General features: G+C 61.2%; 92 protein-coding genes and 5 tRNA genes (1 of these 97 running past the window's edge). 19 read left to right on the plus strand and 78 right to left on the minus strand.

The window, feature by feature from the left end:
* Positions 1-293 precede the first annotated feature (293 nt).
* Complete coding sequence (locus tag H7C18_RS01290) at positions 294-890, minus strand: hypothetical protein (RefSeq protein ID WP_185127209.1); 597 nt, start codon at positions 888-890, stop codon at positions 294-296.
* Positions 891-1,065: 175 nt separating this feature from the next.
* Between H7C18_RS01290 and H7C18_RS01295 the strand changes: the two genes are divergently transcribed.
* Positions 1,066-1,710: a YktB family protein gene (locus tag H7C18_RS01295; protein WP_185127210.1), complete on the plus strand. Its 645-nt coding sequence runs from the start codon at positions 1,066-1,068 to the stop codon at positions 1,708-1,710.
* Between the two features lie 328 nt (positions 1,711-2,038).
* On the opposite strand, the gene H7C18_RS01300 is transcribed toward H7C18_RS01295, so the two are convergent.
* From H7C18_RS01300 to H7C18_RS01325, 6 genes are all read right to left on the minus strand, one after another.
* Positions 2,039-5,044, minus strand: coding sequence for an efflux RND transporter permease subunit (locus H7C18_RS01300; protein WP_185127211.1), 3,006 nt, complete (start codon positions 5,042-5,044; stop codon positions 2,039-2,041).
* A gap of 176 nt (positions 5,045-5,220) precedes the next feature.
* The gene (gene galU, locus H7C18_RS01305; RefSeq protein ID WP_185127212.1) at positions 5,221-6,111 is read right to left on the minus strand and encodes a UTP--glucose-1-phosphate uridylyltransferase GalU; all 891 of its coding nucleotides are present in this window, start codon (positions 6,109-6,111) and stop codon (positions 5,221-5,223) included.
* Complete coding sequence (locus H7C18_RS01310) at positions 6,108-6,548, minus strand: GtrA family protein (RefSeq protein ID WP_185127213.1); 441 nt, start codon at positions 6,546-6,548, stop codon at positions 6,108-6,110. The genes galU and H7C18_RS01310 overlap by 4 nt, the downstream gene beginning before the upstream one ends.
* Entirely contained in the window at positions 6,541-7,506 is a 966-nt protein-coding gene (locus H7C18_RS01315) for a glycosyltransferase family 2 protein (protein ID WP_185127214.1), read from the minus strand. The genes H7C18_RS01310 and H7C18_RS01315 overlap by 8 nt, the downstream gene beginning before the upstream one ends.
* Positions 7,507-7,510: 4 nt before the next feature.
* Positions 7,511-9,733 (minus strand): glycosyltransferase family 39 protein, encoded by a 2,223-nt coding sequence (locus H7C18_RS01320; protein WP_185127215.1) that lies wholly within the window; start codon positions 9,731-9,733, stop codon positions 7,511-7,513.
* Between the two features lie 228 nt (positions 9,734-9,961).
* Entirely contained in the window at positions 9,962-11,140 is a 1,179-nt protein-coding gene (locus H7C18_RS01325) for an MFS transporter (RefSeq protein ID WP_185127216.1), read from the minus strand.
* Between the two features lie 273 nt (positions 11,141-11,413).
* On the opposite strand from H7C18_RS01325, the gene H7C18_RS01330 reads away from it, so the two are divergent.
* Entirely contained in the window at positions 11,414-12,883 is a 1,470-nt protein-coding gene (locus H7C18_RS01330) for an aminotransferase class I/II-fold pyridoxal phosphate-dependent enzyme (RefSeq protein ID WP_185127217.1), read from the plus strand.
* A 79-nt stretch (positions 12,884-12,962) separates the two neighbouring features.
* On the opposite strand, the gene H7C18_RS01335 is transcribed toward H7C18_RS01330, so the two are convergent.
* From H7C18_RS01335 to H7C18_RS01395, 13 genes are all read right to left on the minus strand, one after another.
* Positions 12,963-14,207, minus strand: a complete 1,245-nt coding sequence (locus H7C18_RS01335; RefSeq protein ID WP_185127218.1) for a glycoside hydrolase family 99 protein — start codon at positions 14,205-14,207, stop codon at positions 12,963-12,965.
* Between the two features lie 124 nt (positions 14,208-14,331).
* Positions 14,332-16,116 carry a cache domain-containing sensor histidine kinase gene (locus tag H7C18_RS01340; protein ID WP_185127219.1) on the minus strand — a complete coding sequence of 595 codons (1,785 nt, stop codon included), beginning with the start codon at positions 16,114-16,116 and terminating at the stop codon, positions 14,332-14,334.
* On the minus strand, positions 16,109-17,746 hold the full coding sequence (locus H7C18_RS01345; protein ID WP_185127220.1) for a response regulator transcription factor: 1,638 nt from the start codon (positions 17,744-17,746) through the stop codon (positions 16,109-16,111). Before H7C18_RS01345 ends, H7C18_RS01340 begins: the two co-directional genes overlap by 8 nt.
* A gap of 120 nt (positions 17,747-17,866) precedes the next feature.
* Entirely contained in the window at positions 17,867-18,697 is an 831-nt protein-coding gene (locus H7C18_RS01350) for an NAD-dependent epimerase/dehydratase family protein (RefSeq protein WP_185127221.1), read from the minus strand.
* Between the two features lie 34 nt (positions 18,698-18,731).
* Complete coding sequence (locus H7C18_RS01355; RefSeq protein WP_185127222.1) at positions 18,732-19,955, minus strand: enolase C-terminal domain-like protein; 1,224 nt, start codon at positions 19,953-19,955, stop codon at positions 18,732-18,734.
* Positions 19,956-20,023: 68 nt separating this feature from the next.
* Positions 20,024-21,589, minus strand: coding sequence for an extracellular solute-binding protein (locus H7C18_RS01360; protein WP_185127223.1), 1,566 nt, complete (start codon positions 21,587-21,589; stop codon positions 20,024-20,026).
* Between the two features lie 270 nt (positions 21,590-21,859).
* Positions 21,860-25,015 (minus strand): alpha-mannosidase, encoded by a 3,156-nt coding sequence (locus H7C18_RS01365; RefSeq protein ID WP_185127224.1) that lies wholly within the window; start codon positions 25,013-25,015, stop codon positions 21,860-21,862.
* Positions 25,012-26,112: a Gfo/Idh/MocA family protein gene (locus H7C18_RS01370; protein WP_185127225.1), complete on the minus strand. Its 1,101-nt coding sequence runs from the start codon at positions 26,110-26,112 to the stop codon at positions 25,012-25,014. The genes H7C18_RS01365 and H7C18_RS01370 overlap by 4 nt, the downstream gene beginning before the upstream one ends.
* Positions 26,113-26,211: 99 nt before the next feature.
* Positions 26,212-28,545 (minus strand): glycoside hydrolase family 95 protein, encoded by a 2,334-nt coding sequence (locus H7C18_RS01375; protein ID WP_420481828.1) that lies wholly within the window; start codon positions 28,543-28,545, stop codon positions 26,212-26,214.
* Between the two features lie 110 nt (positions 28,546-28,655).
* Positions 28,656-30,056, minus strand: a complete 1,401-nt coding sequence (locus H7C18_RS01380) for an extracellular solute-binding protein (protein WP_185127226.1) — start codon at positions 30,054-30,056, stop codon at positions 28,656-28,658.
* A gap of 124 nt (positions 30,057-30,180) precedes the next feature.
* Positions 30,181-31,167 carry a carbohydrate ABC transporter permease gene (locus H7C18_RS01385; protein WP_185127227.1) on the minus strand — a complete coding sequence of 329 codons (987 nt, stop codon included), beginning with the start codon at positions 31,165-31,167 and terminating at the stop codon, positions 30,181-30,183.
* Complete coding sequence (locus tag H7C18_RS01390) at positions 31,164-32,060, minus strand: carbohydrate ABC transporter permease (RefSeq protein WP_185127228.1); 897 nt, start codon at positions 32,058-32,060, stop codon at positions 31,164-31,166. The genes H7C18_RS01385 and H7C18_RS01390 overlap by 4 nt, the downstream gene beginning before the upstream one ends.
* Positions 32,057-33,895, minus strand: coding sequence for a DUF5696 domain-containing protein (locus H7C18_RS01395; protein ID WP_185127229.1), 1,839 nt, complete (start codon positions 33,893-33,895; stop codon positions 32,057-32,059). Before H7C18_RS01395 ends, H7C18_RS01390 begins: the two co-directional genes overlap by 4 nt.
* Here H7C18_RS01395 and H7C18_RS01400 point away from each other — a divergent pair.
* Entirely contained in the window at positions 33,879-34,070 is a 192-nt protein-coding gene (locus H7C18_RS01400) for a hypothetical protein (RefSeq protein WP_185127230.1), read from the plus strand. The two genes, H7C18_RS01395 and H7C18_RS01400, sit on opposite strands and share 17 nt — an antisense overlap.
* Positions 34,071-34,274: 204 nt before the next feature.
* On the opposite strand, the gene H7C18_RS01405 is transcribed toward H7C18_RS01400, so the two are convergent.
* From H7C18_RS01405 to H7C18_RS01425, 5 genes are read right to left on the minus strand one after another with little or no spacing between them, the layout of a single operon-like run.
* A complete protein-coding gene (locus tag H7C18_RS01405) occupies positions 34,275-36,290 on the minus strand; it encodes a YIP1 family protein (protein ID WP_185127231.1) in 2,016 nt (671 codons plus the stop codon).
* Between the two features lie 26 nt (positions 36,291-36,316).
* On the minus strand, positions 36,317-37,174 hold the full coding sequence (locus tag H7C18_RS01410) for a carbohydrate ABC transporter permease (protein WP_185127232.1): 858 nt from the start codon (positions 37,172-37,174) through the stop codon (positions 36,317-36,319).
* 3 nt (positions 37,175-37,177) lie between these two features.
* On the minus strand, positions 37,178-38,146 hold the full coding sequence (locus H7C18_RS01415; RefSeq protein ID WP_185127233.1) for a carbohydrate ABC transporter permease: 969 nt from the start codon (positions 38,144-38,146) through the stop codon (positions 37,178-37,180).
* Positions 38,143-41,106, minus strand: coding sequence for an extracellular solute-binding protein (locus H7C18_RS01420; protein WP_185127234.1), 2,964 nt, complete (start codon positions 41,104-41,106; stop codon positions 38,143-38,145). Before H7C18_RS01420 ends, H7C18_RS01415 begins: the two co-directional genes overlap by 4 nt.
* Positions 41,103-42,227 carry a sn-glycerol-3-phosphate ABC transporter ATP-binding protein UgpC gene (locus H7C18_RS01425; RefSeq protein WP_185127235.1) on the minus strand — a complete coding sequence of 375 codons (1,125 nt, stop codon included), beginning with the start codon at positions 42,225-42,227 and terminating at the stop codon, positions 41,103-41,105. The genes H7C18_RS01420 and H7C18_RS01425 overlap by 4 nt, the downstream gene beginning before the upstream one ends.
* A gap of 197 nt (positions 42,228-42,424) precedes the next feature.
* Here H7C18_RS01425 and H7C18_RS01430 point away from each other — a divergent pair, with 197 nt between their 5' ends.
* The 3 genes from H7C18_RS01430 to H7C18_RS01440 all read left to right on the plus strand — a co-directional run bounded on the left by H7C18_RS01430 (position 42,425) and on the right by H7C18_RS01440 (position 46,541).
* Positions 42,425-43,264 (plus strand): helix-turn-helix domain-containing protein, encoded by an 840-nt coding sequence (locus H7C18_RS01430; RefSeq protein WP_185127236.1) that lies wholly within the window; start codon positions 42,425-42,427, stop codon positions 43,262-43,264.
* Positions 43,265-43,375: 111 nt separating this feature from the next.
* The gene (locus H7C18_RS01435; protein ID WP_185127237.1) at positions 43,376-46,021 is read left to right on the plus strand and encodes a glycoside hydrolase family 3 N-terminal domain-containing protein; all 2,646 of its coding nucleotides are present in this window, start codon (positions 43,376-43,378) and stop codon (positions 46,019-46,021) included.
* Between the two features lie 100 nt (positions 46,022-46,121).
* A complete protein-coding gene (locus tag H7C18_RS01440) occupies positions 46,122-46,541 on the plus strand; it encodes a DUF1885 family protein (protein WP_185127238.1) in 420 nt (139 codons plus the stop codon).
* 85 nt (positions 46,542-46,626) lie between these two features.
* Here H7C18_RS01440 and H7C18_RS01445 read toward each other — a convergent pair whose 3' ends face one another.
* The 3 genes from H7C18_RS01445 to H7C18_RS01455 all read right to left on the minus strand — a co-directional run bounded on the left by H7C18_RS01445 (position 46,627) and on the right by H7C18_RS01455 (position 47,940).
* A complete protein-coding gene (locus H7C18_RS01445; RefSeq protein ID WP_185127239.1) occupies positions 46,627-46,920 on the minus strand; it encodes a DUF1292 domain-containing protein in 294 nt (97 codons plus the stop codon).
* A gap of 116 nt (positions 46,921-47,036) precedes the next feature.
* Positions 47,037-47,615, minus strand: a complete 579-nt coding sequence (locus H7C18_RS01450; RefSeq protein WP_185127240.1) for a copper amine oxidase — start codon at positions 47,613-47,615, stop codon at positions 47,037-47,039.
* A gap of 103 nt (positions 47,616-47,718) precedes the next feature.
* Positions 47,719-47,940 carry a hypothetical protein gene (locus tag H7C18_RS01455; RefSeq protein WP_185127457.1) on the minus strand — a complete coding sequence of 74 codons (222 nt, stop codon included), beginning with the start codon at positions 47,938-47,940 and terminating at the stop codon, positions 47,719-47,721.
* A gap of 165 nt (positions 47,941-48,105) precedes the next feature.
* On the opposite strand from H7C18_RS01455, the gene H7C18_RS01460 reads away from it, so the two are divergent.
* Positions 48,106-48,852: an MBL fold metallo-hydrolase gene (locus H7C18_RS01460; RefSeq protein WP_185127441.1), complete on the plus strand. Its 747-nt coding sequence runs from the start codon at positions 48,106-48,108 to the stop codon at positions 48,850-48,852.
* Positions 48,853-49,109: 257 nt separating this feature from the next.
* Here H7C18_RS01460 and H7C18_RS01465 read toward each other — a convergent pair whose 3' ends face one another.
* Positions 49,110-49,334, minus strand: a complete 225-nt coding sequence (locus H7C18_RS01465; protein WP_185127241.1) for a hypothetical protein — start codon at positions 49,332-49,334, stop codon at positions 49,110-49,112.
* Positions 49,335-49,397: 63 nt separating this feature from the next.
* Positions 49,398-49,601, minus strand: coding sequence for a hypothetical protein (locus H7C18_RS01470; RefSeq protein ID WP_185127242.1), 204 nt, complete (start codon positions 49,599-49,601; stop codon positions 49,398-49,400).
* Positions 49,602-49,792: 191 nt separating this feature from the next.
* Here H7C18_RS01470 and H7C18_RS01475 point away from each other — a divergent pair.
* The 4 genes from H7C18_RS01475 to H7C18_RS01490 all read left to right on the plus strand — a co-directional run bounded on the left by H7C18_RS01475 (position 49,793) and on the right by H7C18_RS01490 (position 51,962).
* A tRNA-Val gene (locus tag H7C18_RS01475) sits at positions 49,793-49,868 on the plus strand.
* 113 nt (positions 49,869-49,981) lie between these two features.
* A complete protein-coding gene (locus H7C18_RS01480; RefSeq protein WP_185127243.1) occupies positions 49,982-50,656 on the plus strand; it encodes a hypothetical protein in 675 nt (224 codons plus the stop codon).
* A gap of 78 nt (positions 50,657-50,734) precedes the next feature.
* Positions 50,735-50,810, plus strand: a tRNA-Val gene (locus H7C18_RS01485).
* A 153-nt stretch (positions 50,811-50,963) separates the two neighbouring features.
* A complete protein-coding gene (locus tag H7C18_RS01490; RefSeq protein ID WP_185127244.1) occupies positions 50,964-51,962 on the plus strand; it encodes an S-layer homology domain-containing protein in 999 nt (332 codons plus the stop codon).
* 108 nt (positions 51,963-52,070) lie between these two features.
* Here the strand turns inward: H7C18_RS01490 and H7C18_RS01495 are convergent, their stop codons facing one another.
* Complete coding sequence (locus H7C18_RS01495) at positions 52,071-52,793, minus strand: uracil-DNA glycosylase (protein WP_185127245.1); 723 nt, start codon at positions 52,791-52,793, stop codon at positions 52,071-52,073.
* 121 nt (positions 52,794-52,914) lie between these two features.
* Here H7C18_RS01495 and dat point away from each other — a divergent pair, with 121 nt between their 5' ends.
* The gene (gene dat / locus H7C18_RS01500) at positions 52,915-53,754 is read left to right on the plus strand and encodes a D-amino-acid transaminase (RefSeq protein WP_185127246.1); all 840 of its coding nucleotides are present in this window, start codon (positions 52,915-52,917) and stop codon (positions 53,752-53,754) included.
* Between the two features lie 113 nt (positions 53,755-53,867).
* Here dat and H7C18_RS01505 read toward each other — a convergent pair whose 3' ends face one another.
* From H7C18_RS01505 to H7C18_RS01595, 19 genes are all read right to left on the minus strand, one after another.
* Complete coding sequence (locus H7C18_RS01505; protein ID WP_185127247.1) at positions 53,868-54,041, minus strand: hypothetical protein; 174 nt, start codon at positions 54,039-54,041, stop codon at positions 53,868-53,870.
* Between the two features lie 115 nt (positions 54,042-54,156).
* The gene (locus H7C18_RS01510) at positions 54,157-55,398 is read right to left on the minus strand and encodes an alpha-amylase family protein (protein WP_185127248.1); all 1,242 of its coding nucleotides are present in this window, start codon (positions 55,396-55,398) and stop codon (positions 54,157-54,159) included.
* A 31-nt stretch (positions 55,399-55,429) separates the two neighbouring features.
* Positions 55,430-57,067 carry a response regulator gene (locus H7C18_RS01515; protein ID WP_185127249.1) on the minus strand — a complete coding sequence of 546 codons (1,638 nt, stop codon included), beginning with the start codon at positions 57,065-57,067 and terminating at the stop codon, positions 55,430-55,432.
* Positions 57,068-57,071: 4 nt separating this feature from the next.
* Entirely contained in the window at positions 57,072-58,799 is a 1,728-nt protein-coding gene (locus tag H7C18_RS01520; RefSeq protein ID WP_185127250.1) for a sensor histidine kinase, read from the minus strand.
* Positions 58,800-58,837: 38 nt separating this feature from the next.
* Positions 58,838-59,716 carry an ABC transporter permease subunit gene (locus tag H7C18_RS01525; RefSeq protein WP_185127251.1) on the minus strand — a complete coding sequence of 293 codons (879 nt, stop codon included), beginning with the start codon at positions 59,714-59,716 and terminating at the stop codon, positions 58,838-58,840.
* Positions 59,717-59,815: 99 nt separating this feature from the next.
* Complete coding sequence (locus H7C18_RS01530) at positions 59,816-60,742, minus strand: ABC transporter permease (protein WP_185127252.1); 927 nt, start codon at positions 60,740-60,742, stop codon at positions 59,816-59,818.
* A gap of 90 nt (positions 60,743-60,832) precedes the next feature.
* Positions 60,833-62,545, minus strand: coding sequence for an extracellular solute-binding protein (locus H7C18_RS01535; RefSeq protein WP_185127253.1), 1,713 nt, complete (start codon positions 62,543-62,545; stop codon positions 60,833-60,835).
* Between the two features lie 256 nt (positions 62,546-62,801).
* Positions 62,802-63,308, minus strand: a complete 507-nt coding sequence (locus tag H7C18_RS01540) for a DUF402 domain-containing protein (protein WP_185127254.1) — start codon at positions 63,306-63,308, stop codon at positions 62,802-62,804.
* A gap of 130 nt (positions 63,309-63,438) precedes the next feature.
* Positions 63,439-63,527 (minus strand) — tRNA-Leu (locus tag H7C18_RS01545).
* A 32-nt stretch (positions 63,528-63,559) separates the two neighbouring features.
* A tRNA-Ile gene (locus tag H7C18_RS01550) sits at positions 63,560-63,636 on the minus strand.
* A 21-nt stretch (positions 63,637-63,657) separates the two neighbouring features.
* Positions 63,658-63,734: transfer RNA gene (locus tag H7C18_RS01555), tRNA-Met, on the minus strand.
* Between the two features lie 76 nt (positions 63,735-63,810).
* Positions 63,811-64,002: a YycC family protein gene (locus H7C18_RS01560; protein ID WP_185127255.1), complete on the minus strand. Its 192-nt coding sequence runs from the start codon at positions 64,000-64,002 to the stop codon at positions 63,811-63,813.
* Between the two features lie 92 nt (positions 64,003-64,094).
* Complete coding sequence (locus tag H7C18_RS01565) at positions 64,095-64,259, minus strand: hypothetical protein (RefSeq protein ID WP_185127256.1); 165 nt, start codon at positions 64,257-64,259, stop codon at positions 64,095-64,097.
* Positions 64,260-64,334: 75 nt separating this feature from the next.
* Entirely contained in the window at positions 64,335-65,882 is a 1,548-nt protein-coding gene (locus H7C18_RS01570; protein WP_185127257.1) for an ABC transporter substrate-binding protein, read from the minus strand.
* Positions 65,883-65,982: 100 nt separating this feature from the next.
* On the minus strand, positions 65,983-67,542 hold the full coding sequence (locus tag H7C18_RS01575; protein WP_185127258.1) for an ABC transporter substrate-binding protein: 1,560 nt from the start codon (positions 67,540-67,542) through the stop codon (positions 65,983-65,985).
* Complete coding sequence (locus H7C18_RS01580; RefSeq protein ID WP_185127259.1) at positions 67,539-68,426, minus strand: ABC transporter ATP-binding protein; 888 nt, start codon at positions 68,424-68,426, stop codon at positions 67,539-67,541. Before H7C18_RS01580 ends, H7C18_RS01575 begins: the two co-directional genes overlap by 4 nt.
* A gap of 4 nt (positions 68,427-68,430) precedes the next feature.
* Positions 68,431-71,328: an ABC transporter permease gene (locus H7C18_RS01585; protein WP_185127260.1), complete on the minus strand. Its 2,898-nt coding sequence runs from the start codon at positions 71,326-71,328 to the stop codon at positions 68,431-68,433.
* Between the two features lie 3 nt (positions 71,329-71,331).
* Positions 71,332-72,447, minus strand: a complete 1,116-nt coding sequence (locus tag H7C18_RS01590; protein WP_185127261.1) for a permuted SH3 domain-containing protein — start codon at positions 72,445-72,447, stop codon at positions 71,332-71,334.
* Entirely contained in the window at positions 72,413-73,183 is a 771-nt protein-coding gene (locus H7C18_RS01595) for an ABC transporter ATP-binding protein (protein WP_185127262.1), read from the minus strand. Before H7C18_RS01595 ends, H7C18_RS01590 begins: the two co-directional genes overlap by 35 nt.
* A gap of 234 nt (positions 73,184-73,417) precedes the next feature.
* Here H7C18_RS01595 and H7C18_RS01600 point away from each other — a divergent pair, with 234 nt between their 5' ends.
* Entirely contained in the window at positions 73,418-75,094 is a 1,677-nt protein-coding gene (locus H7C18_RS01600) for a glutamine--tRNA ligase/YqeY domain fusion protein (RefSeq protein WP_420481825.1), read from the plus strand.
* Between the two features lie 98 nt (positions 75,095-75,192).
* Positions 75,193-76,533: a beta-N-acetylhexosaminidase gene (gene nagZ, locus H7C18_RS01605; RefSeq protein WP_185127264.1), complete on the plus strand. Its 1,341-nt coding sequence runs from the start codon at positions 75,193-75,195 to the stop codon at positions 76,531-76,533.
* Between the two features lie 41 nt (positions 76,534-76,574).
* Here nagZ and H7C18_RS01610 read toward each other — a convergent pair whose 3' ends face one another.
* The 13 genes from H7C18_RS01610 to lspA all read right to left on the minus strand — a co-directional run bounded on the left by H7C18_RS01610 (position 76,575) and on the right by lspA (position 92,545).
* A complete protein-coding gene (locus H7C18_RS01610) occupies positions 76,575-78,179 on the minus strand; it encodes an S-layer homology domain-containing protein (RefSeq protein WP_185127265.1) in 1,605 nt (534 codons plus the stop codon).
* 111 nt (positions 78,180-78,290) lie between these two features.
* A complete protein-coding gene (locus tag H7C18_RS01615; protein ID WP_185127266.1) occupies positions 78,291-79,100 on the minus strand; it encodes an ABC transporter permease in 810 nt (269 codons plus the stop codon).
* On the minus strand, positions 79,084-79,947 hold the full coding sequence (locus H7C18_RS01620; RefSeq protein WP_238357401.1) for an ABC transporter permease: 864 nt from the start codon (positions 79,945-79,947) through the stop codon (positions 79,084-79,086). Before H7C18_RS01620 ends, H7C18_RS01615 begins: the two co-directional genes overlap by 17 nt.
* Positions 79,948-79,971: 24 nt before the next feature.
* Positions 79,972-80,958, minus strand: a complete 987-nt coding sequence (locus tag H7C18_RS01625) for an ABC transporter ATP-binding protein (protein WP_185127267.1) — start codon at positions 80,956-80,958, stop codon at positions 79,972-79,974.
* A 485-nt stretch (positions 80,959-81,443) separates the two neighbouring features.
* Positions 81,444-82,094, minus strand: coding sequence for an orotate phosphoribosyltransferase (gene pyrE, locus H7C18_RS01630; protein ID WP_185127268.1), 651 nt, complete (start codon positions 82,092-82,094; stop codon positions 81,444-81,446).
* Between the two features lie 2 nt (positions 82,095-82,096).
* Positions 82,097-82,843, minus strand: coding sequence for an orotidine-5'-phosphate decarboxylase (gene pyrF / locus H7C18_RS01635; protein WP_185127269.1), 747 nt, complete (start codon positions 82,841-82,843; stop codon positions 82,097-82,099).
* A 91-nt stretch (positions 82,844-82,934) separates the two neighbouring features.
* The gene (gene carB, locus H7C18_RS01640) at positions 82,935-86,156 is read right to left on the minus strand and encodes a carbamoyl-phosphate synthase large subunit (RefSeq protein WP_185127270.1); all 3,222 of its coding nucleotides are present in this window, start codon (positions 86,154-86,156) and stop codon (positions 82,935-82,937) included.
* Entirely contained in the window at positions 86,143-87,288 is a 1,146-nt protein-coding gene (locus H7C18_RS01645; protein ID WP_185127271.1) for a carbamoyl phosphate synthase small subunit, read from the minus strand. Before H7C18_RS01645 ends, carB begins: the two co-directional genes overlap by 14 nt.
* Positions 87,289-87,336: 48 nt before the next feature.
* Positions 87,337-88,638 (minus strand): dihydroorotase, encoded by a 1,302-nt coding sequence (locus H7C18_RS01650; protein WP_185127272.1) that lies wholly within the window; start codon positions 88,636-88,638, stop codon positions 87,337-87,339.
* A gap of 137 nt (positions 88,639-88,775) precedes the next feature.
* The gene (gene pyrR / locus H7C18_RS01655; protein ID WP_185127443.1) at positions 88,776-89,318 is read right to left on the minus strand and encodes a bifunctional pyr operon transcriptional regulator/uracil phosphoribosyltransferase PyrR; all 543 of its coding nucleotides are present in this window, start codon (positions 89,316-89,318) and stop codon (positions 88,776-88,778) included.
* Between the two features lie 280 nt (positions 89,319-89,598).
* Entirely contained in the window at positions 89,599-90,852 is a 1,254-nt protein-coding gene (locus H7C18_RS01660; RefSeq protein WP_185127273.1) for an LL-diaminopimelate aminotransferase, read from the minus strand.
* Positions 90,853-91,029: 177 nt separating this feature from the next.
* Positions 91,030-92,049, minus strand: coding sequence for an RluA family pseudouridine synthase (locus H7C18_RS01665; protein WP_238357402.1), 1,020 nt, complete (start codon positions 92,047-92,049; stop codon positions 91,030-91,032).
* On the minus strand, positions 92,015-92,545 hold the full coding sequence (gene lspA, locus H7C18_RS01670; protein ID WP_185127274.1) for a signal peptidase II: 531 nt from the start codon (positions 92,543-92,545) through the stop codon (positions 92,015-92,017). Before lspA ends, H7C18_RS01665 begins: the two co-directional genes overlap by 35 nt.
* A 175-nt stretch (positions 92,546-92,720) precedes the next feature.
* Here lspA and H7C18_RS01675 point away from each other — a divergent pair, with 175 nt between their 5' ends.
* A complete protein-coding gene (locus H7C18_RS01675) occupies positions 92,721-93,458 on the plus strand; it encodes a TraR/DksA C4-type zinc finger protein (RefSeq protein WP_185127275.1) in 738 nt (245 codons plus the stop codon).
* A 33-nt stretch (positions 93,459-93,491) separates the two neighbouring features.
* Here H7C18_RS01675 and H7C18_RS01680 read toward each other — a convergent pair whose 3' ends face one another.
* The 14 genes from H7C18_RS01680 to ileS all read right to left on the minus strand — a co-directional run bounded on the left by H7C18_RS01680 (position 93,492) and on the right by ileS (position 109,258).
* Positions 93,492-93,854, minus strand: a complete 363-nt coding sequence (locus H7C18_RS01680) for a DUF5665 domain-containing protein (protein ID WP_420481826.1) — start codon at positions 93,852-93,854, stop codon at positions 93,492-93,494.
* A 111-nt stretch (positions 93,855-93,965) separates the two neighbouring features.
* Positions 93,966-95,483, minus strand: a complete 1,518-nt coding sequence (locus tag H7C18_RS01685) for a xylulokinase (protein ID WP_185127276.1) — start codon at positions 95,481-95,483, stop codon at positions 93,966-93,968.
* Positions 95,484-95,510: 27 nt separating this feature from the next.
* A complete protein-coding gene (locus H7C18_RS01690; protein WP_185127277.1) occupies positions 95,511-96,239 on the minus strand; it encodes a sugar isomerase domain-containing protein in 729 nt (242 codons plus the stop codon).
* Positions 96,240-96,260: 21 nt separating this feature from the next.
* Positions 96,261-97,004: an MBL fold metallo-hydrolase gene (locus tag H7C18_RS01695; protein ID WP_185127278.1), complete on the minus strand. Its 744-nt coding sequence runs from the start codon at positions 97,002-97,004 to the stop codon at positions 96,261-96,263.
* Positions 97,001-97,465: a RidA family protein gene (locus H7C18_RS01700; RefSeq protein ID WP_185127279.1), complete on the minus strand. Its 465-nt coding sequence runs from the start codon at positions 97,463-97,465 to the stop codon at positions 97,001-97,003. The genes H7C18_RS01695 and H7C18_RS01700 overlap by 4 nt, the downstream gene beginning before the upstream one ends.
* Positions 97,462-98,517 carry a Gfo/Idh/MocA family protein gene (locus tag H7C18_RS01705; RefSeq protein ID WP_185127280.1) on the minus strand — a complete coding sequence of 352 codons (1,056 nt, stop codon included), beginning with the start codon at positions 98,515-98,517 and terminating at the stop codon, positions 97,462-97,464. Before H7C18_RS01705 ends, H7C18_RS01700 begins: the two co-directional genes overlap by 4 nt.
* Positions 98,518-98,566: 49 nt before the next feature.
* On the minus strand, positions 98,567-99,370 hold the full coding sequence (locus H7C18_RS01710; protein ID WP_185127281.1) for an ABC transporter permease subunit: 804 nt from the start codon (positions 99,368-99,370) through the stop codon (positions 98,567-98,569).
* Positions 99,371-99,388: 18 nt separating this feature from the next.
* The gene (locus H7C18_RS01715) at positions 99,389-100,279 is read right to left on the minus strand and encodes a carbohydrate ABC transporter permease (RefSeq protein WP_185127282.1); all 891 of its coding nucleotides are present in this window, start codon (positions 100,277-100,279) and stop codon (positions 99,389-99,391) included.
* A 78-nt stretch (positions 100,280-100,357) separates the two neighbouring features.
* On the minus strand, positions 100,358-101,740 hold the full coding sequence (locus H7C18_RS01720) for an ABC transporter substrate-binding protein (protein WP_185127283.1): 1,383 nt from the start codon (positions 101,738-101,740) through the stop codon (positions 100,358-100,360).
* Positions 101,741-101,761: 21 nt separating this feature from the next.
* On the minus strand, positions 101,762-102,949 hold the full coding sequence (locus H7C18_RS01725) for a threonine synthase (protein WP_185127284.1): 1,188 nt from the start codon (positions 102,947-102,949) through the stop codon (positions 101,762-101,764).
* Positions 102,949-104,130 (minus strand): ArgE/DapE family deacylase, encoded by a 1,182-nt coding sequence (locus H7C18_RS01730; RefSeq protein WP_185127285.1) that lies wholly within the window; start codon positions 104,128-104,130, stop codon positions 102,949-102,951. The genes H7C18_RS01725 and H7C18_RS01730 overlap by 1 nt, the downstream gene beginning before the upstream one ends.
* Positions 104,127-105,074, minus strand: coding sequence for a sugar phosphate isomerase/epimerase family protein (locus H7C18_RS01735; RefSeq protein WP_185127286.1), 948 nt, complete (start codon positions 105,072-105,074; stop codon positions 104,127-104,129). The genes H7C18_RS01730 and H7C18_RS01735 overlap by 4 nt, the downstream gene beginning before the upstream one ends.
* 22 nt (positions 105,075-105,096) lie before the next feature.
* A complete protein-coding gene (locus H7C18_RS01740) occupies positions 105,097-105,843 on the minus strand; it encodes a GntR family transcriptional regulator (RefSeq protein ID WP_185127287.1) in 747 nt (248 codons plus the stop codon).
* A gap of 319 nt (positions 105,844-106,162) precedes the next feature.
* Positions 106,163-109,258, minus strand: coding sequence for an isoleucine--tRNA ligase (gene ileS, locus H7C18_RS01745; protein WP_185127288.1), 3,096 nt, complete (start codon positions 109,256-109,258; stop codon positions 106,163-106,165).
* A 599-nt stretch (positions 109,259-109,857) separates the two neighbouring features.
* Between ileS and H7C18_RS01750 the strand changes: the two genes are divergently transcribed.
* From H7C18_RS01750 to H7C18_RS01765, 4 genes are all read left to right on the plus strand, one after another.
* Positions 109,858-110,931: a hypothetical protein gene (locus H7C18_RS01750; RefSeq protein ID WP_185127289.1), complete on the plus strand. Its 1,074-nt coding sequence runs from the start codon at positions 109,858-109,860 to the stop codon at positions 110,929-110,931.
* 316 nt (positions 110,932-111,247) lie between these two features.
* Positions 111,248-112,072, plus strand: a complete 825-nt coding sequence (locus H7C18_RS01755) for a sugar phosphate isomerase/epimerase family protein (protein WP_185127290.1) — start codon at positions 111,248-111,250, stop codon at positions 112,070-112,072.
* A gap of 14 nt (positions 112,073-112,086) precedes the next feature.
* On the plus strand, positions 112,087-113,664 hold the full coding sequence (locus H7C18_RS01760; RefSeq protein WP_185127291.1) for an FAD-dependent oxidoreductase: 1,578 nt from the start codon (positions 112,087-112,089) through the stop codon (positions 113,662-113,664).
* Positions 113,665-113,697: 33 nt separating this feature from the next.
* Complete coding sequence (locus H7C18_RS01765) at positions 113,698-114,759, plus strand: Gfo/Idh/MocA family protein (protein ID WP_185127292.1); 1,062 nt, start codon at positions 113,698-113,700, stop codon at positions 114,757-114,759.
* A gap of 123 nt (positions 114,760-114,882) precedes the next feature.
* On the opposite strand, the gene H7C18_RS01770 is transcribed toward H7C18_RS01765, so the two are convergent.
* Positions 114,883-115,343, minus strand: partial view of a TetR/AcrR family transcriptional regulator gene (locus tag H7C18_RS01770; protein WP_185127293.1) — the 3' portion only. It continues 130 nt past the right edge of the window; 461 of the gene's 591 nt are visible here — the last part of the coding sequence; the start codon falls outside the window, past its right edge — the gene reads right to left on this strand; its stop codon occupies positions 114,883-114,885.

A 115,343-nucleotide genomic window follows, 5' to 3' on the forward strand; every position in this document is an offset into this window, starting at 1 on the left:
CGGGGCTCGGCTTCCTCTTCTCCCTCTTGCGAGGCCTTTTTGACGACGCGGCAGGATTCACTTCATGTTGCGGCCTGGTCTGTTGCTCGCCCTATCTCCGACAGGTACTTTCGTCGATGCGCTTCTACGCACAGATTTCGCCGTACGCAGGCATCCTAGCTACACGGGGGCTTGGCCCCTCCCGTGACCGGACTTCCACCGGCTAGAGAATGCGTGCTTGGCTGGGCACGCAAAACCAAAAAAAGGCGTCCCGCGGGACGCCCGAAAATGTCGAACGACAGTTGCAACTTCCCCTAAAGCTCCAACAGCAGCATTTCCGTCCGCATGCCTTCCAGACGCTTCTTGCTTGCCTCGACGTCTTCCGTTCTTCCTTCTTGCAGCGCCTCATGGAGAACCGCCAGCTCGTAATCGATTTCAAGACGAAGGACGCCGGCCCGGTGTTCGGCCCGTTTCGACTTGAACGCCTGCACCATGTCTTCCACCGTAATTTGGGGGCGCTTCTGAAAAATGATCCGATGTTCCATGCCCGACACCTCCACGAGACGAATGATTTCACCAAACATGATGTTCTCGATGAGCACCTGGCGATCCCGAAACCGCTTGACGACCGCATGGCCGCGGGAATCGTTGATCAGCCGCTCCATCCACATTGCCAGCTTCTCGTCCCTGACGACATAGTCTCCGACCATCCGGTACCGGTTGCGCGACCGCTGGAACCTGAGTTTAAGCAAGCGGCGCCCGGTGCGGACGGAGATGAGGAAGTGCTGCTCGCTCTCGTTCCAGTACAAGGAGTACCCTTCCGAGATGAGCTCCCGAATAAAATTCTGCAGCTGCCTGCGATCGAAACGAAGCTCCAGGTTGCAATACTCCACTTCGCGGCTTCGATTCACGGCCATCCCCTCCTCCTGCTGATTGCGCACGGCTCGAGTTGTTGACCGAATGTTCTGAATATTTGTTCTTACTTCTATCTTATACTCCATCTTATGTTCTGGCAACTTGGTTTCTTGACTATTTTCCATTATCATGAGGGAAAGCTTTGCGAAATTCCGGATTGAGGTGGGCATCATGCAAGCGGTACAAGGCACGGGATTTCCCGGATTCGCCGACGAAGATTTCGAAGCCATGGGCGTTCCGGGCCTGGAAGGCCGGATGGAAGCGATCATCGGCAGCGTGCGACCGAAGCTTCATGCGTTGGGAGAGGCGCTCGTTCCGGTCGTCGCCGGCTTGACCGGGGACGCCGCGTTCCCGCACGTGGCGAGGCACGCTCGGCGCTCCGTCAATCCGCCGGACGACACGTGGGTCGCCTGGTCTCCGAGCGCCAAAGGATATAAAGCTTATCCGCATTATCAGGTAGGGCTGTGGTCCACGCACTTGTTCATTCAGTTCGCGATCATTTACGAATGCCCGAACAAGGCGGCTTTCGCCGAGCGGGCGCTGGGCGAGCTGGCATCCGTCCGCGGCGCGATTCCGCCTCATTACGTCTGGTCGAAAGACCATATGGTGCCGGCCGGCGAGCTGCACGGCGATTTGTCGGACGAGCAGTTGGCGGCGCTGTTCGCGCGGCTGGAGAGCGTCAAGGCGGCCGAACTGACGTGCGGCATTCATATCCGCCGGGGCGACCCGCTCCTCGCCGCCGGAGACGCGCTGCTTCGCACGGCGGAAGCGACGTTCGCAACGCTGCTGCCGTTGTACCGGATGGCGCAGGCTTGACGGGTTGATTTAGTCTCGAAACGCAATAACTCGGGCGGAGTTGCGGCCAATCGGGCGGAATTAGTCTCGGAACGCAATAACTCGTGCGGAGTTGCGGCCAATCGGGCGAAATTAGTCTCGAAAAGCAATAACTCGGACGGAGTTACGGCCAGATGGGCGGAGTTAGTCTCGAAACGCAGTAACTCGTGCGGATTTGCGGCCAGTCGGGCGGAATTAGTCTCGGAACGCAATAACTCAAATGGGATTGCCGCCGGATGGGCTGACTCACGTAACAAAAGCCTCCTGCCCGCCGAAAAATCGGCGGAGCGGGAGGCTTTTTCGCGGCCGCTTAGGCTGCGGCCGACTGGCCGGCCGCCGCGCGTTGGCGGCGGGACTTGCGGAAGAACAGCAGCTCGTAAATGCAAGGCACGATGACGAGCGTGAGCAGCGTGGCGACGACGAGACCGCCGATGACGACGATGGCAAGGCTCTGCGAGACGATGCTTCCGCTCTCGGATGTGCCGAACACGAGCGGCAGCATGGCGCAGACGGTCGCGACGGCGGTCATCAGAATCGGGCGCATCCGCGTGCCGGCCGCTTCGAGCAGCGCTTCGCGAATCGTCATCCGCTCCTCGTTCTGCTTCACGCGGTCGATCAGCACGATGGCGTTCGTGACGACGATGCCGATCAGCATGACCACCCCGAAAATCGCGGTGAAGTCCGGCGTTACCCCGGTGACGATCAAGCCGAGCACCGCGCCGATCGGTACGAATAGAATCGATGCGAGAATGGCGATCGGCGCCCGCAGCGTTTTGAACGTGACGACCATGATCAGGTACACGATACCGATGGAGACCATCATCATGACGAACAGGCTCGCGAAGTCGGCGGATTGATCGGCGGAAGCGCCGCCCACGTAAAGTTTGACGCCTTCCGGCGGCTTGACGTCGGCCATGGCCTTCGAGATTTTATCTCCGACGACGGACAGCTGGCTTGCGTCCACCGTCGCGGTAACGCGAATGTAGCTCTTGCCGTCCTTATGATAGAATTTCGTCGGCTTCTCTTCCTTCACCCACTGCGCGACGCTGGACACCGGCTTCGGACCGTTGTCGGTCATGACCGTGAGGCCGCTCAAGTCGCTCTCCGACTTCGGAGCGAGCACCGGCTGCACGGCGACATTCAGCGTACGCCCTTCCGACTGGATCGTGCCGATCGGCACCGGATTCAGCATGCCTTGCAATTGCGAGGCGATGTCCCCCGCCTTGGCTTCGGCCGGATTCACCTGGAGCGTATACACCGTCTTCTTCTCTTCCTGGTTCGTCTCGACCTTCAAGACGTCCTCGATCGGCTTGATCTTGGCTTCGACTTCTTCGGCCGTCTTCGTCAGCAGAGCGGGATCGTCCCCGGAGACGTCGACGTACACCTCGGTGCCGCCTCCGCCGCCGAACAGCGACCCGGCTCCGGCGTTCAGTTTAGCTCCCGGATAGTTCGACGATTGCGCCTTGACGGCGTCTACGATCTTGTCGGCGTCGGTTCCCTTCGTAAGCTGCATCGTATAAGACACGAGCGTCGGCGACTGCACGCTTCCGTACTGAGCCGCGTCGGCGCTGTTGCCCATGCTCATGCTGACCCAGTCCTGGCCATCCTGCTTAAGCAGGAAAGCCTCCAGCTTTTTGCCGTTCTCGAGCACTTCGTCCGTCGGCGTATCCGGCTTGTATTCGAGCGACACGTTCAAAGTCGTGGCGTCGGAGGAATCGATGGCGCCCTTCGGCAGGTTGAAGTATACGCCGATCGATCCGATCAGCAGGATGAACGCGGTCAGAATCGGAACCCACTTGTGACGCAGGTTCCAGTGGAGGAAGCCGGTAAACCGTTTGGACGGCTTATGCTCCTTGATCGTAGAGGTGCGAAGCACGCCGGAGCTGAGAAGCGGGATGACCGCCAGCGCGACGAGCAGCGAAGACAGCAGCGAGTACGTCACCGTCAGCGCGAACGGAAGCAGGAACGACTGCAGCGATCCGCGCAGAAGGCCCATCGGCAGAAAGACGGCTACCGTCGTCAGCGTCGAAGCGGTAATCGCCCGCGACACTTCCTTCGTGGCGTCGACGACGACCTGAACGGAGAACGATTCTTTCTGCAACCGGCGGAAAATGTTCTCGATGACGACGATGCTGTCGTCCACGAGCCGGCCGACCGCGACCGCGACGCCGCCGAGCGTCAGAATGTTCAAAGAGATGTTCGACAGATCGAGCAGGTACAAGGTCAGCCCAAGCGACAGCGGGATCGATACGATCGTAACCAGTGTCGCCCGGATGTTGCGCATGAACAGCAGAATGACGATCGTGGCGAACAGGGCGCCCATCAGCACTTCGCGCAGCATGCTGTTCACGGAGTGAACGACCTGATCGGACGTGCTCATCATCAGCTTCAGGTTCGCGTCCTTGTTCTCCTCGTTCAGCTTCTCGATCGTTTGCTTCACGTCTTTGCCTACGCTGACCGCGTTGGCGTTCGCCGCCTTGGAGACGACCAGCATGAGCGCGTCCTTGCCGTCGATCCGGCTGATGCTCTCCTTGTCGTCCAGCAGCTTGACGTCCGCCACGTCGCCCAGAGCGACTCCGTTCGCAACCGGAAGTTTTTTGAGCGTATCGAGATCCTGAAGGTTGGCCGTCACGTTCAGATTGACGACCGTGCCGTCCAGCGAGGTCTGCCCGACGGACGAGGAGGCGCTGCGGCCCTGCAGCACGCCGTAGAGAGCCTGCAGCGGGATGCCCTTGGCCGCCAGCTTCGCCGTGTCGGGATAGACGCCGACGCCGGGCAGCGATTTGCCGGACAGTTGAACCTGGCCCGCGCCGTCAATCGAGCGGAACGCGTCGACCGCGCGCTGCTCCAGCTGCTCCTGGCGCGCATCGCTTGTGCCGTCCGCAAACGTGAGCGAGACGAACGAGATCGGGATCATCGAGGTATCGAACTGAACCACGTAAGGAGGCGACATCCGCTCCGGAAGCTGCACCGCGCCGACCGCGCGCTCGACTTCCGCCTTCGCGTCCTTCATGTTCGTCTTCGAATCGAAGTTGAGGTTGATCTGGGAGAAGCCGTCTCCCGACGTCGAGAACGTGTTCGTCTTGCCTTTGACGCCCGCGACCGCCTGTTCCAGCGGATCGGTCGCCAGACTCTCCATCGTGGCGGCGTCGTACCCTTGGCCGATGACGCTGACCGTCACCTGCGGATTGTCCGCCTCGGGCAGAAATTCCATCGGAAGCTTCAAATAGCTGAAGATCCCGAGACCGAGCACCATCACCACCAGTATGCCGATGGCCGCTTTATTGCGGAATGCCCCTTGAATAAACCATTTCACCGTAACCGTTCCCCTTCCGCTCCCTGGTTTTCATCTGTCTTTTCATTCCTAATCATACCGGGGAGTCCGGACACGCAAAAACGGCTGCAGACCGGACTTGAACCTGGACTCAGGTCCAAGTGCGGCTCCGGCTGCAGTCGCTATTTATGGGGAAAATCGGGGCGTTACTGTCCCGTTCAGGCGAACGAGCCTTTTCTTCGATCGGAGAAGAGTCCGGCCAAATAAGCTTCCATTCGCGGCCGCAGCTCCTCCCGTCTCAGGCTCATGTCGACGATCGCTTGAATATAACCGAATTTGTCTCCGATATCGTGGCGCCTGCCCTCCATTTCCAAGGCATAGACGGGTTCGGTCTCGCACAGCCGCTGCAAGGCGTCGGTCAGCTGGAACTCGCCGCCCGCGCCTCGCCCGGTCCCGTGCAGGATCGGGAAAATCGACGGCGGCAGCACGTAGCGCCCGAGAATCGCCACGTTGGAAGGAGCGTCGGCCGGATCGGGCTTCTCGACCAGCGCGGTCGCCTCGCGCAGCCGGGCGCCGACCTTCTTCCCTGCGACGATGCCGTACTTGCCCGTCTCCTCGCGGGGCACCTGCCGGACGCCGACGACCGCCCGGCCGTATGTCTCGTATACTCGCAGCAGCTGCCGCAGCGCCGGAGGCTCGGACACCATGATGTCGTCGCCGAGCAGCACCGCGAACGGCTCGTCCCCGACGAACGGCTCCGCGCAGCGAATCGCGTGCCCGAGCCCGAGCGGCTCGCTCTGGCGGATGTAATGGATGGCGGCGAGACTCTCGACGCCGCGAATTTGCTCGAGCAGCTCCGCCTTGCCCCTCTCTTCCAGCGTCCGCTCCAGCTCGGCGGACTTGTCGAAATGGTCCTCGATCGCTTTTTTGTTCCGGCCAGTGATAATCAGGATGCTCTCGATGCCGGAAGCGACCGCTTCCTCGACGATATATTGGATCGCCGGCTTGTCGACGATCGGAAGCATCTCCTTCGGCAGCGCCTTCGTCGCGGGCAGGAATCGGGTTCCGAGGCCTGCGGCCGGAATGACGGCTTTGCGGATTTTGTTCATGGACTATCGCTCCCTTCCGGGTAATCGTTCGAATGCGCGCGGAACGCCCAACGGCTGCTTCCCGCGTAAGTGACGAGCAGGCCCGCCGCCGTTGCGGCCGCTTTGCCGGCCGGCACCGGCCAACCGAAGGAGCCGGTCAGCAGCGCCAGCAGCCCCGAAGTGAGGGCGAGCGCGAGCAGGTTCACCGCCGCGAACCGAGGCAGCGTACGGGAGGTACTGCCTTCGGAATCGCGAAACGTCCAGCGGCGGTTCATCAGGTAGCTGTTCAGCGTGCCGCAGGCGTAAGAGAGCGCCTGGGCCGCCGCGGAAGGCAGGCCGGCTTCCGTCAGCGCCGCGAAAACGGCGACGTCGACCGCCGTATTGACTCCGCCGACCGCGCAGAAGGTGAGAAATCGGCGGGAGAGGAGGCGCCTGGCTCCAGCCGGCAGGCTAGCCAATCCGGCCCGCCTTGAAATCTTGTTTGCGCATCCCGTAGCACGCTCTGACGATGTAGAGCGGACGCCCCCTCGCTTCGTCGAAGATCCGCGCGACATATTCCCCGACCAGGCCGAGCGCGATCAGCACGACTCCGGCGAGCAGCAGCTGCAGCGCGGCGAAATAGTGGAGCGCCGCGACGTCCGCGCCCGCGAGTCCGACGGCGGCGGCGACGATCCCGTACGCGAGCCCCGCTCCCGCCAGCGCGGATCCGCCGACGGACGCGAGCTTGATCGGCTTGGTCGAGAACGACGTCATGCCGTCGAGGAACAGCTTAAGCATCTTGCGCAGAGGGTATTTGGAGATGCCGCCGGCCCGCTCCTGCCGGGCGTAATCGACCGCCGTCTGGCTGAATCCGACCCAACTGACCAATCCCCGCACGTAGCGGTTCCTCTCGGGCATCCGCTTCAGCTCCTCGATCACCTTCCGGTCCAGCAGCCGGAAATCCCCCGTATCGACCGGAATCTCGATGTCCGTGGACGCCCGAAGCAAACGGTAGTACAGCTTCGCCGATTGCTTCTTGAACCAGGTCTCCCCCTGGCGGGACGTCCGCCGGGCATAAACGACCTCATAGCCTTGTCGCCACTTCGCGATCATGTCGGGGATCAGCTCGGGCGGGTCCTGCAAGTCGGCGTCGATGACGACGACAGCCGCTCCCTCCGCGTAATCCATACCTGCCGTAATCGCGATCTGATGGCCGAAGTTGCGGGAGAAATCGATCAGCTTCACCCGCGAATCCATCTCGGCGCAATATTGGAGTATGGCGCCCGTCCGGTCGCCGCTTCCGTCATTCACGAACAGAAGCTCGTACGGCTCTCCGATCCCTTCCATGACGGCCTTCAGCCTGCGGTAGGTCTGGGCGACGACCGCCTCTTCGTTGTAGACGGGCACGACGACCGAATAGCGGACCCTGTCTGGCATGGCCTCATCCCTCCTTTAAAGGCAAATCGACTTCATACAGCGTTCCGCGTCCGCCCCTCATGCCGCCCCATCGGCCGGCGTCCGCGGAAGACGAATCGGCGGCTCCGTAATCCGAGCCCGGAATTTCCTTGCCGTTGTCGCGAATCCACTGCTGCACGTCCGAGCTGCCGCCGCGGCCGAATCCGGACGAGAGCAAGAAATACTTCACTTCCCCGTTCTCCACGAGCTGCTTCAGCTTGTCGACGGTCAGAATCGGATCGCTGCCCGAAAATCCGCCCATCGCCATCACCGCGTCGCCGGTGTGAATGATATAGGATTCCGCGGTCTCGACGGTGGTCGTGGCGAACAGGAACTTCTCGCCCGTGTTATTCGCCTTCAAATAGTCGTACAGGCCTTCGTCGATCGAGCTGACCGAGTTGCCTCCCGGTCCGCCTCCGCCTCCGCCGAAGCCGCCGCCCCCGCCGAAGCCGGGGCCGTCGTTGGTCGCAGGTCCCGCCTCCGGCAGCATGCTGTTGCCGCCGTAGACGATCGGCGAAGCCGCCCAATACAGCGGGGCCAGCAGCAGGACGCCAAGCGCCCCGGTCGCGACATAGCGGGACATCGGCTTCGTCCAGAGGCGGGTGAGCAGCGCGACGGTCAGGGCCGCACCGACGGCGCCGACGGCAATCGGCCAACCGATGCCGATCGTATCCCGATACGGGTAAAGGACGTAAACCTCGAAAGCCGTCGTCGCGGCCAGGCCGGCCGGAAGCAGCCAACGCCGCCAATTTGTCCGATCCCGATAGAAGCCCCACAGCTCCGCCCAGCCGGCTCCGGTTAACGCGGCGATCGGCGGCCCGAGCATAATCAAGTAATATGGATGGAAAAAGCCGGCGACGCTGAAGAATGCCATGACGGGGAGCAGCCAGGCCAGCCAGAACACCGTCTCCTTCATCTTCGCCGTAAACTTCCTTCGGCGGATGCCGGCGAGCAGCCCGACGCTCGCGAAAGCGACGAACGGCAGCAGCCAGCTGGCCTGCCCGGACAGCTCGGACTGGAACAAGCGCAGCGGGCCTTTCGTTCCGGTGTTGAACATGCCTCCGCCCATCCCGCCGAAGCCGCCGGGTCCGCCAAAACCGCCCTGGAAGCGTCCATCGTCCCCGGAGCCGCTCGGAAAACCGCCAAATCGGCCGCCGTCCTGCGCATTGCCGCCCGGCATGTTGCCCCCGCCTGCGTATCCTTGCGCGTTGCCGCCGGGGGGAACGCCTCCGTCCGCTGAATTTTGCCCGTTGCCGTCCGGCACGGCGCCCCCGTCCGGGGAACCGTCGTCTTGGGCGCCGGAAATTCCCGCTTGCCCGCCGTCCCGCGCGTTCCGACGGCCGTCATCCTGCCCCGGGAAACCCGGGAACGAACCGCCGCCCGGCATGTCGCCGCCGAACAGGCTGCCCCCTCCGCCGCCCATATTCCGGTCCCCGGTCAGCCGCGACAGCCCGTTATAGCCCAGGGCCAGCTCCAGCACGGAGTTCGTCTGGCTGCTGCCGATGTACGGCCGCTCGTCCTGGGGCACGCTGTCCACATAGACGGCCCAGGAGAACGAGACGACGACGAGCACGGCCGTCGCGCCCGTCAGGACGGCCAGCTTCCGGCGCCATTTCGCGCGGAACGCGATCAGATAGAACAGGTAGAACGCCGGCAGCACCATGTACGCTTGCATCATCTTCTCGTTAAAGCCGAGGCCTACGACTCCGAATGCGCCGAGCGCCCAGCCCCACTTGCCCGTTCGGACCGCCTTGAACAGCAGCCACGCGGCGGCCAGCAGCGTGAACACGAGCAGGCTGTCCACGTTGTTCGTCCGGCTCACTGCCGCCGCGACCGGCGTGCAGGCTGCCGCGAGCGCGGACAGCCTCGCCGCCGTTTTCCCGAACGACCGCTTAACCATCGCGTAGACGAGCAGCACCGAGCCGACGCCGGCCAGCGCCTGCGGCAGGATGACGCTCCAGCCGTGCAGGCCGAAGATCTTCGCGCTAAGCGTCTGCACCCAGAACGTGAGCGGCGGCTTGTCGACGGTGACGAATCCTCCCGGATCGAGCGAAGCGTAAAAAAAGTTATGAAAGCTCTGCAGCATGCTGCGGACGGCGGCGGTGTAATAAGCGTTCACGTATTCGTCGTCCCAGATGCCGTACATATTAAGTGCGGCCGCGATGAACGCGGCGGCGACCAGAATCCTATCCAGCTTCAACGGTCTCATCCTGCGGTTGTCTTCCTTCATCGATGTCCCTCATTCCTGTGCTGGTATAGCGTTTGCTTCCTACACAGGATAGGTAACGAATCTTAATGGAAGGTGAAAGAAGAATGAAGGGAGGGTAAAGTTGTAGGATGCAAAGAAAAAGCCCGCCGCCCCCATTGTTGGGGCGGCGGGCCGTTAGATCAAGCTGGGGGACGAACAGAAGGCTGTCGGCCGGAACGATGTTCGGCCTCAGCCGTTCGCGCGCGCCAGCTCGCGATCCGCGCTGCGGAAGCGGGCGAGCAAGCCGAGCGCAGCCAGCGACAAGGCGCCGGAGACGACAAAGGGCAGGTATTCCTGCCAGCCGAGCAGCGCCGTGCCGAGGACGGGGCCGACGATCCGGCCCAAGCTGTCCATCGACGAGCTGAGGCCGGAAGCGACGCCCTGCTCGACCGTCGTCTTCTGCGTAATGAGCGACGTGACGCACGGGCGGATGAGCGAATTCCCGATGCCGAAGACGCACAGGTAGACGGTCGCCATGCCCCAGCTGTTCGCGGTCAGCAGCAGGAAGAAGCCGATCGCAGAGATGACGAGCCCTGCCGCGATATACGGCGTCTCCTGGCCCTTCTTCACCCGGCGGCGCACGACGCCGCCCTGGACGAGCGCGCCGGCCAGACCGCAGAAGAAGAACATGAGGCCGACCTGCTGCGGCGTCACGTCGAAGCGGCGCATGCCGAACAGCTGCATCGTCGATTCGAGAATGGCGAGCGAGAACGTGACGAAGAAGGCGAGCACGTACAAGTTTTTGAGCGGACCCTCGAAAGCGGTCCAGCGCGACGCTCTCGGCCGCGAGGCGTTCTCGGCGCGGCGTTCGGGCGTCAGCGATTCCTTGAGCGTGACAGCGGCCGCGGCGAAGGTGACGAGCGCAAGGCCGGCGGCGGCGTAAAACGGCGCGGCCAGCGAGACCCGGCTCAGCTCGCCGCCGACGAACGGGCCGAAGGTGAAGCCGAGCCCGATGCTCATGCCGACGACCGCCATCCCTCTGGTGCGCTCGTCCTTCGTCGTGATGTCCGCCACGTAGGCGACGATGCACGAGGTGACCGCGCCGGAGAACAGGCCGCCGAGCAGGCGGGAGATATACATGAGCGTCAGGCTGTCCATCGCCAGGGCGAACAGCAGGAAGCTCAGGCAGAAGCCGAGCACGCCGGTCATGATGACCGGCCGCCGGCCGATCCGGCCCGACAGGCCGCCCCACAGCGGGGAGACCAGGAAGGATACGAGCGAATACAGCGTCAACATAAGGCCGGTGTGCAGGTTGGCCCGCTCCGGGTCCAAATCCGTCACCGCCTGCGGCAGTACGGGGATAATGATGCCGAATCCGATAAAAGTCGTCACGAGCATGAGCGCGACGACAGCCAGCTTGCTGCGCACGGGCGATAGTCCCTCCGGTCCGAGTAGGCTTTTCATCCTTTTCCTACCATATGGTAGCACAGCCGTCCCCCCGTTCCAAATGGCGCTTCCGTGACGTTTTGGTGACAACCCCAAACGGGTTGCAATCCCCCCCATTTTTGCTATACTCATGCTTGTTCCGTCCACTTGCAAATAACCCCGCAAAGCGGGGCTAAGCTTCAAAGTTCGCTCAGGTACTTTGCGGGTGCCCGGAGCTTATAGATTCTTTTTTGATATGAAAGGCAGGCGCTATCATTGGATCATTCCCGCACCCCCCTGTTCGACGCCCTCCGGCGCCATGCGGAGCAGAACCCGGTTCAGTTCCATATTCCCGGCCACAAGAAAGGCGCCGGCATGGATCCGGAGTTCCGCGACTATGTCGGGCAAAACGTGCTTGACATCGACCTCATCAATATCGCTCCGCTGGACGACTTGCACCAGCCGGTCGGCGTGATCCTGGAAGCCCAGCGGCTGGCGGCCGACGCGTTCGGCGCCGACGCCACTTTCTTCTCGGTACAGGGAACGAGCAGCGCCATCATGGCGATGATTCTGTCGGTGTGCGGGCAAGGCGATAAGATCATCGTGCCGCGCAACGTTCATAAATCGATTCTGACCGCGATTATTTTCTCCGGGGCCCGCCCGGTGTTCCTGTCGCCGGTGCGCGACCGCAATCTCGGCATCGACCACGGCGTGACGACCCGTTCGGTGCGCCGGGCGCTGGAACGGCATCCCGACGCGGCGGCGGTGCTCGTCATCAACCCGACCTATTTCGGCGTTTGCGCCAACCTGAAGGAGATCGTCGATCTCGCGCACGAATACGACGTGCCGGTGCTCGTCGACGAAGCGCACGGCGCGCTCATCCACTTCTCGGACAAGCTGCCGCTGTCGGCCATGCAGGCCGGCGCCGACATGGCCGCAACCAGCATGCACAAGCTGGGCGGCTCGATGACCCAGAGCTCCGTCCTCAACGTGAAGGCCGGACGGATCAACATTCAGCGGGCGCAGACGATCTTCAGCATGCTCACGACGACGTCGACGTCGTATCCGCTGTTGGCTTCGCTCGATACGGCCCGCCGCCAGCTCGCCCTGCGCGGCCGGGAGCTGGCCGACCGGACGGTGGCGCTGGCGCAGCGGGCGCGGGAAGCGATCAACCGGATCGAGGGCCTATATTGCTTCGGGGAAGATCTGCTGGGCGACGAGGCCACGTTCGACTACGACCCGACGAAGCTGACGATTCACGTGCGGCACCTGGGCATTACCGGCTACGACGCAGAGAACTGGCTGCGCGAGCGCTATCGGCTGGAAGTCGAGCTGAGCGACATGTACAACATTCTGTGCCTGATGACCCCCGGCGACGACGAAAGCTCCGTTACGGTGCTCGTCGAAGCGCTGACCCGGATGGCGGACGAATTCCTTCATACGCGCGAAGTGAAGGAGATGGTCGTCATCGTCCCGGAGATTCCGCATCTGTCGCTGTCTCCGCGCGATGCCTTCTACGGCGAGACGGAGTCGGTGCCGCTGACCGAGTCGGCCGGGCGCATCATCGCCGAGTTCATCTACGTCTACCCGCCCGGCATTCCGATTCTTCTTCCCGGCGAGATCATCTCGCAGGAGAACATCGACTACATCGTCGAGCATCTGGAAGTGGGCCTTCCGGTCAAAGGGCCGGAAGACCGCAGCGTCCGCGAGATCAAAGTGATCGTCGAGGAGACCGCCATCTTCTGATGCGAAAAGGCAAAGCCCCCGGCACCGGAGCGTATCTTCCGGTTGCCGGGGGCTTTTTTTTGCGCTGCCGCCGCTCATCTTACTTATGTGGAGTCGGATGCTCCTTCGTCAGCGGAATCTCTCCCGCCAGGAGCCGCCGAATGTCTCCCGCCAGCCGCAGGTAGAAGTCCGCGGACACTTCGACCCCGTCCGCGTCCAACGTCAGAAAGTAAGGGCTGGCCGGCGTCATCGAACCGTTTTCGGCCGCTTTGGCGATCGCGGTTCCCTCGTCGAACTCGTCGAACATCGCGATGTACCCGGTGTCGATGCCGATGCTTTTCAGATGGTACGCTTGTCTCCACATCAGATCGCCGTGCTTCCGGGGAATCTGGTTGCGCGGTCCGCTCATCAGGTGCGACCAGGCGAAGCCCGGCCAGAGGACCGGCTGGTAGGCGATGCCGAGCTGCCGGGCGAATTCGAAGTCGGGCTGCCACCGCTCCGTCTTGAACCGGTCCGCGCCTTCCTCGTCCCCGAAGCGGCCCACGAACCACGGCGAGATCATGTCGAGCATCTTGTAGACGTTCAGGAAGCCGGGCTTCGAATCCAGCTCGCTCGTTCGCCAATGCGTCGGAACGCCGCCGATGACGTACGCGCCCTGTTCCCGGAACCACCGGATGAGCTCGGCCGCCTGCTCCGCCGTGCCGGGGCGGTCCGTAAAGCCGATGCCCCAGACGCAGACGACGATCTTCCCGTCCTGCCTCGCGTAAGCGCCGGACGAAGGAAGGCTCATCCGCCTCAGGACGTTCTCGGTCCAATCGTGCTGGACGGCGCGAACCCAATTCTCCGAACGCAGGCCCGACGTGTCGTACATAACGTAGAACTTGCGGCCGTAATCTTCCGCCGCTTCTTTGACTTTGACGGCGACGCTGTCCCGGTTCGCCCTCCAGCCATGGGGAGAATCGTCCTCGGAAGCGCCGAATCGCTGCAGCGCCGCCCCGTCGATGCCGTACGTTCGCATCCATTCGAAATGCTTGTCGACCGTCTCCTTATCGTAGGAAGAGAAAAGCAATGCCGGCCTGCCGTCGCCGAGATTCGGGAGGCCGGTCTCGTACAGCTTGGCGTATTCCCGAATGTCGGGATAAAGCTCGAAGGTGATGCTGGAGACGTCGCCCGGAGCGCCGCCGTTTTTGGACCAATGGACCCAGCCGTTGTTCGGCGAGCCGTCGCCGACCGCGTTGAACCACCCTTGGTAGCCCGCGAAAAGCTTGCCCGCGACATCTCCGGCAGAAGGAAGCCGATCCGGCGCGCCGTCGTCGCCGGGTGGAAATGGTGAAATCGGGATCAAGATGCAAACTCCTCTCGCATTCGATTGCGTACGGCGCTAGTGTAAAGGATCAGGCCGGGCCGTTGTAGGGGGCAATCTTAACGTTTGCAGGCGATTCGTGGCCGATTGCCGCCGCCGCTTCCATTTAGGACGCCCCCTCCTCCTTGACGTCCAGAATCGGATGCCGAATCGTGATTTTCGTTCCCCGGCCCTCTCCGGTCTCGATCCGCAGCTGGTAATCCGGGCCGAAGTAGATTTTGAGCCGCTCGTTGACGTTGCGCAGCCCGACGCCGGGCCGGCGCGCCGACTTGCGGTCGACCGACTCCGCATACAGCTGCTGAAGCACCGTCTCCGGGATGCCCCTGCCGTTGTCCGTCACCTCGATGACGAGATCGCGCTCTTCCACGTATCCCGACAGAATGACTTTCCCCTTCTCGAAGTTGCCGCGGATGCTGTGCTGGATCGCGTTCTCCACCAGCGGCTGCAGAAGCAGGCGCATGAACGGCATGGACAGCATATCCTCGTCGAAAAAATAAAGTACCCGAAGATGCATGCCGATTCGCGCCTGCTCGATCTGAACATAGGCTTTGACCTGCTCGATCTCCCGCCCGACCGTCGTGATGTCTTTCCCCTGGTTCAAGCTGAGGCGAAGCAGGTTGCCGAGCGCCGACACCATCTCGCCGATGTCGCTCCGGCCGTGATTCTCGGCTTTCCAGCGGATCGATTCCAGCGTGTTGTACAGAAAGTGGGGGTTGATCTGGTGGCTGAGCACCTGGAATTCCAGTTCCTTCTTGTTGCGCTCCGCGCGCGTCGATTGCTCGATCAGCCCGGCGATCTTCCGTACGATGCTGCCGAAGCCGCGATAGAGCCAGCCGATCTCGTCCTTCCTGCCTTGGTAAGGAACGTCCAGCTCGAACTCGCCTTCCTCCAGCTTCCGCATCAAGCGGACAAGCCGGAACACGGGCTGCGTGAAATTGACGGTCAAGTAGATGACGACGCCGACCGAGCAAACCAAATAAACCGCCAGGAAAAAAAACAGCAGCCGGTTCAATTCCGTCATTGGGCGCGTCAGAGTGCCGAGCGGCGTCAGGCTGACGATCGTCCACGGCTGGCTGTCCATCTTCACGAAGGCGATCAACCGCTTCTCGCCGCGGATAGAGAGCGTCTCCGAACCGCTCGCCCGCCGCTGGCGCAGCTGCAGCAGCTTCTCGGACGGAACCTTCTCCCCCGTCCATTCGTTCTGAAGCGTATCGTACAGAACATCGCCGTTCTGATCGAGGATCAGGAACTTCTGCCCTTCCATTCGTTCGGTCGGGGAAAAGAAACGCCTCAGGCGCTCCTCGCTCAAATCCGTCACGACCATGCCGCGCGGGTTCCGGTCGTGCAGCCCCGTGAACATCTTGACGTAGGACAGCACCGGAGCGGAATCGCGTCCGCCGCCCGCCGACAAATGCCAGGTCGGCACGACGCTCTTCTTGGCTTCCCGGAACCATTCCTCCTCGCCGATCTTCGTCGGTTCCCCCATCGTCCGCATGTAAGTCGGATAAAGTTCCGGGTTCAGCGGGTAGACGCGGAGCTGCTGGGCATCGATTTGGATTTTCCGCTGATAGACGAGGCTGAGCATGTTGACCGCGAAATTTTCTTCCTCCTGCGAAGACTGCGGCGGCTTTTCCAGCAGCTGCTGGAACGACTTGTCCCCGATCAGCTCGTTGATCTGGTCGTTCAGCTGGTTCAGGTACGTCTCCATGTTGATTTTGGCCTGCTCCAGATAGCTCATGGAGAAGGTCGAATTGGCGTATTTGATCCCTTCGACGGACTTCATGTAAGCATAGGACGCGAACAGGAAGAACGGCACGATCGTAATGGCGAAAAAAATCAAAATCATCTTGTTGCGAAAAGACGAGAGCAGCTTGAGCGGCGCCTTAATCATCCGCGATTCCCTTCTGTCTGCGGTACTCCTTCGGCGTGACGCCCATCTGCTTCTTGAACAGCTTGGTGAAGTGAACGGGATCTTTGTAGCCGACCTGATAGGATACTTGGTAAATTTTGTATTTCACATCGCCGAGCATTTCCTTCGCTTTGGCGATTCGCGTCTCCGTCAGATATTCCAGAAACGTCCGGCCTTTCTCCTTCTTGAACAGCTTGCTGAGCCAGACCGGCGTCACATGAACCTCTTCCGCGACCGTCTGAAGGGACAAGTTGTCCGCGTATCTGGACCGGATCATCTTCTCCGCTTCCTGCACGATTTGGCTGGGAGAAGCCGTCAGCTTCCGGAAATCGGCGGCGATCGCCAGCAGGCAATCCTCTACTTGCTCCTTCAGCGATTGCAGGTTGTCGTATTGCTCCAGGCGCTCCCACAGCTCGATCGGGTTGCGCTCCCATTTCCGGTCCGGCCAGCCGGCCGCCGACGCGGCCCGGTAGACGCCCATGAGCCATTGGAAAATATGCTGCTGGACGTCCCGCAGGCTGGCCAGCTCCCAGCTTTTGACCATGTCTTCGAATAGCGCCATCGACGCCGAGATCTCTTCGTCTGATCCGTAGCGGACGAGATCGACCGCCTCGCCCGGCTCCCGAATCGACAGCTCGCCCCGCTCGCCGTCTTCCTCTCCCGGGGCCTCGGTGAACAGCCGGTTGCCTCCGTACAGCGCCTTCTGCTCCAGCAGCTGGCACGACTCGGCGTACAGCCGATGCAGGTGGTTCAAGTCTTTGGGAACGAGGCCGATGCCGATGCTCGCCTTGACTTTCACGTATTCGTTGATTCGCTGCAGGCAGACTTCCGCCAGCGAACGAACCGTTTCGGCCGGCTCGGACTTCGGACAGCCGAGAACGGCCACCCATCGTCCGGCGGAATCGCTGAACAGAACCGACGGATGCGGGTATTCTTCGGCCAGCGTCTGGCTGACCACGTTGCCGATGCCGAACAGGACGAGCTCCTTCTCGCCCTCCAGCCCTTTTCGGCTTGCGATCGCCTTCAGGTCGTCGGCTTCCGCGACCATGAGAAGCAGCGGCATCGCCGTCATCCACTCGAGCATGAGCGCCTGCAGCCGATGCGCGATTCTCGATTCCCGGTACGGATCGTATTCGTGCTCGACCATCTCCCGAAGCAGCTCTTCCCGCAGCTTGGGGGCGGCGAATTGAACCTGGTCGAAGATTTGCGTCTGCTTATGCTTATCCAGATATTCACGGGCGATCAGATCGGTCGCCTTGCGTACGATCCGCTCCAGCTCGCCCGTGTTGATCGGCTTCAAGATGTAATCCATCGCCCCGAGCTGCATCGCCTGCTTGACCAATTCGAAATCGTCGTACCCGCTGATCAGGACGGCTTTCCAGTTGTAATCCTCGCTCGGCTTCAGAAAGCTTAGAAACTCGAGGCCGGACATCCGGTTCATCTTGATATCGGTCACGATCAGGTCGGGCCGTCTCTCCTGCGCGATCCGGAGCGCCGTGTCGCCGTCGTCCGCGACGAGCACCTCGCCGATTCCGTAGTCGTTCCAGGGGATCCGTTTGCGCAGCCCTTCCCGGATTTCGAATTCGTCGTCTACGATCAGAACGCTTAACAACTGCCTCACCTTCCTGCGCCGTTGGTCTTCTCTGATTCTCTCGTGGGAGGAGTCGTCTCTATCTTAGCCGATCGCAGTTTGCGATTGCACGGGGTCAATCGAAAACTTTATAGTGTTTCTTTAAACTCGTTGCCACGAATGCGCCGGCTGCCAGCCCAGAACCGACTTCGCCAGCGCGTTGCCGACGACGGCTTCCCTTCCCGCGAACGTCCTCCGGCGATCCTTCACTGCGGGATAAAACCGGTCCAGCAGCTCCTCGGTCGGCCGGTCGCTCAGCGTGTCGTCGCTCGTGACGTTCAAGGCATGGTAGCCTCCCGCTTCCGACCGCAGCGCCGCCAGGCTGGCCTGCACCGCGTCGCGAATGTCGATATAGCTCCACATCGTATGCTTGTAACGCTCCGGCTCCCGGACGTTCAGCCGTTCGTATTCGGCCGGAGCTACGATGGTCGAATAACGGAGGAACGTCACTTGCATGCCGGTCCGCCTGGCGAACATCTCCCCGGTCCTCTCCCCGACTTCCTTGGACAGGCCGTAGATTTCCCGCGGAAGCACCGGGTGGTTCTCGTCGATCGGGAAATATAAGGGGTCGAACCGTTTCGGAGCCCAGGCGAACCCGAACACCGACTCGCTGGAGCCGGCGACGACGTTGCGGATGCCCAGCATGGCCGCCGCGTCCAGAACGTTATAGGTCGACAATACGTTGTTGGCGAAAATATACGAATCCGGATAGCCCAGCGGTGCGGGAATGGCGGCCAGATGCAGGACGGCGTCCGCTCCGCTCAATCCGCCGACGACCTGTCCGAGATCGGACAGATCGACCTTCAATTGCTTGCAATGAATTTTATCGGAACGTCTCTCGTCCAGCGAGACGACTTGATAGCCTTGACGCAGCAGCTCCTCGACGACCCAAGTGCCGAGCTTGCCGCTGCCGCCCGTGACGGCGATGCGCATCGTTCTCTCCTCCTTGTCTCTTCTTCCGTTCCGGCTAAGGCCGGACTAGCGTGCCGTCCGCTTTCCGGTCCAGCCCGTAGGGGCGGTGATAGCCGGTTCGCGACCAATCCCGGTCCAGCAGCAGCGCGGCTTTCTCCTCGTCCAGGTCGATGCCCAGACCCGGTTTGTCGTTCGCGTACAGATATCCGCCCCGCCGCTCGATCATGCCCGGGAACAGCTCCTTCTCCCGGTCGCGGAAGTGGTTGATCTCCTGAATGCCGAAATTCCATACCGATAGGTCCAGATGGACCGCCGCCGCCTGGTTCACGGGATCGTTCTCGCCGCCCTCCTGCCAGGCGGTGCGAACGCCGAACAGCTCGCAGAATGCGGCGAGCTTGCGGCAGGCGGTAATGCCGCCGGCCTTGGATACGCGGACGCGGATAAAGTCGATCAGCCGCTCCGACACGAGCCCCGTCCATTCTTGCGGATTCACGAACAATTCTCCGACCGCCTGCGGGGTCGCGCATTGCGACCGCAATTGCCGGTACCAGCCGATCTGCTCCGGGGGCAACGCGTCTTCCAGGTAAAACAAGCCGTACGGTTCCAGCCGCTTGGCCAGCTGAATCGCGAGAATCGGCGACAGATGCTCATGGACGTCGTGCGTGAACTGAAGCTCCGGTCCGAACGTCGTCCTCAGCTGCTCGAACATGCGGGGAATGGCGCTCACGTAGACGTGCTCGTCGAACACCGAATCCGTTTTCCAGGCGTTGTCGGGCAGGTTCGCATCCTTCCCCCTGCGGAAGCCGCCGCCGCCATAGCCGCCCAGCTGGCAGCGCACGACCGAATAGCCTTCGTTCGCGAAGCGATGGACGTCCTCGGTCAGTTCGGCGATGTCCCGGCCGCCGGCATGGCCGTAGCAGGGAACCGCGGAACGGCTGGCGCCGCCGAGCAGCTGATAGACGGGAAGCCCCGCCTCTTTGCCTTTGATGTCCCACAGCGCCATGTCGATGCCGCCGATCGCCGTCTGCAGAACGGCGCCGTTGCGCCAATAGCCGCTTAAGCTCATCGTGTTCCACAAGTCTTCGATGTTCGCCGCGTCCCGGCCGATAATGACCGGCGCCAGCAGCTGCTCGATCACCTGCACGACCGCTTCCGGATTGTAGATGTCCGACGCGGAGCCGATCCCGTACAACCCGTCCTGGTCGGTCGTCACCTTGACGATCGTCCAGCTTCCGTCGTGGCGGGTCCGAATGCATTTTACAGAGGCGATCTTCGCCATGTCCGTTCTCCTCCCTCGCCGCGAGCCCGCAAGCGGACGCCGGGCAGAAGCGGTTCGGCCGGGACGCTTCAGCCGCGGGGGCGGGAAGCGAGATACCGGTCGACCTGCGACTGCACGTCGTCGATGATGTTCTGCAGGCCGCTGCTTTTTTGCTTTTGGATATAGGCGTCGAGCGATTGTTCGACGTTGTCGACGTCTCCGTATTCGATCGCCTTGCCCATGTCTTCATAAACTTGATCGCGCGTCTCCAGCTCGCTCGAGACATTGCCGTCGGTGATGAACAGCCCCTCCACCGGAGATTCCACGTTCATCGGGAGCTCGGCGAAACGGGTCTCCTCCTTCCAGAAGCCTTCCGGATACGTCTGCGTCGGACGCATGAAATCCGGATTCCAGAACGCCCACTGCCCTTCCCAATCCATATAATTGCTGGAGGCGAACTCCATATGATCCGGATACGCGGCCGTGTCTCCGTCCAATTGATAGGTCTCCCCTTCGATTCCGTAGATGACGAGATCGTACAGGGTCCGGTCCGTCTCCACCATGTCCAGGAAACGCAGGACGAGATCGGCGTGCTCGGAATTCCGGTTGATCGCCAGGACGTTGGCGATCGGCGAACGGTTGACGAACTTGCGGTCCGGGTAGAGCAGCGACATCTGCTGCCGGTAGGACGGATCCGCGAAGCCGGGATCGGCCGCATACGCCCATTCGTGAGAAGTGAGCGTGAACAGCGTCTTGCCGTTGCGCCATTGAACCGCGGTGCTTTCCTTGTCGATCATCGCGTCCCGGTTCAAAATATTGTCGTCATACCATCTCTTGCTCATTTTCGCCGCTTCCAGGTAGAAAGGCTGCTCTTCGATCGCGCGAACCGTAATTCGCGGATCGTTCAGGTAGAAGCCGAGGCCGTGAAAGCCGAGATCCGCCCATTCGTCTCGCGTCTGATAGATCGGAAGGGAGTTCGTCCGGGTCAGCTTGGCGTCCGGATAGGCCATCTTCAACTCATGCAGCAGCTCGTCGACGTCCTCGATCGTCCGAACCGAATCCGGCGACCGGTAAATGCCCGCTTTCTCCGCCAGATCGGCGCGCCAGCCGGCGTAAAACCGCTGGTTCATCTTGACGGTCCACGGAAGGCCGACGATCTCCCCGTTCACCGTCGCGGCCGTGAGCGTTGTCCCTGCGTTTTTATAGCGCTCGTACAAATGGGGCGCATCCTTCGGAAGCAGGTCGTTCAGAGGCATGTAGGAGCCGCGCGCCGCCATTTGCTGGAACGAGTTTTCCGAATCGAAGTTCAAGTCCCACTTGTCCCCCGAAGCCGCCATGACGAGCAGCTTGCCGGAGTAGTCGGGCCAAGGGATGAAGCGAATGGAAAAATCGACGTTCAACCCTTTGGCCTTGACGTAATCGCTCACTTTCGACCAGACCTTGTCCGTCAGGGCTTTCTTGTCCCCGCCGAAATAAAACGTAAGCGTCGTTTCCGGCTCCCCGGGCCCTTGCGCCGACGACGCGGGAGCCGAACCTTCGCCTAAGCCCGTATTCATTCCGTTCTGAACAAGAATCCGGCTGCAACCCGAAAGCCCCAACTGCAACAGTATGATGAATGCGAATGCCAAAGAGACCCCGAGCCGTCTTCCGGGCATGCTTCCGCTCCCCCTCTTGCCATGATATATTCACAATACCGCTGCCGATCTCGTTGTCAAGCCTCGCGTGGTATGCGCTTTCACGATCGACGAAGAGGGGTCTGCAGCGGCGGCGCGACGCTGCAACCATCATAAGGGCCGGGGCCTCCCGCTTCCAGAGGTCAATCTTAAATTTTATGGGGCAGTTTTGTCTTTCTTTATCGGAATGCCTTCGGGCCGTCGTCCGCCGGCTTCGGGAACGCGGGCGCCGAAGCGCCCGCGTTCCCCTTCTCATCGGTAAACCTTCACCGTCTTGATCTCGAACGCGCGGAAGTCCAGCCTAATCTCCGAGCCTTTCAGATCGACCTCCTCTTTCTCTTCCTCCAGCATGTCGGTCAGAACGACCCGCGAAGGCGCAAAGCCGAACCGCAGCCTCGCTCCCTTGACCGCGGAACGCTCCGCCTCGTACAAGCGGATGACATAAGCGTCGTCCTCCTCGGCCGGCTTGACCGATTCCACGATGACGTTCGCGGCGTCGATCTCCGCAAAGGAACGCGGCTCGCCGGGGGCGCGCCCGCTTGCGGCAAGCACCGGCACGTTCAGCTCGTATGCGGGACGGACGACCGTCTCGGCGGAGAACCCTCCTTCGTGCGGAAGCAGCGAGTAGACGACTTCGTGCAGCCCTTCGTCGCCGCGCGGATCGGGATGCGCGCCTCCTTTATGGAGCGTGAGCCTCATGTCCGACCCCGACACGGAGATGCCGTACTTGCAATCGTTCAGCAGGGCGACGCCGAACCGGTTCTCCGACAGATCGGTCCATTTGTGGTTGCATACCTCGAACATCCCTTGGTCGTAAGGGGTGTTGTCGTGCGTCGGCCGCTCGACGTGGCCGAACTGGATCTCGTGCCGGGCGCACGTCGCGAGAAGGGCGACGTCGAACCCGGCTTTGAGCAGCCGGTGCTTCTCGTTCCAGTCGATCGCCGTTTCGAAGTCGACGCGGGGGGTATCGGAATGAAAGACGATATCCTGCTTGAGCGACGACGCGTTGCCGATGCGGTATTCGCTGCGGATCCGGAACTGCAGCGGGCCGTCGGCCGCGATTTCCCGGCTGACCAGCGCCGTCTGCAGCCGCAGCTTGCCGGCTTGGTCGCGGTCGATGTCCCAGTTGTCCCAAGCTCCCGGCAGATCCTCGCCCAGCAGCAGCGCGTTGAGCGGATGGCCCTCGCCCCGCAGCTCCCGGCCCGACGCCTTATCCGCGAAGGACGCGATATAGCCGTGCTCGTCGAAGCGGACGACGGCGAACGGCGTCTCCAGGCGATCGCCGGCGAACCGGAACGGGGACGGAGCTGTCCGCGCTTCGGTATCCGGCTCCAGCTCGATGGTCAGCGTTCCCAGAGCGGGAACGGCCGCCCCGCCGATCAGCAGCCGCTTGCGCCCGAGGACGTCGTCCGCGAGCTGGACGGCTAGAGCCGGATCGGCCGGCCGCATGCCGCCGAACGCGGCCGCATCCAGCTCGATCGTTCCGGCGCGATCCCAGCTCAGCGCGTTCAGGACGGTAACCGCGCGAGAATCCGGCCGCAGCGAAGCGGACAGCAGCTCCGCCGCCGTTTTCCCGGCTTCGCGGATGACGTCCCCGACCTCGCGAACGGCGCGGTCGTGCACCTCCGGAATCGACGTCCCCGGCAAAATGTCGTGGAACTGGTTGATCAGCAGCAGCTCGTACAGCTCGGTCGTCCTCAGGCTAGGAGACAGCCGGCCGCCGCCTGCGACCCGCTCCATTACCTCGATCAGCTCGAGGCTGCGCAGCGCGATCTCCGCCTTGCGGTTGTTCCGCTTGATCTGGTGCATCTGCGTCAGCGTTCCCCGGTGTCCCTCGAAGTACAGTTCCCCGACGTAAAGCGGAAGCTGAACGGACGTCTCTTCGAGCTCCTGCATGAACCGGCTGACGGTCGTATGCCCGGAACGGGGAACGCCTTCGGTGTCCCGGATCCGGCGGGCCATCTCCAGCATCTCGTACTGGGGACCGCCGCCGCCGTCCCCGAATCCGTAAGAGATGAGCCGGCGGTCGTTCACCCGCGGATGCTGAACGCCGTTGTTGCCCCGCTCGTAGATCCGGCTTGCAACCGTCTCGGCGTCCGGCCAGCAATGGATCGTATTGAAGTGCGTGAGCACCGTCGTGCCGTCCATCCCGCGCCAGCGAAACGTATCGAGCGGGAACAGGTTCGTATCGTTCCAGCTCAGCTTCGTCGTCAGGAAGTAGCGAATGCCGCTTCCGGCCATGATCTGCGGGATCGCGGCGCTGTAGCCGAACGTATCCGGCAGCCAGAACGTATCGGCCGTATAGCCGAAATGCTCTCTCGTGTAGCGCTGGCCCTTCAGAAATTGGCGGACGATCGACTCGCCGCCCGCGAGATTGCAATCCATCTCGATCCAGACGCCGCCGTTCGGCTCCCAGCGGCCTTCGGCCGTCCGCCGTTTGATTCCTTCGAAAATATCCGGATAATGGCGCCGCATCAGCTCCGCGTGAAAAGCCGAGCTTTGCACGAACGTATACTCCGGATACTGCTCCATCAGGCTGAGCGCATTGGCGTACGTGCGGGCGCACTTGCGGATCGTCTCGTCGCGCGTCCACAGCCAGGCGGTGTCCATATGGGAGTGGCCGATCAGGCCCGCCTGCGGAGCGGACGGACTGTTCGGACTCTCCAGCAGCGGCCTCAGGACGGCCGAAGCGGCCGCCACGCCGGACCGCCACGTATCCTCCGTCTCCTCTTCCGGAGATTGAGGAAGAAGACGAAAAGCTTCCAGCAGGGCGTTCTCGATTTTGGCCTTGCGGAAATCGTCGACCGATCGGGCGCGAACCATTTGATTCAGGGTGCGGAGGTCGAAGACGAACGCTTGAACGTCCTCCCGGCACTGGACGATATCGATGGATTGGAAGATTCTCTCGTAGCGGATCGGGCTGCCGTCGCCCGTCTCGTGAGATTGATAGGGCTGCGTGCCGACGCAAGGATGCCCCGCGTAGCCTTCGAAGGCGAGCTCGTACGCCTCGCCCGCCCGGGCTCTTTCGGTCAGCAGGAGCGTGCGGTGGTTGCCCCGGTTCTCGGCGTCCTTCGGATGCGTGAAGATCCCTCGCGGCTTCCCGTTCACCCAGAAAAACGTCTCTACGCCGTCCGTCTGCGCCTGGATGTAGATTCGGCCGCCATCCAGCGCCGCCGGAACTTCGAACGTTCCCTTGAACCAGGCCGAACCCCATGGACGGCCCCATGTCCGGCCTCGTTCCGCCGGGCGCCAGTCGGCCTCGGGACCGGGAACCTCGTACAGGTGCTCCTGCGTCTCGAAGTACCGGACCGGCACCTCGCCCCGTTTCTCGAAGATCAGGCCGGAATAAATGTCTTCCAGCTTTCTCAGCTTGCCCAGCGTTTTCTGAACGTGGTTGCGGTTGATCATGCGTTCGTTCCTCCGGGCAGCGGCGGCATCGGCGCCGGACGCCGGCATCGGCTTTTCATCTCGTAATGGATGCCTGCGGCGGATGCGTCGTGGAAGCCGTGCATCGCCTCCAGCACATGGAAGGCCATATCCCCGTGCGCGCGATGCTCCCGTCCTTCGGCGACGGCGGCCGCCAGATCGGCCACGCCGATGCCGCGGTTATTGTTCGTGTAGCCGTGCGTAAGAGTGACTTCCTCCCACTCGCGGCTGCCGGCCCGGCGCAGCCGGACGACGCCGCCGAACCCGTTCGGGTCGGGGACGAGCAGCGTTCCTTGGCTGCCCTGAATCTCGATGTTCGGCAGCGAGGTGCCGGCCGGCGCGTCGAAGCTCGTGATCAGCGTGCCGACGACGCCGCTCTCGAAGTCGAGCACCCCGGCGATATGGGTCGGCGTCTCGACGCGGATTTTCTGGCCGCGCTTCTTGGCGCTTCCGATCGTCCGTTCCGGATGGGTGATGACCGCGCTCCCCGTCACGCGCCGGATCGGTCCGAGCAGGGTGACGAACGCCGTCAAGTAATAAGGCCCCATATCGAACATCGGACCGCCGCCGACCTCGTAATAAAATTCGGGATCGGGATGCCAGCTCTCGTGGCCGCCGCCGAGCATAAATCCCGATACGGCCACCGGCGTGCCGATCGCGCCGTCGTCGATCAGCTTCCGGCACGTCTGAATGCCGCCGCCCAGGAACGTCTCGGGCGCGCCGGCGACGCGCAGCCCTTTCTCCTTGGCGAGGGCCAGCATCTCGGCCCCTTCCTCGCGCGTCACCGCAAGCGGCTTCTCCACATAGACGTGCTTGCCCGCCCTCAGGGCGTCCAGGCATACCGAAGCGTGCGCCTTCGGAATCGTCAGGTTGACGACGATGTCGATGTCCGGATCGGCGAGCAGCTGTTCCGGCGTATAGGCTTTGGCGAGCCCGAACTGCTCCGCCCGGGCTTCCGCCCGGCCGATGTCGATGTCCGCCGCCGCGACCAGTTCCACTTCCGGGTATTGGGACAAATTTTCGAAATAGATGCCGCTGATATTGCCGCACCCGACGATACCGACTCTGCTTTTTGCCATCGTTTCAATCCCCTCGCTGACTCGTTTCGCTTCCTGCGCCTTCATCTTATCGCTGCCTCCCGCATCGGACAATGAGGCGTTCGTAAACAAAGACAGCCATTATTGGCCGGATTCGCGGCTCGTTCGGCGCCGAAGCGCGTATTCCGTTCCGGCAAGCGCCGCCCAGCGGATCCGGCCTTCTCCGTCGACGGCCGCATCGACCGGAACGCCGCCTGCCGCCAAGTCCCACTCCCCCTCCGCGCGAACGAACCGTTCGCCGTCCGCAGCCGTGCGTATCCGGGCTTCGAGCAGCGCGCCGTCCGACCATCGCAGGTCGACCTCGCAGCCGCCTCTTGCCCGCAGGCCGCGAACTTCTCCTTCCCGCCACGCCGACGGGAGCGCCGGCAGCAGGTGGAGCTCGCCGGCATGGCTCTGCAGCAGCATCTCGGCTATGCCCGCCGCTCCGCCGAAATTGCCGTCGATTTGGAAAGGCGGATGGTTGTCGAACAGATTCGGCAGCGTGGAATGCGCCAGCAGCGCCTTAACGTTCTCGTAAGCTTTCTCGCCGTCCTCCAGCCGAGCCCACAGATTGACGATCCAGGCGCGGCTCCAGCCGGTGTGGCCGCCGCCATGGGCAAGCCGCCGTTCCAGCGTCACCCGGGCGGCATCCGTCCATTCGGGCGTCGTCCGAACCGACCAGCCCGTGCCGGGATGAAGCGCGAACAGATGGGAGATGTGGCGATGGCCGGGCTCCGCTTCCTCGTAATCTTCCAGCCACTCCAGCAGCTGGCCGTGGCGGCCGACGGCCGGCTCCGGCAGCCGGGAGAGCAGCTCCGCCAGCCGCCCGGCGAACGCCTCGTCGATGCCGAGAATGCCCGCCGCTTCGATGCAGGCCCGGAACAGCTCGCGCAAAATTTGACTGTCCATGGCCGGACCCGCGCACAGAATGCCTTTCTCGCCTCCGGGCAGAACATACGTATTCTCCGGAGACACCGACGGCACGGTGACGAGCCGGCCGTCCGGTAGCTCCGTCAAATAATGAACGAAAAATTCCGCAGCCTCCCGCATCGTTCCGTAAGCGTCGGCCAGGAAGGAGCGATTCAGCCCGTATGCGTAATGCTCCCACAGATGAAGGCAGAGCCAGGCCGCGCCCATCGGCCAGAAGGTCGACGGCAGATAAAGGTCCTGGGGCGCCGTGTCGGCCCACAGGTCGGTGTTGTGGTGGGCGACGAAGCCTTCGCAGCCGTACATCGCCCTTGCGGTCTTCCTCCCCGGCTCGCGCATCCGCTCGATCAGCCCGAACAGCGGCCCGTGGCATTCGGCGAGGTTGCCCGATTCGGCGGGCCAGTAATTCATCTGCGTATTGATGTTGATCGTATACTTGCTGTCCCACGGCGGAAGAATCCGGTCGTTCCAGATGCCTTGCAGATTGGCCGGAAGCGAGCCCGGCCGGCTGCTGGCGACAAGCAAATAGCGTCCGAACTGGTAATAGAGAGCCATGAGGCCGGGGTCTTCGGCGCCGGCCCGCACCCGTTCGAGCCTGGCATCCGTCGGAAGCCGGGCCAGCCCGTCTTCTTCCGGTCCGAGCCGAAGCTCGACTCGCTCCATGAGCGGCCTTACATCGCCGATCTGCCGCCGCCGCAGTTCCTCGAAGCCTCGCGCGCTTGCCGCATCCGCCGCACGCAGCGCTTCCGCCTCGGGGTCGGCGAAGCGGAACGAGGTTGCGGCGGCCAGCACCAGCGTAACCCGGTCGGCGTCCCGAACGATCAGGTGCTCGCCGACGATCCGGACGCTGCCGCCTTCGGCTTCCGCCCGCAGCACCAAGCGAAAATCGACGCCGCCCGTGCCGCCGCCGTTGCCTCTCATGATCAGGGTTCGATCGCCAGAGCGCGCGATCTCGTCGTAATACCGGTTGTTCGGCCCGCGCGTCAGCCGCGCCGTAAAGCCGACGGCTCCCGGCCGGTCGGCTTCGAGGCGTACAACGATCGCCCGATCCGGCTCGCTCGCGAACGTCTCCCGGCGGTAGGCGATCCCTCCCGCCCGGTAGCCGACGCTCGCGATGCCGGTCGTCAAATCGAGCTCGCGTCGGTAATCTTCCGCCTGACCCTGCGAGTCGAACGTCAAGGCCAATTCGCCGAGCGGCACGTAATGGCGCTGCGTCTCCGGAACGCCGGACAGCGCCAGCAGCGACAGCCGCTGCGCCTCCTGCACCCGATCATCCAGCAGCGCCTGCCGGATCGTCTCCAGATGAGCGAGCGCGTCCGGGTTGTTGCGGTCCCTCGGACCGCCATACCACAAGCTGTCTTCGTTCAATGCGACGCGTTCCCGCTCCGGCTGGCCGTAAATCATGCCGCCGAGCCTGCCGCTGCCGATCGGCAGCGCCTCTTCCCATGAGGCGGCCGGCCGATCGAACCACAGCTTCAGCGGTTGCCGCCCGTTCTCCGGCGTACTCACTTTTTTCACGCGAACCGTCCTCCTTATTCTTTATGCGACGTCTTCTATGCGACGCAAAGAGACTGCCGGTCCCTGAAGCCCCGGACAGTCTCCGCTCACGGATATCTTACTTATAAACCCAATGAAGACCGAAGTTCAAGCGTCTTCTTGTTCCATGCTTCCGTCTCCGGAATGATGTCGTTGATATCGCGATCGCCGAAGATGATATCGTTCAGAATGTTGTTCCAGTTATACTCGCTCCAATCCGGAACGGTGATGCCCGGCTCGATCTTGGCGTTCTTCTGCGCGATCTTTACGGCTTCGATGTTCTTGCCCTGCCACATCGGCGATTGATCGTAATAGCTGGTCAGCTCCGGATTGAGCAAGGATGCGTTCGCGCCTTGGTCGATCTTCCACTTCTGGGCGTCCACCGTGAATTGGAAGCTGAGCCACAGGAACGCTTCTTCTTTATGCTTCGAACCGGCGAGCATCGCGAGCGGCCCGTAGATCGAATACCCCGGCTGGCTGACTTTGCCCTTCGGGAACGGCAGCACGTCCCAGTTGAACGTCGCCTTGTTTTTGAGGTCCGGCAGCACCCAGTCGCCACCGATCGCGAACGCGGTCTTGCCGTTGAGGAAATTCGTCGTGACGTTGCCGGAAGCCGCTGCGGCGGCGTTGCTCTGCATCGATCCGTCCTTCGTCACGAGCTCCTGGAACCATTTGACCTCGTTCATGACGTCCGGCGTCGCCATTACGCTCTGCGTCAAATCCTCGTTCATGTAATGATGATTGGCCGCGTATCCGTCCGCGATCGCCTTCGCGCTGGTAAGCCGCATCTGGATCTCCGGCTGCGTCGTTACCCCGTACTCGCCGGCATCCGGATCGGTCACCTGCTTGGCGATGTTGCGGAAGTCGTCGTACGTCCAGTCGTTGGACGGCATATCGACGCCGTGCTTGGCGAGCAAGTCCTTGTTTACCAGGATCCACATCGGCACGTCGACCATCGGCACGGCCAGTTTCTTGCCTTTGAGCGTCATCATATCGAAGAACCCTTGGGGCAGCGTCGCTTCCTGGAAGATCGGGCTTTTCTCGATATACGGAGTCAAATCTTCGAGCAGTCCGTTCTGGTCGAAGGAGATCAGGTCGGTGTCGATCTCGGTCACGTCGGCGGGAGTGCCCGCCGCTTCCTGCGCCGCGATCACATCCATGACCGGCTGGCCGTTGACCGGCACTTGCTCGATCGTGATCCACGGATATTTCTCATGAAACATCTTGTACAGCTCGTCATAGGTTCCGTTCTTCCAGGAGACGAACTTCAGGGTGACGGGATCGTGCTTCTCCTCCGATGCCGGCTGACTCGCCTGCGCCGACGCGCTGCTGCTCGGACTGCCGCTTGGGCTGGAGCTCGGTGCGGCGCTTCCGGAAGCCGAGGAGCCGGCGTTGTTGTTGTTGCCGCCGGAGCAGGCCGTCAAAGCCAAGGAACTCATAAGCGCGATACTGACGATTCCCATCATCGAACGTTTCTTTGTCACTTCGGTTTTCCTCCCCAACTGTGTTTAGGTCGATGCGTCTTGCCGAATCCCCTTGCTGCTTGCGATGCGGATCTGGACTCTAGCCAGGGCATCACTCCTCTCAAGTTCGCAAGCCTGCGCTGCGTTACTCCACGATCCCCGTCCGCTCGATGCCGGTGACAAACCACCGCTGCAGGAACATAAAGACGAGGATCGGAGGAAGGATGATCAGGAACGCGGCCGCCATCTTGGTCGCTTCCGTCACCGGATTTGCCGTTCCCGGGCTGTCGGCCGTGTGCCCGAGCAGCGACGGGTTCAGCACGTTGTCCAGGTTGTCGAGCCGGATCGACAGCGGCGTGAATCCCTTCGCGAGGAACATCGAAGGCTCGTAATACATGTTCCAATACCAGATGAACGAGAACAGGAACACGACAAGGCAGGCGGACCGGGCCAGCGGCAGCATGATGCGGAAGAACAAGCGGAACACCGACGCCCCGTCCAGCTTCGCGGCCTCCTCCAGGCTGATCGGCTGCGCGTGGAAAAACTGGCGAAAGATCAGAATGAACAGCGCGCCCTTGAGCCCTTGCCCGAAGACGGCCGGGATCAGAAACACGAACATCGAATTCAATAACCCGAGCCTGCTGAAAATGACATAAAGCGGAATGACGATGACTTCGGGCGGAATGAGGAACGTCAAGATGATGAGTCCCGTAATGACTCCCTTGAACGGCACGGCCAGCCGGGCGAGGGCGTATCCGGTCATCGCGCAGATGAACACTTGAACGATGGAGCAGGAAAGGGCGATCGCCGCCGTGTTGCGGAGCGCCTCCGGATACTGCAAGCCGTCGAACGCCTTGCTCAGGTTCTCCCAGGTGATCTGCCGGGGAATCCATTTGACGGTCGGATCGAGCAGGTCGCTGATGTTTTTGAGCATGGTGCTGATCATGTACAGCAGCGGCTGCAAGTACAGGTAGGCGACGATCGACAGCAGAATGTAGATGACCAGCTTGGCGAGCAGGCCGTCCGACAAGTTGCGGCCCATGACGAGCTGCTTGACCTTCTGGGATTGGCGGCTCCAGATCAGTCCTCTTATGCGCCGCTTCGCTTTCTCGTACCGGATATCGGTATTCATCGTTGTCCTCCCCTCGACTTCATGCTTCGGCTGAACAGCCACATCACGACGGCGATCAGGACGAAGATGAACGCGAAGTAGATCCAGGCCAGCGCGCTGGCGTAGCCGTAGCCGGTATCGACTTTGAACATGTTGTCCTTGATATGCTTGAGCACCGGATTCAGCGGAAAAGTGAACAAGTCGATGATCGTGTACAGCACGTTCAGGCTGATGAACGGCAGGCTGGCCGGCAGCGTAATCTTCCAGAAGCTGTCCCACGGCGACGCCCCGTCGATCCGGACCGCCTCGTAGTTCGACGGCGACACCGTCTGGAAGCCCGCGATGAAGATCAGGATCTGCACGCCCGAGTACCACAGAATGAGCACGACCCGGCTGAGGACGTCCATGACGGTCGTGGCGAATTCCCCTCCGACATATTCCTTGACCATCGGCTCGAGATTGTATTGATCGAGGAACGGGATGTCCCCCGCCCCTTGCGTGAACAGCTCGGACAGCACCTGTCCGGTGGCGAAGATGACCGGGAGGAAGAACAGCGCCCGGTACAGGAACCTTCCCGGAAACCGTTGGTTGAGCAGCAGGGAGATCAGCAGCGCGAATATGACGATGATCGGAATCATCAGAAGCATCTGCTCAAAATAAGTGATCAGCTCGATCGGGAACACGTTGTCTTTCAGGAACGCGTCCCGGTAATTTTGCATGCCGAGCCAGGTGTATTTGAAGCCGCCCGGAACGACGGCCACCTTGTGCAGCGACATGAACATCGACCAGCCGATCGGTATGGCGACGAACACGCAGAAGCCGATCATCCAGGGGAGCATGAACAACATGCCGGTGCCGTATCGCTTCGAGCTATGGAGAAGCGCTTGCTTCTTGTGGGATTGTACCTTGTTCATGCGCCTCCTCCTTTTTCCACCCGGAACGTCTTGGCGTCATAGTCGACGATAACCCGCGTTCCGTCCTCGTAGGTCGTCTCGAACCGGTTGTCGCCCAGCTGCTTGTGGTCCACGATCTTCTCCGAGTAGACGGAGGCGAGCGAATCGAACTGCTTGTATTCGTCCACGATCCGGCTGTCCCACTTGTCGAACCGGCTGCTGTACAGGTCGTTCGCATCCGTATTCTTCAGCTTGCGCGAATCGTCGTGCGTGACGAAGAACGACGGCATGGCGCCGTACTCGATCGCCTTCAGGAATTCCGTCTCCGCGTCGTCCCGCAGGTTCCCTTCCTCGAACGAATACGGAACGTATCCGTGCAGGACGATCGGGTAGAACGGGACGGTCTCGTCGATCATGAAATCGTGGCTCGAATCGTACGGGAACTGATCGATGTAGTCCGTCTGGCCGATCGTGTAGGCGTTGCCCCGGTATACGCTCGCCGATCCGAGCTCCTTCCTCGTGTAATCCAGAAGGCCGTCGTATACTTCCTTCGTATAAGCTCTCGTCTGGATGCCGGACGGCTCGTAATCGTTGAACAGCATCTCGCCGAATCCGTTGTAATGGATGCCGGATACCCCGATCTCCTTCAGCTTATCGATCGTGCCGACGGCGTCCGCGACCGACAGCATCGGCTTCGCCAGGAACCAGCCGTCGTCGACGAATGCGGTGCCGTCGATCGCCCGCACGGCGTAATTTTTCCCGGACGTGCCGGAGTGGCTGTCGATCCAGGTGAAGTCGTCCTGGAAGACGACGTCCGTTCCTTCCTGCTTCATCTTGGAGACGAACGACTTGGCGGCCGACGTTCCGCCGAGCGCCGATTCGATCGGAAAGCGGTTCTCCACGTTGTAGTCGCCCTTGTTCTGCCAGCCGTAATAGATGACCTTCGAGCTCGCGACCCCTTCGCTTCGCAGCCGGTCCACGATGTCGCCCGCCTGCTCGAACGTGGTGGCGGCTACGTATTTGACCCGTCCGTAGGCGATCTCGTAAGCCCCTCCCTCGATCTTCAGATAGAGCGGTACGTGATCGACGGGCTGCATCGGGTCTTTAAGCTGACCGTTCTCCGTCAGATAGTCGCGGTATGCGTTCGCCATGCCGATGTAGCCGGCATCGCTCCCGCTGAGGAACCGGTACTCCACTTCGCGGTCCCGGTCCAGCCGCTGCTCCTGGATCGCTTTGACCGGAGCGGCGAGCCGGCTCATCTGGTACAAATACTCCTCGCGGTAAATTTGGCTCGAATAGACGTTGAAGAACGACGACTTGATGCCGGGCGGCATGGCGGCGACGTTCGCGGAGTCGTCCCCTTCCGTCAGGATGGCGACGAACGCGTGATCGCCTTTTTTCAGACCGAACACGGGGTACGCGATGTCTTCCCTTCGTTCCCCGGAGCGCATCCAGTTGGCCGTGTTCGATACTTCCGTCCCGTAGACTTGATGAATGTAGCCGCGGGATACGGCGGCATGCTCGGCGTCGAACCGGATCAGGCCGCCCGGGCCGTCGGGAACGAACAGATAACCGTCCTCGTCCGCCGAAGCGGCCCCGAAATACGGCAGCACGTCGAGCGTGAAAAAGACGTAGTCTCCGTCCTCCCGGATGCCGTCCGCCGGCACTCTCGCCTTCAATCCCTTGTCGGTCAGCTCGTATTGAATGGCGAAGCCGAGCTTCTGCTGCGGGAACGTGTACGCGATCTGGAGCCCCGCGTCCGTCTTCGTCATGACGGCTTGCATGCCGGGCGTCTGGGCGTTCGCTTCTTCCCGGATCGTCTGGTTCGTTCCTTGCGCTTTGACGTACGTCAGCACGAACGTCGACTTCAGGTTCGACAGCAGCTGGCCTTTGACCGTCTCCTTGGCGAGTCGGCCGTCGTCCGGATTGCTGGTCCACCGGTATCCGGTCGACTTGTCGACGACGGCGATCTGCGTGTTGTCCGGCCGGACGTACAGCTCATACTTCCCGTTGTCCGCAGCCAGCGCGTAACCGTCGCTGCCGGCCGCCGGCTTCCAGGGGCTGCCGTCGTACAGCGGGGCGTGCGCCGGCTCCTGCGCGTCGATGCCGGCATCGGCGAACGCCTCCGCGGCGGACGGCGTATCGTCGCGGGCAAGGAAGACGGCCAGCAGGACGGCAACGACGACGATGGCGGCCGCTATCAGCTTTACTCGAAGGGATAGTCGTCTAAGGAAGTTAATGATAGAAACTCACCTCTTTGTAAAGCTGATAGAAAAAGTCGTACAGGTTGTAGGACAACCCGAAGGTGATGAACCCGAACAGCCAGATCATGCCGATTGTCAGCACGGTAATGGCCGAATTTTTGATCGTTTCGACGAAGTCGAAGTTGTGAATGACCTGCGTCATGACGAAGAACATCGCCGCCATCCACAGCATCATGACCGTATTCAAGGTGTGGATGACGATCTTCTCGTCCAGCGTAACGATGTTGGACAGGACGATCGTCGGGATCGAGAAGAAGAAGTACGGCGCCAGCGCGTACGTGCTTCCCTGGACGACCTCCCGGAATTTTCCTTCTCCGTCCTTCACGCTGCAGACGAGATAATTGGCGATAATCCACGTGATCCACGGGAGAACGAACAAGCCGAGCGTATTGCGCAGATTGATCTCGGACAGCTCGACGGGATGGAACAGGAAGCCGGTTCCGTAGATCGACGCCAGCTTGACGCCGACCGCCGCGGCGAGCAGCAGCAGCACGATCCAGGGTGCGACCCGGGCTTCTTTCAAGCGGTAGAATCCGTCATAGGGATGGAACATGACGTACCAGAAGCTGCGCAGATCGGCCAGCGGCCGGTTCCAGGAAGCCGGCGGCGAGTGCTTGCGCAGCAGCGCGCGAACGCCCCGGATTCCGTAGCGCAGCGCCAGCAAGATTCCGACGATCCAGGCGATCAGGGCGATAAAATGGCTCTGCATCCAATCCAGCCGGATCTGCCAGAACGCCTTGGAATACCCTTCCGTATCGAACGCCGTCTTCATGAACGTCAGCGCGTTATGGTTGTCTCCCTCGTGCAGGTAGACTTTGCCCAGCCCTTCGAACGTGCCGTTGTACATGTCGTTCAGCTCGTAGACCCGCTCCCAGTAAGGCTTGCTCTCCTCGTATTTGCCGTCCGAATACAGCACGAGCGCCTTCAGGACGTTATTGCCGAACTCGGTCCGGACGAACTTATGGATCGTCTCGGTCTTGCTGTCCGAGATCCAGATGCTGTCGCGGGAATCGACGCCGATGCTCGTCGGAAAGCCGAGCACGCCGGACTGCTGCGTCTCCTTGTCGACCAAGCCGAACGCGAACAGCGCTTGGCCGGTCCGATCGTACAGGTTGATCTGTTCGGAGTCGAGATCGATGTTGTAAAGGAAGCCGTCCTTGTCGATCGCCACGTCGACGATGCCGTGCGCGTCCACGAACGTCTTGTTCTTGAACGCGTCCACCCCTCCGGCGTTCAGCTTCCGGACCGCTCCTTCCCCGAAGCTTCCGGCCGTCGCCGTGTAAATGAAGCCGTCCTCATCCAGCGCGATATTCGCGATCGGGCGCGGCAGGTTCGCTTTTTCCTTCGCCAGCTGCTCCTTGTTGAGAACAAGCTTCTTCAGCCAGGTCAGAAGCGATTGCTGTGCTTTGTTCGCGCCGAAATAGCCCATGAATTCGCCTTTGTCGTTCAGGCGCACGAGACCCTGATAGGAAGAGTTCAGCGCGATGTACATGACGCCCCGGCGGTCGACGACCAGCTTGATCGGCACGAACTGCTCGGTGGCCATCAGCGTGGTGTCCGGCTTCTTGTATTCGCGCACGAACTTGCCGTCCGTGCCGAACACCGCGATTCGCTGATTGCCGGAATCGGCTACATACACCAGGCCGCCCGGGGTGACGAATACCCCTTCCGGCGAGCTAAGCCGTCCCTTCCCTTCCTCGTCGCCGATCGCCCGCAGCTGCTTGCCGTCGTTGCCGAGCACGATGATCCGATCCTGCTTCTTGTCGGCCACGTAAACGCTGTCGTCCGGCGCCACGTAAAGATCGACCGGCTCCTCGAAATGGGCGGAGAACGCTTCTTCCGGCGTGTAAATCGGCTGAATGCGAAACCAGGTCGACTGGTTGCCGTCGTAATAAAAAGTCGAGTACGGGAGCCGGGCGAACGTCGTTTGGGGCACGACGAACCACGCCGACGCAGCCAGAAGCAGAAGTGCCATCCATTTCTTCATCGTTCCGACTTCCTTTGCTGATGGAATTACTTGATTCCGGAATGGATCATCGTCTCAAGCACTTTCCGCTGGAAGAGCAGGAAGATGATCAGGTTCGGGATAAACATGAGCAGGCCGGCGGCGGCCGCCAGGTTTTGCCCGGCCACGTTGTTCTGAAGGCCGCTCAGCAGGCTGTTCACGTAGAAAGCGAGCGTCCGCATCGTCTCGGTCTGCATGAACAAGGTGGACGTCTCCACGTCTCCCCACACGCCTTGGAACGTAAAAATCGAGATGGTCGCAATGGCGGGCACGGACAGCGGCAGAACGATTCTCAGGAAAATGCCGAAGTGGCTGGCGCCGTCGATCTTGGCCGCTTCCACCAGATCGTTCGGGATCTGGGAGACGAATCCGACCAGCATGAACACCGCGACCGGAGAAGCCAGAGCCGGCAGCACGTGACCGAAATAGGTGTTGTTTAGCCCGATTCCGTTGATGATGAGATACCGCGGAATCGAGACCGTCTCCGGCGCGAACATGAGCGACAGCGTGATCATGGACATGATCAGCTGCTTGAAGTGGAACTGATACTTGGCCAGCACGTAGGCCGCCATCGTGCTGACGACGATGACGAGCGTAAGCGTCAGCGCCGCCACGACCACGCTGTTGAACAGATAACGGGTGAACGGAACCGTCGCGTTCGAAGCGTGCAGGAAGAGCGATTCGAAATTGCGGAACGTCGGATGCCGGACGAAGAACCGCGGCGGGAACAGAAACAGCTCGTTCTGCGGCTTGAACGCGTGGTTGAGGATAAAGACGATCGGCAGGATCATGAACGCCGCCAGCGCCGTAAAAACGGTGACCAGGCCGACCTGAAACGGCGACGTTCTGCGAAGTTTGCGAATCATCGGTTACAGCTCCTCCTTTGAGCCGAACAGCCGGTAAGCGAACCGCATGGCGAAATAGCTGACGAGCAGCAGCATGACCGAGATCGACGACGCATAGCCGAGCTCGAAGCGAATGAACGCATAGTCGTCGATATGGTTGATGATCAGATGCCCCGCGTACTGCGGCGTAATCGCCGCCCCCGTCAGCTGGGTGGAGATGCTGCCGGCCTTGAGCGTCGAGACGATCGTCATGACGGCGCTGAACAGCATCTGCGGCTTCATGGACGGAATCGTGATGTAGAACACTTCCTGGAGGCGGTTCGAGATGCCGTCGATGCGGCCGGCCTCGTACAGCTCGCGGTTGACCGTCTGAAGTCCGGCGAGCATGGCGAGGAAGCCGACGCTGAAGCTGATCCACAAGGAGACGAGAATCATGATTTTCATCAAATATTTCGGATCCTGCAGCCAGATGATCGGCGAATCGATCCAGCCCATCTGAAGCAGGAAGTGGTTGACGTAACCGACCCGGTCGCCGCTGAACGCGGCGATCCACACGACCGACAGCGCCACCGCGCCGGCCATCGAAGGCGCGTAAAACGCGAGCGTGTAGTAGTCCCGGATCCTGATCGGAAGCTGGTGGATCAGCCACGCGAACAGGAACGCCAGCATGTAGCCGCCGGGACCGACGATGAGCGCGAACAGGAACGTATTCGGCAGCGCCTTGGTCAGGAAGATGATGTCCTGCGTGAACAGTTCGATGTAATTGGAGAAGCCGATGAAGTGCAGCTTGCCGAAGCCGTCGTAGGAGGTGAAGCCGAGCGTCGCGGCCATGACGACGGGAACGACGATGAAGACGGTGAAGCACAGAAGGAACGGCGCGATGAACAGATAACAGAACGCGTCGCGCCGTATTTCCGCCCAGAACCGGCTCCACCTAAGCCCGATCGTCTGCGCCCGGCTCGTTCGAATGCTGGGAGAAAGCTCCGTCTTCATGATCCAGGTTCCTCCCATTTGAATGGTTGTAAAATTTGCGGCACGCGCAGGTCGGCCCCGTTGCCGATGCCGAAGTCCCGCTGCCTGCTGTCCATCTCTCTCTGCAGCGCCGTCTCCGCGTCTTCCAGCGCTTCCTCCGCCGGCACGTTGTTAAACACGGTGTCGTTCCAGGCGAAATCCATTTCCCGGCCGAGGAAGTAGAATCCCGGCACGTTCGGCATGTTCTTCGCCCAGCGCGCCTGCTCGCGGATCGCCTGCAGATCGTCGTCGGGCCAGTTCAGCGTCCGCATCGCGCCCGTGTTCGCCGTGTTCCACCGGTATTCGAGACCGTAGAACGACTCGATGTCCTTCGCGTAGCGGGCCTGCACTTCGTCCGACGTCCACCATTTCAGAAATTCCCACGCTTCGTCCTTGCGGTCGCTTTTCTTCATGATCATGGCGGCGGACAAGCCCTGGGGCGACCACCGGGCCACTTGCCCGTCCGGCTGCTCGATGCCGGGCAGCGGCGCGATCTTCCAATGGCCCGTAATCTCCGGAGCGGCGACCAGCAGCTGGACGTACGTATTGAAGTCGGCGATGCCGATCGGGATGTCCCCGTCGCGGAAGTGCTGGAAGAAAGCCGGAATGTCGATGGGCAGATTGTATTTCGTGAACATCTCCGTCCACATCTTGAACGCCTTCTGCCCCGCCTCGCTCGTCAAGGTCGCCTTCAGCCCGTCCGGAGAGTAGGCCTCCGCGCCGTTCTCGAAGAAGAAAGTCGAGAAGTCGGCCTTCGGAATGCTCATCGTCATGCCGTTCTCCTGCAGCGTCGGCAGGATGTCGAAGACGTCGTTCCACGTGTCAGGCGCTTTCAAGCCCAGGTTCTCGAAGATGTCGGAGCGGTAGAACATGACCTGGAAGTTCTCCACCTCCGGCAGTCCGTACGTGCCTCCGTTGTAGGTGAGCGCCCGCTGCACGCCGGGGATGAACCGCTTGTTCACTTCGTCGAAGCCGGGATACTTGGACAAGTCTTCGACGGCGCTCCGCATCGCGTAGTCGGCCGGCGTCGCTTCGCCGACGCCCAGGGCGACGTCGGGCACGTCCCCGGCGGCGTTGCCGAGAATGAGCATGTTCGGGTTCGGCATCAGGTTGATGTTCACCTGAATCCCCGTCTTCGGCGTGAAATCCTGGTCGACCATCTCCTTCAGCAAGTCGACGTAGTCCCGTCCCCGCTGGACCCAGATCGTCAGCGCCTTGGGATCGTCCTTCTGGACGGAATCGTAATTCATATAGAAGGAGCGGCCGAAGTCCTTGATCGCATAGGGGATTCGCGACAGCGTCGTCGGCGCTTTGAAGCCCGTCTTCGCGTCCGGCGTCCGCACGACCAAATAATCGAACAGCAGCGGCTGCTGGGTAAGCGTGGACATCCAGGTGCCGATATTGCTCTGAATCGTCGAGATGTCGTTGATCTTGTTCGGAATTTCGTTGACGTCCGCGAGCATCTCGCTTAGGATGCTGACGGACGACTTGATCGCCTGCGACAGATCCGAATCCCGGCCGTTCAGTCCGTTCAGGTAGCTGCGGATGTCGGACAGCCGCGTGATGAACGACTGGACCTCCGTCGCGACGTTCGGGTCGTACTTGGCCATGTCCCACGTCCGCTTCGAGTCGATGTTCGCGTCGAACGACGATTTGCTGTAGTTGCCCGTAATGAGACGGACGTGACGGTCGAAATCGGCGATCTGCTGAAGCGTATCCTGCAGCGCCAGGTTGACCGGCTGCAGCTCCGACGAATCGGCGATCATCCGAATCGTGTGCTCGCCCTTCGTCAGGTAGAAGCGGTAGGGCTTGCCGTCCGGATCGGCCATCGTCGTAATCTCGAATTCCTTGTGGAAGTCGAAGCCGTAATGAAGAAGCTCCCGGAACGGCGTTTGGCCGTCGATCTCGACCGTCCGATACGCTTTGAAGCCGTTGCGGTAGTTCTGGTAGTTTTTGAGATCGATCTCGTACCACCCGTCGGCCGGCACCGACACCTGCCATTCGACCCATTCGCCCGGATTTTGCCAGCGCTGCCCGCCGAGCACGTTGTAAACGATCCGTCCTTTCGGATCCGGGGAAATGTACGGCTCCGACCAATGGTCCGTCTGGATCGTCAAGGCCGATTTGCGCTGGAAGTTCTCCGCTTCGGTCTTGCGGAACCAGTCGTCCTCGCCGGTCTCCGCCGGCTTCGCGGCCGCGTATTCCGCATAGGACGGGAGCGGCTTCTGCGGCTGGAACGAGAGGGCTCGCAGCGCCAGCGGCTCCCTCCCGCCGAGGAGCCGGAGCGTGTGCTTGCCCGGCTCCAGCCGGAACAGCAGCGGACGGGAAGAGGCCGAATAGTCGGCCGCCGCCAGATCCGTCCACTCGACGACTTCCGTCTGCTGCGGGCGGATCTCCATGCCGATCTCGTTGCGGGCATACGGATATTGGGCGTCCTTCCAATGGCGCTCCAGCTCGATGTGCTCCGCCTCCAGGAACGGGTAGCGGCCGTCGATCTGTACGCCCCGCACGGCCGAGGTATCGCCCCCCGGCAGCGGCTTGTAATCGAGATGAAGCTCGTACCAGCCGGCGTTCGCCACCTCGAACGTCCACTCCACCCAGCCCTTCTCGTTGTTCCAATTCAGGACGCCGCCGTCGCCGCCGCTCTCCGCGGCGAGCTTCGCTGCCGGATCCGCCGAGCTGTATCCGGTCGGATCGATCGGAATCGGCTTCGCCCCCGGCGACTCCAGTTCGCTCTCCTGCTTGTTCAGCATCAGCTTGGCATACGGAAGCTCATCGCCGGCATCCTGGAAGCTCAGCAATTCGGAAGCGCTTACGTTCGACGCGTAAATAACCGAGTCCTTGCCGGAGAACAAGCGAATCGCGACGGCCAGCACGATGACGACGAGCAGCAGACGGAAGCCGATCCGGATCAGCCGGGAACTCCGGTACAGGTTCCTCATCCCGGCTCCCCTCCGACCGCATCGCCCGTATTCTCGTCGAAGAAGTGAAGCTTCTCCAGCTGGAACGAGGCGCTCACTTTATCCTCGGGCCGATAAACGGTCTCCGGCTCGGTGCGGGCGATGATCCTCGTTTCCCCGACCGCGACGTACACGTACGAGTCGGCGCCCGTCGCCTCCGTCATCTGCACGACGGCGGATACGGAGTTCGGCTGCGGCTCGTCCGTCCGGTCCGGTCCGAGCAGCACGTGCTCCGGGCGCACGCCCAGCACGACGTTCCGTTCCGACCGCGTCAAGCTGTCGAACCGGCTGCCGTACTTCTCGGGAAGCGCGAGCCGGATCCGCTTGTTGACGAAGTAGAAGCGCCCGTCTTCTTTCAGCACGCTGCCGTTCACGAAGTTCATCTGCGGCGACCCGATAAATCCGGCGACGAACAGGTTGGCCGGCTCGTCGTACAGCTGGCGGGGAGGCGCCACCTGCTGAATGACGCCGTCTTTCATGACCACGATGCGCGTTCCCATCGTCATCGCTTCCACTTGATCGTGGGTGACGTACACCATCGTCCGCTTCAGATCGCTCTGCAGCTTGATGATCTCCGCGCGCGTCTGGGCTCTCAGCTTGGCGTCGAGGTTGGACAGCGGTTCGTCCATGAGGAACACCTGCGGTTCCCGCGCGATCGCGCGGCCGAGCGCCACCCGCTGCTTCTGGCCGCCGGACAGCTGGCTCGGCTTGCGCTCGAGCAAATGCGAGATTTCCAATATTTTCGCCACCCGGTTGACCCGCAGCTCGATCTCGTATTTGGCCGTCTTGCGCAGCTTCAGCCCGAGCGCGATATTTTCGTACACCGACAAGTTGGGATAGAGAGCGTAATTCTGAAAAACCATCGCGATGTCCCGATCCTTCGGCGAGACGTAGTTGACGAACTTATCGTCGATATACAGCTCGCCGCTGCTGATCTCCTCCAGGCCGGCCAGCATGCGCAGCGTCGTCGACTTGCCGCAGCCGGACGGCCCGACCAGCACCAGGAACTCGCCTTCTTCGATGGACAGGTGGAAATCGTTCACAGCGGGACGGGATTCCCCTTTGTATCTTTTGAACACGTGATGGAATGTGATGCTTCCCACCGATACTCACCTCTCGCTTCTACTCGTCTGCCGCTTTCCTCGAATTCATGTTACCGTAACCGCGAACGGGGCTTAATGAGCGAAACTTGGCTTTTCCCGGCCAAATTTGGCCTCTTCCCGCCGCGTTTGAGGTTGTGGGCGGCACGCGAATCCGCTAGACTGAATAGACAAACTTCGCGCACGGGAGAGCGATCGACGTGAACCCTTGGCACGAGAAAATCGCCCTGAAAACCGACCAGCCGATGAAAATCATCGTCAGCGACACGGAGTGGGGAACGCCGGCGCATTGGCATCAAGAGATCGAGGTCGTCCATATTCTCGAGGGCGACATGCAGATCAGCATCGGAGACGAGATTTACGACGTCGCGTCCGGCGACATTCTGCTGATCGGCGCCTGCTCGATCCACCGCTTCTATCCGAATCCGCTGGGCTGCCGCAAAATCATCGTGCAGCTCGGCATGCCGGTGTTCGGCGACTACGCCGAACGCGTCTTCGGCCGCAAGTTCCGCCAGCCTCGGCTTCGCGCGGGCGACGGACCGCACCGCCGGCTGGAAGAGGCGCTGCGCGCCGTCCTTCGGGAGCGGGAGGCGCCGGAAGACGGCTCCGAGCTCGCCATCAAGGCCGCAATCTACGATCTCGGCGCTTCCCTCATCCGCCGGGTGCCGATGGACGCATACTCCCCGCAGGAGAGAACCAAACAGCTGAGGCAGCTCGAACGGCTGAGCGGCGTGCTCGCCTATATCGAGAAAGAGTACGCCTCCGACGTCTCGCTGCGGCGCGCGGCCGAGGTCGCCGGATTCAGCGTTCCTTACTTCTCGCGCTTTTTCAAGGAGACGACCGGCATCGGCTTCGTCGATTACGTGAACGATTTCCGCACGAACATCGCCACCTCCCTGCTGCTCGGCGAGCCGGAGAGCTCCGTCACGGACATCGCTTTCCGGTCCGGATTCAACAGCATCGAGACGTTCAACCGGGCATTCAAGAAGGCCAGCGGCTGCACCCCCTCCGAATTCCGCAACCGAAAGAACGTTCGATAAAAGCAAAAAATGACGAACGGTTCGCAACCTCTGACGAGAACGTCGGAGGTTCTTTTTTTATATTGAAAAAGTAGCTACGCCTTCAAATCAGATTCGAAACGGAGGTTTATCATGACGAGCGACTCTCAGGGACAGCCGGCGGTTTACCGCAATCCGGACGCGCCGGCGGAAGAGCGGATCGGCGACTTGCTCGGACGAATGACGCTGAAGGAGAAAGTCCGGCAGCTCGACCAGTATTTCGGGGCCACGTTCATGAGCGCGACGCACCCGCGCATGGATACCGTCATGGCGGACGGCGCGAAAATCTTGTGGGACAAAGTGATGGAAGTGATCGGCGAGGACGGCGTCGGCTGCATTCACGATCTTTACGGCACGGCGAAAGTGAACAATCAGCTGCAGCAGTATGCGGTCGAACAGACGCGCTTGGGCATTCCGATGCTGTTCAGCGAAGAGGCGCTGCACGGGTTGTGCCGCCCAGGCTGCACCGTTTTTCCGCACGCGATCTCGACGGCTTCGACCTGGAATCCGGAAGTCGCGGAGGCGATCGGCCGGGCGATCGCGGCCGAGACGCGAAGCCTCGGCATTCACGAGAGCTTCGGGCCGGTGCTCGACCTGGCCCGCGAGCCGCGATGGGGGCGCGTCGAGGAGACGTACGGGGAGGATACGTATCTGGCGGGGCGAATGGCCGTCGCCATGGTCAGAGGATTGCAGGGCGAGACGCTGGCGTCGGACCGCTCGATCGTCGCCGAGCCCAAGCATTTCGCCGTGCACGGCGTTCCCGAGAGCGGCCTGAACCAGTCCGCGACGTCGCTCGGCGTCCGCGAGATCGAGACGTATTACATGCCCGTCTTCGAAGACGCGTTCGTCGAGGGCGGCGCCGTCAACGCGATGTGCTCGTACAATTCGATCGACGGCGTGCCCTGCGCCTCCGACGAGAGCCTGCTGACCGGCGTGCTGAGGAACCGCTGGAGCATGCCCGGCTTCGTCCGTTCCGATCTCGGCGCCATCTCCCGCCTGCAAAGGTCGCACTTCACCGCGGGCTCCGGGAAGGAAGCGATTCGCCAGGCGCTGGAAGCCGGCTGCGACATGCAATATTACGACTATCCCCATGAAATCTATCAGAATGCCGTCATCGAAATGGTCGGCAGCGGAGATCTGGACGAAGAGGTCGTGGACCGCGCCGTCGCCCGGGTGCTTCGGGTGAAGTTCATGCTCGGCCTGTTCGAGCGGCCGTATACCGATCCGGAGCTGTACCGCTCGGTCGTTCGCCGCCCCGAGCACGGCGAACTGGCGCTTCAGGCGGCCCGGGAATCGATCGTGCTGCTGAGGAACGAGCGGGAGACGCTGCCGCTCGGCAAGGCGCTGTCCCGCATCGCCGTCATCGGCCCGAGCGCGGACACGCCCCGGTTAGGCGATTATACGCCGGCCGTGGAAGGCTTCGAGCCCGTCACGCTGCTGCAGGGGATCCGCGACAAAGTCTCGCCGCGCACGAATGTCTCCTTCGCCAGAGGAACGGGGGTGCTCCCCGACGAGCTGGAAGCGATTCCGGCCGGCAGCTTCGTCGACGCTTACGGCCGCGACGGGCTGCGGGGCGAATATTTCGACAATCCCGATCTCTCGGGAGAACCGGTCATGACCCGCACCGACCGCTCCATCGACTTCAACTGGGTCGTGGCGAAGCCGGATCAGCGGATTCCGTCGTTCCAATTCTCCGTCCGCTGGACCGGCAAGCTCGTGCCGAAGCGCCCGGTGTCGGGCTACCTCGGCACCGTCTGCTCGGACAGCATGCGGCTGTGGCTGAACGGAGAGCTGGCGATCGACGGCTGGGGACAGGGTAAGGACGGGAGCGGGCTCGTGCCGGTGGAGCTGAAAGCCGGGCAAAGCTACGAGATTCGCCTGGAATACCGCAAGGATACGAGCGGCGTGTCCGCCATGCTTGGGTGGAGCCATGAGTCCGAGAGCATCCGGGAAGCCGCGGAGCTGGCGCGGCGCGCCGACGTCGCGATCGTCGCCCTCGGCGATTCGAGAAGAACGTGCGGGGAAGGCGTGGACCGGTCGGAACTGACGCTGCCGGGACGCCAGCTCGAGCTGCTTCGGGCCGTCTACGAGACCGGCACCCCTGTCGTGCTCGTCCTTCAGAACGGTCGTCCGATCGCGATGGAATGGGAAGCCGAGCACATCCCGGCCATCCTTGAAGCCTGGTACCCCGGCGAACGCGGCGGCGAGGCGATCGCCGACGTCCTGTTCGGAGACTGCAATCCCGCCGGGCGCCTGCCGGTCACGTTCCCGCGATCCGTCGGCCAGCTTCCGGTTTATTACAACCGGCGGCGCGGCGGCGCGGTGCATTACGTCGAGGGAGAACATCGTCCGCTGTATGCGTTCGGCCACGGTCTCAGCTATACGACTTTCCGCTACGAACGGCTGGAAGTCGACGTTGCGAGCGGCCTTCCCGATCCGGAAATTCGGATCTCGTTCGAAGTTGCCAATGCCGGAGCCCGCGCCGGGGACGAAGTCGTCCAGCTGTACGTGGGCGATCTTGCGGCCTCGATCGCATTGCCCGAGAAAAATTTGCGGAAGTTCGCGCGGATTCGTCTGGACCCCGGCGAGAGCAAGACCGTCCGCTTCGCGCTGGGCTTCAAAGACTTGAGGCTGCTGGACCGGAATCTGCAGTGGACGGTCGAGCCCGGGCTGTTCCGGGTGTCGGTCGGCCCAAGCTCGGACCGGATCGCCCTCTCCGCCGAGTTCGCCGTTACCTGAGCGCGTCCGTCCTGTCGCCTCCGCCGCGCGGCCGCCGTATGGAAAACGCATTGCGGCGGCCGCGCGGAAGTGCTATATTTGCCTTGGAGGTGGCGAATCGATGAGTCAAAGCGCTTACATAACGCTTGTTCAAGGATCGGCAGCGGCGGAAGTGACGCTGGACGACGTCAAGGATCGTCTGGGGCGATACCGCGACCAGACCGAGCTCACCGGCCGGCAGCTGGACTGGAATTACGCCGAAGCCGCGTTCCCCTACTCGGTCGAGAGCAAGCCCGGCGAAGAAGACCGCTGGTTCTACCTGAAGGGCAAGACCCCGGCTTACCGCTTCATCTTGTTCGGTACCGGCGCAAGGCCGGAGAACGACGGCGGCGCCCCGTTCATTCAGGTCGTCCTCCCGGACGGAGCCACGCACGGGGACAAGTCGAAGGCGAACGAACTTTGCAAGTGGCTCGGCAAGCAGCTGCTGGCCGAAGTGAAGCTGTTCAACGGACGCACCATCTACTATAATCCGCGCAAATAAACGAACTCCATACCATAAAGGGCTGTTCGCCCGTCCGACGCTCGGACGGGGCGAACAGCCCTGTTCTGACTTGCGGGAGAGAGAATCAGTCCGCTTCTTGCGCAACCAATTCCTCGTACACTTTCATGACGCGCTCCCATTCTTCGTCGTCTTCGATGTTGACGAGCACTTCGTCTTCCCCGTCTTCTTCGATGCGGAAGATGACGCCGTCGTCTTCGGGATCGTTGCGGTCGAGCAGCACTGCATATGCCTGGTCGGCGCTCTCGAACGTATATACCAGCACCATCTCGTGTTCGTTGCCGTCTTCGTCGGTTACGACGAATACGGCTTCTTCGTCGTGCTCGTGGTCGCAGTTTTCGTCATGAACATGATCGCTCATGGAGAACCTCCGTTCAGTCGGTTGAATTTGCCTACCCCCGTATCCTAACATTTCGAAGCCTATCCGGTCAAACGAAAGCGCCCTCTCCAAGACCGGATCGGGCGCGGCGAATCGCGTTATTTGGCCAGGATCGTCTTCTCGGATACGACCTGCATCGGGGAATTGTCCGCCGGCTGCATCCAGAAGCGAAGGGTGTACTTCCCGCTCGATTTGAACTCGTAGGACTTCTCGGCGGAGGTGAACCAGAAGTTGTCCTTGTCGGTCGGAAAGTCGCTGTCCGTGCTGGTGCGGCCGTCGAGCCAGGTCTCGTCTCCGTACGGGTCGCTGACCGTCACCTTGAAGCCCGAGATATCCGTCTGCAGGTTGTCGATCTGCGCGAATACCTGGAAGCTGGTGCTCTTTCCTTTCGGCACCGATCCGAACGGCTTGCTTCCGGACATGACGAACATATGGACGTTCGGCTTGTAGATCGTCACGCTCTTCCCGTCGTCGTCCCAAGCGACCATTCCCTGCACGACGTCGCCGAGCGAACGGACGCCGACGTAAGCCTTGCCGTCGATCAGCGCGCCGCCGTCGGCCATCTCCTGCTTGTTGAACATAATCTTGACCTTCTGGGCTATCGAATCCGCATAAATGGCCGAGCCGCCCGCCAAAGTGAGCGCCACGGTCAACAGGATCAGTCTATGGAACTTCATTCGGCATACCTCCGTTGCTCCGACTATTTCCTTAAGGAGTGTATCTGATTGGTTATACCCGCCTTCAAAGGAAAAGTTGCGGACAGGAGGAAAAATAACCGCTTTATCGGCCGGCCCCGGCCGCTTTCGGGAGCGTCAGCACGCAAGGCACCCCGTTCCCGGAAGCTCCGGGCAAGGACATCCGGGCCAAATACGCCAGTCCCCGCGAGCAGGGCGTGCGGCAAACGGCGCAGACGTCCGACGTCACGATTTTCATCTGCGGCCTTTGCGATTCCGCCGACGCTTTCTTTTTGATCACTTTCGCTTTGCCGCTGGGCTTGTTCATTCCGTTCTTCCCCTTATCGCATAATTTGCCGTCCCGATATCGTATGCGATCCCGTTCCTGCAGGTGACTTCCTCGAAGCGCCTCGGGGTAAGAGGCGCTCGCTGTCGCCGCGATACAATTTATGGTACATTATTGAAGTGGTTTCTCATGAAAAAAGCCGGGGGGTTGCGAATGGAGATCCAGATGCTGGGGACGGGAAGCGCGTTCGCCAAAGCCTTCTACAATACGAACGCCCTCGTCTACGCGGGAGGCCGCACCCTGCTGGTCGATTGCGGCACGACGGGACCGTCGGCGCTTCACCGGCTGGGGAAGCCGTTGTCCGACATCGACGCCGTCCTCGTCACGCACATTCACGCCGATCATATCGGCGGGCTGGAAGAGCTGGCGTTCCAATACCGCTTCAAATACAATTCCAGGCCGGTGCTTTACCTCGCCGAAGCGCTGGCGGCCCCGCTCTGGGAGCATTCGCTCCGGGGAGGCCTCGAACAGGACGGCTTCGGCTCGCTCGAGGCCTATTTCGACGTTCGCCCGCTCCGCCCGGAAGAGCCGCGGGAACTGCTGCCCGGTCTGACCGCCGAGCTGCTGGCCACCCGCCACATCCCGAATAAGCTCAGCTACTCGGTGCTGTTCAACGGAACGTTCTTCTATTCGGCGGACATGGTGTTCGATCCCGAATTGCTGCGGCAGCTCGTCGAGGAGCGCGGCGTCGAGACGATCTTCCACGACTGCCAGCTGTTCGCGCCGGGCGCCGTCCACGCTTGTCTTCCGGAATTGCTGACGCTGCCGGACTCGCTTCAGGAGCGCATTTATTTGATGCATTACGGGGACGACCAACCCGGCTATATCGGCCGCACCGGCAAAATGAAATTCGTCGACCAGCACCGGATCTACTCGTTCCCGCCAGGAAGATAGCCAAGCCGCCGCGAATTCGTTATGATAGAAGAAGCGACCGCGAAAGAAAGAGGGATTGCAGTGGTAACGACCTACATCATCGCCGGCATTATCTTGATCGTTCTGGGCGCGCTGGTCTTCTGGGTCACCAACAAAGCCTATTCCCGCAAGTGGGAGGACGATTAGAACCGTTTTCCCGGTCAGAGCCCGGCAACGAAGAAAGCCTCCGCCCGATTCGGGAACGGAGGCTTTCTTCATGAAGCCGCATTCGCGGCCGGCTACCAGTTGCGGGAAAACGACGGGCTTTCGGCGTAATAGACGTTGCCGATCACGCCGGCCTCGTCGCTGCCGTAGACGACCGACGACACGCTGCCCGAGGCCGGTTCCGACTTGGCGAAGCTGCACGCGCCGAGCAGCGCCGGCAGCGCAAGCGCGATCAACAGGGCGAGAATCGGCTTGCGGCGCTGGAGCATGGAAGCGAAGACGCGGGTTCTCAGGAGCACCATCTCCTTTAAGCGACCGGATTTCTTTTCCAGTGTGCCCCGGTCTCCCGCGCCCTATTCCGCCTACACGCGCTTCCCTTCGCTCCCCTGCTTGATCTCCTTCTTCCCGCCTTTGTCTCCCTCGCGGCTGTTCCACCGCCACAGGAATTCCCGATCGTACTCGAGCGTATCGTGACGGACGAGGCGGACGACCGCCGCCATCACGAATCCGATCAAGCCGAACAGGCCGATCAGCCACAGAACCAATATTGCCGGGCTGTTCTCCATAGTCATCCTCCCGATTCGATGCCCTCGTTCATATGTACGCGGGCCCGCGGGGAATCATCCCTCTTCCGGGGGCGGCAGCCATAAAAAACGAATTTGGCGTCTCCCGTGCAAAAACTTCCGGCAAAAACAGTTGACTTCCCTGCCCGCTATTTGGTAATATACTAAATGTCCTTGCGAGACAAGGCGAATATGATCTGGTAGCTCAGCTGGGAGAGCACTACCTTGACAGGGTAGGGGTCACAGGTTCGATCCCTGTCCAGATCACCATAACGAAGCCGACACCTTCCCCTAACGGAAGGTTTTTTCGTTTTTTGTCCGACGACCGGGTTTAGTTCCCGCCCCGCTGACCTACAATGGAGGTTGGAAGGAGTGAGAACAACATGAAGCAACTATCGATCAAACGGATCGGCCTGTTCGTCGCCGCTCTCGGCATTGCCTTGGCGGTACCGGGCTTCGCCGTTCCCGCTTCGGTCTCCGCCGCCGTTGCCGACGACGACGACCGGCACCCGCATTTTCTCTCGCACAAGAAGGCGGATGAGGCGTGGCCTGTCATGGCGGACGGCAATTCCCCCTTGCTGACGCTGCTGAAGACGGACGAGGACACGCTCCGCAATGAATTGAAGAACGGCAAGACGCTTGCGCAGATCGCCCAGGAACGCGGCGTGGACAAGCAGAAAGTGATCGACCTGCTCGTCACGCAGCAGAACGCAAGGCTTGACGAAGCGGTCAAGGCAGGCAAGCTGACCGAGGACCAGGCGAAGCGCTGGCGGGAAGGCTTGCAGGAGCGGACCCGTCAAATTGTGGACGGGCAAGTCAAATGGCACAAGCATCATCGCGGAAGCCGATATCTGGAGGACGCCGCGCAAGTGCTGGGGATGACGCCCAAGGCGCTGGTGGAGGAGCTGAAGAAAGGCAAGTCGGTCGTCCAGGTCGGCAAAGAGAAAGGAATCGCGGAAGCGAAAATCGTCGACCAGCTGCTCGCCAAAGAGAAGACCCGCATCGAAAAACGGATTAACCGCGTATGGGGTCAGCAGTCGGAGAAAAAAGACGACTAGCGAATCGAAAAAAGAGCTTTACTTCTTCCGGACAAGCCGCTATAATAGGTCAAGTCGGTGTTGTTCGTTTCGCGACTTGATCTGGTAGCTCAGCTGGGAGAGCACTACCTTGACAGGGTAGGGGTCACAGGTTCGATCCCTGTCCAGATCACCATAACCGATCCACTTCGGCCCTGCCTTCGCGGCGGGGCTTTTTTTGTTTTATCGGCTTGGCGGCGGTACTCCTTCTCCGTTCGTGCAACCTTTTCCAGCGGCAGTGCGTCTCTAGGGATGTAACGGACATTCTATCCAACGGGAGGAACGAATGATGAACAAGAAGAAGCCTCTTGCTGTCTTGCCGCTCGCCGCCCTCGCCTGCGTAATTGCCGGCGGTTCCGCTTTCGCCTTCAGCGACGTCAAGAACGATGCCGGACAGGCGCAGATTATGGATCTCAAGAACCGCGGCATCGTTCAGGGAATCGGCAACGATCTGTTCAAGCCGCGCGCGCAGGTGAACGGGGCGACCGCCGTCACGCTGATCGTCAAAGGGCTCGGCCTGAACATCGACACCATTCGCTTTGTCAAGAAACCGGAAGCAAGCGATTACTTCACCAAGGTCAAGGACAACGCTCCTTACGCCGGCGAATTCATTATCGCCCAGTTCAACGGGCTCGACATTCCGAAGGATCTGGATCCGTCCAAGCCGGTCACCCGCGAACAGTTCGCTTACTGGCTCATGAACGGCATCGCCTCCAAAGGCGATTATGCGTTCACCGATCAATTCATTATTCTGAAGGACCAGGATCAGGTGACGTCCGCCTACTCTTCCAACATCCAGAAGCTGCTGATCTCCGGGATCGCGTCGCTGGACGCCAAGGGCGACTTCCGCCCGAAGGATGTCATTACGCGCAGCGAAGCGGCGGTCATGGTCGACAAGGCGATCGAATTCGTCGAGAACACGAAGCCGATTCCGCCGGTGGAGACGCCCGCTCCCTCTCATCTGACCGACGTCAAGCTGGCGTCGGAATCGATCGCGGACGGCGTGCTTAAAGTGACCGTCACCGCTACGGCTCCGAACCCCGGCTACGGCGTCGAAATCTCGAATATCGCATTCCGCGACGGCGAAGCCGTCATCGATTATCGCGAGATCGAGCCGGACCCGGATAAGATGTACCCGCAATACGTCGCCCAGGTTCAGGCGGTGACGTATCTCTCGTCCGATTATAAGCCGGTGCTGGGCCAGATCGAATCGACCGGCGCCGCTACCCCCGCCAGTCCGGGCGAACCGTCGGCGAGCGGATCGACCGGTTTTCCGATCGAGGAATAAACCCTGTTGCCGCGCAAGAGTCCGCCCCCTCCGCCTTTATCGGCGACGGGGCGGACTCTTCTCGTTGCGGAAGCGGGCGGCAATGCGGGCACGCCCGCAGCCGCGCTCTCACCGTTCGCTGTCTTCCCGCGCGGCGGCCGCCTCATCGGAGGAATCCAGCTCCGGTACGCACCAGTCGATCTCCGGCAGGCCGATCGACTTCAGGAATTGATTCGCCCGCGAGAACGGACGGCTGCCGAAGAAGCCGTTGTGCGCCGACAGCGGACTCGGGTGCGCCGACCGGATGACCAGGTGCCGGGACTTGTCGATGAAGTCGGCCTTCTCCTGCGCGTTGCGTCCCCACAGGATGAATACGAGCGGCCGCTCCCGCTCGTTCAGCGCCTCGATCACCGCGGTCGTGAACGTCTCCCAGCCGAGCTTCTTGTGCGAATTGGGCACGCCCTCCCGCACCGTCAGCACCGCGTTGAGAAGCAGCACTCCCTGCTTCGCCCAATGCTCCAAATAGCCGTGGCTCGGAATCGGGCAGCCGAGATCGTCGCGCAGCTCCTTATAGATGTTCTGAAGCGACGGCGGGGTCCGAACGCCGGGGCGCACGGAGAAGCTGAGCCCGTGGGCTTGTCCGGGGCCGTGATACGGATCCTGTCCGAGAATGACGACGTTCGCGTCTTCGTAGGAGGTCAAATGAAGCGCTTCGAAAATATGGTACATATCCGGGTACACGGTCCGATGGCGATATTCTTCGGCCAGTTCATCCCGCAATCGCCGGTAGTAGGGCTGTTCCATCTCCGGCTGAAGAATCGGAGCCCAGCTGTTGCGAAACACCGCAGGCACGTAAGCGACCTCCATCCATGGTATAATCGGTAGCTAGAAGGGCAAGTCTCTTCCTATTATAGCAATCCCGCCTCTCTTCACCTAGCCCTATGCCGCAAAAAAGCGAGGAGGTTCATCCATCGTGTCCAACGTTTACTGGTACGGCAACCGATACGTTTCGCAGGAAGAAGTGCTCATCTCCCCAGAAGACAGGGGTTATTATTTCGGCGACGGCGCTTACGAGGTTTTCCGCTTCTACTCGGGAAGGCTTTACGAGACGGATGCGCATCTGAAAAGGCTGTGGCATACCGCCGCCGGCTTGCGGCTCACGCTTCCCTTTACGGAAGCGGAGCTGACCTCCAGGCTCGAAGAGCTCGTTCGCCGCAGCGGCGCCGCGGACGGCAACGTCTATTTGCAAATCACCCGGGGAGCCGCGCCGCGGGCCCATCCGTTTCCCAAGGGAGCGGAACCGGTCGTCATGGCGTACGCCTCTTCCGTCGACCGTCCGCTCGCCGCGATGGAGACGGGTATCCGGGCCGTCGCCGTTGAAGACATCCGCTGGCTGCGCTGCGACTACAAGACGCTGAACCTGCTTCCGAACGTGATGGCCAAGCAGGAGGCGCTCGATCGCGGCGCGGATGAAGCGGTTCTTCACCGCGACGGTACGGTGACCGAATGCAGCGCCTCCAATCTGATGATCGTCAAGGACGGTACGGTACGAACCCATCCGGCCAACCGCTTCATCCTGCACGGAGTGACCCGGGCCGTCGTGCTGCGACTGGCGCGGGCGGCGGAAATTCCCGTCCTCGAGCAGCCTTTTACGCTGGACGAGCTGGCAAGCGCCGACGAGATATTCATCACCGGCACCACGGTCGAAGTGACGCCCGTCGTCGCCCTGAACGGCCAAGCCGTCGGCTCCGGCAAGCCGGGTCCGGTCACGAGGCGGCTGCAGCAGCAATTCGCCGCGACGCTCCCGTCATGAACCGAGCATGAGCGCAGGGCGCAGGACGCCAAAAGCCCGAAGACGAAAGCCGCCGGGGGCGCGCTTCGTCTTCGGGCTTTTTCGCTTCCTTTCACGCGTGTACGTCCGGCCGGCTATTCGTCCGTCTCGATGCTGAACACCACATAACGGTTCAAGCGATCGCGCACGACCTCTTCCTTCTCCGCAATGCGGAACTCGTTCGAGTCCGGATCCTGCACGACGAAATAGGAACGGTTGTTGTCGCGGTACATTTTTTTGGCCAAGTCGATCGCGTATTGTTTGGTCACGCCAGGATCTCTCCCCATGCCTCTGAATGATGTCTGCCGCGTAAACAATTCAACGGGCAGGGGGCGAAACCCTGCCGAATCGGGCGAAGGAACGGAAGTTTTGCCGAAGTCCGCCTTATCGGACCGCCAATTCCCCGTGCGCCGCCCGAACGGCATCCGCGAACTCCGTCCACAGCTCGTCGTTCCGGTCGTAGAGGCCGTAGTTGCCGATGAGTCCCTGGCGGTCCCAGAAATCGTACAGGGCGAACCAGTGCGTACCCAGCATATACGGCAAAGCCGCGGCTTGGCGGACGAATTCGCGGTAGCTCTCGCCGCGGCGCTTCTGGTCGCGGACATGCGTCAGCTGCGCCCCGTTCGTGATCAGATCGAATCCCGCGCTTCGTCCCGCGCCGAAGCTGAATTCGGTGATCATCATCGGCCTGCCCGTAAGCTCGTAAGCCCGGTCGAGCCACGCCGCAGGAAGATCGAAGCTGTAAAAATTGACGGACAGAACGTCGACATAGCGGGCCATCGCCTCGAGGACGATATCGGGCGTGCTCGTTCCGACCATGCGGCATCCGAGAACGAGATGGTTCGGGTCGTACAGGCGCAAAATGTCCTTCGTCGTCCGGAAGTACGTGTCGGCAATGATGCCGAGGAAGACCAGCTTGTCGGCGGCGTATGCCTCCTCGGCCGCCCGGTATTCCTTGATCCACAGCAAATCCTCGAAGCTCTCGTATTCCGCCCGCCAGCGTTCGTTGAGCCGTTCGATCGTCCCGTAGCGTTCCTTGAGAAAGGCGACCCAGGCCTTTTTCCCGCTCGCATCGGCCGGCAATCGGATGTAATCCTCGACCAGATTCGTGCCGTTCGTGCCTTCGCCCGGGTTGTCCATCCCCCACTGCCCGCCCGTCCCCCACCAGTGCAGCTCGTTGTCCGTGTACAAGCCGATCAGCGTCGGGTCCTCGGCCGGATCCGCGCCCTTGTTGTAGAACGTTTCGACCATGGCGGCATGGGCCGACGCCCGGAAGCTGTCGTCGAACACATCCGGGAACCCGTAGCCTCCCCAGCCTCTGTTGACCATCTTGGCTTTCGCGGAGCAGCGCGCCTCGATCGTCTTGGGCAGCGGCAGCCGCGCGAAGTAGTTGTCGTGCCAGGCGGCGAGCGTGTTGAAGCCGAGCTCCCGGACGCCCGCCAGCTTCGCCTCCGCCCAGCGCGCGTACCAGCCCGGGCCGCCGTATTTGGCGGCCAGCATCGGCTCCATCGGAACGCCGATCCCATAGTTGAAGCAGTTGACGCCGAGCGAGTAAAACGGCTTCCCTTTCCCATCCTTCAAGGTCCACCTTCCGTCCGCCTTCTCAATCGAATAATAACCGCTCATGCCGATGTCCTCCGTTTGCTTTGGAATCGAGTCAGCTTTCCCTGTATTCCTGCGGGGTTTTGCCGAAATGCTTTTTGAATACCTTCATGAAATAAGTGCTCTCGTAGCCGACCTGCGCCGCGATTTCGTAAATCTTCTGCTCGGAGTGCTTGAGCAGGTAGGAGGCCCGGTCCATCTTCAGCCGGTGCAAATAATCGGAGAGCGTCTCGCCCGTCTCCGCGGTGAAGACGCGCGACAGGTACACCGGATGCAAATGCACGTGGTCCGCGATAGCCGCAAGGGACACGTCCTGGGCCAGGTGCAGGCGGGCGAACTCCTTCGCTTGATCGAGAATCGTTTTTCTCGCGCTTTTGGTGCGGCCGTTCAAATCCTCCTTCAACAGGCGAAGCACCTGAAGCGACCATTCCGTCAGCTGCCCGACCGAGCGGAAGTCGTCGGTTCTGCGAAAATCCCGGACGTCCTGCGGCAGCAGGCACGCGAGCGGCTGGCCGTTCTGATGGGCCAGGTTGGAGAACGTCGCGCTGACGACATGGAACGCTTCCATCCAATGCTCGCGCGACTCGGCGAACGATTTCGCCAATTCTTCTCCGATGCGCAGCAGCTTCCGCTCCGCCTCGTCCCATCTGCCCGCTTCCAGCAGGTGGAGCAACGTCGGGGTACGATACAGTTCGTCCAGCGAGTCGGCCTTCGCCTGCTTCGGCTCGTCCGTCATCGTGAAGAAAAAACCGCTGTCGCCGCCGATTCTCGTCCGCATGGCCTGAACGGAGGACTCGTACAAGGGACGAAGACCGCGGGGGAAGTCGCTCCACCGGCTGACCATCAAGGAGATCCGGCCTTTCAGGTACGTCTGCACGCTCTTCTGCAGCTGTTCGGCCAGCCGTTCGATCAGCTTCTGCTTGCCGATGTCCTTCGGCGCCTCCGAGGCGATGACGTCGCTCTCGTCCTCGCAGTCGAACTTGATCGCGAACACGAGAAAATCGTGGCTGTCCTTGTAATGCCACAGCCTGAACATCCTGCCGAATATCTCTTCGGTAATGTTGCACACGGCGTATTCCAGCAGATGCAGGCTGGATTGGTCGTACCCCGCGAATTCGTTCTCGAGCCGCACGATCATCATCGCGACCTCGTCGCCGTCGGCGAACGGGATGTCCAGGAACGCCAGCTGATCCCGCAAATAATCGCGTGGCAGGTACCGGCCGTTCAGCAGGTCGCCGAGCAGATGGCTGCGCAGAAGCGGACGGTGCGAGACCAGGTTGGACATCGCCTGGTTGAAGACGGCCCGCTGTTCCCATTCAAGCTTCAGCTTCTCCTGCACGCTCCGCACCGTCTCGATCAGGTCCTCGGTGCGGACCGGCTTCAGCAGGTAATCCATCGTCTGCGCGCGAATCGCCTCCTGCGCGTACTGGAAATCGGCGTAGCCGGACAGAACGATGCACCTGATGCCGGTCCAGGTGTTCAGAATCGTCCGGATCAGCTCCAGTCCGCTCATGCCCGGCATGCGGATATCGGTAATGACGATGTCGATGGAGTGCCGCTTCAGCAGCTCCAGCGCTTCGTAGGCGGATTCCGCCCGGTGCACGAACTCGACGCCAAGCTGCCGCCACGGCACCGTCAGCGCGATTCCTTCGCGCACGGAAGCTTCGTCGTCCACGATCATCAGCTGAAACATTCGATCACTCCCCCGTATGCCAGACGAGACGGACGCGCATGCCTCCGTGAGGCGCCTTTTCGTAACGAACGCCGGATTTGTCCCCGAAGCTCATGATCAGCCTCTGGTTCACGTTCCATATGCCGTAGCCCATATCCTCCTGCATCGGGCGGCCCAGCTGCCGGTTCAGCTCCGCGAGCTCGTCGTCCGCGACGCCGACGCCGTCGTCCTCGACGACGACCTCCACCCGGTCGCCGGTTCGCGAGCCGGCGATTCGAATATGCCCCCCGCCCACCTTCGGTTCGATGCCGTGCACGACCGCGTTTTCCACGACGGGCTGCAGCAGCAGCCGCGGCACCTCCAGATCGAGAATCTCCTCCGGAATGTCGATGGCGTAGCGGATCCGCGTCATTCGCAAATTCTGGATTTCCAGATAGTTCACGATCAGCCCGATCTCTTCGGACAGCGCCGCGTTCTGTTTTTCCAATCGGGTCGTATAGCGAAAATAATCGCCCAGGTTCATCGCCATCCGCTCGATCCCCTCTTCCTTGCCGAGGCGGACCATATTGACGATATAGTAGAGGCAATTGTACAGGAAATGCGGGTTGATCTGCGATTGCAGCTGCTTGAGCTGCGCGTCCCGCGTCGCCAGCTTCTGCCGGTACACGTGGTCGATCAGCTCGCCGATCTGACGGGTCATCTCGTTGAATTGCTGGAAGACGAATCGGAATTCGCGGCCCGGCCGGCTGCTGATTCTCGTGGAGAAGTCGCCTCGCTTGACTTTTTGCAGGCTGCGGACCAGCGTGAGCAGCGGCACCTGCACGTGACGGTAGAGCAGGAACGCGGCGATGACGCCCACGACGAGCAGCGCTCCGATGGAGAAGTAGAAAAGCCGCGTACTTTGGCGCATCGGCAGGAGGACGTGCTGCATCGGCACGAAGTCGACGAGCGTCCACTCCAGCGCCTGGCTCCGGATGCTGTTCACCAAATACGACTCCCCGTTCAGTCGCACGGTGAACGAATCCTGCTCCTGCGCGGGCCGCCGTTCCAGTTCCCGCACCACCTGGTCGACCGCCTTGCGGTCGGCCGTGCCGTTGACGATGACGCCGTCTCCCGCATGATACAGGAAGGGCTCGCCCTGAGCCGATTGCTTGTAGTCGTCCAGCATGCCGATCAGGCTGCCGTCCGAGAAACGGATCTCCACGATATTGTCCGCGCCGGCCGGATGGTAGTACGCGGAGAACGGGCTTACCGCGTAGAAATAGAAGTCGAACCGCCCCGGCCGCTTGTCCGCGGGCTCGCCGGCCATCCAATGATTGGTCACGTGCTTCTTGAGATACTCTTCGTCGTAATCCGGCGTCGCGGCCGGCGACAGCACCTGCCGGGAGGCCGGAAAATAAACGGCGATGGTCATCGGCCATTCCATCGTATTGCTCTGGACCGCGATGCGGGCCATCAGCTGCTGCTTGAATTGGATGACGTCGAAGTAGTTTTTGAAGCTGTCCAGCGTGTCGACCGAGCTTAAAGAAGGATCCTCGCTGAGCAGGAAGCCGCTTCTCGACATATGGTTCACTTGCGTGTTCAGCCGATTCTCCAGGAAGGAGAGCCGGCTGACGAGCGACTCGCGGATGCCGTCCCGCACCACGTTCACGGACACGAAGTTGGAATAGGAATAAAGCAGAACGATCGGGATCAAGAGCAGCACGATGATCAGCAGCATCTTATGGAAGAGGGTCCAGCGGGTCTCTCTCATCGGCATCTCTTCCCCATCGGCTGAAGTAGGCCTTGCGGTTATTCTTTCACGGCGCCCAGAATGACGCCTTTGACGAAATATTTTTGCAGGAACGGGTAGACGAGCAGAATCGGCAGCGCCCCGATGAAGATCTGCGCCGCCTTGACCGTCCGGTTGGAGATGTCCGCCAAGTCTTTTGGATTCATCGTGATCTTGCTGAAATCCTGCTGGACGATGATCGTCTGCAGCAGCGTGGCCAGCGGAAAATTTTTGCCGTTCGTGTTGTAGATCATCCCGTCGAACCACGAATTCCAGTGGCCGACCATCGTGAACAGCGACAGCGTGGCGATCGCGGGCAGCGATAACGGCAAGTACACGCGCAGCAGCGTCACGAAGTGGCTCGCGCCGTCGATCAGCGACGCCTCCTCCAGCTCCTTCGGGATGTTCCGAAAAAAGTTCAGCATCAGAATGAGCGAGAACACGTCGACCGCGCCGGGCAGCACGAGCGCCCAAATCGTATTGTTGAGCCCGAGCTTGACGATCAGAATATAGCTCGGCACGAGCCCGCCGCTGAACAGCATCGTGATGACGAAATACCAAATGTACAGGGTCCGTCCTTTGAACGCATGTGGTTCCTTGGACAACGGGTAGCTGGTGATGAGCAGAAGCCCGAGAAAAATCGCCGTTCCGAGCACCGTGCGGTAGACGGATATGCCGAGCGACCGGACGAAATTGCGGTTGTCGAACGTCTTCCGGAACGCTTCCGTCGTAAAATCGACCGGCCAGAAGTTGACGAGGTTGGCGTTGGCCGCCGCTTTGCCGCTGAAGGCGACCGCCAATATATGAATCATCGGCAGCACGCAGGCGATCGATAAGAGCAGCAGGATCGCGGTATTGAAAGCGGAGAAGACGCGATACCCGGTAGACTTGTAGAACACGACGCCACCTCCTAAGATAACCCTGCAAAGCGGGGTTTCGCTTCGAAGCTCGCTCAGGTACTTTGCGGGGACCCCGGGAACTTTTACATTCTTAACGGTTTAGAAAATGCGGTAGTTGCCCCACACGTAGGCCATGCGGTAGGAAGCCACGATCAGGAACATGCCGATGAACGACTTGAACAGCCCTACCGCCGTCCCGAAGCCCATATTTCCCTGGATCAGCGCGGTCCGATAGACGAACGTGTCCACGATGTCGCCCTTCTCGTATACCATCGAGTTGTAAAGGTTGAAAATCTGGTCGAAGCCCGCGTTCAGGATGCCGCCCAAGGCGAGCGTGGCGAGTACGATCGTGATCGGCATCATCGCCGGGACCGTAATATGGAGCGTCTGCTTCCAGCGGTTCGCCCCGTCGACGACGGCCGCCTCGTACAAGGAAGGATTGATCCCGGCCAGCGTGGCCAGGAACACGATCGTGCCGAAGCCGAATTCCTTCCAGACGTGGCTGACGACGACCGTCGCCCGGAACCAGTTCCCGTCGCCGAGGAAGAAGATCGGCCGGATGCCGAGCGCGCCGGTTAGCAGGCGGTTGACGATTCCTCCGTCAACCGAAAGCATGTCGATCAGAATGCCGCCGAGAATGACCCACGACAGGAAGTGGGGCAGATAGACGAGCGTCTGCACGAAGCGCTTGAACGCCATCTTGCGCACTTCGTTCAGCAGGAGCGCGAACACGAACGGCGCGATCAGTCCGGCCACGATCTTCATGACGGAGATGACGACCGTGTTCCAGAGCACCTGAACGCTGTCCTGCTGGCCGAACAGCTTGTCGAAGTTGTCCCAGCCGACCCAGGGCGAGCCGCCGATGCCGAGCCACGGCTTGAAATCCTGAAAGGCCATGACGATCCCGCCCATCGGCAGGTAGGCGAAGACGAAGATCAGAATGACGGCCGGAATCATCATGACGTGAAGCTGCCAGTTCCGCGTCCAGTTCCAGCGGCTGCGGACGGCTTGCGTTGTACGGTTCATGAAGCGCGCCTCCCTCTGTTGCGTCGAGCGGTCGTAAAACGGCGGGAACAACCCGCCGGCAGGCGGATCGTTCCGTCGCCATCTTTCCGGTTACTGGCCGCCGACTGACGCGTACCAGTCGCGTACTTCCTGCGTAATTTTCTCGCCGCCGGCCGCGTACCAGTTTTTCACGAAGTCGTCGAACGAATCGAGGCCGGCGTTGCCGTACAAAATTTTGGTGAAGGCGGTAATTTCCATCTTCTTGAGGTTCTGCCACTTGTCCTTCATCGTCTCCGTCTGCGCGCCGGTATACAGGTTATCCAGCGTAAATTGATGCTGGCTGACGACGATGCTGGCGGCCGCCATCTGCTGCTTGGTCGAAGCCTGCGCCAGCTTCTTCTCGTACGGCGTGACCGGCTCCTTGCCCTCGTTGATGTCCGCCAGCGTCTTGATGAAGATCGAAGGCGTGCGCGGCGGTATGCCCAGGAAGTACTTGGCCGGATCGATATAGCCGCCCGGAATGTCCGCTCCGAACACCGGCTTGTCGCCTATGATGTCGTAATCGTAGCCTTTGGCGAAGCCGTACTCGAACTCTCCGCCCGCTTCCGGATCGTTGTAGTGGTCGTACAGGTAGTTGATGTACTTGAAATAAATTTCCGGGTGCTTCATGTCTTTGTTGATCAGCATGACGAGGTTGTGGGTGCCCTCGCTCGCCTGCCCGATCTTGCCGTCCGGACCGGCCGGCAGCGGGTACGGCTTCACGACCGAGCCGGGAACGTTCTTGACGACGTCCTGCAGCGGCCAGTCGTACAGCCATGTCGGGCCGAACGCGATGCCGGCCTTGCCGGAGGTGAACAGCTCGGACGCCTTCATCTCGTCCTGGAGCGCGACTTCCTTGTGCAGATAACCTTTGTCGATCCATTCCTTCAGCTTGCCGAGCGCCGTCTTGATCTCCGGCCGGACCGAGCCGTAGACGACGTCCCCGTTATCGTCCTTCTCCCAGATTTGCGGGACGGCGCCGAACGCGCCGAAGATTTCGCCCGTTCCGATCCAGGCGTTGTAGTTCTCCTTCAAAGTCGAGATCATGCCGTACGTGTCTTTCTTGCCGTTGCCGTCCGGATCCCGGTTGACGAACGCGTCCATCACCTGCTCCAGCTCGGCGATCGTTGTTGGCGCTTTCAAATTCAACTTGTCGAGCCAATCCTGCCGAATCCACATGACGTCGTCGTGCTGCATGATGTAGTCGATGCCGGGAATCGCCATCCGCTTGCCGTCGCGAACGTAGGGCATCCATGCGCTCGGAACTTCGTCCATCGCCTTCTTGTAAGAATCCGAAGCGTACTTGTCGAACAGCGCCCCGGCATCCTGGAACTTGCCGGAATCGATCAGCGCGTGGGCGTCCGCTCCCGACACTTCGAGAATGTCCGGCAGCGGCTCGTTCGCGGACATGGACAGCGTCAGCTTCGTTTTGAAGGCGTCGTTGGTCGACGGCGTCGTCCACAAGTATTTGATGTCGATGCCTAGCCGCTCCTTCGCCCAACGGGTGAACACGTTGTCCTCGATCGTCTCGCCGTTCTTGAATTTGACGTCGTCTCCTACCGCCCGAACCGTCGTCAAGGTTGCTTCCGGAGAAAACTTGCCGTCCGTTTGCGGCAGTTCATCCCCCGCGGCCGAAGCTCCGCTCGAAGCCGCCGCCGTTCCGCCGCTCGGCCCGGAAGACTGCCCGTCGTTGCCGTTGTTGCCTCCGCCGCCGGAGCATCCCGAGACCAGCATGGCGAGCGTTAAAGCCGACGCCGCCGACATCCATAACGCTTTTCGTTTCATATGCGGTACGCCACCCCTTCTTGCGAAACGGTTTTTGGTTACAAGAAAAGTATAGAACAGCGCCCTCGGGCCGGTATATTGTAACGCGTTAACCTTTGCTGGTTTTTGTTAAGGTGATCTGCCGACTGATGCGGATTAATATAGGCGTGGAGAGAGTGCTAGCCGATGAAAACAATTGGAACGATTGCCGCCTCGGGCGGGGACAAGAGACTGGAATGGAGGGTAGACGAGGACCGGGCGGGGCCGCAGATCCGCCTCATCCCGGAATGTGGCGGATGAATCGCTCAATGGCTCCGTCAAACGGGAATTGCTTCCGCTCAATGCGCTGCTGCAAGCCTTCCAGCTCCCGCCTCGCGCGTTCGATCAATTCCGGAGGGTAGCCGAACTTGACGGCATTCTCGGCGAATTCGTCCTCGTCCACGACCGACCACCTTCCGTTCCGATAGACCAGATCGAGATCCAGATCGACGAAGGAGACGCAATCGCCATTCAGACGGGGCGGCTGGCTGATGTTGCAGTAATACTGGACGATCTTTCCGTCCGCAACGTCGGCGCTTACCGTAAACCAGCGGTCGAAGGGGAAAAACTCGATCGTCCAATTTTCCACGGTGAACGTTTTTCCTTTCGTATAATGACGAAGCTTCCTTCCGTAATGACCGAGCACGAAAAGATGAGCGTCCGTCGCTTCAAGAAGCGTCGTCTCCCACTCGTAATGCCGTCGATCGCCGAACTTCAGCGCCTGAATCCGAATCGAATCGTTCATTGAAACCCCCGCTCCCAGGAAGAAATTCCACCATCCGTGCAACCGTAAAAAATCCTCTTCCGCATCGCGCGAAAAAGGATTCGTCTTGATCGTTGTATGAACCGCGTGAGCCGAAGCTCTATGTACCAAATGGTGCCGAGGACGGGAATCGAACCCGTACGATGGTCACCCATCCCGGGATTTTAAGTCCCGTGCGTCTGCCAGTTCCGCCACCCCGGCTCGGGTATAGGTTAGAATTGCTTGTCCTCTTCTGGTGGGCCCTGAGGGACTCGAACCCCCGACCAATCGGTTATGAGCCGACAGCTCTAACCAACTGAGCTAAGGGCCCTCGCTAGGTCTACGAGGAGTTTGGTTGCGGGGGCAGGATTTGAACCTGCGGCCTTCGGGTTATGAGCCCGACGAGCTACCGGACTGCTCCACCCCGCGTCGCAAGCGCCACGTTTCCTTCAATGGCGACAAAACTTAATATACAGGAAAACATGGTGCTCCGTCAAGGAAAAAATTATGATTTCTCGGGGTTTGTCGGCTCCGTGCCGTTATCCGGCTGCTTCCCGCCTTCCGATTCCGCTTTGGCCATCTCGGCCAGCTTCTGCAGCAGAATGTGCTGGGGCATATGCATCAAGTGCTCCAGCGGCACGTTCAAATGTTTGGCCAGCTTCACGGCCGTGTCGGTCGATAACGGCATTCTTCTCATCTTGGCATCCGCCCCTTCATGAAGACCTTACCACAAACGGGAGCGGCAGCCAAGGCCCTGCGCCGGACTCGCGCGGGACCTCGGCTTGTCGCTCAAGGAACGTAACGTACGCCGTATTTCCCTTTGCGGGAACGGTACACTTCGATCTCGTGCGGCATCTCGATGCCGAACAGCCAGCCGTCGTGCTCCATTCGGCGCACGAGGCAGCCGGCCTGAAACTTGCTGTCGTACAGCCTGGCCCAATAAACCCACTTCACCGCGATCCCTCCGTCTCGATCGTAACCCCCATATTCGATGCTGACGTTAGGATACGCGCGAGAAGTTCCGATTACTCACCCGCCGGCCGCTTGCATGACCATCGCCCTGGGCGAGCTCATGCCGTCTCCGTAATCCATATAGGCGGAAATATCGAGGTTCCCCGTCGGATCCGCTTTGATCTTCGGAAGCAGCTCGTTCCCGTTCTTCTGCCATTCGGCGAGCGCCTCCCGGACGCTCAGCTTGCCGCTGAGCGCTTTCTGGAACGAAGGCTGCGCCAGGCTCGAGATCAAATTCAGGTTGGGCATTTCCCGGTACAGCTTCTGGTCGCTATCGCTGGAGCTAACGTTCAGCGGCTTCAACTGATAAAAGGCTTCGATATGGAAGGACTGTCCCTCCTTCGGCTGAGCGAACTCCTTAAGCGTGCTGAGCTCGTAGGTGCTTCTGGCTTTGAATTTGGCGGATTCCTTACCGTTGATGAACTTGATGAACTCCCAGGCGTCGTCCGGATTGGCGGCGGCGGCGTTGATCGCCGTGAGCTGATCCAGATACATGCTGCCGCTCATGTCCGGCGCCTGCGACTGCACGGGGTACGTCACCACGTCCCAATCGATCGCCTCTTTCCCCTTCATCTTGCCCACGTTATCGTTGTAGGTCTTCAGATCGTTCGTCATGCCGTAGCTTCCGATCATCATCGCCACCCGGTTGGTGAAGAAAGGGCGGTTATCGAACTGGTTGTAGCGGTAGCTCCCGTCCTGGGGCTGCTCCGGCTGCAGATCTTCCGGGCCCGGAATCGCATGATTCTTATACAGCTCGATCGGGCGTTTCCAGACCGCTTCCCACTGGTCCGTATCGACGGTCATGTTTTCGGCCTTCTCGTCGAACATGCGCAGCTTTAACGGTGCCGCTATGTTCGTCACGTTGTAATAGTCGAGTCCGGAGCTCCAATCGTTCAGCGCCAAGCCGAAAATCGCGTCCTTGCCCGAGCCCGACTTCATCCGCTCCGCCAGGTTGTATACGTCGTCCCACGTCATGCCGTCCGTCGGCGGGTTGACGCCGGCCTTCTGGAACAGCTTCTTGTTATAAAAAAGCGCCGAAGACGAGAAAGTCGGAGACAAGCCGTAAAGCTGCCCGTTGCCCTGCTCGCGGAGGCTGTCCAGCACGTTCGGCAGGTAGGCATCGAGGTCCACCTTGTCCTCCTTGATCAGCGAATCCAGCGGCTTCAGCAGATTTTCCTCGACAAGCTTCCCCATCGTGCCCGTGTCCAGCATGATCACGTCGACCGGATTCGGTCCGGTCATGATCGCTTTCAGCTTCTCTATCGGGTCCTGGGCGTTGAACTTCATCTGCTCTTCTCTCGAAGAGTACTGCATATCGGAGTAGTCGATGGCGTTGACAAACTCGAAATCGAGATTCGGGTGGGCTAGCTCGTACATGTCCGTATACTGCTGGCGAACGTACGACTCATTGTCCGCGCTGCCGTACATCATGCCGATGCGAAGCGTGCGGCGGTTGTTCGTATCGTCGGAATCTCCGCCGCTGCATGCGGCGAGAGCCGGGACGAGCATGGAGACGGATAGGACGAGCGGTACGGTTCTGGCCTGGCGTTTGACGGTTTGCTTCAATGGATGGATCCCCCTTCGAAAAATGGCAACGCCGCTCAAGTCGGCCCCAAGGGACCGACCGGGCGGCGTTGTCTGGTTGTCGCAAGCTTAAGATGTCAGGTCAGTCGATCAGCGGCTTGATGATGCCTCCGCCTCCGACTGCTCCTCCCCCGCCGTATACGTCGTCTAAGATTCCGCTCGTATCGAGCTGTCCTTTCGGATTCAGCTTGATCCTCTGCAGAAGTTCGTTGCCCTTCGTCTCGAACTCCGCGAGCGCTTCTTTGACGCTCTTCTGATTCTGGATGACTTTGTTGTATTCGACCTGCGCCAATTGGTCGATATAGCTCAGGTTCGGCCGATCTTGCTGCAGCTCCTGCTGCTTGAAGCTGTCGGACGACAGGAACGGCTTCACTTGCGTGAAGGCGTCGATGTTGTAGGACATGCCGTCCTTCACTTTGATGAATTCCTTGAGCGTCGGCATGTCGTAGCTGCTGCGGGATCTCAGCTTGCCCCAGTCCTTGCCGTTCATGAACTTGACGAATTCCCAGGCGTCGTCCGGGTTTTGCGCCTTGGCGTTGATCGCGGACAGGGAGCTCAGGTAAATATAGCTGCTCACTCCGGGATTCTCCGCGAACGTCGGAACCGGCATCACGTCCCAATCGAGCGGCTCCATCCCTTTGAACTTCTGATAGTTTTTGTTATACGTCTCGATTTCGTTGATCATGCTGTAGCTGCCGATCACCATCGCCAGCTTTCCGTTGTAGAACGGCTGATTCAAATACGGATTGTAGACGTCTTTGTCCGTCGCCGCCGGTTGATCGACCTGCAAATCTTCGTTGCTGGGAAGCACGTGGTTCTTATACAGGTCCGTAATGGTCGTCCAGACGTTCTGCCACTGCGGCGTATTGACGGTCATCTTCTCCGCTTTGTCGTCGTACATCTTCAGTTGGAGCGGGGCCGCATAGTTCACGACGTCATAATAGCCGTTCCCGTAGCCGTACGGGTTGAACGCGAACCCGAACTGCGTATCCTTGCCCGTACCGGTCTTCAGCCGCTTCGCCATGTTGAACACATCGTCCCATGTCGGACTTCCCGTCGGCACCTCTACCCCCGCTTTGCTGAACGCCTTCTTGTTGTAGAACAACGCGGAAGGAGAATAGGTCGGCGCCAGCGCGTACAGCTGTCCGTTGCCTTGATCCTTGATGCCGTCGATGACGGCGGAGACATAGTCGTTCGTGTCGATCTTGTCTTCCTTCAGCAGCGGATCGAGCTGCTTGAGCAGGTTGTCTTGCACCAGCTCTCCGAGAATGGCGGGATTATCGAGAATCATGACGTCTACCGGATTGTCTCCCGTCATGATCTCCTTCACCTTCTCGACCGGGTCCGGCTGCGGTTTGTCCGGCGTCTGGTCGAATTGCGTCTCGGTGTAGTCGATGGCCGGAACGATCTCGATGTCGATGTTCGGGTGGGAGAACTCGAACAGGTCGGTGTACTGCTGGCGGAAATAGGATTCGTCCTGCGAGCTTCCGTACATCGTGCCGATCCGCAGCGTATGGCGGTTGTTCGGGTCGTTCTCGTTCTTGCTGTTGCAGGCGGCCAGCAGCGGGACGAGCACGGCGGCGGTCATGCCGAGCGCCGCCCATCTGCGGGCTTGCGTTCCTGATAAGCTCTTGGTTGTCATGCGGTTTCCCCCTCCAAAGATTTCGGTGCGCGAATCAAAATTTTCTCTCCGTCGAATTCCATGCTCGCCTTGTCTCCGATCTGAAGGGCCTGCAAGTATTCTTTCGGGATTTGCAGCCGGCCGACCCGGTCGACGACGACGTACGCTTCGTGCACCTCGTTCGATTCCGCTCCGCCGTGCAGCGAAGGCGCGCTGTCCAGGTTCGGATTGCGCTTGATGAATTCGGTGCTCGTCAGGCCGTCGCGGATGGCGACGACCCGATCGACCTTGCCGGCCAGCGACAAATCGTGCGTGACGATGACGATGGTCAGTCCGAGCTCGCGGTTGAACCGGCGGAAAATATCCATGATCATGTCCGACGTCCGGGAGTCGACGGAACCGGTCGGTTCGTCCGCCAGCAGCATCTGCGGCTTGTTGGCCAGCGAGATGGCGATGGCGACGCGCTGCTGCTCGCCCCCGGACAATTGGGTCAGCTTGTTGTGCATCCGTTCCTTCAGGCCGACCCATTCGAGCAGCTGCTTCGCATACGCGCGGTCAAGCTTGCCGGCGAACATCATCGGCATCTCGACGTTCTCCAGCGCCGTCAGGAACGGCAGCAGGTTGCGCGCGTTGTTCTGCCAGATGAAGCCGACCGTGTCCCGCTTGTATTTGACGAGATCGTCGTCGCTCACCTTAAGCAGGTTCCAGGGGCCGACGGTCACCTGGCCGGCGGACGGACGGTCGAGGCCGCCCAGAATGTTGAGCAGCGTCGACTTCCCGCTTCCGCTGTTGCCGATGATCGCCATCATCTCGCCGTTCTGAACGGACAGGTTGAGCCCCTGGAGCGCGACGACTTCCAGATCGTCCGTTTTGTAAATCTTGACCAGACCTTCACATTGGATCATGCGCTTACCGCTCCTCTCCCAGCTTGACGGCTTGATGCACCTTCAGGCGGCGGATATGCGTCACCAGCAGCGCGATGCCGATCAACATCATGACGCCGACGACGATGTACAGGCGGATCGTATCGACGTTGTCGAACACGACGCGGAACGGCGGAACTTGATTGGCCGCGTTGTCGGTCGTCTGCAGGAACGGCAGGAACAGCAGGCTCGTCGCCTTGCCGATGCCGATCCCCAAGGCGATCGACAAGCCGGCGGTGAACACTTGCTCCAGCAGGAGCATGCCCGTGAGCTGCTTGCGCGACAGTCCCATCGCCCGCATGATGCCGATCTGCACGATCCGTCCCGACAGGTTGAAAAACCAGAACAGCACGTAGCCGACGAGCGAGATAATGACCGTCACCAGGAAGCCGAGGCTCAGGATGCCGAACACGCCGCCGCGCGCGGGATGCTTGCTCTCGGTGATCAGCTCGCTGCGGGCGTCCGCGATCGACGCGATCTCGATGCCGGCCTTCTGCAGCTCCGGAATGATCGGCGCCGTCTTCGCGTCCGGCTTCATCTTCAGCCAGACGTCGTACTGCATCATCGGCGCCTGGTCGTAAATGTAGTCGAGGTTCGCGACGATGAACGGAGACTGGTCGGGATATTGCGCCGGCCAATACGGAAGAATGGCGGCGACGACGAATTCGACCGGCTCCTCCTGAAGCATCGCTTTGATCTGGTCTCCCGGCTTCAGATTGTACTTCTTGGCCAGGTTCGACGAGACGAGCGCATATTCCGGCGCCTTGCCCATCAAGGCCAAGTAGCGGTACGGATTTGCCGGATAAAGATCGTCGCGGAACCAGGCGACGCGGGCGAAATCGACGTTGTCGATGCCGACGATCGTTCCTTGCCCGGCCGTCCGGTCGGCGATCGTGATGCTCGCTTTGGCCTGCAGCACGCGAGCCGCGGCATCGACGCCCGGCAGCGTGCGGAACACCTCGAACGGAGGCTCGTTGTAGTTGATCTTGGTCGGCGTCGGCGATTGTCCTTGGCCCCCTCCGGCGCCTCCTTGCCCTTGGCCGCCGCCTTGTCCGCCTTGACCGCCCTGGCCCTGGCCGCCGCCGCCTTGGCCCGATCCGCCGTCCTCCGGAACGGTCAGCTCGGGGCTGCCTTCCCATACCGTCTGGACGACGACGTCGGCGCCGTATTTGTACAAGATCCGTTCCTCGGAATTCAGGCCGATCGTGCGCGCCGCCGAGGAATTGTACACCCCGAGGCCGAGCGTCAGGATCAGCAGGATCATCAGCGGATAATAAGACCGGGACGAGCGCGACAGCTGCGTCAGCGTCAAGTACAGCGGCACCGGCAGGATCGCTTTCCACATCTTATTGAACAGCTTAAGCAGCAGCGGGAACAGCCGCAGGAACAGCAGGCCTCCCGCGAAAATCGATATTGCCGGCACGAAGAACAGGAACGGCTGCACGTTCAGCTGGTCCGTCGTCATTCCCGTCTTGAACGACACCATCTGCCGGTCGTTGAACAAGTACCAGCCGTACGCGGCCACTCCGACGAGCGCCACGTCGAGGAACCAGCGCTGCCAGAACGGCGACCGGTCCGTCCGCGCCATCTTGCGCTTGTAGTCGACGATCGACGTGCGCGTGAACACGAGCGCCGGAATGACGGCGGCTCCGATGGCGACGAGCACGGCCGCGACGCCGGCCAGTATTCCGTCCGTGCCGAAGCCGACCGGGATCGCCTTCCGGTTGACGAACGAGAGGAACCCGCTCGCCGAGCCGATGCTCTTCGCCATGAACCAGCCGATGAACGGTCCGATGAGCAGCGAGACGAGACCGAGCAGCGCCCCTTCCAGCAGGAAGATCAGGAAAATCTGCCGGGTGCCGGCTCCGCGGCTGCGCATGACGGCGATGTCGGAACGCTGCTTCTCCAGCGATTGGCGCGCATTCATCGTAATGAAGTAGAACACCATCGCGATCATCGGGGCGGCCAGCGTGAACAGCATCGTCTGCAGCTGAACGCTCTGGGCCCGGAAGTCGCCGAGCAAGTCGGCGAACGAGATCTCGACCCGCGTATCCTTGAGCAGCTGGTAAGCCTCGATGTCGATTCGGCTCAGCGTATGGGACAGCGGAGTCAGCTGGCTCGTCTTGATCTCGCGGAGATCGTACGCCGCGTACCAGTTCGCCGTCTGGAGCGGAAGCTTCAACCCCTTGACGAGATCCTCCTTCATCGCCGGCTCGGCGATGAACAGCGTGTTCATCAAGCTGTCGAGTCCTTGGTACCAGTAAGGGCTGGCCTCGTTTTTCGGCTTGAACGAACCGACGATCTCGACGCGAACCGTCGCGTTCGAACCGCCGTAGAACGGGTACAGCAGCACGTCGCCGACGTGAAGGTCGTTGCGGTACATCGCCTCCTCCATCATGACGGCCTGAACCGTTCCGTCGGCGGAGGCGCGGTCGGCGTACAGCTTGCCGCCCGACATCTCCACTTGATCCTGCAAGCCGCTGAACGAAGTCAGCGTCATCTTGCGCGTCCGGCTGGCGTCCACCTTGTTCGGATCTTCCGGCGTCACTTCCGAGCTGCGCAGCGTCAGGCTGCGCTGCGCGGCATCGGTCGGGAACCCGATCTTCGCCGGAACGTCCTCGGAAATGTATTGATCCACCTTATTGAAGCCGTCCATGTCTGTCTGCCCGCTGCTGGACTGGTAGCGGATCAGCAGCGAGCCGGCGGGGAGCCCCTCGCTGTTATCCTGGAGAGATTGCGCGACGACGCGCTTCAAAGCGCCGTCGGCGTACATCGGGATGCTGGTCGTGAACGCGACCGCGATCAGCAGGCCGGCCAGCGTGCTGATCGTCAGCCAGCGGGTGTTCCACATCTTGCGGAACAGAAATCGGATCAACGCGCTCATCGGTCACCGTCCCACGACTTTCTGTCCCGGCGTCAATCCTTGCAGCACTTCGACGTCCGTCGGGGTTTGCTGCCCGATCTCGATGTCCACTTCGCGCTTGCTGCCGTCCGCTTCGGCCACCTGCACGTAAGTGCGGGCGCCGACCGTGCGCAGCGCGGACAGCGGAATGACCATGGCGTTCTCCTTGCGGTTGACGATGACGGATACGGTGAGCGGCGTTCCCCGCGTCACGCCGGCGGGAAGCTTCGGCACGTCGACGAGCAAATATTGCTCGGGCCGCTCGATCTGGCTGCCGGTCCCCTGGCCGCCGTTGCCGTTGTTATCGTCCGTGCTCGGCTGCGGCAGCGATTTGACTTTGCCGGTCACTTGGCCGGCGCTGTTGATGTCGACCGTCGCTTCCATGCCGACGGCCACCTTCGCGAGATCGTCCTTGGAGAAGGCGGTTCCCGCGACGACCAGCTTGCTCGGATCGGCGATGATGCACACCGGATCGTAGGCTTTGACCGATGCGCCCTCCTGCACGCTGAGCGACACGACGGTGCCGGCGAACGGAGCGGTCAGCACCGCGTCGCCGATGTCCTTCTGGGCATCCTCGATCGCCTGGCGCTGCTCCTCGAAATCGATCTTCTTCTGTTCGAATTCCAGCGGATCCATCGTATCCTTGTCGCGCAGCGTCTGCTTCATCGTGAGTTCGGCCTGCTGAAAGGCGAGCTGCTGCGAGCGCAGCGCCTTTTTCAAATCCTCGACGTCGAGCTCCGCGATCGGTTGTCCCGCCTTGACGACGTCGCCGACGTTTATGTACAGCTTTTTGATGAACTTGCCGTCCAAGCTTTTGGAAGTGAAGTAGAGCGTCTTCTCCTGGGTCGACATGATCTTCCCCGAGCTTTCCACCTTCGTCTCCAGCGTCTTGGTCGTCACCTCGTATTCGGGTTTCTTGGATATCTGCGGCAATTGAATGCTGGACAGATCCTCCTCCTCCGGCTCGTCGGGAAGCAGGCTGCAGCCCGCCAGCGCAACGGACAGCGAGACGGCCGCGAGGAAGCCCGCGATTCTCCGGCGCCGATTCCGCTCCTTCCCCGATCCTTCAGACGAAAACGCCGTCCGCCATTTCATAGACATGGTCCGCAACCTCCATAATTGTCGTATCGTGTGTGGTCATGCAGATCGACAGCTTCTCTTCCGCCACGATCTCCCGGAACACCGCCATGACCTGCGCCGCCATCTGGGAATCGAGCTCGGCCGTCGGTTCGTCCGCCAGGAGCAGGCTCGGCCGGTGCGCGATCGCCTTGGCGATGGCCACCCGCTGCTGCTCGCCTCCGGACAGCTCGAACGGCCGGTGGTGCATCCGCTTCGCCAGCCCGACCAGCTCCAGGCAGGACGTGATGCGCTTCTTCCACTCCGACCGGGGCGTGCCGGCCATGCGCAGCGACAGCTCTACGTTCTCGTAGGCGGACAGCAGCGGAAGCAAGGCGTACGCTTGGAAAATAAAGCCGATATCCTTCCGCCGCACCGCGGTCCGGCGGTCGTCGTCCCACTCGTGGAACGGCTGGCCGCGAAAACGGATCTGTCCCTTCGTCGGAACGTCCAGGCCGCCCATGAGGTTCATCAGCGTCGTTTTGCCGGAACCGGATCGGCCTTTGAGCATAACAAGCTGCTCGGAATACAGCTTGAGATCGATTCCTTTGAGCACGCGCAGCTTCTGGTGGCCGACGTCGAACGAACGCTCGACGCCGCTCACGACGAGCAGCGGTTCCGCGCTCGCCGGCCGCGCGGGGCCGCCGATGTCTCTCTGTCCGGCCTGCCCCGCACCGTCCGGTTCCGCCGGCGGTTTGCGGCGTTGCTTCCATGCAAGCATTTACCCGTTTCCCTCCCTCTTCCAGAACGCTTTCACAATTATAACGAGGAGAATCGGCAAAAAGTTACGCCTTTAGCATATTTTTATGAGAATCATGAGAAAGCCCTCAGAACCATTTTTTCGACATCTTTCGCCAATCCGCGGTCGCATTTTTTTCGCTTCCTCTTTATAAGCAGGGGAACTTTTGTGTATGATGAAGAAATAACATGCTACTGGCGAGGAAGGTTGATCGGATTGGATAGCAGCGCGACATCATCCAACTTTATCAAAACCATCATGGAAGAAGATTTGGCCGCCGGCAAAGTGACCGAGATCGTCACCCGTTTCCCGCCGGAGCCGAACGGTTACTTGCATATCGGGCACGCCAAATCGATCTGCCTGAATTTCGGGCTGGCCGACGATTTCGGCGGGCGCACCAACCTGCGGTTCGACGATACCAACCCGGTCAAGGAAGACGTCGAATACGTCGAGTCGATCAAGCGGGACGTGCAGTGGCTCGGCTTCGACTGGGACGGCTTGTTCTTCGCTTCCGACTATTTCGGCAGAATGTACGAGAAGGCTCGGCTTCTTATCGACAAAGGGCTGGCCTATGTCGACGACCAGAACGCGGACCGGATCCGCGAGTCTCGCGGCACGCTGACGGAGCCCGGCATCGAGAGCCCGTTCCGCAACCGCTCCGCGGAAGAGAATCTGGCGCTGTTCGAGAGAATGAAGAACGGCGAATTCGGCAACGGAGAGAAGGTGCTCCGCGCCAAGATCGACATGGCTTCGCCGAACATCAACATGCGCGACCCGGTCATCTACCGGATCGTTCACGCCCATCACCACAACACGGGCGACGCCTGGTGCATCTACCCGATGTACGCGTTCGCGCATCCGCTCGAGGACGCGTTCGAAGGCGTGACCCACTCGATCTGCACGCTTGAATTCGAGGATCAGCGGCCGTTCTATGACTGGGTAATCGAGCATTGCGAGACGGAGGCGAAGCCTCATCAATACGAGTTCAGCAGGCTCGTCATCGACAAGATGCCCGTTACAAGCAAGCGCAAGCTGAAGCTGCTCGTAGACAACGGAATCGTAGACGGATGGGACGACCCCCGCCTGCCGACGATTTCCGGGCTGCGCCGCAAAGGCTACACGCCGGAAGCGATCCGCCATTTTTGCCGCGAAGTCGGCGTGAGCAAGAGCTTCGGGATCGTCGACGAGCGCATGCTCGAGCACTTCATCCGCGAGGACCTGAAGCTGAAGGCGCTGCGCACGATGGCCGTGCTGCGGCCGCTCAAAGTCGTCATCACGAACTACCCCGAAGACGGGAGCGAGTGGCTGGAGGCCGAGAACAACGCGGAGAACGAAGAGATGGGAACGCGGCAAATTCCGTTTTCGCGGGAAATCTTCATCGAGCGCGACGACTTCATGGAAGTGCCGCCGCCCAAGTATTTCCGGCTGTTCCCCGGCAATGAGGTAAGGCTCAAGAACGCCTACTTCATCAAATGCGAGGAAGTCGTCAAAAACGGGGCGGGAGAAGTGACGGAGCTTCGCTGCACGTACGATCCCGAGACGAAGAGCGGCACCGGATTTACGGGCCGCAAGGTGAAGGGGACGATCCACTGGGTCGACGCTTCGCAGGCGGTGCCGGCCGAGTTCCGGTTGTTCGAGCCGCTCGTGCAGGACGAAGCGGAAGAGACGGAGGAAACCGAAAACTCCTCCTTCCTGGACCGGATCAATCCGAACTCGCTGGAGACGCTGCAAGGCTACGTGGAGCCGGGCATGAAGGAAGCGGCCGGCGGGGACAAGTTCCAATTTTTCCGCCACGGCTACTTCAACGTCGACCCGAACTTGAGCGGTCCGGACCGGCCGGTGTTCAACCGGATCGTCTCTTTGAAAAGCTCTTTTGAAATTCCGAAAGCCTAAAGACAAAGTCGCTCTGCCGGCTCCATTTCTTCGCCTCCGGCGAAGGAGATGGGGCCGTTGCGTTTCCATTCCCCATCCGTGAAAAGGAGCGTGATGAAATGATGTTTAAACGACCTGCCGCCGCGATGACGCTCGCCGCCGCGATGCTCGTGGCCGGATGCTCCGGGAACGGCAATGCGGGGACGTCTTCTCCGGTTCCGTCGTCGGCCGCCCCGTCCTCCGCCTCCTCGGCACCGACGCCGAGCGCAACGCCCTCCGGATCGGCTCCGTCCGCCGGCGCGCCGTCCAGCCCGTCTTCTTCGGCAACGCCGCCCGCTTCGTCCAGCCCGTCCGCAAGCGAGGATCCGATCCAGCGCAAGGTCGACTCGATGTCGCTGGAAGAGAAGATCGGGCAAATGATCCTGGCGGGAGTCGCAGGCACGACGCTGAGCACGAACGACAAAAAGATGATCGCCGAAGACAAGATCGGAGGCGTCATCCTGTATGCGAACAATATTAAAGATTTGAACGGCGCCGTCTCGCTGATCAACGCCTTGAAAAAAACGAACGTCCCCAATCCCGCGCCGCTGCTCGTCGGCGTCGATCAGGAAGGGGGACGCGTCAACCGGCTGCCCGGCGAATTCGTCAAGATGCCGCCGAACCGCACCGTCGGCGACGCCGGCAAGCCGGAGCTGGCCGGCGAGATGGGCAAGCTGATCGGCCGCGAGCTGAAGGCCATCGGCGTCAACCTTGATTTCGCGCCGGTGCTGGACGTCAACAGCAATCCGAACAATCCCGTCATCGGCGACCGTTCGTTCGGCAGCTCGGCTTCTCTCGTCGCCAGCCTCGGCCTGCCCGAGCTGGAAGGAATCCGCGGAGAAGGCATCATCCCCGTCGTGAAGCATTTTCCCGGACATGGGGACACCTCGGTCGATTCCCATCTGGATCTGCCTGTCGTGAACAAAACGACGCAGCAGCTCGCCAAGCTGGAATGGATCCCGTTCCAGGCCGCGATCAAGGACCATGTCGAGGCGGTCATGGTCGCCCATATTCTGTTCCCGAAGCTCGACGCCGACAAGCCGGCGTCGCTGTCTGCCGAGATCGTCGGCAAGCTGCTGCGCGATCAAATGAACTACGACGGCGTCGTCTTCACCGACGATCTGACGATGGGCGCGATCGTCAAGCATTATACGCTCGCGCAGGCGGCCGTCGACGCCGTGCTGGCCGGCGACGACATTCTGCTCGTGGGGCACGGCTACGACGACGAGCGCACGGTGTTCGATACGCTGCTGGCCAAGGTCAAGGACGGCACGATTCCCGAGTCGCGGATCGACGGGAGCGCGTACCGCATTTTGAAGCTCAAAACGGCTTTCCAGCTCCACGACCGTTCCACTCCGGTACCGGACCTGACGTCGATCAACGCGGACGTCAGCGCCTGGCTGAAGCAGGTCGAGTCCTAAAAGCCCGCAACCGCGAACCCGCTCTGGAGGCCGCGGCTCTTCTAGAACCGGATCGTGCCGTATTTGGCCGCGTTCCGCAGACTCGCCCATACGTCCGGCGTCTCCGAGCCGATCGACCAATACGCAAGCCCGGCCGCTCCCCGCTGAGCGGCCGCTTGCGCTTTCAGCAAGAGGGAGCGGCTGTTCTCGGTCCAGATCCGGAAGGATGACGCGCCTTTGGAGAAGGAAATGACGTATTGTCCGAGCGAATCGTTCCAGGACCGGGCCGCGGAGCTCAAAGAGGACACCAGCCTGTCTTGTTGAGCGAGCGTGAGGTCCGTCGATGACACCTTCGGTGACGTTGTCCATTCTCTCGTATAGAACGGCAGCGCGACGATCGTCCGGGATGCGGGCACGTCGGCGAGCAGCTTGTCGATTCCCTGCTTCAGCCACGGCAGCGAAGAGACGGATCCGGGCATTCCGCTCCCGGCCCAATTCTCGTCGTACCCCATCAGCACTATGTAGTCCGCTTGCTTGCCCAATTGGGCGTAGTCGGTCGCCGCCGTCCAGTCCTGCCCGCGATCCGGCGAGACGTCCACCGACAGCTTCTTCCCGTTCTGGTGCAGCGCCGCCGCCAATTCCGTCACGAACGCCGTATAGCCGGATCGGTCGTCCGCCCCGACGTTCTCGAAGTCCAGGTTGAGGCCGTCCATGCCGTACTTTTGGACGAGAAAGACGATCTTGTCGATCACTGTCTTGCGGTTCGCGGAACTGCTCAGCAATTGGTGCGAGAAGTCCGCGTCCGATCGATTCCCGAACATCCCCCACACCTGCTTGCCGTTCACCGCAGCCCACGTCAGGAGCGCCGGGTCCGTATTGTCCTCGAAATCGGCCGCCCCGTCCAGGAAAAACACGCGCGGAACGAGCACGTTGATGCTCGAACGCTTCACGCTCGCGATAAATTGATCGGTCGTCTGCTGGTACTGCCAGCCAAGCTGCAGGCCGAGGTCGGGCTTCGCCGCCATCAACGTCACATAGGCGCCGTTCTCCTCCACCCGGCTCAGCAGGACGGCGATCTCCGCGCGGCTCAGCGCATCCTTGGGCCTGAATTTGCCGGCGTCCCCGCTCATCAAGCCGGCGGCCTCAACCGCCTGAACCGATCCGACAGCCCAGGACGAGACCATGGCGGCGTCCCGATCGGACAAGCTCGCGGAAGAGGGTACTTGAAGCTTCAAGGCTCGCGCGAGGATGACGGCCGCCTGTTCCCGGGTTACCGAGCCGTTCGGAGCGAACACGCCGCCGGACATTCCCTCAATAAGCCCAAGCTGGGAAGCCGCTTCGACCGAGCCGTAATACCAGGCGGCAACCGGCGTGTCCCGGTAAGTCGGGATGGCGCTGTTTACCGTCTCCAGTCCGAACAAACGCACGAGAAGAGACGCGAATTCGGACCGCGTCACCGGACTGTTCGGCCGGAAGGCGCGGGGCGCGACGCCGTTTAATAGACCTTGCTCATATAGAGACACGATTTCTTGTTTGGCGAAACTGGATGAAATATCGTCAAAAGGCAATCCGGCAGCTGCCGCCGGAGCCGAGGCTGCCGCCCCCCCGAACGCGCTCGTCAGCAAGCCCGCCGCGAGCAGCGGAGACAGCTTCTTGAAACCTATCACGCGAGAATCCCTCTTTCCTCGTAGGACCATTCTATTACTCTATCCTATCAGATCGGAGGGGGCTGGATAAATCCTTAAAATGCGGATCTTCGACAATATTTTTCCTGCTCGTCAGCTGCGGGCCGCGATCAGATTGCCGGAAGCGTACCGCTTCAGTCCGAAGCGGAACAGCGCGATGCCGCTTCCGCCGATCAAGGCCGTCGCCGCAATCGCCGCCGTCACGAACCAGGGATCGAAATGCTTGAGCAAGCCGATCGGCAGATAGCTGATGAAGCCCGCGGGAATGAGCGAGAACAGCATCGCCCGGGCGGCTCCTTTGAATATGGAAGAGGGATAGGTCGACAGCGAGACGAAGCTGCCGAGCGCCTGCTGGGCGATTCCTTCGGAGTTCCCGATAAAAAACGCCAGGCAGCCGACATGCAGCATGACGCCCAGAAACAACAGCCCGGCCAGCAGCAATCCGAGCGCGAACGCCAGCGCCCCCAGTAAGGTCCGCTCCCCTACCCAAGCAAAAATCACGAGACCGAACACGAAGTCCCCGGCGGCGGTAATCGACATCCGGCTGGCCAGCACATGAAGCAGCACCGGCTTCGGCTGCGCCAGGTACAAATCCAGTTCTCCCGTCGACACGATCGTCGCGATCCGCGTAAAATTGCCGAACAGCAGGTTGACCCAGCCGAACCCGCCGGCGCCGATCGCCCACATCAGCATGACGTCTCTCAGCTCCCAACCCTGTACGATCGGGAAGCGGGAAAAGAACAAGTTCCAGAAAAACAACCAGATAAAATTGTTGATGAACATCATACCCGCCAGCAGCGCAAAGCTGAGACGGTACTCCAACGCGGACGCCAGGTTGATTTTCCAGCAGGTGCCCAGAAATGCCGCAATCGCCCGCAATCCGCCGCTATCCCCCGTTGACATGCAGCTTCACCGCCCCTCTTCGAAAAATGACCGCGACGATCGCTCCCAGCACGGCCAGCCAAACCGCCTGTACGCCCAAATCCCGCAGCAGATGATCTCCTCCCGAGTGAACGGCCGCCCTGGCGGGCAAATACATCGCCGCCCGGAACGGCAGCCAGGCGCAAATCCGCTGCAGCCAATCCGGCATCAGATCGATCGGCAGCAGCATGCCGCCCAGCGTGAACTGCAACTTCTGGAGCACGAACTCAAGTCCTCTCGTCTCCTCGATCCAGAATGCGCACAGGCCGATCGCCGCCGCCATCAGGAACGTAACCGTCAAGGCGCCGAGGCTGAGCGACAGCAGCGCGGCCCATCCGTAGCCGAAGTTAGGAGCACCGACGATGGGCCAGACGACGAGGCTTCCGGCAAGCAGATGGATCGCGAATCGCAGCGCCGCTTCCGCCAGGAAGGAGGCGTAATGGTACAGAACGTACGAGATCGGGCGAACAAGGCGCATGGCGACGTCCCCGTTCTTGACCTCCTGTTCGATCCGGGAGCAGATCGGCGGGGCCGCCAGCGTCAACGCTTCCGTAAAGACCAGATACCAAAGCAATTGCTTTAGCGTGAATCCGGCGACCGAGCCGGTCTCGCCGCCCCCGTAGGCCGCAGACCACAGCTGCGAGAAAACGTAGAGAATCATGAGCAGGAATGCGCAGCGGAGCAAAAAATCGGTTTTGTAAAACATCATCTGGCGTAACGTAATGCGGGCGACCGCCGCCGATTTGGCGAACGCCGCAGCGCCCGCGCCCCATATGGCGACCGCTTTTCCGGCCTCGGTTCGGCTTGAATCTCCCATGGTTCGATCCATCGCGCTCTCTCCTCCCGGATCGCTTTACCGCTCGCCGTAAATATGCTTGATGATTTCTTCCATCGGCGGATCTTCGACCGTCAAATCTTCGATGCCGAACCGCCCGATAAACCCGCTCAATACTTCCTCGACGCCGGCTCGCCTGAGATCGACCTCGAGCCGGACTTGGCGGCCGGCGACGGCAACGTTCTCCGTTCCTTGCACGCAGGGCAGTTCCTCCGGCGACACCTCGGCCGCGAGCGTGATCGTGATCGTTTTGCGGCTGAGCACGTCCCGCTTGATTCGTTCCACCGGCTCGTCGAGCAGAAGGCCGCCATGATGAATGACCAGCACGCGCGAGCAGAGCTCCTCTACGTCGCCCGCGTCGTGGGAGGTGAGAAAGACCGTCGTCTCCTCGCTGCGGTTCCTCTCGCGAATCAGCTCGCGAATTCGCTGCTTGACCACGACGTCGAGACCGATCGTCGGTTCGTCCAGGAACAGCAGCTCGGGACGGTGCAGCAGCGAAGCCGCGATCTCGCAGCGCATCCGCTCCCCCAGCGACAGCTTGCGCACCGGCGTGCGCAGATACGGACCCAGCTCGAACCGCTCGATCAGGTCCTCTCGCCGCTTCGCGTAATCGTCCCGCTTCATCTCGTAAATCCTCCCGATCAGCTCGAACGTGTCCAGCGGCGGCAGATGGTACCACAGCTGCGACTTCTGGCCGAACACCGTGCCGATCCGGTAGGCGAGCTTGGCGCGCTCGCGCCATGGCGTGAAGCCGACGACCGTCGCCTCTCCCGAGCTCGGATGAAGGATGCCCGTCAGCATTTTGATCGTCGTCGACTTGCCCGCCCCGTTCGGTCCGAGGAACGCGACCGTCTCCCCTCTCCCGACGTCCAGATCGATATTCGCCACGGCGATCTTCTCTTCCCACTCCGGCCGCAGCCAGGACCGCAAGCTTCCGCCGAGCCCCTGATCCTTCCGTTTGACCCGGAACGCCTTCGTCAAGCCTCTCGCTCGCAACGCCTCCATCGTCCGCTCCCCTCCCCTTTCCCTCGGTAAAGCAAAAAAGACCTTCGGCCGTTCGCCCACATAAGGCGGAACTTGCCGAAGGTCTTTTATCCCTACGGTGTTGCGCGGCTTATAGCCGCAGCCGGTCTCGCTCGGTTCGCCCGCTCCTTCGGTGCCGTTCGTACGGCTCCAAGCGCGTCGGATCCCTAGAAACCCTTCCGTTTGATGTTACATATTACCAGCGAATCGGGCGTCTGGCAATGCTTTTTTCACAATTACCTACTATCCCATCGGGTCAGGCTGGCGAATCGAGCTGATTTTTCCAGCGTAACCCATTATCCCATTGTCTCAGGACCGCCATAATCTTGATATTTCCCTGCATTACCCACTATCCCATCGCCTCAGTTTGGAAATCGACGAGACCGGTCTGAGCCGATGGGATAGTGGGTAATCGGCCATAAAAAACCTCCGCTGCCGAAAAGGCGCAGCGGAGGTTCGGGCCGCGATTAGACGCCGTTGGAGGAAGGATTCTCGCGCCAGGATTGGAGCAGCGCAACGTCTTCCTGGGCAATGGCGCCGGTCTGAACGGCGACTTCGATCAGCGCCCCGTAGTTCGACAGCGTGTCGAGCGGGATCCGTTCGGCGGCGAAAGCATCCGTCGCCTGCGGGAACTGGTACGTGAAGATCGCGACGACGCCTTGTACCGTACAGCCGGCTTCGCGGACGGCGACGGCCGCTTTGAGGGAGCTGCCGCCCGTGGAGATGAGGTCCTCGATCAAAACGACCTTTTGGCCCGCCGAGAAATGGCCTTCGATCTGGTTCGTCTTGCCGTGTCCTTTGGCTTTGTCGCGGACGTAGAGCATCGGCAGGCCGAGCTTCTGGGCGACCCAGGCGGCGTGCGGAATGCCCCCGGTGGCGATGCCGGCCACCGCTTCGCAGTCCGGATACCGGTTCTGGATGACGGTCGCGAAGCCTTCCGCGATCCGGTCGCGGATGTCGGGGTACGACATCGTCAGTCGATTGTCGCAGTAGATCGGCGACTTCATGCCGGACGTCCACGTGAACGGTTCGCGAGGACGCAGGGCGACGGCGTTGATGCTGAGCAGAGCTTGGGCGATTTCCTTCGGAAGCTGATCGAGCGGCAAAGAGGCGTTCATGATTACGAGCACATCTCCTCTATTATCGTATTCAAAGCGGCGGCGGGATCGGGAGCCGCGGTGATCGGACGGCCGATCACCAGGTAATCCGTCCCTCCGGCCACGGCTTCGCGAGGGGTCGTCACGCGCGACTGGTCGCCGATGTCGGCGCCGCGCGGACGAATGCCCGGCGTGACGGTCATGAAGCGGTCTCCGCAGGCCGCCTTGATCGCTCCCGTTTCGAGCGGAGAAGCGACGACGCCGTTCAGTCCGGCGCGCTTGGCCAGTTCCGCGTAGCGGACGACGGCCGCTTCCACCGAGCCGGAGATGCCGATCTCTTCGTTCAGCGTCGCCTGACTCGTGCTGGTCAGTTGGGTAACGGCGATGACGAGCGGCAATTCCGTTAAGGGCGAACCGCCCTCCTCCGCCGCTTCGCGAATGCCCTGAACGGCCGCTTCCATCATGGCGAGCCCTCCGGCGGCATGAACGTTGAACATGTCGACGCCCAACCGGACGATGCTGCGCGCGCCTCCCCGAACCGTGTTCGGGATGTCGTGCATTTTCACGTCGAGGAACACTTTGAGGCCCCGCGCTTTCAGTTCGCGAACCACGGACGGTCCGGCGGCGTAGAACAGCTCCATGCCGACCTTGGCCCAGCAGCCGGAGCCTTCCAGCCGGCCGGCCAGCCGCAGGGCGGCTTCGGCATCCGGCTTGTCCAGCGCGACCATCACCTTCGCCGCGGCTTCGCTTCGGCTCAACTTTCCCGTCATCGGTCGAATCTCCCCTTTTATCGGTCAGGTCATACAGAAGCCCGATCTCCTCTGCCGGAAGCGGCGGGAGGAAACCGGGCGAATCTTTCGCTTAAGGCTGCAGAACCGGCATCGGCGAGCTGGAGAAGCGAAGCGCTTCGAGCATGTTCAGCAGAGCTTTTACCGTATCCAGCGAAGTGAGGCAGACCACGCCGTTCTCGACCGCTTCGCGGCGGATGCGGAAGCCGTCGCGCTCCGGCGTCTTGCCCTTCGTCAGCGTATTGACGACGAACTGCGCCTGACCGGTGCGAATGAGGTCGAGAATGTTCGGCGAGCTCTCGCTCAGCTTGTTGACGCGCTTGACGCGCATGCCCGCTTTCTCCAACGCGTCGGCGGTGCCGCCGGTGGCGAGCAGCTTGTAGCCGAGGTTGTAGAAGCCTCGCAGAATCTCGATCGCTTCTTCCTTATCCTTGTCGGCGATGGTGGCGATGATCGAGCCGGACTGCGGAATCTTCATGCCGGAACCGATCAATCCCTTGAACAGCGCCTTGGCGAACAGCCGGTCGCGGCCCATGACTTCGCCCGTCGACTTCATCTCCGGCGTCAGCGTCGGGTCGACGCGGCGCAGCTTGGCGAAGGAGAACACCGGCACTTTGACGGAGACGAATTCGTCTTCCGGCCAGAGACCGTCCTTGTAGCCGAGATCGGCCAGCTTGACGCCGAGAATCGCCTGGGTCGCCAGGTTCGCCATCGGCACGTTCGTCACCTTGGACAGGAACGGCACGGTGCGCGACGAGCGCGGGTTTACTTCGATCACGTACACTTGGTCGTTCCAGACGACGAACTGGATGTTGACCAGGCCGACGGTCTTGAGCTCCTTGGCGATGCGCATCGTGATGTCGACGGCTTGACGCTTGACGTCGTCGGACAGCGTCTGCGGCGGATATACCGCGATCGAGTCTCCGGAGTGGACGCCGGCCCGCTCGATATGCTCCATGATGCCCGGGATCAGCACCGTCTCGCCGTCGCAGATCGCGTCGACTTCGATCTCCTTGCCGAGCATGTAGCGGTCGATGAGCACCGGATGCTCCGGATTGATCTTGACCGCCACCTTCATGTAGGAGAGCAGCTCTTCGTCCGAGTAGACGATCTCCATCGCGCGGCCGCCGAGGACGTACGACGGGCGAACGAGCACCGGGTAGCCGAGCTCGCGGGCCGTGCCTACCGCCTCGTCCACCGAAGTGACCGTGCTGCCCTTCGGCTGGCGGATCTCCAGGCGGCGAAGCAGCGCTTCGAACCGTTTGCGGTCCTCGGCCTCGTCGATGCTGTCGAGCGACGTGCCCAGGATGCGGACGCCCGCCTTCGCCAGCGGTCCGGCGAGGTTGATCGCCGTCTGGCCGCCGAACTGCACGATGACGCCGATCGGCTGCTCCTGCTCGATGACGTTCATGACATCCTCGAAGAACAGCGGTTCGAAGTAGAGGCGATCCGACGTGTTGAAGTCGGTCGAGACGGTCTCCGGGTTGTTGTTGATGATGACCGCTTCATAGCCCGCATTGCGCAGCGCCCATACGGCGTGAACGGTCGAGTAGTCGAACTCGATGCCCTGGCCGATCCGGATCGGGCCGGAGCCGAGCACGATCACTTTCTCTTTCGCGCTCGGAAGCACTTCGTTCTCGGTCTCGTAAGTCGAGTAGTAGTACGGAGTCGAAGCCTCGAATTCGGCCGCGCAGGTGTCGACCATCTTATACACCGGCTTGATGCCCTGGCTCAGCCGATATTCGCGCACGTCCGCTTCGATCGCATGCTGGGCGCCGGAGCCTTGGCCTTCGCGGCGCAGCTCGGCGATCGCTCTGTCGGTGAAGCCCATGCGCTTCGCCTTCAGCAGAGTCTCCTGGGTCAGGCCGGGCTCGCGGCGGATGACGTCCTCGAACGCGACGATGCGCTCGATCTTGTCGAGGAACCACCAGTCGACGTTCGTCGTGTCCTGGATGTATTGCAGCGTCCAGCCCCGGCGGAACGCCTCGGCGATCAAGAACAGCCGCTCGTCGTCCGCCTTGGCCAGGCGGCTCTTCAGCGTTACATCGTCGATCTCTCCCGCACCCTTGAGCAGGATGCGATGGACGCCGATCTCGAGCGACCGGACCGCCTTGTGGATCGACTCTTCGAACGTGCGGCCGATCGCCATGACTTCGCCGGTCGCTTTCATCTGCGTGCCGAGCTTGCGGTTCGCGTCGGTGAACTTATCGAACGGCCAGCGCGGAATTTTGCTGACGATGTAGTCCAGCGTCGGCTCGAAGCAGGCGTACGTCTGGCCCGTTACCGGGTTGACGATCTCGTCCAGGGTATAGCCGATCGCGATCTTCGCCGCCATCTTGGCGATCGGGTAGCCGGTCGCCTTGGAAGCGAGCGCCGACGAGCGGCTGACGCGCGGGTTGACTTCGATGACATAGTATTGATAGCTCTGCGGATCGAGCGCGAACTGCACGTTGCAGCCGCCTTCGATGTTCAGGGCGCGGATGATCTTGAGCGAAGCCGAGCGGAGCATCTGGTACTCTCGGTCGGACAGCGTCTGGCTCGGCGCGACGACGATGCTGTCGCCCGTATGGACGCCGACCGGGTCGAAATTCTCCATGTTGCACACGACGATGCAGTTGTCGTTCGCGTCGCGCATGACTTCGTACTCGACTTCTTTCATGCCGGCGATCGACTTCTCGATCAAGCATTGCCCGATCGGGCTGTAGCGGATGCCGTTCGCGACGGTCTCGCGAAGCTCTTCCTCGTTGTCGACGATGCCGCCGCCCGTTCCGCCCAGCGTGTACGCGGGGCGAACGATGACCGGGTAGCCGATCTGGTTCGCGAATTCCACGGCCGCTTCGACGGTCGTGACGATCTCGCTCTCAGGCACGGGCTGATCCAGCTCGCGCATCAGTGCGCGGAACAAATCGCGGTCCTCGGCTTGCTCGATCGCGGAGAGCTGAGTACCGAGCAGCTTGACGTTCTCCTGCTCCAAGATGCCTGCACGCGCCAGCTCGACGGCCATGTTGAGGCCCGTCTGGCCGCCCAGCGTCGGCAGCAGGCCGTCCGGCCGCTCCTGACGGATGATCTGGGAGACGAATTCGAGATTGATCGGCTCGATGTATACTTTGTCGGCCATGTTCGTATCGGTCATGATCGTGGCCGGGTTGCTGTTGATCAGGACGACATCCAGTCCTTCTTCCTTGAGCGCCTGGCACGCTTGGGTGCCCGCATAGTCGAATTCCGCCGCTTGTCCGATGACGATCGGGCCGGAGCCGATGACGAGAATTTTGCGAAGGTCTTTATTTTTGGGCATACTGCAGTTCTCCTCTCAGCGCTTCGGCCAACTGCGCCTGGCGCGGCCGCTGCGGGTTGTTGCGCTTATGTTCGCGAATCATGTCCAGGAAGCGATCGAACAGGTAGCTGCTGTCGAAAGGACCCGGGGCGGCTTCCGGATGGTATTGCACCGTGAACGCCGGGAACTTCTTATGCTTCAAGCCTTCGATCGTCTTGTCGTTGTTGTTGATGTGCGTCACTTCGAGATCGGTGCCGGCGATCGATTGTTCCTTCACCGTATAGCCATGGTTCTGCGATGTGATGTAGCAGCGTCCGGATTCCAGCTCCTTGACGGGATGGTTGCCGCCGCGATGGCCGAATTTCAGCTTCTCGGTGTCGGCTCCGCAGGCGAGCGCGAACAGCTGGTGCCCAAGGCAGATCCCGAAGATCGGATATTCGCCGATCAGCCGGCGCAGCGTCTCGACCGCTTGGGGAACGTCCTTCGGGTCGCCCGGGCCGTTGGACAGCTGGATGCCGTCCGGGGACAACCGGCGAATCTCGTCCGCCGTCGTGTCGTGCGGGACGACGACGACGTCGCAGCCGCGCTGGGTCAGCTCGCGCAGAATGCCGCTCTTGGCGCCGTAGTCGATCAGCACGATGCGTTCCCGGTTGCCCGGGCTCGAGAACACCGTCTTCGTCGACGTGCGGGCTACCTGGTCGCGCAGCAGGGAGGAAGCGTTCAGCCGTTCCTTGAGTTCCTCGACGCGCTCGCTGCCCGTCGTCAGAATGCCCTTCATCGTGCCGTGCTGGCGAAGGATGCGGGTCAGCATCCGGGTGTCGACTTCGCTGATCCCGACGATGCCGTATTCTTTGAACAGCCGGTCAAGCGTATATTGGGCGCGCCAGTTGCTCGGCACGTCCTCGTGGCGGCGAACGACGAACCCGTGAATGTAAGGGCGGATCGCTTCGAAATCGTCGCGGTTGATGCCGTAGTTCCCGATCAGCGGAAACGTCATCGTGACGATCTGGCCGCAGTAGGAAGGATCGGACAGCACTTCCTGGTAGCCGGTGATGCCGGTATTGAACACCACTTCCCCGGTAGAGGCGCCTTCCGCGCCGAATCCTTGCCCCGTGAACAGGGTGCCGTCTTCCAACAACAATCTTGCTTGCATCCCAATTCCTCCTAGAAGTTTTTGCCTGGCCTTATCGTTCGTTCCGTTTTATCGAATGCCGTGCTCTTCCGTCCACACGACCCGGCCGTTTACCATCGTCAGCGTCGGCCAGCCGGTCAGCTTCCAGCCCGTGAACGGGGTGTTGCGGCCTTGGGACAGGAACGAGTCCGGATTGACTTCTTTTTCGCTCTCAAGGTCGATCAGAATGAGATCGGCGGGAGCCCCGACTTCCAGCTTCCCGGCATCGAGTCCGAAGACCCGCGCCGGATCGCTCGTCATGCGCCGAAGCAGGAAGCTCAGCGTCCAGCGCCCGGTCTTCACGAACTTCGTATAGAGCAGCGGGAACGCCGTCTCGAAGCCGACGATGCCGAACGGCGCCCGTTCCAGCCCTTTCGCCTTCTCTTCGGCGCCGTGAGGGGCATGGTCGGTGACGATGATGTCGATCGTCCCTTCCTCCAGCGCTTCGATGCAAGCTTCCACGTCACGGGGAGTGCGCAGCGGAGGGTTCATTTTCCAATTGGCGTCCATCGAATCGGGAATGTCTTCGTCCGACAGCACCAGATGGTGCGGGCACACTTCGGCGGTTACGTTCACGCCGACCGACTTGCCGAGCCGGATGAGCCGGACCGACTGCTCGGTGCTGACGTGGCAGACATGGTAGTGAACGCCGGTTGCTTCGGCCAGCAAAATATCGCGTCCGACATGGATCGCCTCGGACTCGTTCGGAATTCCCTTCAGCCCGTGCTTGCGGGCGAACGCTCCCTCCGACACCGCCGCGCCCTCGACCAGCGAATCGTCTTCGCAGTGGGCGATGACCGGCCGGTCCAGCGACTTCGCCAGCGACATGGCGTTCTTCATCATTTGCGCGTTTTGGACGCCGACGCCGTCGTCCGTGAAGCCGACCGCTCCGGCTTCCTTCAGCGCGGCGAAGTCGGTCAGCTCGCGGCCGAGCTCGTTTTTCGTGATCGCCGCGTACGGCAGCACGCGGACGACGCCTTCGGAAGCCGCTTTGTCCAGCACGAACCGAACCGTCTCGGCCGTGTCGGTCACCGGACGCGTGTTCGGCATGCAGGCGATCGTCGTAAAGCCGCCTTTAGCCGCCGACCGCGTTCCGCTGGCGATCGTCTCCTTATATTCGAAGCCGGGTTCGCGAAGATGGACGTGCATGTCGATCAGCCCCGGCGCAAGCAGCTTGCCGGATGCGTCGATCACCTCGCATCCCGCCGTATCGACGGAGGCCGATCCGTCGGCCCATTGGGCCACCTTGCCGTTCTCCACTTTCAGATGCCGGCGAACCGGCGTTTCCCGTTCCCCGTCCATAAACAGCGCGTTCACAATCCATGTTGTCATTCGTCAGCTTCCTCCTCTGCCGCTTAGCATCTGTTTACGCAACGGACAATCATGCATCTTTATACACTATATTGTATATGCATGAAACCAATTTGTCACTACACCGTTGCGGCTCCACCGTTATTCTGAATAAAAATTCAGCCCAATTCCGTTTCTTCCTCCGCGTCCTTCGGGTGGAGGAGGGTGACGCTGTCGCTGGCGTCGATCTCCTGCAGCTTGACTTCGATCTGTTCCTGCTTCGCGGTCGGGATGTTCTTCCCCACATAGTCGGGCCGGATCGGCAGCTCGCGGTGTCCCCGGTCGACGAGCACGGCCAGCTGAATCGACTGCGGGCGGCCGTTGTCCATAAGAGCGTCGAGCGCGGCGCGAATCGTGCGGCCGGTGTACAGCACGTCGTCGAACAGAATGATGCGTTTGTTCTGGATCGGAAAAGGCAGCTCGCAAGCTCCCGCCCCCGGTTGCGCTCCCTGGGGCCGATCGTCTCGGTAGCAGGTGATGTCCAGTTCGCCGACCTCGATCGGGCGGCCTTCGATCTCCTTTATTCTCTCCGCTACCCGCCGAGCCAAGTAAATGCCTCTCGTGCGAATTCCGACCAGCACGCAGCCTTCGATGCCTTTGTTCTTCTCCGCAATCTCGTGCGCGATTCGGGTGAGCGCCCGCCGGATCGCCGCCTCGTCCATCAGGATTCGGGTATCCTGCACGAAAAAAACCTCCCAGCGTCAGACGCAAGGAGGTTTCGCCTACGTATGCAACCGCGGCAGAGCCCAGCCTGCCCTTCGTCAAGAACAGACGCGAGAGGACACGCCGACGGTTGAATAAAAGCTGCGCCACCTTGCCAGTCTCACGGGACTGAATTAAAGGTACGAGTTTGTCATCAAGAATTATCGCACTTTCGACAAGGAGTGTCAAGACGAAAAACCCCGGCGCCTGCGATCGGCAACCGGGGCTTCCTTACCGTATTTAGAACTCGAATTCGACGTCCGACAAGCGGCGCTTGATCTCGTCGATGACCCGGCGCTCTTCTTCCTCGCCTTGGGCGATGAAGGTGACGGAGAACCGGACGAATCGGCCGGCGTCGTCCCACGGCACGGTGGAGATGAGCTTCTCGCGGATCAAATACTGGGAGAACGCTTCGCCGGATTCGAACGAAGGTCCGCCCTTGATTCCTTTGGGCGCTTCGACGTACAGGAAGAACGAGCCTTTCGGCTTCTCGGCGGAAAAGCCGAGTTCGTTCAACGCGCCGACGAGCAGGTTGTGGCGGCGGGAATACTTGGCGGAGATCGCCTCGGTAATCTCCGGATGCGCCAGACCGTAAGCGGCCGCCTTCTGGATGGCGATGAACTGGCCGGAGTCGTTGTTGTCCTTCACGTCACCGAACGCCTTCACGATGAGCGGGTTGCCGGCGATGAAGCCGATCCGCCAGCCGGTCATGTTGTACGACTTCGACAAGGAATGGAGCTCGACGCCGACATCCTTCGCGCCCGGAACGGACAGGAAGCTCAGCGGTCTCACGCCGTCATAGGTCAGCGCTGCGTAAGGAGCGTCGTGAACGACGACGACGTTGAATTTCTTGGCCCAGGCGACAACCTTCGCGAAAAATTCCGCGGTGGCCGCGGCGCCGGTCGGATTGTTCGGGTAGTTCAGGTACAACAGCTTGGCGCGGCGGGCGATATTTTCCGGAATCGCGTCCAGATCCGGCAGGAAGTTGTTCTCCTTCGTCAGTTGGACGTTAAACACTTCGCCGCCGAGATATTTCGTATGGGTGCCCATGACCGGGTAACCAGGCACCGTCATGATCGTCACGTCGCCCGGATTGATGAACACGCTGGGCAGCATGGCGAGCGCCGGCTTCGTGCCGATCGTATGCAGCACTTCGCCCACCGGATCGAGGCCGTCGACCGAAAATACTTCCTTCAGGTACTTGGCCGCGGCAGCCTTAAACTCCGGAATGCCGTTGTCGGCGTAGCCGCGGTTCTCCGGCTTGGCCGCTTCTTCGGCAAGCTTGGCCACGACGCCTGCGTCCGCCATCTCGTCGGGCTCGCCGACGCCCATGTCGATCAGCTCGACGTCCGGATGGGCCAGCTTCGCCGCCGCTTTGGCTCGCTTGATTTTCTCGAACTTGTAGATGTTCGTATCTTTTCCGTAGTTGGAGCCGCCGATCCGGTCGGCGAACTGCTCTTGGATGAAGGTGGATTGGTATTGTTCAACGCTCATTTCTTCGCCAACTCCTTTGGGAGATTTACGTAATTAAATATGACGCAACGGCTTCTTCATCGCCATGGACTATTTCGCCGAACTTTTGCAGGATTTGCGAAGGGTCGGCCACAGGCGCGAAGACCGGCGGATATCGAAAAGGCGGGGACTCCCGTCTCGGGTCTCCCGCCTATCTTCTCATCGCGTGCGAAGCGAATGCAGCGCCTGTTCCATGTCGTCCGGCAGCGGAGCACTGAATTCCAGCGTCTCGCCGGTTCGCGGATGGACGAAGCCGAGCACGCCCGCGTGCAGCGCCTGTCCCTGCATGCCGAGCGTCCGCCCGGCGCGGCCGCCGTACATCGGATCGCCGACGATCGGATGGCCGATGTACTTCATATGGACGCGGATCTGGTGCGTCCGCCCCGTCTCCAGCCGCAGCTCCAGCAGCGTATAGTCGTCGAACCGCTCGAGCACGGCAAAGTGGGTTACCGCCCTTTTCGACCCTTTGTCGGTCACCGCGAACATCTTCCGGTCGTTCTTGTCTCTTCCGATCGGCGCGTCGACCGTTCCCTTGGCATGGGGAACGTTGCCGTACACGAGCGCATAATAGCGCCTCAGCACGCTGTGCTCCTTGAACTGCTCCGCCAGCGAGGCGTGCGCCAGGTCGTTCTTCGCCGCCATGAGCAGGCCGGACGTGTCCTTGTCGATCCGATGGACGATGCCCGGCCGCATCGTGCCGTTGATGCCGGACAAGTCCCGGCAATGGTATAGCAGAGCGTTGACGACCGTCCCGCTCGCATGGCCGACGGCCGGGTGCACGACCATGCCGCGCGGCTTGTCGATCACGATGACGTCCGCGTCCTCGTACACGACGTTGAGCGGAATGTCCTCCGGCAGCGACTCGAGCGGCTCCGCTTCGGGAACGTCCACCGCAAGCTCGTCGCCGGCGGCGACTTTGCCGTTCGGCTTGCAACTCTGTCCGTTGATCGTCACCGCGCCCGAACGGATCCAGTCCTGCACTTGGGAACGGGACACGGACAAGTCCGCGAGCGCTTCCGTCACGTGCTTATCCGCCCGTTCCCCGGCTTGATCCGGACCGACGGTCCAGACGATGCGGCCGCCTTCCTCCTCATCGGAAGCGTCAATCGCCAAGGCGTCCGGCGCCTCTTCGTCTCCGCTTCCGTCAAACACGGCTTTCTTCATTGGTTCGTTCGTCATGTTCCGCTTGCCCTTTCTTTTCCTGGCTCGACAACAGAAGCGCATCCACCAAAATGAGCGCTACCCCGATCGTAATCGCGGTATCGGCCAGATTAAATACCGGAAACGTGTACGAGCCGAAGTTGAATTGAAGGAAATCGACGACTTCCCCGTAAACCGCCCGGTCGAAGAAGTTGCCGACCGCCCCGCCCAGCACGAGCGACAGCGCGATCAGCATGACCGTCCTTCCCGTATGGTAGGACCGCCGCAAATACCAGACGATGGCCGCCGCGACGGCGACCGTGATCACGATGAAGAATACGCGCTGGTCCTGCAAAATGCTGAAAGCCGCCCCCCGGTTGCGAATGGACGTAATCACGAAAAAGTTTCCGATCACCCGGATTTGCTCGTCGATGGCCACCGAATGCTCGATCCATCTTTTCGAAGCGTAATCGATGGCGAAGACGACCAATGCGGCCGCGTAATAAATCCAAATGCCCGGTCTGCTACGTTGCATGTCGAGACGTTCCGCCTTTCAAACGGTGAATTCCTGCGTGATGATTTTACCATAGGTCAAGCAAATCCCGCCAGCGCACCCAGACAAGACCCGCTTTCCGCTTCGTTAAAAACGGCCTTGCGGGCGAAAACTATGGCAAGCCATCGTAATTCTGACCAAGAAGGAGTGGACCGTGATGACCCTCCCGTTGACCGAAGAAAGGCTGCAAGCGCTGCGCGGGCGGCTGCTCGCCAGCAAACGCGAGCTGGAGGAGAGAACGAACCGGAACCGGCATTTCGGCCTGGAAAATTCGTTCCGCGAATCGACAGGCGATCTGTCCACGAGCGACAACCATCCCGCCGACGGGGGAACCGAGATGTTCGAGCGGGGCAAAGATATCTCCCTGCTGGAGCGGGAAGCGTTCCGGCTTACCCGGATCGAAGCCGCCCTGGAGCGGATGGAGACCGGGGAGTACGGCCGCTGCGTCGCTTGCGGACGCTTCATTCCGGCGGAACGGCTGGAAGCTCTGCCTACGGCAATCTACTGCCTCGAACATGAGCCCCGGCAGCGGGAGAAGGAAGGCCGGCCCGTCGAGGAGGAGTTCCTGACGCCTCCGTTCGGCCGAACCAGCCTGGACGGCCAGCACGACCAGAACGGCTTCGACGGCGAGGATGCGTGGCAGATCGTCGAGTCCTGGGGCAGTTCGAACACTCCCGCCATGGCCGAAAATCCGAATGCCGACGATTATGACCATCTCTATATCGAAGCGGAAGAGAACGACGGCTTCGTGGAGCCGATCGAGAGCTTCCTGGCCACCGACATTACCGGCCACGACGTCACCGTCGTGCGCAATCGCGCCTATCGGCACTATATGGCCGCGAACGAAGGAGAACATTTGCTGGAGCCGGACGAAGAAGCGGACGACTGGCGATAAGAGTGGAAGGCGGACGAGGGCGCATTTGCGCCCTCAGTACGTTTTGATCTCCAACTGCCGCTGGACGATTCGAACGATGTCGGCGATGTAATCTCCCACGATCGGCAGGTTGAGCGCCCCGAGCAGCTGGAGCAGCCAGACGATCGTCGCCGCGAAGAAAGTAAAGCCGAGCGCGATGCCGATGCCGCGCGTGATGCCGGACACGAAGTTTCGCCAGATGAGGCTCCACGGGCTGCGCATCAGGTTGACGTATTCTTTCAGTTCCGCCTTCTCCATGTCGAGGGCAAGCTTGTCCAGCCGGTCCGTCACCGCCTCCAGCGTCCGCCGGAGCAGCGTAGCCTGCTCCTTCAATTCGGATGTCGTCTTTTCGGGATGTTGGTTCGTTTGGTCTTGCACCGGAATCAAGCCCTTCCCACAAAGGATTGGATTCCTTAGATTACCTCCTCATCCCCTATCCTAAACGCGCAAAATGCCGCCTGCGCCAAGCGCAAGCGGCTGTTCTTCGTCTTATCGGTCCCGCTTTCTCCCGACGTAATAACGGTTCAGGGAACGGCAAACTTCTTGATAATCCGGATACATCTCGTCGTATCGACCGGCCGCGTCCGGCTCAGGCTCCAGTCTCTGCGTCAATCGTACCGCTTGCGCCACCGCATCTTCCGCCGACGCATAGCAGCCGGTACCGATGCCTGCCAGCATCGCCGCCCCGAGCGCGGAAGCGTCCCGATTGCCGATCAAGGAAGCCGGCTTGCCGGCGACGTTGCCGACCATCCGGCACCAGACCGGGTTACGGCTGCCGCCCCCGCCGATCCGCAGCTCGCGAACGGGAATGCCGGCTCGTTCGAGCAGCTCCAGATTGTCGCGAATGTTGTAGGAGATTCCTTCCAGGACGGAATGGAGCAGAAGCGGCTTGTCTTGTCCCAGCGTCAAGCCCAGCCAGGAAGCACGGTCCCGCTCGTCGAAGGAAGGCGATCCGCTGCCGACAAGGAAGGGCAGGAACAGCAGCCCGCGGCTGCCGGGCGGAATATCCTTCATTGCCTCGGTCCAACGCTCCAGCTTGTTCCGATCGGGAGCGGCCGACACGGAGTCTCCGGTCAGCATGCGCAGTCCCCAGTCGACGCCCAGGCCGCCGGTGAACACGCTGCCCATCGCATAGAACGTCCCTTTCACGGCCGAGGGGTGAAAAGTAAAACCCGCCAGGTTGCGAATCGGTTCACGAAGCGGCGTGACGACTTGAATCGACGTGCTCAGCGTCACCGCCGTCTCGCCGGCCGCAAGGATGCCGGTGCCAAGCTGGCTGCATGCCATGTCGGCCCCGCCGGCGACGACGGGAGTCCCTTCCGGCAGGCCCGTCCGCACGGCGGCTTCCTTCGTGACGCGGCCGATCTTCTCGGCCGAACTGCACAAAGGCGGGAACAATGCCGGATCGATCCCGAGCTCGCGGATCAGCTTCCACGCCCAATCTCCCTTCGCCGGGTCGAACAACAGCGTGTTGCCTGCGTCCGTCGGCTCGGTCGCCCATTCCCCGGTCAGGCGGAATCGGATATAGTCCTTCGGGAAGGCGAATCGGCTCGACTCGGTCAGCGCGCCCGGGTCGTTCTCCCGCAGCCAAAGCAGCCGTGGCGCGACGAAGGCGGCGAGCGGCTCGTTGCCCGTCATCGCCGCGATCTCTTCCCCGTAGCGCTCCTTCAGCCATTCCGCCTGCCGCGCCGCTCTGGTGTCGGCGACGAGCATGCTCGGCCGTACCGGCCGCCCCCGCCGGTCCGCCAGCACCATCGCGCTCATGTTCCCGGAGAAGGAGACGGCGGCGATGCGGCTCGCGTCCGTCCCTGCGACGCATTCCCGGATCGCCCGCGCGGCGGCGCGCCACCAATGCTCGGGCCGCTGCTCGACCCAGCCGGGCCGCGGCGAGGCGATCGGGTACGTTCCGGTCGCGGCCGCGGCAACGGTGCCGTCCGGTTCGACCGCGACACACTTGACCGAGGTGGAGCCGATGTCGACGCCCAGCAGAAGAGGTTGAATGTCCATCGTGATGCCGCCTGCCTTTCGTAACGGTTACAGATGCTTGATCCGGCCGCGATACTGCCGAATGTATTGCTCATTGCGCTCCGGGCCTCCCGGCACGTTGCCGCTCGTATACACCGAAGGGATGATCCCGCGTTCGGCCAGCTTGGCGGCGACCTCGATCATAAGCATCTGCAGCAGCACGCCTCCGATGATCGTGGAGCCGGATGACATGCGGGCGTCGGACAGCGGAACGGGGACGAGCGCGTCTCCCTGGGGCAGATGGTTGTCGATGACCAGGTCGGCGACGTCCCGAAGCTTGAGCCCCGAGCTGTGGCGCGATTCCATCTCGAAGTAGGCGGAGGACGTGAGCGCGATTACCTTGAGCCCCCGCTTTTTGGCCTCGAGAGCCATATCGACAGGAAGACCGTTCAGTCCCGAGTTGGAGATGACGATCAGCACTTCCCCCGGCTTGACCGTATAGTTGTCGATAATATGCCCGGCATAATGCTCCATCCGTTCGATATTGGAGCTCTTGACCGCTCCTTCGTGAAGCATGACGCTGGTCTCGAGAATCGCGTTTACTTGCACGAGGCCGCCGGCCCGGTAAAAGAAATCCTCGACCAGAATATGCGAATGGCCGCAGCCGAATAAATGAAGCAAGCCGTCGTTCGAGATCGACTCGGCGATCCAGCCGGCCGCCGTCTCGATGGCCGGCTTCTCCGCCTGTTCTACAATCCGGATGCGATCCGTAATTTCATCGATAAATGAATTCGTCATGATGCTCATTCCCTTCGTTGCTTATCCGATCGACGACGGAACGCCCAGGCGGGCGAACACCCGATCGGCCGACCGAACGTGGCTCGGCCCGTTGTCCAGCGCGGCCGGACCGTGTCCCGGCAGGAGCGCCCGAAACGGCAAGGCCGCCAGCCTGGAGATGCTTGACGCCAACTGCTGCAGGTGAAAGTCGTGGGTGCTCAGCATGGAGATCTTGCCGCCGGTGAATACGGTATCCCCGCTGAACAGGAACGGAGAGCCGTCGCCGGCATCGAACAAATAGCTGGTATCGCTGGCGGAATGCCCCGGCGTATGCAGGACGGAAACGTCGTAACGCCCGATCCGCAGCGTCTGGCCGTCGTCCAGCGGCAGATCGACCCGGCAGGCTTCCCACCGATAATCCGGCGGGTAGAATCCCGCCGCGACCGCCTTCGGCAGATCGATCCGCTCTTCCTCGCCTCCTTCTAGCGCCGCCGCCGCTTCCCTCGGCAAGGCGACGCTAGCGCCGGTCGCCCGGCGTATGGCGGCCGCGCCGCCCGAATGATCGGCATGCAGATGCGTGAGCAGGAGGTGCGACACCCGGCCGGGTTCAAATCCGCAGACGGCGACGTTATCGAGCAGCGCGTCGGCGGAAAGGCCCGTGCCCGCGTCGATCAGGACGAGCGATGCTCCGGCATCCACCAGATAAGCGTTGCAGTCCGCCGGATGGGTCGCGTCGTAGCCGAGCTTGCCGCTGGCCGTCAAATAAACGTCGCGAAGCAGCCTCATGCCCGCTCCTTCACCTGTACGACCATCTCCAGCTCGACCGGCGCCCCGAACGGGAGTTCGCTCGCGCCGAGCGCCGCTCGGGCGTGACGGCCCGCTTCCCCGAATACCTCGATCAGCAGTTCGGAAGCTCCGTTGACCACGAGCGGATGCTCGCCGAAGCCGGGCGCCGAACGGACGTAGCCGATGACCCGGACGATTCTCTCGACGCGGTCCAGCGTGCCGAGCACGGCTTCCATCTCGCCGATGCAGTTCAGCGCGGCGAGGCGAGCGGCCCGCTTGCCCGTCTCGATATCCAGCTCGGCTCCCAGCCTGCCGGCATACTGCATCTCGCCGTCGATCTCGGGCGTCTGCCCGGACAAATAAAGCAAGTTGCCCGCCTGTACGCCCGGCTCGAACAAAAACCGGGGCTTTACGTCGGGAACCGTCAAACCAAGCTCCTTCAATCGGTCGTATGCGCTCATCGCGATTCCCCTCCATCCAAATCAACGATTGTTTTGGCCGCGGCCGACCGTACGATCGCATCCGCGATCCGCGTGACGTGCACCGAGTCCGCCAGCGGCATTGTCCGGGACGGCCGCTCCTCGCGAATGGCTTCCACGAAATCCGCCAGCTCCGAGGCGATCGCGCCGCCGACCCGATTCCCTTCGTCCGGCCACAGCGTCGTGTCCGGATGAAGCACCTCTTCCGGCGTCCAGATGCCGAAGCCCGGGTGCGCCAATTGATAATAAGCGGTTCCCGTCTCCCCGATCACTTCGATGTGCGCGTCGATCGTCCCGTCCAGCTCCAGCGTCTCCACCAGGTTGCGCGGCGCCGCCGCCGGCACCGCCCAGCTCGAATCGAGCGAAGCGACGACGCCGTTCTCGAACGTCAAGATGGCCGAGAACAGATCCGGATACCGGTAGCCCTCCACCCGGCGCTCGAAAGCGGCGACTTCCACGCAACGGGCGTTCGCGTACCAAACGATCAAATCGAGCTCGTGAACGCCGGATTCGTAGACGGGATGAATCCGGTTGCCGAACGCCTGGAACCAGCTGCGGCTGAAGTTGCGCTTGGCGCGGATCGCCGCGACCGCCCCCAGCTTGCCGGCATCGATCGAGCGCTTGATCATCCGGTAAGGCTGGCTGTAGCGGGAGATATTGCCGACGAGCACCTGCTTGCCGCTCTCCTCGCTCGCCCTCGCGATCTCCTCCGCTTCCGCGGCCGAGATGCAGAGCGGCTTTTCCACGATCACGTGCTTGCCGCGGCGCAGCGCGTGCAGAATGAGCGGCCCGTGCGTGGACTCGTCGCTGACAATGTCGACCGCGTCCACCCTCGGATCCTCGATCAGCCGCAGCGGATCCTCGTAACGGCCGTCCGGTCCGATGCCGAAACGGTTCGCCGCTTCCTCCAGCGCTTGCGAATCGATGTCCGCCAATGCGACCGTTTCGGCTCCGGGAATTTGCGCCAGCACCTTCAAGTGCAGCCGGCCGAACCGCCCGGCGCCGATCAAGCCGATCCGAACGGTTGCCGTCATGCGTTCCACCTCCTTGAAATGGCCGGTCCGCCGGATGCACGGCAGCCCCTCACTTGACGGCCCCCGCCGTCAGGCCGCGGACGAAGAACTTGCCGACGAAGGCGAAGAATACGACAACCGGCAGAAGCGTCAGCACGGCGCCCGCCGTCGTCCAGCCCCAGCGGACCGTGTACTGCCCCATGATCGCCTTCAGACCGACGGGCAGCGTGCGCAGCTCGTCCGAAGTGATCAAGACCGAGGCGAACGAATACTCCGTCCAGGAAGTGATGAACCCGTAAATGGCGATCGTGGCGATGCCCGGCCCGATCAGCGGCAGAATGACGGAGCCGAGCGTCCGCATCGGTCCCGCGCCGTCGATGGCGGCCGCTTCGTCGAGCGCCTTCGGCACCGAATCGAAGAAGCCCTGCATGAGCCAGATGGAGAACGGGGCGGCGAACGTCACGTTGATGATGATCAGAGCCCATAGCGTATCAACCAGATGAAGCGACGACATCAGCTGATAGACCGGCACGAGAAGCAGAATGCCCGGGAAAATGTACGTCGCCAGAATGAGGCGAAACACCAGATTGCGGCCGACGAACTTCATCCGGTAAATCGCGAACGACGCCGGGATGACGACCGCGACGGAGCAGACGAGCGTCGCCGCTGCGACCAGAATGCTGTTGAGCAGGTTGCGCTTGTAGGCGGTCTGCTCGATCAGCTGTTTGTAGTGGTCCAGCGTGAACGAGGTCGGGAAGAAGCCGGGCTTCAAGATTTGATCCGCCGGTTTGAAGGAGGAGCTGATGACCCAGTAGAACGGAAATACGATAAGCAAAAACAGCAGTATGCCGACGATCCAACGTCCTGCTTTCACGTTTGTCTCCTCCTCTCCCTACTCGTCCTTGGGCGAGCCGAATTTGATGAACACCGTGACGAACACGAGAAGCAAGAACGCCGTCACGATCGAAGCCGCGGACGCCTGTCCGATATGGAAGTTCTCGAACGCCGTCTGATAGACGAAAAGCGGAACGGTCGTCGTCGCGCCAGCGGGACCCCCGCCGGTCAGAATCTCGATTAGGTCGAACACGTTGAACGACCAGAGCGTGCCGACGAGACCGAGCGCGAACATGATCTTGCCGAGCGACGGGAACGTGATCGTCCAGAACTGCGTCCACTTGCTCGCGCCGTCGACGTCTGCCGCCTCGTACATCTCCTTGTCGATAATCGTCAGGCCGGCCAGCACGATGATGGTCATGAACGGGAACCAGTGCCATGTATTGATGAAGATCAGGATCGGCATCGACCAGACCGAATCCCCGATCAGGTTGATCGGCTTATCGAGTAGTCCCATCGAGATGAGCGCATGGTTGAAAATCCCGTAGGAGCCGTTGAAAATCCACTGCCAGAAAATCGCGACGACGATCGTCGGAATGATCCAAGGAATGATCATCCAGGTGCGGAAAAACTGGGCGATACGGCTCGAACGGTTCAGCAGCAGCGCCGTCAGGAACGCCAGCACGCTCTGCAGCAGGCTGTTGCCGATGACCCAGTAAAGGCTCTTGCCCCAGGCCGTCCAATAACCTTGGGAGCTCAGCACCGTCTTGTAGTTGTCCACGCCGACGAAGCTGCCTTTCGTGCCGACAAAACCGGTGTTGTAGAAGCTCTCTTTGATCACGTTGCCGAGCGGCCAGAAGATCGTGGCTAGAATCCAGATGATGATCGGAGCGACCAGCGCATAAGGCAGCAGCTTGGTCCAGCCGGAACGCTTCCCCGCGAACTCCATGATTTGTTCCCCCTCATGGGAAGCGGACGGGGGACTCCCGCCCGCTTCCGGTAGCCGTCTAAACTTGCCTCAACCGCGTTACTTGACCGCGCTCTCCATCTGGGATTGTCCCCAAGCGACTGCGTCGGCTGCGGACATTCCCTTGGAAGTGATCTGCTCCAGTGTCTGCGCCAGGTAGTTCGGACCGGAGATCTGGCCGATCTTGCCGGCGACGCCGTTCGTGAAGCCGAAAAGTTGGCCCTTCTTCGAAGCGTCGAGAAGCACTTGCACTTGATCCTTGTACTTCGTGATAACCGGGTCGTTCCAGAAGCTGCTGCCTTCTGCGGCGCCGTCTTCGGTCACCGGCAGGAACAGACCCGGCTCTGCGTTCAGGAAGTTGCCGTAGTTGGACGGATCGTACAGGAAGTCGAAAAATTTCTGGATGGCTTCTTGCTTCTTTGCGTCCTTCGTAAGCATCATGATGGCGTTGGAATAGTAAATGCTGCCCTCTTCTCCGCCGCTGGCCACCGGCATCGGCGCGATACCGAGATCGCTTGCGGGACGTCCCGATTCCGATTCGAACGTGGACAGATACTGTCCTTTCTCGATCGCCATGGCCGCCGTTCCGGCGTTGAACTGCGCCTGCGGCTCGCCCCACGTGTACGTGTTGCTGTCCGCGGGGGAATCTTTCAGCAATTTCGCGTACGTCTCGTAAGCTTTGACCGTTTTATCATTGTTGAAGGTGACCTTGTTGCTTCCGTCGATAATATCCTTGGCCCCCGCCGTTACGAGGAAGCTGTACAGCACCTGGTCGGTCGCCATCGATTTGGAGGCGGGCAGCGCGATGCCGTACTGACTGCCCTTGGTCAGCTTGTCTGCCGCCGCCGTCAGCTCATCCCATGTCTTCGGCGGAGCAATGCCGGCTGCGTCGAGCAGATCTTTGCGGTACCAGAGCACCTGCACCATTCCATAGGCAGGCACGGCCCACGTATGATCGTCATATTGATAAGGCGTTACCGCAGATTGGAGAAAATGATGCTTCTCGTCAAGAGACTTGACGATGTCGTCGACCGGCTGCACGACGCCGAGCTGCTTGATGACGGTCGTATAGTCGGGGATGGTGAACAGCAGATCGGGACCGTTGCCGGACTGGATCGCCGCCGGGAACTTCGTGTAGGCGTCGTCCCAGCTTTGGACTTTGGCCGTCACCTTGATGTCCGGATTGGCCTTGTTGAACTGATCGATCACTTCATTGATCCGCTTCACGCGGTTCGGCGGTTCCTCCATGTGCCACAGCGTAATTTGCGTCACGCCGCCGGAGCTTTCCGAGCTTCCCGCGCTCGCCGAGCTGCCGGCGCTTGCGGAACCGGACGCCGGCGCGCTTGCCGCGCCGTTGCCGGAGTTGCTCGAAGAACAGCCGGCCAGAATCATTTGCGAAGCGAGTAGAGCGGAACCGACAATGTACCAATTTTTTTTGCGCATTTTCTTTTTCCCTCTTTCCATTTATATAGTTGTCGCGGTCAAGTCCTTGACGCCATGACCGGTTACGACCGATACGATGGATTGCCCTTCCTGTAGCAGCCCCCGCTCCCGGAGCCTGGAGACGGCGGCGACGGCCGTGGCCGCGGACGTCTCGACGAGCAGTCCTTCCTCCGCGGCAAGCCGCTCGCGGAATCGGACGATCTCTTCCTCCCCGATGGCCACCGCGGCGCCGCCCGATTCGCGGATCGTCCGCAGCGTCCGCGCGCCGTCCGCCGGATACGTCGTCAGCGGATCGGCGATGCCGGAAGCGACCGTGCGCGGCGCGTCCCACGGTCGGACCTGATCGTCTTCGTTCTCGAAGGCCCGGACGATGGGCGCGCAGCCTTGGGCCTGTACCCCGACCATGCGGGGAAGGCTGCCCGCGAGCCCTGCCGCCTTCAACTCCCGAAACCCTTTGTAGCAGGCGTCGAGCAATGGGCCGGCGCCGACCGGAATTGCTATCCAGTCGGGTACGCCGCCCAGCTCCGCGAAAATCTCGTAAGCGACCGTTTTGTTGCCTTCGATAGAGTAAGGATTTAAATAAGTGGAGGTAAGGTTAAAAGCGCCTCGCCGGACCGACTCCCCGCCCGCTTCGGCATAAGCGTCTCCATAATTTCCCTCGACGATGCGGAGTTCGGCCCCGAATGCCCGAATGATTCGCAGCTTCTCGTCCGGCGTGCCGGCCGGCACATAGACGCTGCACGGCAGCCCTGCCCGGGCCGCATAGGCCGCCGCCGCGACGCCGGTATTGCCCGTCGAAGCGCAAACGACGCTCCCGAGCCCCAAATCCTTCGCCGCGTTGACCGCGACCGACTGAGCCCGATCCTTGAACGACAGGGTCGGATTGACCGTCTCGTTTTTGATCCAAAAATTTTCAATATTCAAATTTTTCAAAATAGAGTGACTTTTAATCAGCGGCGTGCTCCCTTCGCCGAGCGTGATCGGCTCGCGCCGGGCCCGCACGGGTAGCAGCTCGCGATACTTCCAGATGCCGCGCTCTTTCCGGCCGATCCAATCCCGGATCGAGACGGTTTGGCGGAAGCGCTCGTAATCATAGCGGGCGTCCAAGCTGCCTCCGCACTCGGGACATTGATAGACGAGCCCGGGAGGATGGCGGCGTCCGCATTGCGTGCATTCGAATCCGATGAAAATAGAGATCTCTCCTTTCATCAGGAGACTCCGTTAAGCCGTAGAACCGCGAGGGCGTATAAGCGAAAAGCTTGTTCGAGCTGTTCCCGCTCCACGTACTCTTCGTCCGAATGAGCTTGCTCGATTCGGCCGGGCCCGCAGACGACCGCCTCCGTGCCGGTGGAGCGGATGAGCGCGCCGTCGGTCCAGAACGGCAGGCCGACCGGCTCGGCTTGCAAGCCGATCTGCCCGGCTGCATCCGCGAGAGCCCGGACGATGCCGCTGTCCGGCGAGGTGTCGAGCGCTTCGTGCGGAACGCCGTGGAAGTTGTCCATCTGCTCCGCCCGGGCGTTCCAGCCGGCGACGCCTTCGCCCGCTTCCGCCAGCGTCCCGCGCAGCTCCGCGAGCGCGGAATCGGCCGACTCGCCCGGAAGAAGGCGGCGCTCGAAGCGGACGGTGCAGCTGCCGGGCACGATGACCGGCCTCGTTCCGCCTTCGATCATCCCGACGTTGATCGTCGGCGATCCTAGCAGCGGATGAGATCTTCGCTTCAGCTCGGGAATGTAGCTTCGCTGCAGGAGCTCGATCCATCTGCTGGCGTGGTAGACGGCGTTGACGCCCGACTCGGGCACGCTGCCGTGCACGGATTTGCCTTCGAACGCCGCTTCGTACCAGGCGACTCCCTTGTGGGCGATGCCGATCCGCAGCTCCGTCGGCTCTCCGACGATCGCGTAATCGGCCGGACGTCCTTGCGCCGCCAGCCGGAACGCGCCCGGGCTGTACGACTCTTCGCCTACTGTCGCCGCAAGCAGAATGTCGCCGCCGAGCGGAATGCCGGCGCGGCGGAATGCCTTAAGGACGCCGGCCATGACAGCCAGCGCGCCCTTCATGTCCACGCTGCCGCGACCGTATATTTTCCCGTCCCGCACGAAAGGCTCGAATGCCAAATTCATACCATACTTTGGTACCGTATCCAGATGGCCATTGAAAAGAAGAGAGGGGCCCGTCCCGCATCCGGGGATGCGGGCGGTCAGATTGAAGCGTCCGGGAAGCACTTCGTCCCATTCGCAAGGAATGCCGGCCGCCTCCAGATCGTCCGCGAGCGCCCGGGCGGCGGGCAGCTCCTGATCCGCACTGTCCGCATGGCTCTCCGCGCGGATCAGCCGCGTCAAGAGCTCCTCGGTCTCTCGAGGCGGGACGGCCTCCAGCAGCCGTTCGATCACCTGGCCTTGCCCCAGCCGAATTCTTCGAGATATTCGAGCGCCTCTTCGGCGACCCGGTCGAAGTCGGCGAGACCGATCCCGGACGGCTCTCCGACGCCGTACAGGCCGCCGGCCTGCCAAGCTTCCCACTCGACGGAGTTGTAATGCTTGTACCCCGTCTCCTTGAGGGCGTCGGCCATCTCGCGGAAGTCGGCATAGCCGCCGCCGAACCAGACGTGCTGGGACTGCATGATGTTCGGGAAGCCGACCTCGTCCTTCACATGGGTTACCTTGATCCGGTCGCCCAGCTTCAGAATCGCGTCGCGGATCGGCATGCGCGGCTTCACCGTCGTGTAGAACGTGCCGACGTCGACGCAGCAGTAAACGTTCGGCCGATCGACCAGCTCGAGCAGCTTCAGCATCGCGTCCACGCTGTTGATGATCGTGCCCTGGATCAGCTCGATGCTGACGTCGATGCCCTTGCCCGCCGCGTAGTCGGCCACCTCGCGGGTGGCGGAGACGACTTGGTTCCAAACTTCCTTGCGGGTCATCAGGTTATAGAGCGGCGGATCGTAGTAGCCGTCGCCGACCAGCGTGACGACCGTCTCGGCGCCCATGTCCGCGGCGGAGTCGATCGCCCGCTTGAACTTGGCGATGCCGTTCTCCCGGTCGAAGTAGCGCGGAGAGACGAACGTCGTATGGCAACCGATCGAAGAGAACGCCAGACCGGTCTCGTCCATCGCTTTCTTGACCTTGACCACGGCGTCGTCATATTCGTGCGGCCGCAGCTCCATAATCTTCGGGAAAATGACGTCGAACCCTTCATACCCGTATCCGGCAATCTGGCGAACGCACCAGTCGAGGGGCTTGTCTCCCCAAGAGTTCCAAGCCGGCCCGCAAATTTCGAGCCTCCCCCACGGCATGTTCGGCCAAATCTCGAAAGACATTTTCAGATGCTGGCTCATTCGCTTCTCCTCCTGGCGGATTCTAGATGTTCATTTCGATCGAGAACTTGTAGCGGTCGCCCCGATAGAGCGATTTGACATATTCGACCGGCGTCGGCTTATTCTCTCCGTACGTCACGCGCTCGATCAGCATGACGGCGTCGCCGCCGTTCACTTCGAGGTAGTGGGCTTCGGACGGCGTCACGTAGGTGATCTCGATCGTCTGTTGAGCCCGCGTCAGCTTCAGCCCGCACTTCTCCTCCAACGTGCCGTACAGCGACTTGTCCTCCATGTTGAGCCCGACGATCGGCTCCGCCCACTTGTGAACCAAGTAACTCTTCTCCAGCGCCATCGGTTCTCCGTCCCCGGTGCGGATCCGGACCATCTCGATGACCGATTCGCCTTCGGGAATTTGCAGCCGCTGGGCGACGCTCCCTGTCGCCGGAATGACCTCCATGCTCAGAAAGCGGGCGCCGGGCTGCATGCCCCGATTCACCATGTCCGACGTAAAATTGCTGAGCTTCGTCAGCGGCTGTTCGATCTTGCGCTTGGAGACGAACGTGCCGACTCCCCGCTGGCGCTGAAGCAGTCCCTCCTGCACCAGCTCGTTGATCGCCTGGCGCACCGTCATCCGGTTGATCTCGAACAGCTCCGAGAGCTCCCTCTCCGACGGGATCAGATCGTCCACTTGATAGCGGCCGGTCTCGATCTGCTTCTTCAAATGTTCTTTGAGCTGGTAGTAGAGAGGAACGACGCTCATCTTGTCGATCGCGTCTTTGAGGTCCGTCATCTCTCCTTCTCCCTTTCAGTTTTGATATAGTCATGTAGTTGTCTATACCAGTTGATGTGTTCATTATAGGTTACACGAAAAGCGCCTGTCAATCGGTTTTTACAAATAAATTTAGAATCAAGCGTTTTCAATGTTAAGTTTATTTACATTAATGATTATTTCATAATCGATATCTAAAATTTGCGTTACAATTTATTACACAACCACAATCTTTACTGTCTTCCTGCCCTTAAGGCACCCCTTCTCATGTCAAAAGGCCTTTCGCAAGGCAGTCTGCCGCGCGAAAGGCCTTTGTCGAGCGATCGTATGTTTCGTTCGTTTACTCCGTCGCAATCGCGATGCCGACCGGCTTGTCGCCCGCCTGCACCGTTTCCGTTCCGGCCGCGCGCCCGAAGCGGACGTCGTTCACCAGCACGTTTTCTCTCAGCACATGGTCGAACGCCTTCAAAGCCGCTTCCGTCTCGGCGTCGACATCGAGCACCAGATCGACCCGCCGCTCGATCGGCAAGTCGAGCTTCTTGCGCGTATCCTGGATGGCGCGGATTACTTCCCTTACAAGCCCTTCCTGCTCAAGCTCCGGCGTGATCTCGGTGTTCAGCGCCACGGTCAGCCCGCCGTCCGAGGCGGATGCGAAGCCCGGCTTCGCCCGCTTCTCGACGAGCAGCTCCTCCAATGCAATGTCGAGCGTCTCGCCTTCGCCGGTCGCGAAGCGGAGCGATCCGTCCGTCACCGCCTTGCGCGCTTCGTTCGCCGGCAGCTCTTTCAGCCAGCTTTGGATCGGGCCGACGTTTTTGCCGTATTTCTTGCCCGCCAGCTTCAGGTTGAGCTTCAAGCTGAGGTCGACGAACCCGCTGTCGTCCTCCGCCTGCACAAGCCGCTTGACGTTGATCTCGTCCTTGACGATGTCCTCGTAGTCCGCGCCGCCGATGCTTCCTTCCAGCGACACGAGCAGCTCCGACAGCGGCTGCCTTGTCTTGATGCCGGACTCGTTGCGCACGTTGCGGGCCAGCTCGACGATGCGGCGGGCCATCTCCATGTCGCGCTCCAGCTCCAGGTCGATCTTCGCCTCGTCGGGAACGGGATAGTCCGCCAGATGCACGCTCTCGCCGCCGCCCAGGTTGTCGTAGATGTCTTCGGCGATAAACGGCGTGTAAGGAGCCGCCAGCCGGGCCGCGGTCAGCAGCACCTCGCGCAGCGTCTGGTACGCGGACACCTTGTCTTCCGTCAGGCCGCTGCCCCAGAAGCGGTCGCGCGAACGGCGCACGTACCAGTTGGACAGCTCGTCGACGAACGCCTCGATTTTTCGGGCCGGATTCAGGAAGTCGTTCGCCTCCAGCCCTTTGCGCACTTCCCCGATCAGCGTGTTCAGCCGGGACAGAATCCAGCGGTCCAGCTTGCTTGCGGACGGACGGGACGGATGCTCCTCCGGACGGTAGCCGTCGATCGACGCGTAAAGCGCATAGAACGCGTGCGTGTTGACGAGGGTGTCGATCACCTTCGACTTCGCTTCGCCGACGATCCCTTTGGAGAACCGCTTGCTGTTCCACGGCGCGCTGTCGGCAAGCAGCGCCCAGCGCAGCGCGTCGGTGCCGTGCTCGTTGATGATATCCCAAGGGTCGACGACGTTGCCCCTCGACTTGCTCATCTTCTGGCCGTTCTCGTCCAGCACGTGGCCGGTGGAGATGACGGATTTGTACGGCGTCTTCCCGTTGAACAGCGTCGATACCGCCATCAAGCTGAAGAACCATCCGCGCGTCTGGTCGATTCCTTCGCTGATGAAGTCGGCCGGATACTGCTCTTCGAACTTCTTGACGTCGCCGAACGGATAGTGGTACTGCGCGAACGGCATCGATCCGCTGTCGAACCAGACGTCGATCACTTCCGGCGTCCGCTTCATGACGCCGCCGCATTCGCAGCGCAGCTGGACGTCGTCCACGTACGGCTTGTGCAGCTCCAGGTCTTCCGCCACCGGCGAAGCGGCGAGCTCGCGCATCTCGGCGTGGCTGTGCGGCGCTTTCTCCTTGCCGCAGCTCTCGCACGTCCAGACGTTGAGCGGCGTGCCCCAGTAGCGGTTGCGGCTGATGTTCCAATCGACGAGATCCTCGAGGAACTTGCCGAACCGGCCGTCGCGCAGATGCTCCGGATACCACTGCACCGTCTTGTTGTTGGCGATAAGCTGATCCTTGACCGCCGTCGTGCGGATGAACCAGCTTTCGGTCGCGTAGTAGAGCAGCGGCGTTTTGCAGCGCCAGCAGAACGGATAGCTGTGCTCGTATTTCTCTTTATGGTACAGCAGTCCGCGCTCGGACAGCTTCTTCACGATCTCGATATCGACTTCCGGATCTTTGACGAACCGGCCCGCCATGTCCGTAACCTCGTCGGTATAGCGGCCCGCGTTGTTGACGACCATCAGCATCGGAATGCCGTGCTGGCGCGCCACGCGGTAGTCGTCTTCGCCGTGCGCCGGGGCGATGTGAACGATGCCGGTACCGCTCGAATCGGTGACGAAATCGCCGTCGATGATCCGATAGGCATTCTCCACGGTCACGTACGGGAACAGCGGCTCGTATTCGAGGCCGACCAGCTCGCGGCCTTTGACCGTTCCGAGCGTCTCGTACTCGCCTTTCAGCACCTTGTCGGCCAAGGTACCGGCTACGATAAACGTCTCGCCGTCCTGGCGGACGCGGACGTACTCGATATCGGGATGGACGGCCAGCGCCACGTTGGCCGGCAGCGTCCAAGGCGTCGTCGTCCAGGCGAGCGCGAACTCGCCGCTGCCCTTCAGCTTGAACTTGGCGGTCGCGGACAAGTCCTTGACGTCCTCGTACCCCTGAGCTACTTCATGCGAGCTGAGCGTCGTCTGGCAGTCCGGGCAGTACGGGCTCACGCGGTGGCCGCGGTACATCAGCCCTTTGTCGTGAATCGTCGCCAGGATGTTCCAGACGCTCTCGATGTAGCGGTTGTCCAGCGTGATGTACGGATCGTCCATGTCCGTCCAGTAGGCGATCGCTTCGGTCAGCTCGCGCCATTGGCGCTCGTACTCGAACACGCTTTCCTTGCACTTCTTGACGAACGGCTCGATGCCGTACTTCTCGATCTCCGGCTTGCCGGAGATGCCGAGCTGCTTCTCGACGCCCAGCTCGACGGGCAGGCCGTGCGTGTCCCAGCCGGCCTTGCGGATGACGCGATAGCCGTTCATCGTCTTGTAGCGCGCGACGAAGTCCTTGATCACGCGGCCGAGCACGTGGCCGATATGCGGCTTGCCGTTCGCGGTCGGCGGCCCCTCGTAAAACACGAAGTTGCGGGCGCCCTCGCGATTCTCGATCGAGCGGCGGAACGTATGCTCCCGGTTCCATTTGTCCAACACGCGCAGCTCTCTGGCGCGCGCCTTCTCTTTGACGTCAACGCGATTCATCTTCGATTCCTTCCTTCCCTTTTCGGCAAAAATAAAAGACCCGCCCCTTAATCAAAAGGGACGAGCCGTTGCTCGCGGTACCACCCTTGTTCCGTTCTCTCCGGCAATCGCAACCAAGCGAAGCGCGGGAAAATCGGCACTCGAGAGCGCGGCCGGTGCCGCGCCGCCCCGGTAACGGCGGGGAAGCCGTCCGCGCTTAGCGGCCGCGCGGGTGCGCATGCCGTTCGGCGCGTCGTCTCGGGGAGGATATGCCGCCTTCGCCTCGCGCCGGCTCGCACCTGCCGCCGGCTCTCTGGGCTTCCGCTCCAGCGCACTTGTTCCCGTCTTCGACGTTCATCTTAATGTTCTTCCCTTTTTTATATAGACAAAAACCTGTTTTGTCAATTCTATTTTACAAAATCCGCAAGCGACTACCGCATCAAACTACCAAAAATGGTCATCGCAGCACCCTACCGCATTCCGGCGAGCTTTTCTACACTGTACTTGATCCATTGTTTTGAAAACGCTTTTCGAAAACGGAGGTGGTCGTCGGACGGCAGCCGAACGATTCGAGATTTGGGTTCCGGCATTCCATTTCGCGATTCAAGAGGAGGATGTTCATGGTTAAGCTCAAAACGTTATCGATCGTTGCTCTGCTCGGTGTCATGACGTTCGCGGCCGCGGCAAGCGCCGAAGGGGAAGTCGTGCCGGTCGCAGGCTTGAAGCCCGCGCTCAAGCTGGATAAACCCGTCTTAACCGCCACCGGCGGCAAGCTGATTTTCAGCGACGACCCCGAGCCGTTCACCCAGCCGGGCGCTTTCTACCGCGACGCGGCCGAAGGAGATTTCCGCGTGTTCTGGCATCACCAGAATCAAGGAGATCTGGATTTGACGGTAGCGGTGGCGATCACGAACACTTCTTCCCAGACCGTCAAGCTCTTCTCGAAAGGACAGGGAGTGTCGACCAGCGTTTACGTCACCGAAGCGGGTCAGCTTTCGCTGGCCGGGTTCCTGAAGACGTACGGCACGACGAAGCAGCTGGCCCGATTGGACCCCGGGGAAAGTTATTTTCTCGATGCTCCGACCGGTCCCGGGCTGACCACGAGCGGCCTGGCCCAATTCAAGGCCGTGACGCAGCACGGGAACGCCCCCGCTCAAGTGGAAGTGACGGTGCTCAATTACGATGCGAAGCCCGATCATCCGGAGCAAATACCGGTGCTGCCGGCAAGAGGTCCGCAAGTCAGAGGCACGTTCCCCCATTTTGACCGGACGGGGACGATTACGTACCATACGTCGATGGGCAATGCGTTCCTTCCGATCGATTCGGCCGCGTCCGGGAAGTGGAAGGACGATATGCCCGGGGAATACGAGACGGGGTGGAACGCGGTCGACGGCAAGGAAGTGATCAACAACGGCAACTATGGCATCCTTTATCATTGGACGTTCGACTATATCAACGACGACCTCGGCGCGAAGACGATCAACATGTATATGAACCCGCCGGGCGGATCCGGGAACTACACGCTGCAATGGAAAAACGAGATCTTGAGTTCCGGCTGGCTGACTTACACGGACGCGTGGAACTTCAAGAGCTTTACGCTGGGCTCCGGCGAGAGAGAAATCAAGATCCAAACGAGCCTCGTCGGCGGATCGGCCGGCGCGCAGAATATCTACTTTAGCAATCAGCATAGATAAAATGGCGGGAGCTGCGAACCTTGCGGCTCCTTTTCCAATGATCCAGGAATAATTGGGGGCTCCCCCGAAAGTAATCGGAATAAGCTTCAGAGCTTCGCGTCACTTTTGGGGGAACGGTTTTGGGGGCTCCCCCGAAAGTAATCGGAATAAGCTTCAGAGCGTGGCGTCACTTTTGGGGGAACGGTTTCGGGGGAATTCACCGCATCAAACTACCAGAAATGGTCATCGCAGCACCCTACCGCATTCCGCCGCGCTTTTCTACACTGGACATGATCCGACGTTAGCGCATTCAAACTTGTTGCTGGGAGGCTTATCCATGAAGCTCGCTTTAAGCATGTGGAGCATGCACCGGACCGTTCGCGGCGAGGGATGGACGGTACTGGACTTTCTCGACTTCTGCCGGCGGGAGGGCATCGATTGCGTCGAACTGCTGGACGTGTTCTGGCGCAACGTCGACGAAGAGCTCCCGCAAGTCGCCGAATTCGCCCGGACCCATCGGATTCGGGTGGTCAGCTACGCGGTCGCCAACGATTTCGTCAAAGCGGATCCGGCGGAACGGGACGCGGCGCGGCGCCAAATCACGGACGCCGTCCCGATCGCTCTGGCCCTGGGAACCCGGACGATTCGCGTGTTCTCGGGCAATCTGAGCGAGGGCTTCACGTTCGATTCTGCGCTCGGGTTCATCATCGAGGGACTGAGCGAAGCCGCGGCTGCCGCCGCAGCCAAAGGAATCACGCTCTGCCTCGAGAACCACGGCAAGCTGGCCGGCACGGGACGGCAGGTCCGGGATATTCTGGAGCGCGTCGGCTCCCCGGCGCTGAAGAGCACCTTCGACACCGGCAATTTCCTGTTGGTGGACGAAGACCCGCTGCGAGCGCTCGACGTTCTGCTTTCCGAGGTCGGCCACGTTCATGTGAAAGATTTCGCCGAAGACCCGGCCGGCCGGTACGTCTCGCTCGGCGGCAAAAAGTTCGAAGGCGTCGAGGCGGGCAAGGGACAGGTCCGGCTGGATACGATTGTCCGGCGGCTTCGCGAAGCGGGATACGTCGGCGAATACGTGCTGGAATACGAAGGAACCGGAGACGAAGCCGCGGGCATCCGAGCCAGCTTTGCTTATTTTCAGACCCTCATTCCCAACTGAACGGAGGTTATCGCATGGGACGCGAACTGGCAGCCGACATCGTCGTCATCGGCGGCGGGACGGGAGGCTGCGCCGCGGCGCTGGCCGCCGCCCGCGCCGGCCGGACCGTCATTCTGACGGAGGAGACCTCCTGGCTCGGCGGACAGCTGACGAGCCAGGCCGTGCCGCCCGACGAGCATCCGTGGATCGAATCGTTCGGCTGCACGGCGAGCTACCGCACGTTCCGCAACGGGGTGCGGCAATATTATCGCGATCATTATCCGCTGACGGCGCAGGCGCGCGCGGCCCGCGAGCTCAATCCCGGAGGCGGCGTCGTCAGCCGGCTCTGCCACGAGCCGCGCGTGGCGCTCGCGGTCATCGAGCAGATGCTGGCGCCCTATGTCGGCAGCGGCCGGCTGACGGTCCTGCTGCGCCACGCGCCGGTAAAGGCCGAGACCGAAGGCGACGCCATCGTCTCCGTCGACGTCCGCAGCGCGGACAGCGGAGACATCGTGCACCTGACGGGCGCCTATTTCCTTGATGCGACCGAGTGCGGCGACCTGCTGCCGCTTGCGGGAGCCGAATACGTCACGGGCGCCGAATCGCAGGCGCAGACGGGCGAGCCCCACGCCGTTGCCGGAGAACCCCTTCCGCAAGACATGCAGGGGTTCACTTACTGTTTCGCCATGGACTATCTAGAGGGCGAGAATCACGTCATCGACAAACCCGCAGAGTACGCGTTCTGGAGGGATTACGCGCCGGATTTCTGGCCGGGACCCTTGCTAAGCCTGACCGGCGTCAAGCCCGCGACGATGGATCCGATCCGTTACGACCTGTTCCCGGGCGGCGGCGCCTCCCTGGCGCTTTTCCAATACCGGCAAATCGCGGCCCGCGAGCGCTTCGCGAACGGTCTGTACCGGAGCGATATCACTCTCGTCAATTGGCCGCAAAACGATTATTGGCTGGGCTCGATTATCGACGTGCCCGAGGAAGAGCGGCAGCGGCACCTGCGGAGCGCGAAGCAGCTCAGCTTCTCGCTGCTTTACTGGCTGCAGACGGAAGCCCCCCGTCCGGACGGGAAGCCGGGCTACCCCGGACTGCGGCTGCGGCCCGACGTCGTCGGCACCGAAGACGGCCTGGCGATGTATCCTTACATTCGCGAGTCGAGACGGATCCGCGCCGAATCCACGGTGCTGGAGCAGCATGTGTCGCCGGCGTGCCGGCCGGACGGCAAGGCGGAAGCGTTCGCAGACACCGTCGGGATCGGGTGCTACCGTATCGACCTGCATCCGAGCACGGGAGGCCGGCCTTACATCGACATCGCTTCGCTTCCCTTCGAGATTCCGCTCGGGGCGCTGATCCCGCAGCGGATCGGCAATCTGCTCGCCGCCGGCAAGAACATCGGCACCACCCATATTACCAACGGCTGCTATCGTCTGCATCCGGTGGAATGGAACATCGGCGAAGCCGCCGGCTGGTGCGCGGCCTACTGCCTGGATCGCTCCTTAAGCCCGAGCGCCGTCCGCGCGATGCCGCAGGAGCTGGCCTCGTTCCAACGCATGCTGGCCGCAGCCGGCGTCGAGCTGCACTGGCCCGTTTTGCGCGCGATGTAATTCCATGAATTCCGATTAAGGAGAGGGATAAAAATGAGTCAAGTCGGCATCGGCATCATCGGGCTCGGAACGATCTCCGAGATGCACCTCAAATCGTACCAGAACAATCCCGACGCGAAGATCGTCGCCGTATGCGATCTCAACGAAGAACGCGCCCGCGCCAAAGCGGAGAAATACGGCGTCCCGAACGTCTACACCGACTATCGCGAGCTGCTCAGCAATCCCGACGTCCACGCGATCAGCGTCTGCACCTGGAACAATACCCATGCGCTGCTTGGCATCGCGGCGCTGGAAGCCGGCAAGCACGTGCTGGTGGAGAAGCCGCTGTGCAAAACGGTCGAGGAAGCGCACGAGATCGAAGCGGCCGTTCGCCGCTCGGGCAAGCAGCTGCAGGTCGGCTTCGTCCGCCGCTACGGCTCGAACACCGGCATCGTCCGTTCGTTCCTGGAGGCCGGCGAACTGGGCGAGGTCTATTACGCGAAAGCGTCCTGCATCCGCCGCGTCGGCAATCCCGGCGGCTGGTTCGGCGACGTCGAGCGCTCCGGCGGCGGTCCGCTGATCGACGTCGGCGTGCATGTCATCGATCTATGCTGGTACCTGATGGGACGTCCCAAGGTCCAATCGGTCAGCGGCAATGCGTACCGCAAGCTCGGCAACCGCGCCAACGTCGGCAACTTCGCCAGCTACAAGGCGGCCGATTACAGCCCCGACCTGAATACGGTCGAGGATCTCGCGAACGCCATGATCCGGTTCGAGAACGGCGCCTCGCTGCTCGTCGACGTCAGCTTCTCCCTGCACGCGAAGGAGGACGAGCTGACCGTCAAGCTGTACGGCACGAAGGGCGGCGTCGAGCTCGAGCCGAAGCTCACGTTCGTGCTGGAGAAGCATGACACGATGCTGAACGCCGTTCCCCAAATTAACCATTTGTCGTTCGACTTCGCCTCCGGCTTCCAAGCGGAGATCGATCACTTCGTCGCCGTCTGCCAAGGCGCCAAAGAGACGCTCAGCCCGGTCGAGGACGGCGTCGAGATGATGAAGATTCTGTGCGGCATCTACGAGTCGGGCCGGCTGGGCAAGGAAGTCGCGTTCGGCTAGGACGAGGGTAATGAACGCCGCAAGCTTGAAAGGGGTTGTCTCCAACGGTCGCGCAATGACCGAAGAGATAGCCCCTTCTTTACGGTCGACGACATGGCTTCTTAAACAGTAGCGCCGGGCGTTTCATGATTCCTCGCCATTGCGATTCAGGCCCAGACCGTTCATGACGTAAGGACGAACCATATCTAGAAGCAGATCGGTTCGATCGTTTTCCCCGACCGTCAGCCAGTCATGCGCGGCGCTATAGATCGCGGAGCCTGTCATGGCCGAAACGATCTTCGCATGAGGACGGTCTGCCGTATAGAGGACATTCCCTTTCAAAAATATACCTTCGATGGTTTGCTGCAGCAATTTCTTTATCTTGTCGTCGACAAGAGCGCCAATCGATTTGGAATCCATTCTGCATATTCGATAAAAATCTACGATGTAACGGTGTGCGAACAAAATCAGTTGGTCGCATACTTCATCTGTGAACTCGCTCGCGTTCACCGCTTGCTCGGGAATTCTCTCGTGAAAAGCTTGTTCCGTAATTTCTTCAAGCAAAGCGTACTTATCTTCGAAATGCGCATAAAAGGTTGCGCGGT

This window comes from Cohnella zeiphila, from assembly GCF_014212055.1.
Lineage (GTDB): Bacteria > Bacillota > Bacilli > Paenibacillales > Paenibacillaceae > Cohnella > Cohnella zeiphila.

Coding starts and splice junctions, on each gene's coding strand:
- pyrR (WP_185127443.1), bottom strand. CDS start 89,318: ATGGACGAGGCGGCGATCCGGCGGGCGCTCACCCGAATCGCGCACGAG.
- H7C18_RS01690 (WP_185127277.1), bottom strand. CDS start 96,239: ATGACGAATTCATTTATCGATGAAATTACGGATCGCATCCGGATTGTA.
- ileS (WP_185127288.1), bottom strand. CDS start 109,258: ATGAATCGCGTTGACGTCAAAGAGAAGGCGCGCGCCAGAGAGCTGCGC.
- H7C18_RS01540 (WP_185127254.1), bottom strand. CDS start 63,308: ATGAACGATTCGATTCGGATTCAGGCGCTGAAGTTCGGCGATCGACGG.
- H7C18_RS01440 (WP_185127238.1), top strand. CDS start 46,122: ATGAGTCAAAGCGCTTACATAACGCTTGTTCAAGGATCGGCAGCGGCG.
- H7C18_RS01480 (WP_185127243.1), top strand. CDS start 49,982: ATGAAGCAACTATCGATCAAACGGATCGGCCTGTTCGTCGCCGCTCTC.
- H7C18_RS01695 (WP_185127278.1), bottom strand. CDS start 97,004: ATGAGGCTGCTTCGCGACGTTTATTTGACGGCCAGCGGCAAGCTCGGC.
- H7C18_RS01675 (WP_185127275.1), top strand. CDS start 92,721: ATGACCCTCCCGTTGACCGAAGAAAGGCTGCAAGCGCTGCGCGGGCGG.
- H7C18_RS01560 (WP_185127255.1), bottom strand. CDS start 64,002: ATGAGAAGAATGCCGTTATCGACCGACACGGCCGTGAAGCTGGCCAAA.
- H7C18_RS01735 (WP_185127286.1), bottom strand. CDS start 105,074: ATGAGCCAGCATCTGAAAATGTCTTTCGAGATTTGGCCGAACATGCCG.
- H7C18_RS01645 (WP_185127271.1), bottom strand. CDS start 87,288: ATGCAAGCAAGATTGTTGTTGGAAGACGGCACCCTGTTCACGGGGCAA.
- H7C18_RS01740 (WP_185127287.1), bottom strand. CDS start 105,843: ATGACGGACCTCAAAGACGCGATCGACAAGATGAGCGTCGTTCCTCTC.
- H7C18_RS01590 (WP_185127261.1), bottom strand. CDS start 72,447: ATGTCTATGAAATGGCGGACGGCGTTTTCGTCTGAAGGATCGGGGAAG.
- H7C18_RS01385 (WP_185127227.1), bottom strand. CDS start 31,167: ATGAATACCGATATCCGGTACGAGAAAGCGAAGCGGCGCATAAGAGGA.
- H7C18_RS01370 (WP_185127225.1), bottom strand. CDS start 26,112: ATGGCAAAAAGCAGAGTCGGTATCGTCGGGTGCGGCAATATCAGCGGC.
- H7C18_RS01580 (WP_185127259.1), bottom strand. CDS start 68,426: ATGATCCAATGTGAAGGTCTGGTCAAGATTTACAAAACGGACGATCTG.
- H7C18_RS01615 (WP_185127266.1), bottom strand. CDS start 79,100: ATGTCAACGGGGGATAGCGGCGGATTGCGGGCGATTGCGGCATTTCTG.
- H7C18_RS01725 (WP_185127284.1), bottom strand. CDS start 102,949: ATGAAAGGAGAGATCTCTATTTTCATCGGATTCGAATGCACGCAATGC.
- H7C18_RS01455 (WP_185127457.1), bottom strand. CDS start 47,940: ATGAACAAGCCCAGCGGCAAAGCGAAAGTGATCAAAAAGAAAGCGTCG.
- H7C18_RS01685 (WP_185127276.1), bottom strand. CDS start 95,483: ATGGACATTCAACCTCTTCTGCTGGGCGTCGACATCGGCTCCACCTCG.
- nagZ (WP_185127264.1), top strand. CDS start 75,193: ATGATGTTTAAACGACCTGCCGCCGCGATGACGCTCGCCGCCGCGATG.
- H7C18_RS01715 (WP_185127282.1), bottom strand. CDS start 100,279: ATGGAGTTCGCGGGGAAGCGTTCCGGCTGGACCAAGCTGCTGCCTTAT.
- H7C18_RS01340 (WP_185127219.1), bottom strand. CDS start 16,116: ATGATTAAGGCGCCGCTCAAGCTGCTCTCGTCTTTTCGCAACAAGATG.
- H7C18_RS01620 (WP_238357401.1), bottom strand. CDS start 79,947: ATGGATCGAACCATGGGAGATTCAAGCCGAACCGAGGCCGGAAAAGCG.
- H7C18_RS01470 (WP_185127242.1), bottom strand. CDS start 49,601: ATGGAGAACAGCCCGGCAATATTGGTTCTGTGGCTGATCGGCCTGTTC.
- H7C18_RS01515 (WP_185127249.1), bottom strand. CDS start 57,067: ATGTTTCAGCTGATGATCGTGGACGACGAAGCTTCCGTGCGCGAAGGA.
- H7C18_RS01510 (WP_185127248.1), bottom strand. CDS start 55,398: ATGAGCGGTTATTATTCGATTGAGAAGGCGGACGGAAGGTGGACCTTG.
- carB (WP_185127270.1), bottom strand. CDS start 86,156: ATGCCCAAAAATAAAGACCTTCGCAAAATTCTCGTCATCGGCTCCGGC.
- H7C18_RS01760 (WP_185127291.1), top strand. CDS start 112,087: ATGGGACGCGAACTGGCAGCCGACATCGTCGTCATCGGCGGCGGGACG.
- H7C18_RS01520 (WP_185127250.1), bottom strand. CDS start 58,799: ATGAGAGAGACCCGCTGGACCCTCTTCCATAAGATGCTGCTGATCATC.
- H7C18_RS01350 (WP_185127221.1), bottom strand. CDS start 18,697: ATGCGCATCGCCGTCACGGGCGGCAGCGGCAAGCTCGGCACTTGGGTC.
- H7C18_RS01360 (WP_185127223.1), bottom strand. CDS start 21,589: ATGCCCGGAAGACGGCTCGGGGTCTCTTTGGCATTCGCATTCATCATA.
- H7C18_RS01445 (WP_185127239.1), bottom strand. CDS start 46,920: ATGAGCGATCATGTTCATGACGAAAACTGCGACCACGAGCACGACGAA.
- H7C18_RS01625 (WP_185127267.1), bottom strand. CDS start 80,958: ATGGAGGCGTTGCGAGCGAGAGGCTTGACGAAGGCGTTCCGGGTCAAA.
- H7C18_RS01705 (WP_185127280.1), bottom strand. CDS start 98,517: ATGACGGCAACCGTTCGGATCGGCTTGATCGGCGCCGGGCGGTTCGGC.
- H7C18_RS01665 (WP_238357402.1), bottom strand. CDS start 92,049: ATGACGAACGAACCAATGAAGAAAGCCGTGTTTGACGGAAGCGGAGAC.
- H7C18_RS01585 (WP_185127260.1), bottom strand. CDS start 71,328: ATGAGCGCGTTGATCCGATTTCTGTTCCGCAAGATGTGGAACACCCGC.
- H7C18_RS01490 (WP_185127244.1), top strand. CDS start 50,964: ATGAACAAGAAGAAGCCTCTTGCTGTCTTGCCGCTCGCCGCCCTCGCC.
- H7C18_RS01530 (WP_185127252.1), bottom strand. CDS start 60,742: ATGAACCGTACAACGCAAGCCGTCCGCAGCCGCTGGAACTGGACGCGG.
- H7C18_RS01415 (WP_185127233.1), bottom strand. CDS start 38,146: ATGAAGACGGAGCTTTCTCCCAGCATTCGAACGAGCCGGGCGCAGACG.
- H7C18_RS01765 (WP_185127292.1), top strand. CDS start 113,698: ATGAGTCAAGTCGGCATCGGCATCATCGGGCTCGGAACGATCTCCGAG.
- H7C18_RS01365 (WP_185127224.1), bottom strand. CDS start 25,015: ATGATCAACCGCAACCACGTTCAGAAAACGCTGGGCAAGCTGAGAAAG.
- H7C18_RS01720 (WP_185127283.1), bottom strand. CDS start 101,740: ATGCGCAAAAAAAATTGGTACATTGTCGGTTCCGCTCTACTCGCTTCG.
- H7C18_RS01755 (WP_185127290.1), top strand. CDS start 111,248: ATGAAGCTCGCTTTAAGCATGTGGAGCATGCACCGGACCGTTCGCGGC.
- H7C18_RS01435 (WP_185127237.1), top strand. CDS start 43,376: ATGACGAGCGACTCTCAGGGACAGCCGGCGGTTTACCGCAATCCGGAC.
- H7C18_RS01650 (WP_185127272.1), bottom strand. CDS start 88,638: ATGACAACATGGATTGTGAACGCGCTGTTTATGGACGGGGAACGGGAA.
- H7C18_RS01410 (WP_185127232.1), bottom strand. CDS start 37,174: ATGATTCGCAAACTTCGCAGAACGTCGCCGTTTCAGGTCGGCCTGGTC.
- H7C18_RS01750 (WP_185127289.1), top strand. CDS start 109,858: ATGGTTAAGCTCAAAACGTTATCGATCGTTGCTCTGCTCGGTGTCATG.
- galU (WP_185127212.1), bottom strand. CDS start 6,111: ATGAACAAAATCCGCAAAGCCGTCATTCCGGCCGCAGGCCTCGGAACC.
- pyrE (WP_185127268.1), bottom strand. CDS start 82,094: ATGAACGCCTCTTTGCCGCTCGATCAGCTTCCGAAGGAAATCGCCCAA.
- lspA (WP_185127274.1), bottom strand. CDS start 92,545: ATGCAACGTAGCAGACCGGGCATTTGGATTTATTACGCGGCCGCATTG.
- H7C18_RS01320 (WP_185127215.1), bottom strand. CDS start 9,733: ATGAGACCGTTGAAGCTGGATAGGATTCTGGTCGCCGCCGCGTTCATC.
- H7C18_RS01355 (WP_185127222.1), bottom strand. CDS start 19,955: ATGGCGAAGATCGCCTCTGTAAAATGCATTCGGACCCGCCACGACGGA.
- pyrF (WP_185127269.1), bottom strand. CDS start 82,843: ATGACGGGAAAGTTGAGCCGAAGCGAAGCCGCGGCGAAGGTGATGGTC.
- H7C18_RS01660 (WP_185127273.1), bottom strand. CDS start 90,852: ATGAGCGTTGAACAATACCAATCCACCTTCATCCAAGAGCAGTTCGCC.
- H7C18_RS01535 (WP_185127253.1), bottom strand. CDS start 62,545: ATGAAACGAAAAGCGTTATGGATGTCGGCGGCGTCGGCTTTAACGCTC.
- H7C18_RS01315 (WP_185127214.1), bottom strand. CDS start 7,506: ATGCCAGACAGGGTCCGCTATTCGGTCGTCGTGCCCGTCTACAACGAA.
- H7C18_RS01595 (WP_185127262.1), bottom strand. CDS start 73,183: ATGCTTGCATGGAAGCAACGCCGCAAACCGCCGGCGGAACCGGACGGT.
- H7C18_RS01450 (WP_185127240.1), bottom strand. CDS start 47,615: ATGAAGTTCCATAGACTGATCCTGTTGACCGTGGCGCTCACTTTGGCG.
- H7C18_RS01405 (WP_185127231.1), bottom strand. CDS start 36,290: ATGAAGAAATGGATGGCACTTCTGCTTCTGGCTGCGTCGGCGTGGTTC.
- H7C18_RS01700 (WP_185127279.1), bottom strand. CDS start 97,465: ATGAGCGCATACGACCGATTGAAGGAGCTTGGTTTGACGGTTCCCGAC.
- H7C18_RS01420 (WP_185127234.1), bottom strand. CDS start 41,106: ATGAGGAACCTGTACCGGAGTTCCCGGCTGATCCGGATCGGCTTCCGT.
- H7C18_RS01390 (WP_185127228.1), bottom strand. CDS start 32,060: ATGAACAAGGTACAATCCCACAAGAAGCAAGCGCTTCTCCATAGCTCG.
- H7C18_RS01295 (WP_185127210.1), top strand. CDS start 1,066: ATGCAAGCGGTACAAGGCACGGGATTTCCCGGATTCGCCGACGAAGAT.
- H7C18_RS01575 (WP_185127258.1), bottom strand. CDS start 67,542: ATGACAACCAAGAGCTTATCAGGAACGCAAGCCCGCAGATGGGCGGCG.